This is a genomic window from Methylorubrum extorquens (assembly GCF_024169925.1).
GTDB lineage: Bacteria > Pseudomonadota > Alphaproteobacteria > Rhizobiales > Beijerinckiaceae > Methylobacterium > Methylobacterium extorquens_A.
This window is the reverse complement of the sequence record NZ_JALJXF010000001.1, coordinates 334,385-432,500: the sequence shown is the minus strand read 5'-3', so window position 1 is coordinate 432,500 and position 98,116 is coordinate 334,385. Positions and strand designations below refer to the sequence as shown.

Sequence of the window (98,116 nt, the reverse complement as noted above, 5' to 3'; positions counted from 1 at the left end):
CCCCTCGAAGACGACGGCGCTCACCCCCCTCTCGGCCGGGGATTGAGCAGCTCTGCGTGCGCGGCGGCAATGCGTTGCCCGGCCAACGCGTTGTGCTGCAAACCTCGTTCCGGTAGATTGATGCTAAGGCGGCCGGACATGTCTCTCTCGGGAAGCATAATCCGGCCGTCTGCCCGCCAGACGGGCCGCCGCGCCGCGGATTTCGCCTCAAGTGCCAGTTCCGAAGGAGCCTCGGCCCCATGGACTTCCTCAAACCACGGTACACGCCTATGAACCGCCGCCGTCGCATTTACGAGGGCAAGGCGAAGGTCCTCTACGAGGGACCGGAGCCGGGGACGCTCATCCAGCACTTCAAGGACGACGCGACCGCCTTTAACGCGAAGAAGCACGAGGTGATCGACGGCAAGGGTGTGCTGAACAATCGGATCTCCGAGTTCGTATTCCAGCACCTCAACGATATCGGCGTGCCGACGCACTTCATCCGCCGGCTCAACATGCGCGAGCAGCTGATCCGCGAGGTCGAGATCATCCCGCTCGAGGTGGTGGTGCGCAACGTCGCTGCCGGTTCGCTGGCGACGCGGCTCGGGCTCGAGGAAGGCACGCAGTTGCCGCGCTCGATCATCGAGTTCTACTACAAGAACGATCAGCTCAACGACCCCATGGTATCGGAAGAGCACATCACCGCGTTCGGCTGGGCGACGCCCCAGGAGATCGACGACATCATGGCGCTCGCCATCCGCGTCAACGATTTCCTGTCCGGCCTCTTCCTCGGTGTCGGCATCCGTCTCGTCGACTTCAAGATGGAGACCGGCCGCCTGTGGGAGGGCGACCTGATGCGCATCGTCGTCGCCGACGAGATCTCCCCCGATTCCTGCCGGCTGTGGGACATCAAGTCCTCGGACAAGCTCGACAAGGATCGCTTCCGCAAGGATCTCGGCGGACTGATCGAGGCCTATACGGAGGTCGCCAAGCGTCTCGGCATCATGTCCGAGAACGAGAAGGTTCAGGCCGGCGGCCCGCGCCTGGTGCAGTAAGCCTCTTCAGCGAGGCTGGACTGGCTCAAGGCCGGTCCAGTCGCGACGAAGGCGCAGATGAGTCGAGAGGTCCGGGTCGAAGCCCGGATGATAATGGGGGTCCTGCGCGAGCAGCGGCCCCCATCGCTTTTTCAGCGCCTCGACCTCGGCATGGTGTCGAGCGGCCGCCATCGGCGAGGGCCGCCGGCTCGCCGATTCCCGGTGATGGAGCCGTGCGGCGCCGACATAGAGGGTCCGCAGGCCCACAGCGTTCAGCCTCAGGCAGAGATCGACGTCGTTGAAATCGATGGCAAAGGTCGAGGCGTCGAAGCCGCCGACGCGGGCGAACTTGTCCGCCTCGATCACGAGGCAGGCGGCGGTCACGGCCGAAACGCTTCGGGTGGCGCGCAGGGCGCCGAGATAGCCCGCCGCATCCCCGGCGAAGTGGCGGTGGCTGTGGGTGACGAGACCGCCGGTGCCCAGCATGATCCCGCCATGCTGGATGCGGCCCTCGCCGTCGACCAACCGGGCGCCGACCGCACCGATCTCCGGGCGCAACGCCTCTCGGACCATGTGCTCCAGCCAGTCCGGCGCCTCGGCCTCAACGTCGTTGTTGATGAAAGCCAGGAGGCGTCCGCGCGCCCGCGCCGCCACGCGGTTATTGATGGCAGCGAAATCGAAGGGGCCGGGACAGGCGACGACCCGCGCCGCGCCCTCGGCCTCGAGAGTGCGGAAATAGGCGAGCGTCTCGGGATCGCGACTGTCGTTGTCGCAGATCAGGATCTCCTTGGCCGGCCAGTCGGTGCGGTGGCGCAGGCTCTCGATGCAGGGGCGGAGCAGGTCGAGCCGGTCGCGGGTCGGGACGATCAGGCTGACGAGGGGGCGCGGCTCCGGCAGGGGTCGGTCGAGGCGGATCACGCCGTCTTGCCCGAGGCCGACGGGCGTACCCCCCTCCCCCGCCCGATCGAGATCGCGGCGGACGGCTTCCCGCCGCGCCGTTCGCCCCTCCCCTCTCGCTTCGCGATTCCCGAAGGACAGAATGCGCGGGAGATGACGCACGGCGGCTGGGCCGAAGCGGTCCGCGATGGCCAGGGTCAGGTCGAGCGCGGCGGCGCCGGGGACGACCTCCATACCGGTCACGCTGGCCCGGCGAAGGGCGATGACGGGGCCGAGATAATCAACCGTGCGCAGGTAATCCCGATCGAAGGCCGGACGCAGCAGGGGAAGCCAGGGGCCATCGGCGGTGTGGTGGAACAACGCGTCGCCGTAGATCGCGTGACGATCGGAATCGGCGAAGACGGCGGCGAGGGCCGCTGCCGCACCCGCCGCGATGTGCTGGCCCTCAGATGTGAGCAGGACGATCGGAGCCCCCTCCGGCGCGATTCGGATCGCGCCTTCCGTATCCGTCTCGATGCGCTCGATCCCGGCTGCGGCGAGGGCGGCATCCGGCTCGCTCGGCGGTGGGACGATGCGGGGCCGGTCGAGATGGTGATGGGCGCCGACGAGCGCGATGAAGGCTTGCGCCGCCCGTAGCCGCCGGCCGGAGAGACGCGCCGCCAGGATCGGTAGAGCTCGCCTCGGATGGCGCAACGCCCGCGCGATGAGCGCGAGGCGTCCCGGAACGGGCTCGGCAGCGAAACGCAGGGCGTCGGGCGGGCCGTCGGCGCTCATTCCAGTTCCTCGCCGAAGGTCGTGAGCGAGAGGGCCGGATGGTAGAACGGATCGTGCCGGATCACGTCGCGCCAGCGCTCGGTGAAGGCGGCGGCCTCGCGCTCGAAGCGCGCGCGCGCGGCCCCGACCGGCCGGCCGCGGCTCACCGATTCGAGGTGGGACAGCACCGCGTGGGGTGTCCATACCGTCTTCCAGCCCCGCGCGCCGAGGCGCAGGCAGAAGTCGATGTCGTTGAAATCGACGGCAAAGGTCTCTTCGTCGAACCCGCCGATGGCGTGATACTTCTCGCGCGCAACGGCGAGGCAGGCCGCCGTGACGCCTGAGACCTCATGCGCCACGCCCAAGCGATCGAGGTGGCCGGGCGTGTCGGCGCGGCGGCGGCGCAGGATATGGCCGGCCTCGCCGCCGAGCCCGACCACGACACCCACATGCTGGAGGCGCCCGTCCTCGTAGAGGAGCTTCGCGCCGACTGCGCCGACCTCCGGCCGGACCGCCTGGGCGACGAGCACTTGGAGCCAATCGGGTCGCAACACCGCCACGTCGTTGTTGAGCAGCACAAGGACGTCGCCGCGCGCTTGCCGCGCGCCGGCATTGACCAGCGCCGAGAAATTGAAGGGGTGCGGATAGGGCTCGATCCGGACCCGTGGATCGCCGCGCAATCGCTCATACAGATCGAGCACGGCCGGCTCTTTCGAGTCGTTGTCCACGATCACCAGTTCGAGGGCGGGATAAGGCGTCTTTTCGAGGACATCCTCGATGACCCGCGCGATCAGGTCGAGCCGGTCGCGGGAGGGGATGATGATGCTGACGAGCGGTGCCGGCTCCGGCAGCGGCCACTGAAGATCGAGGCGGCCGTCGTAGAGCACCCCACGCGCCAACGATCCCGTCTTGCGCAGGTGCCGGTCGAGGTGCGGCGCACGGGCGGCCGGATCGACCGTGACGGGTTCGCGACGGCACAGGATGCGGGGGATGTGAGCGACACGGGTCGCGGTCCCGGCCGCAAGATCGAGTGCGAGGGCGAAAGCGTCGGGACTGCCCACCGGCTCGGCGGGCAGGCCGGCCAGGAAGGACCCCACGATGAGCGCCGGCGCCCCGACATAACCCGTGGCGAGGAAGAGATCGGGGCTCCAATCCGGCTTGAGGCGGGGCCTGACCGCTCGGCCGCCGGTCTCCTCGTCGGCATAGGCCATCTCGGCCGTCTCGGCCTCGACGCACTTGGCGAGCAGATCCAGTGCCTCGGGCGCCAGGATGTCGCCGGGGCGAAGCAGGCCGAACAGGTCGGCCCCTCCGCCAAGCTCGTGCAGGGTCGCGGCCGAATTCCATGGGGTGGACCGCACGCGCCCGTCGATGGCCGGGTTCGTCGGCGGGGCGCCGTCGGTCCAAGCGATGAGGAGGGACCAGTCCTGATGGGTCTGGGCGCGCAGGCTCGCGACGCTGCGCGCCACCGCATCGGCCTGGGCAAAGGGAGCGGGGAGAACGAGACGGATCCGCGCACCGGATCTCTTCTCCGTCGGTGCGGCGCGAAACAGCCGCGGCGCCTTCCAGGCTGGATAACGGGCAAGGGGCGCCGCCGCGCAGGCGCCGCGGAGGCTGTCGCGCCAGCGCCGCTCGTCGCGCGCGAGGCGTGCGCGCAGGGCGGCTGCGGCGCGCCCCGGCCGCTTCAGCAGCGCTTCCGCGAAGACGCCCGCGCTGCTCCGCAATCCGACGCGCTCCAGCACGAAACCCGGCTCGGCCGCGATTTCGATGCCCTCGCAATCTTCCGGCAGGTAGCCGAGCCAACGCGCGGCGCCGAGGGCAACACCCGGCAGCACGAAGCTGTCGCGTCGGCCGGCGCTGCGGAGCAGGCGCAGCAGCGGTCTCTGCGGCCGCGCACGCACGGGCAGCGTGTAGGTCAGAACGATCCAGCGATCCTGCCACGGCCTCTGGTCCGGCGGCGACAGGACGAGGCGGCGGTCGAACAGGGGGTCGTCGGTGGGCAACAGGGAGAACGGCGTCTCACGGCCCCGCCACACATCCCACCCATCGCGCCCCCTTTCATCAGGTTTGGCCATCAATCTTGGCCATCAGTCTTAGCGATGCCGTCCTCCGGCGCATTGCGAGCCGTGCGGCGCGGGCGCTTCCGTCATTGCCCAACAGGAGCCTCGCCCTGTTCCGCCGCCGCCGCAGGTGCAGGCTTGCGGCGGCGCGCGGCCGGCTTCGGGCGCGCCGAGGCGCCGGCCAGGGTCACTTCGATGTCGTAGCCCGTGGCCTTGTCGGCGGGCACGGTGAGATCGTTCTCGATGACCGTCGCCTCGCCCTGGGCGGCGCCCGCCGGAACTGCCACCGCCACACGGTGGCTGCGCATCATCACGGGCTGCTCGTTGTATTTCACGCCGATGGTCACCGGCACGTCGAAACGCCCGGCTGCACCGGCCGGTCCGAGCAAGGCACGCAGTTCGACGCCGACGCGCACCGCGACCGAGCCGTCGGGCCGGGCCTTGCACTCCCGGCTGAGCCGGCCGAGTACGACTTGATGGCGCAAGCGCCGGTTGTCGCCCGCGGCTCCGGCGAAAGCCTGGATCGCGGCGCCGCCGTCCGGCACGAAGACCGGCGGGCAATAGACGTCGTCGGGGTCCTGCGCCCGCGGCGCGGTGACCGCCGGCGCCTCGCCCTCGCGGCCACCGAACATGTTCTTGAAGAAGCTGCCCGGTTCGGCCCGCGCCGTGCCCGGCACGATCAGCACCAATCCGCCGAAGATGATCAACGCCCTGCGCATCGTCTGACCGTTCCCTGCCCTTGCCCGACGATCCCTTGCCCGGCGATCCCCTGAACGCTCCGAGCCGAACGATCCTACTTGAGCGCGTCGAAACCGGGGCCGAAGCCCTTCATCGAGACCGGGATGCCGACCCCCTCCTCCGGCGTCTGGAAGACGATGAAGGTCGATTGCGCCCCGTTGCGCATCGATTTGATGAGGCCGTCATCCATCACCACCTCGGCGACGCAGCCCATGGTCAGGCAGCGCACGAAGCTGGCGCGGCCGATATCGGTCTGATCGATCTTGAGGCCGAGGCCGGAGGTCAGGAGGATACCGAGCGGGGCCTGCACCCGCAGCAGGTAGCCGCGGTTGTCGGCGATCTTCAGCACGATGACGACGAGGTTGAGGTTCGGCCGGTCTTCCGCCGCCACGTACTGCACCAGGGCGCATTGCTCGGCCTTGGCACCGGCCGGCGTCTCGCAGCGCAACTGCCAATCGTCGAAGGTCTTGCGCACGGTCCCCTGGGCCTGTGCAGTGCCACCCCCGGCCAGCACCGCCGCGGCAGTCGCGACCGCCAGCGCAAGACGGCGGCCGGCCCCAGGACGTACCGCCCGAACCACGCCCGCAAACAGACTCATACGAACTCCGATCGATCGCTTTTCGAGACGGCGGCCGGCTCCGGCGGATGCCCCTCGCGCTGCTGCAGGCGGGCCCTCCGGAGCGCCACGCGGGCTCGGGCGTTGGGACCATGCGGGTTTCCCGGTGTCAAGCAATCGCGGCGCGGGTGTGTCGGGAATAGGGCAAAGCGGCTACCCCTCGCCGCCCCGGTGTCCTAAGGTAAGGCCAAGCTCTCATTCATCCGAGGAAACTGCCATGCGCCGCCTCGCCTCCCCCCTCGCCCTCGCGACCCTCTTCGTCGCGCTGGGTTGCGGGGGTGCTTCCGCCCTGTCCCTGCCGTTCGAGGAGTCGGATTACCTGCCCCCCGAGGCGACGACGACCTATGTCGAGCGCTCCCTCAACCATCAGGCGCCGCTCACCATCGAGCACCCGCCGGTGGAGCGGAATCCGCGCGGGCGCCGTCGTGGCGACGCGGCGGCCATCGCCGGTTTCTGCCGGGACGGCGGCACGGTGCTGCGCCGGGATACGATGGGCCGCCCCACCTACCTGCGTCAGCGCGAGGTTTGCGACAACGTCGCGCCCCGTACCCTGTGGCCGGGCCACATCGCGCCGCGTCCGGCTTGGCCCGCCGAGGCGGCGCCCGTTCGCAGCCGGGCGATCGTGACGAAGTACTGAGCCAGTTTCGGTCGATCAGACCCGAGGCATGCCTGAGGATCGCCCGAGTTCGCCGTCCCGCAGAAATCGACCGGACCGGGATCAGCCGTAGCGGTGCAGCTCCGAGCCGTGACGCTTCAGCCAGCGCTCTGCCTCCTCGACATGGGGGCAGAGTTCATTGGTGAGGGCCCAGAAGCGCGGGGAATGGTTCATCTCCCGCAGATGCGCCATCTCGTGGGCGACGAGGTAGTCGAGCACGACCGGCGGTGCGAGGATCAGCCGCCAGGAGAAGTTCAGCTCGCCGCGGGCCGTGCACGACCCCCAGCGGCTGCGCGTATCGCGCAGCGTCACCCGCGCCGGCCGCTGGCCGAGACGGGTCGCGTAGACCGCCACCGATTGCGACAGGTCGCGCCGCGCCTCCCGCATCAAGAACTCGCGGACGCGGCGAGGCATGTGCACCGAATCGCCCGGCACCGCGAGCGTCGCGCTCGCGGGATCCGCCTCTGCGGTGCCGCGCCCCTCCCGCGCCACGATCCGGTGCGGCACACCGCGTAGCGGAATGACCGAGTCTTCCGCGAACGGCACCCGCTCCGGCAGCTTGGCGAGGCGGGCGGCGATCCAGCCGCCGTGGCTGTGCACGAACTTCTGAGCCGTGGCGAGCGACGATCGGGTCGGCAGCGTGAGCACCACCGCGCCGGTCGCGCTCGAAACCCGCAGGGTCAGCCGGCGCGCGGTCGGCCGCCGCAGGATAGCGATGCGGAAGGTCTGCCCGTCATGAGCGATCTCGATGTGATCCGGATCCGGCCGTCGCAGCAGGGCGCGCGTCATGCCCGCGAGCCTAGCCGCAGCCGGCCGGCTCAGCCATCCCAGCAATCCCTCTCTCACCGGAAATCCGCCTGACCGGAGCTTTGCGCGCGGGAATTCAGGCGCTCCCCTCCATCTCCCGCACGAAGCGGGCGATGCGTGGGGCGATGACGGAGCGGAAGCGCGAGCCGTTGAACACGCCGTAATGCCCCACCTTCTCCTGCATGTGGTAGGCCTTGCGGGCCTCGGGCAGGTTCGGGGTGAGATCGAGCGCGGCCTTGGTCTGGCCGACCCCGGAAATGTCGTCGTTCTCGCCCTCGACGGCGAGGATGGCGCAACGGCGGATCGCCGAGAGATCGACCAGCCGTCCGCCATGGCGCATGCGCCCTCGTGGCAGGGCGTGATCGACGAAGACGGTCTGCACGGTCTGGAGGTAGAACTCCGCCGTCAGGTCCATCACGGCGAGATACTCGTCGTAGAAGTCGCGGTGCTTCTCGGCCGAGTCGCCGTCGCCGGTCACAAGGTGATGGAACATGTCGGTATGGGCGGTGACGTGGCGATCGAGGTTCATCGCCATGAAGCCCGAGAGCTGCAGGAAGCCGGGATAGACCCGGCGCATCGCCCCAGGATAAAGCGGCGGCACCACCGTGATGCAGTTCTTCTCGAACCAAGCCATGCCGCGCTCTTGCGCGAGGCAATTCACGGCGGTCGGCGAGCGGCGGGTGTCGATCGGCCCGCCCATCAGGGTCATCGAGACCGGCACGTGGGCCGAATCCGCCGCCTCCATCAGCGCGACCGCGGCGAAGACCGGCACGGCGGGCTGGCAGACGGCCATGACGTGCAGGTCCGGCCCGAGGTCACGGAACATCGCCTGCAGGTAATCGATATACGTCCCGAGGTCGAAGCGTCCGTCCAACAACGGGACCATGCGCGCGTCGGACCAGTCCGTGATGAAGACCCGGTGGTTAGGCAGCATCGCCTCGACGGTGCCGCGCAGGAGCGTCGCGTAATGGCCCGACATGGGCGCCACGATCAGGAGCTTGGGCTGCGGCTCCGAATGCCCGGCGGGCAGCGCCCGGTCGAAGGCGATCACCCGGCCGAACGGCCGCTCCCAGACGACACGCTCCGAGACCGGGACGACCTGGCCGTCGATCATCGTCGTCGGCAGGCCGAAGGCCGGCTTGCCGTAGCGGCGTGTCACGCGCTCGAACATCTCCAGCGCTGCGGCCGTCGAGCGGGCGTAGGGACCGTAGGCGAGAGGATTGCCGGGGTTGTCCAGGCTGTGCCGGGCCGCGTCCGCCGCGAGCCGGGCCGGCGTCAACATCGCGCGGGCCGTCTCGTACCAGATATACGCCAAGTCCATTGCGGCACTCCCCGACGCGGCCCCCGAACCGGCCATGCTCGGGCCGATCTTATCGAATGTTGCAGGCGGAGAAATCCTTCAAAATTACAGGCCGCCGGTAACGCGGCCGTGGACGTGCCCCCCACCGGCCCTATCGTAGCCGCAGCATGATGGACGCGGCCCACGAAACCCTGACCCCGACGGGCCGCCACCTGCGGCTCGACACCTTCGTGCGCCTGCGCTGGCTCGCGCTCACCGGACAGAGTGCGGCGGTCGTCGGCGCCCAATTCGGGCTCGGGCTCAACCTGCCCTTCGGCTGGTGCTTCCTCGTCATCGCCGCCTCGTGCTGGCTGAATCTCGGGTTGCGGATCCGCTTTCCCGCGAGCTACCGCCTGAGCGACGATTCGGCGGCGCTCCTGCTCGCCTTCGACATCGTGCAGCTTGCCGGCCTGCTGTTCCTGACCGGCGGCCTGCAGAACCCGTTCTCGCTGCTGTTCCTCGCCCCCGTCCTGATCTCGGCCACCGCCCTGCCGCCGGAGCGGACCCTGGCGCTCGGTCTGCTGGCGGTGGGGCTCGCCACCCTGCTCGCTCTCGTCCACCGCCCGCTGCCCTGGTTCGCTGACGGGCGGATCGAGCTGCCCTTCCTCTACGTCTCGGGGGTCTGGACCGCGATCCTGCTCGGCACTGCCTTCACCGGCGTCTACGCGTGGCGGGTGGCGGAAGAAACGCGCCAGCTCGCCCGAGCGCTGGCCGCGACCGAACTGGTGCTCGCCCGTGAGCAGCACCTGTCGCAGCTCGACGGGCTCGCCGCCGCCGCGGCGCACGAACTCGGGACACCGCTCGGCACCATCATGGTGGTGGCCAAGGAGCTCGACCGTCAGCTCGGCCCCACCGCATCGCCCGCCATCGCCGAGGATCTGAGCCTGCTGCGCGATCAGGTGGACCGCTGCCGCGGCATCCTCTCGAAGCTCACTTCGATGGGCGAGGAGAACGAAGAGGGTGAGAGCTTCCTCCAGACCGTCACCTTCGGCCATCTCATCGAGGAACTGGTGGCGCCCCAGCGGGCGCTCGGCATCGCCGTCGAGGTCGTTCGGCAGGGCGAGGGGCCGGAGCCGATCTGCCGCCGCAACCCCGGCGTGATGTTCGGGCTCGCCAACATCCTCGACAACGCCGTGGACTTCGCCGAATCGCGCGTGGTGCTCGAGGCCAGGTGGGACGCCGAGCGCGTCACGCTGACGGTCCGTGACGACGGTCCCGGCTTCCCCAGCGAGGTGCTGTTGAGGGCCGGCGAGCCCTACGTCACCACGCGCAATCGCGACCGTTCGCAGAATCCCGACGAGGTCGGCGGGGGGCTCGGACTCGGCCTGTTCATCGCCAAGACGCTGATCGAGCGCTCCGGTGCGCAACTCCTCCTGTCCAACATCACGGAGACGGGACAGCGCGGTGCGCTGGTGCGGGTGACGTGGCCTCGTCACGTTTTCGAGAGGGAAGTGATTGCGCCCCATCGCGTTGCGCACAATTCTCTGAGACCCCTAACGGAACGGGATGCCGCACCCATATAATGCATATAGATGACACGAACCGACGAGGAGCGCCGCATGCTGACGCAGAGCGGGACGACGGTGCCGGGCTCCGACACCGCTTTTCTTTCCGATTCCGATCCCCTTGCCGCCTTCAGCGATCGCAGCCTGCTGATCGTTGACGATGACAAGCCTTTCTCGACCCGACTCGCCCGGGCGATGGAAGCGCGCGGCTATGAGGTCCATGTGGCCGAGAGCGTCAGCGAGGGCGTGGCGGCCGTCGAGACCAAGGCACCGGCCTTCGCCGTGATCGACATGCGTCTCGGCGACGGCAATGGGCTCGACGTGATTGCCCGCCTGAAGGAGCGACGCCCCGAGGCGCGAGGCGTGATCCTGACCGGCTACGGCAACATCGCCACGGCGGTGACCGCGGTGAAGCTCGGTGCCTTCGACTATCTCGCCAAGCCGGCGGATGCGGACGAGATCCACGGCACGCTGATGGCGCAGCCGGGCGAGCGGGCCGACCCGCCGGAGAACCCGATGTCGGCCGATCGGGTGCGCTGGGAGCATATCCAGCGCGTCTACGAACTGTGCAGCCGCAACGTCTCCGAGACGGCACGGCGCTTGAACATGCACCGACGTACGCTCCAGCGCATCCTTGCCAAGCGCGCGCCGCGCTGAAGCCGAAAGAAGGGCCAGCGGATCGAATCCGCCGGCCCTTTTCGTTGTCGAGGCATCAGCGAACGCGCATGCCGGGCGCATTCATACCTTAACTGCGTGTTCTCGTTCGTTCCGGACGGTTGCGCCAAGCCCCGGCCTCGGGCTAGTTCGCCGCTTGAAAAGCGGAACGGGCTGACGCGCTTATGCGGAATCTCATCACGATCCTCGGTCTGATGGTGCTGGTCGGCACGGAAGTGTTCGCGGCTGCCATTGCCGCAGGCTGGGCTCTGGCCGGATTGCTCGATCTCGGCGATCAGGTCGGCCACGTGCTGATGGCGCTGTTCAGTCTCGTCGCCGCCTGGATCATGGTTCAGCTCTGGCGCCGCGCAACCGAAGCCGAGCCGATCGCGGCGGCCAAGCGCCGGTGAGATGTTTCCTGCGGTGACGTTTTCACGAAACCGCGGTAGAATTTCGGCCTCCGACAGGCAGGTTCTCACCTGTTTTCGGATCGCCTTGAACAGTCCGGCTCACGCGCACGCGATCGAGCGCTCTTCCCTCCGTATCCGGCCTGACCGCCCCCGCGCGGCGCGGCCCGCCGATTTCCCAAACGAGTGCCCGCCATGAAAGCCCGCATCGTCGTCACCTTGAAGACAGGCGTTCTCGATCCCCAGGGGAAGGCGATCGAGGCGGCCCTGAAGTCGTTCGGGATCGATGACGTCTCCGGCGTACGCCAGGGCAAGGTGTTCGACCTTGAGGTCGCCTCCGGGAACCGCGAACAGGCCGAGGCGACGCTGAAGGCCGCCTGCGAGAAGCTGCTCGCGAACACCGTCGTCGAGAACTACACCGTCGAGATCGCCTGATGCGCGCCGCCGTCGTCGTCTTTCCGGGCTCGAATCGCGACGGCGACGTGGCCCGCGCACTCCGCCGCTCCGGTGTGGAAGTCGTTAGCGTATGGCACGCCGATACCGAGCTGCCCGCCGGCACCGACCTCGCGGTGGTGCCGGGTGGCTTCTCCTACGGCGACTATCTGCGCTGCGGCGCCATCGCCGGCCGGGCAGCGGCCATGGATGCGGTGCGCGCGCACGCCGCCCGCGGCGGCCTCGTGCTCGGCATCTGCAACGGCTTCCAGATCCTGTGCGAATCGGGCCTTCTGCCCGGCGTGCTGATGCGCAACGTCAACCGCCGCTTCATCTGCCACCGGCAGTTCCTGCGGGTCGAGCGCGCCGACACGCGGTTCACCTCGGCCTATACCGAGGGTCAGGTGATCGACGTCTGCGTGGCGCATGGCGAGGGCAACTACTTCGCCGATTCCGAGACGATCGACCGGCTCGAAGGCGAGGGCCGCATCGCCTTCCGCTACAGCGACGCCAGCGGCGCACTGACCGAGGATGCGAACCGCAACGGCTCGCTCAACTCGATCGCCGGGATCTATTCGGAGCAGCGCAACGTGCTCGGCATGATGCCCCACCCCGAGAACTTCGTGGACGCCCTCGTCGGCGGCACCGACGGCAAGGGCCTGTTCGACAGCCTCGCCGCCTGATGGCCGATCGCCCGAACATGAGACATCGCGCAGCCGGGTTGCTGCGCTGACGTTGGCGATGACGGCTGCGAAGCCGCCTCTCCGTCATCGCAAGGCGAGCAAGAATCCGGCGCTATGAGGGGCTCAGTGCCCCTCGAACTCCATCAGCGTGCGCACGGTGACGCCGAGATCGCGCAGGCGCTGGGCGCCGCCGATCTCCGGCAGATCGATCACGAAGCAAGCGGCCACTACCTCGGCGCCAAGCTGGCGCAGCAGGTTTACCGCCGCTGTCGCCGTGCCACCGGTGGCGATGAGGTCATCGACCAGGATCACCCGGTCGCCTGCCTTGATCGCATCGACGTGGATCTCGATCTCGTCGGTACCGTATTCCAGCGCGTAGGCCGTCGAGACGGTCTTGTGGGGCAGCTTGCCCTTCTTGCGGATCGGCACGAAGCCCGAGGAGAGCTGGTGCGCCACCGCGCCGCCGAGGATGAAGCCGCGCGCCTCGATGCCCGCGACCTGATCGATCCGCCCGCCCGCATAGGGGTGCACCAACGAATCGACCGCCCGGCGGAACGAGCGCGGATCGCTGAGCAGGGTGGTGATATCGCGGAAGATGATGCCCGGCTTCGGATAGTCGGGAATCGAGCGGACCGAGTCCTTCAGGGCGGAGTGGCGACGGGCTTCCATGCGGGGTGCTCGGTTGACGGCGATGCGGGACGTTCGGTTAGAGCGGGCCGGGGGCGCAGGGCGCGCCCCGCCCGTCAGGCGGCGGCCTTGCGCAGCAGGCCGATCAGATCACGGTGCAGCACCTCGTTGCCGCAGGCCACGGAGCGGGCGGCGAGCGGCTCGGCGCCGCCATCGGCGCTGGTGACGAAGCCGCCGGCCTCGCGCACGAGGATGATGCCGGCCGCGATGTCCCAGGTCTGGAGGTCGCGCTCCCAGTACAGGTCGGTCCGGCCGCAGGCGACGTAGGCGAGGTCGAGCGCCGCCGAGCCAAGGCGGCGGGTGCCGCCGGACACCGCCATCACCGCGGCGACCTCCTTGAGCAGCCGGCCGTGGCTGCCGCGGCCGAGGTAAGGCGTGCCGTACGCGACCAGCGCGTCGGCGAAATCCTGCCGGCCGGAGACGCGCAGGCGCCGGTTGTTGAGGAAGGCACCCTTGCCGCGCTCGGCGATGAACAGCTCGTCCTTGGCCGGATCGTAGATGACGCCGGCAACGATCTGGCCGTCGCGCTCGAGCCCGACCGAGATCGCGAAATGTGGGATGCCGTGCAGGAAGTTCGTGGTGCCGTCGAGGGGATCGACGTGCCAGGTGTGGCTCTTGTCGGTGCCCTCGATGTTCCCGCTCTCCTCCATGATGAGGCCGTAGCCGGGCCGCGCCTTCATCAGCGCGTCGCGCAGCACCTCCTCCGCCTTCCGGTCTGCGGCCGAGACGAAGTTACCGGGGCCCTTGCGGGAGACCTGAAGGTTCTCGATCTCGCCGAAGTCGCGCTTGAGACCGCGGGCGGCCTTGCGCACGGCATCGACCATGACGGTCATGAGGGGAGAGTTGATCATGCGGTTCGGCTCGCAGCCCTGGCCGGGCGCCTTGCTGGAAAAGAATTCTGTCAGGGCTTCTATACGCCTGACGCCACAGCGCCAGGGGTGATCGGCGCAGGGGCGATATCCGGCAGGGTCCGGTGCCGGAACCGAATGGGCAGACAGAGAACAAAAGACCTTCGCAGGGTTGGCGGCCTCGCCGGGCGGATTCCCGCTGGTTGTCGAGGGCCGAATCGTCGGCGCCATCGGCTGCTCCGGCGGCACGGGCGATCAGGATACGGTGGTCTGCCAAGCGGGCCTCGCCGCCCTCACGTGACCGCGGCGACGAACCGGGCGGTCGCGGCACGCGGATCGGCCCCACGCATCACGCCGCCCATCACGGCGACGCCCGCCGCCCCGGCCTTGCGGCAGGCAGGGGCGTTGTCCCCGTCGATCCCGCCGAGCGCGAAGACCGGCAGGCGATGGGCTGCGACGGCGCGCAATGAGGCGAGGCCGAGGGCGGGACCGTAACCGGGCTTGCTCGCCGTCGGGAAAATCGGGCTGAGGGTGGCGTAATCGGCGCCCATCGCCTCGGCCTCCGCGATCTCCGCGACGGAGTGGGCGGAGAACCCGATCAGCGCCCCCGCGCCAAGGATTTTGCGCGCCGCACGGATGCCGTCGATCCCGGCAGAGCCCGGCAGGTGCACGCCCTGCGCCCCGGTCTCGGCCGCCAGCTCCGCGTCGCCGCCGACGACGAGACTGCCGTCGACCGATGCCAGGAGGGCGATCAGGTTGTGGGCGAGATCCCGCCGCGTGTCCCGGTCGAGATCGCGGTCGCGCAGCCAGACGAAGCGCGCCCCGCCCGCCACCGCCGCCCGGACGGTCTCAGTCAGCGGCCGGTCCGCGCCGTGGCGGTCGGTGACGACGAGGAGCGGCGGGAGCGTCACCCGCCCTCACGAACCGACGAGGCCGAGCTGTGGGCTCGACGGCTCGGCCCGGCCGCGGCGCGGGATGCGACCGGCCAGATGCGCGAGACGGCCCGCCTCGACGGCGTGGCGCATGGCGCCGGCCATCCGCACCGGGTCGTCGGCCTTCGCCACCGCGGTGTTGACGAGGCAGGCGGCCGCGCCCAGCTCCATCGCGATGACCGCGTCCGAGGCGGTGCCGATACCGGCATCGACGATCACCGGCACCTTGGCCCGGCGGCAGATCAGCTCGATGTTGGCCGGGTTGGCGATGCCCATGCCCGAACCGATCAGCGAGCCCATCGGCATCACCGCGGCACAGCCGAGATCGGCCAGCCGCTCGCAGACCACGGGATCGTCGTTGCAGTAAGGCAGCACCGTGAAGCCGTCATCGACGAGATGGCGGCAGGCTTCGAGCAGTTCGGTGACGTCCGGATAGAGCGTCTCGCGGTCGCCGATGACCTCGACCTTGATCCAGGACGTGCCGAGCGCCTCGCGGGCGAGTTCAGCGGTCATGATCGCGTCGCGGGCGGTCTCGCAACCGGCGGTGTTGGGCAGGAAGCGGGCGCCCTTCAGCTTCTGGAAGGTGTCCGAGCCGTGGCCCTGGAGCGAGACCCGGCGGATCGAGGCGGTGACGATTTCGGCACCCGAGGCGCGCACCGACTGCGCCATGATCTCCTGGCTGGGGTAGCCGGCCGTGCCGATGAACAGCCGTGAGGAGAGCCGGATGCCGGCGATTTCCAGCGCGTCGTCCTCGGCGGCGGAGGTCTGGGCGAGGGTGGTGTCGTGATGGTTCATGGTCAGCCTCCCTGCATGGCGCGGACGATCTCGATCCGGTCGCCCTCGTTGAGTGACGTCTCGGCCCAGGCCCCCTTGCGCACCACGCGGCCGTTGACGGCGATGGCGATTCCCTCGGCACTCTCGATGCCCCGCTCCTCGGCCTCCGCCGCGAACAGGACGGCGAGGTCGGTCGCCTCGCGCTCGCAGGTCTCACCGTTGACGGTCAGCCTCATGCCACGGCCCTCCCTGCGGTTTGCATCGATGACGAGAAGCGCGCCCGGCCAAAACCGCGGGCGAAGTCCGGCAGCGTGCCCTCGGTGAGGAGGGTCGCCACGGCGTCGGCGGTCGCCGGGGCGAGCAGGTAGCCGTTGCGGTGATGGCCGGTGGCGACGACGAGGCCGGGAGCGGCCTCCTCGATGATCGGCGCGTCATCGTCCGAGGTCGGACGGAAGCCGCTCCAAACCGCGTCGATCGCCATTTCCTCGATACCGGGCAGAACCCGCCGTGCGCCCTCCAGCAAGGCGAACAACCCGCCCGCGGTGACGCCGCTGGTGAAACCGCAATCCTCCACCGTGGCGCCAACGATGAGATGCCCGTCGCTTTTCGGGGCCATATGCACCGCGTCGGTCCAGACCATGCGGGAGAGGGTGCCGGTGCGCTTGGTCGTGCGCAGCGCCAGCGACTGCCCCTTGAGCGGCCGGACCGGCACGGCGAGGTCGCCGGGAAGCAGGCTCGCTTCCCCGCTCCAAGCGCCGGCAGACAGGATCACCGTGTCTGCGGCCAGCGTGCGGCCGGCGGCGTGCAGGCCGGTGACGCGCCCGCCCCGGCGCTCCAGCCCCTCGACCGCGACACCCTCGCTGATGACGACGCCAGCCGCCTCGCAGGCGCCGAGCAGCGCGTCCATCACGAGCCGTGGGTCGACCTGCGCGTCGAGGGGGCAGAGGATGCCGGCGGTGACGTTGGGGCGCAGCAGCGGCTCACGCGCACGCACCTCCGGGCCGGACAGCCACTCGGCGGCGACACCCGAGCGGCGCTGCAGATCGTGACGGAAGCGCAGACGCTCCACTTCGTCGCGGCCGATGGCGATCACGAGGGTGCCGTCCGCGCGGTAATCGATTTCGCGGCCAGACGCCGCCTGGAGCGCGTCGCGAAAATCCGGCCAGCGGCGCAGCGATTCGAGCGCCAGCGGCAACAGCAGATCGGAGCCCGGCTCGTGCTCGGCAGCAGGTGCCAGCATACCGGTCGCGGCAAGGCTCGCACCGCTGCCGATGCTCCCGCGCTCCACCACGGCCACCGAGCGGCCGGTTTGCGCCAGCCGCCACGCGATCGACAGGCCGATCAGCCCCGCGCCCACCACGGCGACGTCGGCACGCTGCGGCAACTCCGCCGGGCGCGGTCGCATCGTGAGGCTCCGGCGCTGGCCGATCGGGGAGGTCAGCAGGTCTGACATCGAAAACGTGCCTTCCGCGGGTCTGCCCGCAGGAACTGGCACCATGTGCTTCGATAGAAGCGGGTCCGCTCGCATGAGCGCCCCATCAGGTCCAATCCCTACGCCGGTATGAGCCGGATCAGGTTCGAAGGATTTCCGCGCTGCCGGCGACGGCGATAGCGGTTTCTCAGCCCCTTGTCGGGGATCTCCCTGGAACACTTCGGATGTGGGCCCCGCCGGGCGCGCGGTCAATCCCTACCGGGCCGGGGATGGGGCAAATCAATCTACGACTCACACCGGACGGCGGACGCACGCGAACGCTTGGCTTGCGTTCGTTGACGATTTATTCCGCAGCGGCCTTCGCCGCTCGTCTCCGGCCAGGGCGGTACACCGCCATCGGCTCGTCGAACCCGTCGAGGTCGTGGCTTCCGAGCGGTTCGGGGTCGCCCCACAGGAAGTCCACGAACGGCTTCGACATCAGGAGCGGCTCCTGAAGCGTCCGGTTGAGCCGCGCGAGGCGGCTCGCGAGGTTCACGTCGCGGCCGATCACGGTGAAATCGAGCCGCGTGCCGGAACCGACATTGCCGTAGGCCGCCTCGCCATGATGCAGGGCGATGCCGGCATCGACCACCCGCTCGCCGAGGCCGAAGCGCCCGACCGCGTTCGCTTCGGCAAGAGCCGCCAACGCCGCCTCCGCTGCCGTGAGCGCACTCTTGGCCGCGCCACCGAGGTCGTCTCCCGATTCGCGGAAGATCGCGAGCAGCCCGTCGCCGAGATACTTCAGCACCTCGCCGCCCTCCCGCTCGATCGGCGGCACGAGACAGTCGAAGAACGCGTTCAGGAGATCGACCGCGCCCTCCGGCGTCCGGTTGGCGGACAGGCGCGTGTAGTCGCGCATATCCGCGAACAGGATCGCCGAGCGGATGCGGCGCACCTGCCCGCGCCGGATGTCGCCCGAGAGGATCGCGCGGTGCGGCTCGTCGCCGACATAGATGCGCAGCACCGTATCGAGCTGCTTGTTGAGAATGCGCATCTCCATCACCGCGGCGAGCGCGGGCATGACGAAGCGCAGGATCGCGATATCCTCATCGCGGAAGCCGTCCTCCGCGCGCGTGGCGAAGGTGATGCCGTTCTTGTTGCCGTTGGTGAAGATCAGGGGCGCCACGAGGTAGTGCGTGTAGCCGTCGGCCTTCAGCTCCGGGACGATCGCGTAGGCGTCCTCGGCGGTCTCCGCGAGATCGAGGCTCAGCCACTCGCCGGATTCGTGCACGGTGGAGAACGGGCTCGCTTGGTAGGCCTTCGCGGAGACCTCGCCGTGGGGAAACAGGCGCACGGTCGATCCGGCGCCGCGGGTCCAGACGCGGCCGACGCCGGAATACTCGGAATGAAGCGTGTCGATGGCCGTGGAGGCCCGGTCGATCGGCACGCCGATCGCGTTGAGGCGCTCGGCGAGCCCCGCAAGCAGGTCGTCGGCCTTGGGCAACCGGGCACCTTCACCGAGCAGCCAATCGCGGATGCCAACGCAGCGTTGCAGAGCCCCGAACGGGACGTCCTCGGCTTCCGATCCGTCGGCGAGAGCCGTCGGCGTTGGTTTCGGTGCGTCGGCGTCTCGCATCGGGGACAGGTGGGTTCTCGAGTGCTCAAAGCAAGGCTTCGCGCGGGGCACGAACGGCGCTTTGAGCCCATGGTGGACGACGAGCGCCCGGCACGCTCGAAGCCTGGGGGACGAGCGTGACCGCATCGTGACGCGGAAGGCCGGGCAAGGTGAGCCAGCATGACCGAGATTGGGACGCTGGATCAAGTCATCGAAGCGACACGGCAATGCACAGCGCAGGCCCCTGCGCTAAGGCGGAAGCGTGGCAGGAGGATGCCTGCCGGACCCGCCGATCGATCGGCGCCAGGACGACCCGACATGTTGAGAACCGCTTTCAGCCTCACCCTTCTGGCCACCGCGGCGCTCGCACCAAGCCTTACCCTGGCTCAGGGCAAGCAGGATTTCACCCTCGTCAACCGCACCGGCTACCAGATCGACGAGGTCTATGTCGGTCCCGTCAGCCAGTCGCACTGGGGCCAGGACGTGATGGGCAAGGATGCGATCGCCAACGGCGACACCGCCGACATCACGTTCAACGGCGGCTCGAACGCCTGCAAGTGGGACATCAAGGTCGTCTACAACGACGGCGACGAGTCCGAGTTTCGCGGGGTGAACCTGTGCAATGTCAGCCGGGTGACCCTGTTCTGGAACCGCAGCGCCGGCGAGACGCGCTTCGTCGTCGAGTAGACCCGACCCGAGGCGGCTTGCCGGATGAAAAGTGCGTGGAAAGCATGCCGTCGAGCCGTCGATTGAATTACGCTTCTCAACACATCGCGAGCGCGGGACTTTCTGCACAATATCGCGCTTGCGATCACCAGAAGCGATACCGATAACTGCATGGGATCGCGGTTTTCAGATTCCCTTGCGCTCCTTGGCCCGTGTCGAACCAATCCTTCACCTTCACATCCGAGGCAGACGGCTTCGAGGGGTATCATGCGCTCTACTCGGCCGGTTCCAACGTCGCGGCGACCGACGGGCCATTCCGCGCTCGCGTAGAGGCGCATCGGTTCGGCCCGATCAACGTCTTCGAGCGAACGTTAAGCAGCGTCCAGCATTGGCGTGACAGGGCCCGCGTGCGCCGCGACGGCTTCGATCACTTCGTGATTCAGTACCTGCGCAGCGGTACCTACTATGGTGGTTCCATCGACTCGGAACGCCGCCTCGCACCCGGCGACGTCATCCTGTTCGACATGAGCCGCCCGCAGCGCACGCACGTCGAATCGGCATCGACCGTGACGGTGAGCCTGAGCCGAAAACTGGTCGAGGCGGCGGCACCCGAAGCGGGCCGCTATCACGGACATGTCTTGCCGGAGGCGGTGTCGGGTCTGCTCGGCGACCTGATGGGATCCCTCGCGCGGCGGGCCGCCGCCACCGATCCGAGCACGGCCGAGAGCACCGCCCGTGCGCTGACCGAGTTGCTAGCCGGCGCGCTCGGGCAGGTCAGGCCCGACGACGAGGCTTCGAATGCCCTTATCGCCGATCTGCGGCGGCGGCGCGCGGAGGCATTCATCGAAACGCGGCTCAACGACCCCGCACTCGACGTCTCGATGGTCGCAAGGGGGGCGGGATTGTCGCGCAGCGCACTCTATCGCCTGTTCGAGCCGACGGGTGGCGTCGCACACCACATCCTGACCCGCCGCCTCGAACGGTTGAGCGGGGCGCTCCGCAATCCGGTCGAGGCCCGCTCGATCACCACCCTCACCTTCGATCACGGCTTTGCCAGCGAGAGCCATTGCAGCCGCGCCTTCCGCAGCACGTTCGGCTTGCCGCCGGGCCGCTATCGCGCCGAAATGCGACACCCGCGCGCGGGCACCGTCGGCCAGCCTCTGCCCGGCGAGAGTGCCGCGAACCTGATGTCCGCTTGGTCGCGCGCCCTCGCCTGAACCCACGGATGTCATCCCTTTCCGCGAACCCGCAGCCGGGCACAGCCTCCGCCCGAGCCGGTCTCGTGGGCTGGCCGCTCGTCGCCTTGCTGGCCACGATCCAGTTTTCGGCGTTCAGTGACCGGTTTCTCCTGACGCTGGTCGCCACCCCGCTCAAGCAGGCCTTGGCTCTCAGCGATACCCAGCTCGGCCTGCTCCAAGGCTCGGCCTTCGCCCTCCCCTACGCACTCACCCTTCCGCTGCTCGGCATCGTGGCCGACCGTGGTCGCCAGCGTGGACTTATCCTCGCTGGGCTCTCGCTCTGGAGTGCGGCGACCTTCGCCAGCGGTCTCGCAGGCGGGTTCGGTGCGCTCCTCGCGGCGCGCCTCGCGCTCGGGCTGGGTCAGGCGGGGTTCGGCCCCGCCGCTCTCTCGCTGATGACCCTGCATCTACGCCGGAATCGCCTCGGCCGGGGCATCTCGGCGCTCACCGCCGCCGCCACGCTCGGCCGCAGCTTCGCTCTCCTCGCGGGCGGGGCCGTGCTGGCATGGCTGACGGCACGGGGCGGCCTTACCCTTCCCGGCCTCGCCCCCCTCGCCCCGTGGCAGGCTCTGCTCGTCCTCGCGGCGCTGCCGAACCTTGCCCTCGCCATCCTGGTGATGCGCATCCGGCCGACCCCGCGGGCCGCCGCTTCGGCACAGGCGTCACGCAGACTCCGCGAACCGTCGCTTCGCAGCGCCCTGGCCTGGATCGCGCGGCGGCGGAAGGCGTACCTGCCGCACGTCGCCGCCGCCACGGCCGCGGTTCTCATGACGCAGACCCTCACCGCCTGGGCGCCGACCTTCTATGTCCGCGCCTTCGGCCTCACCCCGGCGGAGAGCGGCCTGCGCCTCGGCCTCCTCGTGCTGATCGCCGCGCCGCTCGGCCATTTCGCGGGCGGGCTGGCCCTGGACCGGCTGCGCGGCGCCGGGCACGCGGATGCCGCGCCGCTGCTTCTGGCGGTGGGGCTGATCCTGGCCGTGCCGACGACGGCGTTCGCGAGTTTGAGCCCCGACCTGTCCCTCTCGCTTATCGGGTTCGCCGGCCTCGTCGCGCTGCTCGGCTTCACCAGTCCACCCGGCTTGGCCGGCATCCAGATCCTGACCCCGCAACGGCTGCGCGGCCGGGTCAACGCCCTGTTCCTCGCGACCGTCAACTTGGCGGGGTTCGGCCTCGGGCCGCTTCTGGTCGGCCTTCTCAGCGACCACCTGTTCGGGGAGGCCGGCCTCGGGCTCGCCCTCCTGGCCGTCTACGCGCCCGTCGGCGTAGCGGGGACCCTGGTCGCCCTGCTCGCGCGCCGCGCTTGGCGACCGGCTCGGCGGCGCCCGGTCTGATACGGTTTATCGCTTCAGGATCTTCGCTGTCTTTGCGAGACGAAGCCGTGGCAATCCAGGGCTCCGCACGATCCGGCGAAGTCGCGCCCTGGCTCGCTTCAGCTCCGCCTCGCGATGACGGAGGGGGCAAAATCCCGGGCGATCAATCTGAATCCGTGTCAAACGAAAACGGCCGCCCCGAGGGGCGGCCGGTTCAGCGTCCGGGTCAGTTGTCGAGGAAGCTTCGCAGCTTCCGCGACCGGCTCGGATGCTTGAGCTTGCGCAGGGCCTTCGCCTCGATCTGGCGGATGCGCTCGCGGGTCACCGAGAACTGCTGGCCCACCTCTTCGAGGGTGTGGTCGGTGTTCATGCCGATGCCGAAGCGCATGCGCAGAACGCGCTCTTCGCGCGGCGTCAGCGAGGCGAGCACACGGGTCGTGGTCTCGCGCAGGTTCGACTGGATCGCCGCGTCGATCGGCAGGACGACGTTCTTGTCCTCGATGAAGTCGCCGAGATGCGAATCCTCCTCGTCGCCGATCGGCGTTTCGAGGGAGATCGGCTCCTTGGCGATCTTCAGGACCTTGCGCACTTTCTCCAGCGGCATGGCCAGCTTCTCGGCCAGCTCCTCCGGAGTCGGCTCGCGGCCGATCTCGTGCAGCATCTGGCGCGACGTGCGGACGATCTTGTTGATCGTCTCGATCATGTGCACCGGAATGCGGATCGTGCGCGCCTGGTCGGCGATCGAGCGGGTGATCGCCTGCCGGATCCACCACGTGGCGTAGGTCGAGAACTTGTAACCGCGGCGGTACTCGAACTTATCGACCGCCTTCATCAGGCCGATATTGCCCTCCTGGATCAGATCCAGGAACTGCAGGCCGCGGTTGGTGTACTTCTTGGCGATCGAGATCACGAGGCGGAGGTTGGCCTCGATCATCTCCTTTTTCGCTTGGCGGGCCTCGCGCTCGCCCTTCTGCACCATGGCGACGATCTTGCGGTATTCGCCGATCTGAAGGCCGGTCTCGGAGGCAAGCGTCAGGATCTGCTCGCGCAGGTCCGCGACCTGCCGGCCGCCGCGCTCGACGAAGTTCTTCCAGCCCCGGCCGCCGAGGGTGGCGACGCGGTCCATCCAGTTCGGGTCGAGTTCGTAGCCCTGGTAGTGACGCAGGAACTCGTCGCGGGCGACGCCGTGATGCTCGGCGGCACGCATCAGGCGGCCCTCATGCGAGATGAGGCGCTTGTTGATGTCGTAGAGCTGCTCGACCAGCGCCTCGATGCGGTTGGCGTTGAGCGAGAGCGACTTCACGTCGGTGACGACGATGTCCTTCAGCTCGGCCTGCTTCTTGGTCTGCGCGGAGGTGACCGTGCCGCCGCCGGCCTTCAGCTCCGTCTCCTCGTTCTGGAGCTTGCGCAGCTTGCGGTAGTTCGAGGCGATGTTGTCGAAGGTTTCGAGAACGCGCGGCTTGATCTCGGCCTCCATGGCCGCGAGCGACACATTGTTCTCCATGTCGTCCTCGTCGTCGCCGCCTTCCGGCGGGACGGCGCCTTCGGCGTCCTCCGACTCCTCGTTCTCGCTCTCCGCCTCCTGCGGCGCGCCGCGGGCGTCGGGGCCGGCATAGGTGGCTTCGAGGTCGATGATGTCGCGCAGCAGCACCTTGCCGTCGACGAGTTCGTCGCGCCAGATGATGATGGCCTGGAAGGTCAGCGGGCTCTCGCAGAGGCCCGCGATCATCGCCTCGCGACCGGCCTCGATGCGCTTGGCAATCGCGATCTCACCCTCGCGCGAGAGCAGCTCCACCGAGCCCATCTCGCGAAGGTACATCCGCACGGGATCGTCCGTGCGGTCGGTCGGCTCGCGGGTGGTGGGGGTCGCGACCGCGACAGCACGGGTGCCGGAGGTCTCGGCAACCTCGCCGCCCTCGGCACTCTCCTCCTCCTCGGAGGCCTCTCCGTTGGCCTTGGCCTCGGGCGCGGCCTCTTCGGATTCCTCCGCCTCGACCACACGGATGCCCATGTCGTCGAGCTGCGCGAGAACATCCTCGATCTGGTCGCCGTCGACCTGACCGTCCGGGAGGACCTCGTTGATCTCTTCGTAGGTGACGTAACCGCGCTTCTTCGCGAGCTTGACCATCCGCTTGACGGCGGCATCCGTCAGGTCAAGGAGCGGGCCGTCCGTCGGTTGATCCTGGGCGGCGTCCGCATCGTCCCGCTCGGTTGCCTTCGTTGCCATGCTCAGCCTATTGTTCTCGTGGCGGCGCCGCAGGCTGAGCCCGCGCTCCGCGAAAGACCCGTCGCAATGTCTTGGAATGGCGCGCTTGTCGAGTGCCCGCGCCGATTCTCGTTGCATCCGCTTTAACTTGCCGTGCGTTGACCGACCGTTAACCAAGTCGGCCCCTCGCCGCCGTCACCCTACGGTCACGCCGACGCGAATTCATTCCTCATGAGAGACCTCCGCTTCCGCCTCGGCCGCAGCGATCACTGCCAATTGCTGTTGCACGTCGCATAGCCACGCGAAATTGGCCTCGGATCCGTCCTCGGCAAGAGCTCTTTCAGCTTGGTGAAGTTCGCTATGTAGCGCTCCCGTCTGCCGGTGCAAGATCACGGCCTGATGCAGGGTCTGTTCGAGACGCTGCGGGTCGGCGTTCGGATCGAGCGTCCAGCGGTCGCCGGAGCTGACCAGGGCAAGCAGCCGGGCATGGGCCTCTTCCAGCCCCGCACGACGCAGCCGCGCCTCCATCAATTCGGCTTCCGGGGTGCCGGCCTCCGCCGCCCGGTCGAGCAGGAGAGTGCGGAGCGCGCGGGCATCCGGGTTCATCAGTTCGAGGGCCGCGAGCGCCTCCTCCTCGATCCCGAGCAGCTCCGGGTGCGCGAGCAGGCTCATGACGATCATCGCCTCGCGCTTGGCCGCCCGCCCGCCCGCAGCCGGCATGGGGGCCGCCGTCTTCAGCAGCGGGTTGAAGCCCGTGGTGATGCGGGGCGACGGCGGCGGATCGCCGGGGCGGGGCCGGCGCTGGAACGGGGCGCCGCGCGGGCTCGCCGGACGGCCGCCGGCCGCGCGCTCGGTGCGTCCGCCGGAAAACCCGCCACTAGCCCCGCCGGACAGGCCCCGCAGCCGCCCCTCGATATCGTCGCGATAGAAGCGGCGCACGGTCTCGTCGCGAATGCCGGCCACCGCCTCCCGCAGGGTTCGAGCGAGTCCGGCCCGGCGCTCCGGCGTCTCGAGGGTCCCCGCCTCGGCTTCTCGCGCCCACAGCATCTCGACGAGCGGTCGCGCGGCCGAAAGCACCGCCTCGATCGCAGGGGGACCGCCGGAGCGCATCAGGTCGTCCGGGTCCTGCCCCTGGGGCAGCATCGCGATGCGCAGGGACTTGCCGGGCTCCAGCATCGGCAGGGCCACGTCGAGCGCGCGGAAGGCGGCGCGCTGGCCCGCCCCGTCACCGTCGAAGCACAGAATCGGCTCGTCGGCATGGCGCCAGAGCAGGGCGAGCTGATCCTCGGTCAGCGCCGTGCCGAGCGGCGCCACCGTCTCGGGGTAGCCGGCCAGCGTCATGGCGATGACGTCGACATAGCCCTCCACCGCGACGATCCGGCTCCGGTCGTGCGCGCTCCTGCGGGCGGCATGGAGGTTGTAGAGCATCCGCCCCTTGTGGAAGAGCGGCGTCTCCGGCGAGTTCATGTACTTCGCCTTGGCCTCGGCTTGCATCGCCCGGCCGCCGAAGGCGACGACGCGGCCGCGGACGTCGAGGATCGGAAACATGATCCGGTCGCGGAACTTGTCGTAGGGGACGTTCACTCCCTCGGGCGCCGCGAGCAGCCCGAGTTCCAGCATCAGGTCGCGGTCGACCCCCTTGCCCGCGAGGAAATCGCGCAGGGCGTAGCGACCGGGCAGCGAATAGCCGAGCCGGAACGTCTTGCGCGTCGCCTCGCCCAGGGCCCGTCGGTCGAGATAGGCCCGCGCCTCTCCGCCCGCCGGCCCCCGCAACTGCTCCTCGAAGTAGGCGGCGGCCAGTTCCATGACTTCGAGGGCGCCCTTGCGCCGCTCCTCGGCCTGCTCGTTCTCGACCGTCATCTTCGGCAGGGCGACGCCTGCCTCGCCGGCCAGTCGCTCGACCGCCTCGGGGAAGCTCAAGCCTTCCGTTTCCATGACGAATTTGAAGATGTCGCCGTGCTTGCCGGAGGAGAAGCAGTGGTAGAACTGCTTCTGGTCGTTCACGTAGAACGAGGGCGTCTTCTCCGAATTGAACGGCGACAGGCCGCGCCACTCGCGGCCGGCCTTCTTCAGCCGCACGCGCCGGCCGACCACCTCGGAGGTGGGCACGCGGGCACGGATCTCTTCGAGGATGTGGGGCGGGTAGCGCACGGTGACTCTGCTGGAAGCGGATCGCGTGGACGTTCAGGACCGGCCTTGCGGCAGGCAGTCTAGCGCGGCGGACCTGCCGGAGTCTTAAAGCTTGTCGCGCGGAGCTTTCGCCGGGGCGATGCGTTTTTCGCCCGATGACGGAATTGCCCTCGCTCACCCGCCGCGGCATCGCACGCCGCCCGCTTCTCGGCCTCGCCCTGTTCGGCGCGCTCGCCTCCCGGGCGCGGGCCGCCGACGATCTCTCGGCGGTGCTCGATCCCTCGGCCCGCGTGGAAACGCTGTATGACGAGGGTGAATGGTGCGAGGGGCCGGTCTGGGCGCCGTCCCTCGGCGGACTGATCTTCAGCGACGTGCGGCGCAACCGGATGATGCTGATCCGCGAGGGTGGCCGCGCGGACGTGTTTCGCGAGCCCTCCAACAACGCCAACGGCAACACCCTCGATACGCAGGGCCACCTCGTCACCTGCGAGCACCGCACCTCGCGAATCGTGCGGCGGGAGACCGACGGCGCCATCACCGTGCTGGCGGACCGTTACAATGGAGGGCGACTCAATGCGCCCAACGACGTCGTGGTCGCCCGCGACGGCGCGATCTGGTTCACCGATCCCACCTACGGCATCGATCAGGCCGAAGAGGGCAAGCCGCGCCCGTCCGAGCAGAAGGGCCGCTTCGTCTTCCGCCTCACCCCCGATGGGTCGCTCGCCGTCGCCACGGATCGGTTCGTGCAGCCCAACGGGCTCGCCTTCTCGCCCGACGAGCGTATTCTCTACATCTGCGAGTCGGGCACCCGCGAAGGGGCGGCCGGTGAGATCCGCGCCTTCGACGTCGCGGACGGACAGCTATCGAACGAACGCGTCCTCGCAACCGTCTCGAAGGGCGTGCCGGACGGGGTGAAGGTCGATACCGACGGACGGGTCTATGCCGGCACGGGCGACGGCGTGCGGATCTGGTCGGCCGACGGCCGCCCGGTCGGACACATCCCGACCGAGGGCCCCTGCGCCAACATCGCCTTCGGCGGGCCGGACGGGCGGCGACTATTCCTCTGCGCGGGCAAGCGGGTGCTCGCCGTCGAGACCAAGGTGCGCGGCGCCGCGACCGGCTCAGGGGGGAGCCGCCCATGACGATTCGCTTCGCGCGGCGCACGCTGCTCGCCAGCACCGCGGCTTTGGCCGCCGCACGGACGATGGCGGCGAGGCCGGCCCACGCTCAAGCGGCGACCGGGCCGGTCGGGACCTTAGACCTCGTGGTGGCCGCGCAGGCACCGACGACGCCGACCGGGCTGACGCTCTCCGCCGACGGCCGGATGTTCCTGTTCATGCCGCGCTTCGACGAGAAGACGGTGTTCACGGCCGGCGAGGTGTTTCCGGACGGGCGGGTCGTGCCCTATCCGAGCGAAGCGGCGAACCGGCCCGATCCGGCGCTGCCCGCCGAGACGCTGTTCCACGTCCCCAACGGCGTGTTCGACCGGCAAAATCGCCTCTGGCTGCTCGATGCCGGGCTGATGGCCTCGTCGGGAGAGCCGGTGCCGGGTGCGGCCAAGCTCGTCTGCATCGATCCGACGACGAACTCGGTCGTGCGCACGATTCCGCTGCAATCGGTCGTGACGAAGACCTCCTCGCTCAACGACCTGCGGGTCGATGTACGGCCGGGACGCGAGGCGGCCTACATCACCGATCAGGGCCAGACCGGCGCGGGCGCGCTGATCGCCGTCGATCTGGCAACTGGGCGCGCGGTGCGGCGGCTCGCAGAGCATGCCAGCACGCAATCGGTGCCCGACATCCTCAAGATCGTCGAAGGCCGTGTGCTGCTGAAGCGCGAGCCCGACGGCACGACGAGCCCGATCAAGGGCGGCGCCAACGGCATCGCGCTGAGCCCCGACGGTGCGCGGCTCTACTACACGCCGCTGATGAGCCGGCGCCTCTACGCGGTCGAGACGGCCGCCCTGCTCGATGCCGGCAAGGACGACGCCGCGGTGGCGGACACGGTGACGGATCTCGGCGAGAAGGGCCTGACCGGCGGGCTCGCCGCCGATTCGCGCGACCGGGTTTACCTCAGCCTGCAGGAGTTCAACGGCATGGGCCGGCGCGACCCGGATGGCCGGGTCGAGGTCATCGCCACCGACCCGCGCCTGATCTGGCCGGACACGTTCTGGATCACGGCGGACGGCTGGCTCTACCTGTCGTCCGCCCAAGCCAACCGCCGCCCGGAACATAACGGCGGCACCGACCGGCAGGAGCCGCCCTACGCGATCTTCCGCATGCGGATCGATGCCGGACCGGCGTGACGGGGAAGGTTACTTGCCCGCCAGCGCGTCCTTCACCAGCGCGCTCGCACGGCCGAAATCCATCCGGCCGGTATACTTGCCCTTCAGCGCGGCGATCACCTTGCCCATGTCCTTCGGGCTCTCGGCACCGGTCTCGGCGATGGCGTCGGCGATCGCCGTACGGGTCTCGGCCTCGTCCAGTTGCTGCGGCAGGAAGGTCTGGATGATCTCGGCTTCCGCACGCTCGCTCTCGGCGAGTTCGGGCCGGCCGCCCTGCTCGTAGACGCCCGCGGCCTCCTGGCGCTGCTTGATCATCTTCTGGAGGAGCGCGAGGATTTCGTCTTCGCTCGTCTCAGGCTTACCCTCGCCGCGCGCGGCGATGTCGCGGTCCTTGAGTGCGGCCTGGATCATGCGCACGGTCGAGAGCTTCTGCTTCTCGCCGGCCTTCATGGCCGCTTTCATTTCGGCGGTGATGCGCTCGCGCAGCATGGTGCTATGACTCCCGTCGGCTGTTTCGATGCGGACGTCCAATCCGTCCAGGGCATTGCGCACGGCTGAGTCCGCGCCCAGATTGACCCGGGCGCGGCCGGCTCGCTATGAGCCCCGCAGAGATATCGCCTTGCCCCGCGGCCCGAATGAGCGGCCGCGCGAGGCGGCGGACATAAGCCGGATCGGACCCATGCTGCAAGACGAACCCGCGACCCTGCGCGCCGATCCCGCGCGCACGAACCCGGAACCCAAGGCACCCGAGCCCTGGAGCGAACCGCTGGTGACGGCGCTGCTCGTGCTGGCCGACGGCACCGTGCTCGAAGGCTTCGGCATCGGCCAGACCGGTGCGGCCGACGGCGAGGTCTGCTTCAACACGGCGATGACGGGCTATCAGGAGATCCTGACCGACCCGTCCTATGCCGGGCAGATCGTGACCTTCACCTTCCCGCATATCGGCAATGTCGGCACCAACGACGAGGATCTGGAGAGCCTCGAAGCGGCGCCGGCCTCCGGCGTGCGCGGGGCGGTGATCGCCTCGGCCGTCACCAAGCCGTCGAACTGGCGCTCCTCCTCGCATCTCGACGGCTGGCTCAAGGCTCGCGGCATCGTCGGCATCACCGGGATCGACACGCGGGCGCTGACCGCGCTGATCCGGGACCGCGGCATGCCCAACGCCGTGATCGCCAACGATCCCGAGGGCAAGTTCGACCGCGAGGCGCTTCAACGCCGCGCGGCGGCGCTCGCGCCGATGGAAGGTCTCGACCTCGTGCCGCCGGTGACCTCCCGCGAGACCACGGCCTGGACCGAGACCGTCTGGGCGGTGAAGGGCGGCTACGGCTCGCGGGCGCCGGGCCAGGGCTTGAAGGTGGTCGCCATCGATTACGGCGTGAAGCGCAACATCCTGCGCCTGCTCGCGGAAGCCGGCTGCGACGTGACGGTGGTGCCGGCGACGACCAAGGCCGAGGACATCCTGGCCTTGAAGCCGGACGGCGTGTTCCTCTCCAACGGCCCCGGTGACCCGGCCGCGACCGGCGAGTACGCCGTGCCGGTGATCCGCAAGCTCTTGGATGAGCGGGTGCCGACCTTCGGCATCTGCCTCGGCCACCAGCTCATGGGCCTCGCGCTCGGCGGGCGCACGGTGAAGATGGGTCAGGGCCATCACGGCGCGAATCATCCGGTGAAGGACCACACCACCGGCAAGGTCGAAATCGTCTCGATGAACCACGGCTTCGCGGTCGATCCGAAAAGCTTGCCCGACACCGCAGTCGAGACCCACGTTTCGCTGTTCGACGGATCGAATTGCGGGCTGTCACTGACCGACCGCCCGGCCTTCTCGGTGCAGCACCACCCGGAAGCCTCTCCGGGCCCGCGTGACAGCCACTACCTGTTCGAGCGCTTCGTGAAGCTGATGCGCGAGAACCGCCCCGAGACGGCGGCGTAACAGGCTGAAACGGCGGCCCAGCGCCGCCGTTCCCGGCAGCGTCACAAAAAATCCAACCTTGCCCCCCATCCCCTGGTTCATGGCCGGATCGGACAAGAATCAGCGGCCGGACACATTGGGGGCTTGCCGGATGACGCTCGACGACGCGCGCGACGACTTCTCGCGCCTGCATCGCCTGTTCACCTTCCACCTCGGCGTGGCGGTCGGCCTCGCGTGGCTGACGACGCTCTACGCAGCGGCTTCCGCGCCGTGGGTGCGCAACATCCGCGCGCTGATCGACCCGACCGATCCGATGCGGATCGAGAGCACGCTGTCCTACCTGTTCGTGATGCCGGCGGTCCTGACCCTGGCCTGGGCCTCCGCCTATTTCGGCCGCGAGACCATGCGCCGTTTCCAGACCCTGCCGAACCAGACCCTCGAATTCGCCGCCGCGGCGATGGTGGCCTTCGGCGTGTTCTATCTGTCGATCGACCGAGCCGTCGCCGTCATCGGCGCCGGGTTCTGACCCCTGGCAACTCCCGAGTGCCGGCGCATCCAGCCGGCACTTACGCCTCCACCCACCGCCGCACCGCGCCGTCGGCGATGAGCCGGACCAGCCGCTGCTCCGCCTCCGCATCCGCGGCGACGACGACACCGCCGCAGACCGTGTCGCGGCCGGTGAACGCGTAGCGCAGCACCGGCGCCGGCCTCAGCCCGCCCGTTCCCGTCGCGCAAAATCCTTGCATCGCGTGCGGCCGGTCGCTGCGGCCGATGGCGACCTCCAACCCGGCCGCCTGCCCCTTCAGCGGAATCGCGAAGAATTCGAGCCGCCGCCCCTCCTGCTGGGCGAGCGCCCGACGGGGGCTGGAAAGCGCGACAAGGGCGTCGGGGGGCAGATGCAGCAACCCCTCGAACGACAGCGATGGCCCCACCCGCGCGAATCGGTCGATCACGGCCATCCCCCTCAGGTCGTCGAGCACGAGGAAGAGGCGCGCATGGGCGTAGTCGGGCCCGTGTACGGTGGTGGAGACCGTCAGGACCTGGGCACCATCGAGCGTGAAGCGGGCATCCAACCTCCCCGAACCGGCGACTGGCTCGCACCCGTCGGGGATGGCGACGTTGTGAGCGCGGGGCGAGAGCAGGTAGTGGCGCGCCGGGCCGACCTCGACGCCCTCGGCACCGCCCCCCTCCACGATCCAGCGCCGCGAGCCGGTGGCGAAGGTGAAGGAGGTGCAGTCGCGATGCCCGTGCGGTGATTGCACGGCGTGGGTGAGGGCGAAATGGCCCCAGCCCTGCTCCATCCCATCGTGGCGGAGCGCCAACATGCCGGCGGTGCGACCCTCGGGAACGGGCGCCGCTTCGCGCTCCGCGACGAGGTCGTAGCTCTGAGAAGGATCCCGCGAGGAGAGCCGAGCGATCCAGGCGGCGTGATCGAGGCCGGCGGGGGCATCGCCGAAGGGCGGCAGCCGTCCGCCGCGATCGATCAGTCCGGCGAGGCCGGGCAAAGCCGCGTCGACGCGGCGGCGGATCGTCGGGCCGGGCTCGGTCTCGCCGAGCGCATCCGCGATCGCCTGTCCGTGGCTCAGGAGATCGAGGCGCCGCACCGGGGCGGCATCGGTGAACGCGCCCGCCTCCGACAGCAGCGCATCGAAGCCGTGGGTGAGGCTGTCGCGCGCCAGAGAATCCCAGTGAGGGGCGAAGGCGAAGCCGGGCAGCGCCCGCGCGACGGCAAGCAGAGCCGCCGCCGCCTGGATCCCGTGCAGAGCCCGCGCGAGGGTGTTTTGCCCGACGATCTCGGCGAGCGCGAAGCCCTGCCGCGCGGCCTCCGCGGCAATCTCGGCGCGGGCGGGCTCGTGGCCGCCCGCGAGCAGGCTCGCCAGCACGTCGCCGCGCGGCGCCAGGGCCGCCGGGTGCAGGCTCAGGCCGTCCGCCGGCTGACTCCACGGATTGGCCCGCGACCAAGCGGCGGCGATCGTCCGGGCGCGGGCCGCACCGTCCGGAAGGGCTGCCAGCGACAGCAGCCAGGCCAGCGACTGATAGGCGAGGCGCCACGCCACCGAGCGGAACGGATCCTCGCGCCAATCCGGCGCTTGCGGCAACGTCCAATCGGGCAGGCCGGCTAGAGCCAGGACGACGCTCTCGCCTTCGATCCGCGCACTCCGATCCGGCCCGGCGCGCCGCTCGCGGGCCTGGGCGAGGATCGGCGCGGCCCCCGTATCGGAACCCGCCCGCCACGACGCGGGCACGCCTTCGGGCAGGCCGAGCCGGTCGGCAAGGCGGGCGAGGAAAGCCGGCGCATCGAGGATGTCGTCGTCGCAGAGGCTTTCGAGGCGGAAATCGTCTTCGAGCGCGAGTTCGGGCAGACCGATCAACTCGCTCTCCGCGGCGCTCTGCGCATCCTCCCACACGCCGAAATCGAGCGCGACCGTGGCGGCACCGGGCGGCGGACGCAGGGTCAGGGTGAAGCGGCGCGCCTGCGGCTGGGCCGAGAGGTTGATGACCGCACCGAGGCCCGGCACGGAGACCGCGTTGGCATAGGGCGGCGCGATCTCCGCGCCCGCCGCGTCACGGTAGACGAGCCGCACCCGCGCGGCATGATCGTCGGCCCGCGCGGCGAAGATCTGGCCGCGCAGCACTAGGGCGACGTCCTCGGCAAGCGCGTAGTCGAAATGCAGCCCCTCGCCGGATAGCGTACGCCGACGCGGCGCCGGCGCCGGATCGGGTTCGCCGAGGCGCAGCACAGGGTCGGCCACGGTGACGTCGCGGGTGTTGCGCCACGAGCGCAGGGTGACGCTGACGCCGGTCGCCTGATCGGGCACGAGGAAGGCGATGCGGAACGGCTCCGCACCGAGGAGGGCCGGCCCCGGAATCCAGGCGACATGCGGATCGAGCAGGCTGCGGGCCAGCCCCGGCACGTGGTCGAGATCGAGGCTGGAGCCGTCCGCCGCCAGGAAGTCGAAGCCGGCCGCGGCGGCATCGACGGCCAGGGCCGCCGCCTCGTCCGCATTGAAGGCCAGACCGAATTGCAGGCAGGCCCAGGTGCCGGGTGACAGACCGGAAAAGTTCAACGCTATCCGCGCGAAGCGGTTGTTGGGCGCGATGCGGTGCAGCCCCTCGCGTCCGCCCGGCCCGGCGCCCCCGGCATAGCGTGAAGCGGCCGGCAGCCGGGACGCTGCGCCCTCGCCGTCGGAGACGGCCGCAGCGGCCCGCTCATCGATCTGGTCCATCACCCGCAGGCGCTACCTCGGGGATCGGCCGTGTCAAGGCGCGAGCCAGCCTCGTGCAAGATTGCCTACCTAAACCTCCCATCCGACGCGGGCTCCACCGTCCGGGTGCGCCGGCATCCCGCGTTTCTCCAGAGGCCCTTGGGATGGGGGCGTTGCCATGACGACGGGCGTCTACCTGTTCGACCTCGCCTCGCAGCACGCGCGCCACCTCGCGACGCGGCAGGCCACCATCGCCGGAAACGTCGCGAACGCGAACACCCCCGGCTACAAGGCGCGAGACGTCGTGCCCTTTGCCCAGGTTCTGGCCAGGACCGGGCTCGACATGGCCTCGACCGCCACGAGCCACATGGAGACGCAGGGCAACCGCATTCCCGTGCGCGAGGCCAAGTCCGCCGAGACCTGGGAAGTGCTGCAATCGTCGAGCGCGGTCAGCCTGGAGCAGGAGATGCTCAAGGCCGGCGACGTCTCGCGCCAGCATAACCTCGACACGGCGGTGGTGAAGTCGTTCCACCGCATGCTGATGGCCGCGGTGAGGGGCGGCGCATGATCGATCCCCTGCTCTCCGCCTCGCGGCTCGCGAGCGCCGGCCTCGAAGCGCAGTCGCTGCGCATGCGGGTCGTCTCCGAGAACCTCGCCAACGCGCAATCGACCGGCGCGACGCCGGGCGCCGACCCCTATGCCCGCAAGACGGTGACGTTCCGGGCCGAACTCGATCGGGCGGCGGGCATCGCCTCGGTGCGCCTGCGCGAGATCGGCACCGACGACGCCCCGTTCCGCACCGAGCACGACCCCGCCAGCCCGGCGGCGGATGCGAACGGCAACGTCAAGCTACCCAACGTGAACATGCTCGTCGAGATGGCCGACATGCGCGAGGCCAACCGCTCCTACGAGGCGAACCTCCAGGTCATCAAACAGGCCCGGGCCATGGTCGCCAGCGTCATCGATCTCCTGAAGTCCTGAAGAGCCGCCCGCGATGATCGAAGCCCTCAACTCGCTCGCCGCCTTCGACAAGGTCGCCGGCACCTCCTTCGCCGGGGCCGCGCCGACCCAGAAGGCCGTGTTCAGCCCGGCCGCCCTCTCGGGCATCGCCGGGACCGCCCCGACGGCGCCCACCGATTTCGGTGACGTGATGGCCCAGGTCGCGTCGAGCGCCCGCGATGCGCTGCGCAGCGGCGAGGCCACGGCGATCTCCGGCATCCAGGGCAAGGCCACCGCCCAGCAGGTGGTCGAGGCGGTGATGTCCGCCGAGCAGAGCCTCCAGACCGTGGTGGCGATCCGCGACAAGGTGGTCGCCGCCTACCTCGAACTCAGCCGCATGCCGATCTGATCGGCCATTCAAGGAAGCTAGACGCCATGCGCGCGCTCGCCATCGCCGCCACGGGCATGTCCGCCCAGCAGCTCAACCTCGAAGTCATCGCCAACAACATCGCCAACCTGAACACCACCGGGTTCAAGGGCGCGCGGGCCGAGTTCACCGATCTGCTCTACCAGGCCGAGCGGCAGCAGGGCGTGCCGAACCAAGCGGGCCAGGAGGCGGTGCCGGAGGGCGCGATGCTGGGCCTCGGCGTGCGCGCCGCCGCGATCCGCAACCTGCACCGGCAGGGGTCGCTCGCCAACACCGGCAACCAGCTCGATCTGGCTGTGAACGGGCGCGGCTACTTCCAGATCACCAGCCCGGCGGGCGAGATCAACTACACCCGCGCCGGCTCGTTCAACAAGAACAACGCCGGCCAGCTCGTGACCATGGAAGGCTACGCCGTCGATCCGGCGATCCTGATTCCGCAGAACACCACGCAGGTGACGATCAACGAGTCCGGTCAGGTCTTCGCCAAGATCGACGGTCAGGTGGCGCTACAGAACGTCGGCCAGTTGACGCTCGCCAACTTCGCCAACGATTCCGGCCTCGAACCGCTCGGCAACGGCCTCTACCGCGAGACCCCGGCCTCCGGCGCGCCGGTGGTCGGCAACCCCGGCGACGTGAGCTACGGCAAGCTGCAGCAGGGCTATCTCGAAGGCTCCAACGTCGATCCGGTGAAAGAGATCACCAGCCTCATCACGGCCCAGCGCGCCTTCGAGATGAACTCCAAGGTGATTCAGGCCGCCGACGAGATGGCCGGAACGGTCTCCAAGGGCATCCGCTGACACGCGCGACGCTCTCTCCCGCGGCCTCCCCTCCTCCTTCGGCGCGATCCCCCATGCCCCGCAAGACCTTCGTCCGCGGCCTCGTGCTGGCCGCCCTCGCCGTCGGTTCGTCACAACCCATCGCCCCGGCGCAGGCCGTCGAGGGCATGGCGAATGCCGAACTCATGCTGCCGGTGCCGACCGTCACGATCTATCCCGGCGATACGATCAAGGAATCGATGCTGCGGATGCAGGCCTATCCCGCGACCTACCGGGCGCGCACGGCCGTCATCGATGCCTCGGCGGCGATCGCCGGCCGGGTCGCGCGGCGGATGCTGCTGCCGGGTGAGCCGGTGCCGGTCAACGCCGTGGACGATCCCCGCCTCGTGAGCCGGGGCGCGCCGACGCAGATGATCTTCGAGGAGAACGGCCTCGTCATCACCGCGGTCGGAGCGCCGCTCCAGAACGGCGGCCTCGGCGAGACGATCCGCGTGCGCAACACCGACACCAACCGCATCATCCTCGGCACCGTCATGGCCGACGGCCGCATCCGGATCGGCGCGCAATGACCCGCCGGGGCTCGTACCTCTTGGCAGCGATCCCGACCTTCGGTCGTGATCGCCGCGCACGGCGGACGCCCGCCGCCGCGCCGTCGCGCGGGCAGACGGCAATGCAGCCAATGCATCGCCGTCTGATCCTGGCGGTGCTGCTCGGCCTGCTCACCGGCCTCGGCTTTGCCGCGATGACGGGTTCGGCCCGGGCGGGCGGCACCCGCATCAAGGACATCGCCACGCTTAAGGGCGTGCGCGACAACCAGCTCTTCGGCTACGGCCTCGTCACCGGGCTCCAGGGCACCGGCGACACCCTGCGCAACGCGCAGTTCACCGAGCAATCGCTGCAATCGCTGCTCGACCGGCTCGGCATCAACGTGCGCGACGCCCGCCTGCGCACCCGCAACATCGCCGCCGTGATGGTGACCGCCGATCTGCCGCCCTATACCGGCACCGGCTCGCGCATCGACGTCACCGTGACCTCCATGGGCGACGCCACGTCGCTGCGCGGCGGCACCCTGCTGATGACCTCGCTCACCGGCGGCGACGGCCTCGTCTACGCGGCGGCGCAAGGGCCGCTCGCGGTCTCCGGCTTCTCGGTGCAGGGCCAGGCCGAGCAGTTGACGCAAGGGGTGCCGACGGCGGGCCGCATCCCCAACGGGGCGATGATCGAGCGCGAGGTGCCCGGCACCTTCCGCGATCTGCCCGAACTCGTGTTCGAGCTGAAGAACCCCGACTTCAAGACCGCGACCCAGATCGCCGACGCGATCAATGCGTGGTCGCTCGGCGCCTTCGGCCGTCGCATCGCCAGCGCGCGGGACCAGCGCGCGGTGGTGGTGATGCGCGGGCGCCAGATGGCCCAGACCCGGCTCGTGGCGCAGATCGGGGACCTGACGATCCAGCCCGACACGCCGGCCCGCGTCGTCGTGGACCAGCGCACCGGTACCGTCGTGATCGGGCGCAACGTGACGATCTCCACCGTCGCGGTCACCCACGGCAACCTCACGGTCCGCGTCACCGAGGCGCCGGAAGTGTCGCAGCCCGAACCCTTCTCCAACGGCCAGACCACGGTGGTGCCGCGCACGGAGGTGTCGGCGCGGGAGGAGCGCGGCAAGCTCGCCATCCTCGGCGGGTCCGATCTCCAGACGCTGGTGCGCGGCCTCAATCAGGTCGGGCTGAAGCCCACCGACATCATCGCGATCCTGCAGGCGGTGAAGACCGCCGGCGCCCTCCAGGCGGAGCTTGTGGTGCAATGATCGGGTCTCGAATCGATCCGGCCGCCGCCGCTCCCCCTCTCCCTCTCCCCGGCAAGGGGGAGACGCAGCCCGCATCCGGACCCCGCATGAGATCCGCGATCGCACTCTTCTTCTGTCTCGCGGCCGCGCCGGCGTTCGCAGCCGGCGGCGAGCATGCCGACCCGGCCAAGGACGCCGCGATGCGGGCGCTCGCCGTCCGCGACGCGCCGAAGGAGGTCTCGGCCCAGGACTTCGTCGCCAAGGAGCCGGCCAAGTCCGGCTACTGCGCCAACATCGCGGATGCCGCCGCCGATGCCCGCTTCGCATGGCAGAAGGAGCAGCTCGCGACCATGGAGCGGCAGGTCGAGGAGCGCATCAAGCTGCTCGAAGAGAAGCGGGCTGAGTACGAGGCGTGGCTCAAGCGCCGCAACGAGTTCCTGGCCAAGGCCGACGAGAGTGTGGTCGCGGTCTACGCCAAGATGCGGCCCGACGCGGCGGCGCTCCAGCTCGCCAACATGCCCGACGAAGCCGCCGCCGCGCTGCTGACCAAGCTCAACGCAAGAGCTGCCAGCGCCATCCTCTCCGAGATGGAGGCGGCCCGTGCCGCCGGTCTCGCCCGTGCGATGTCGGAGACCGGCCGCAAGGATGCGACCGCTCCGGCCGTCAAGAAGAACCAGAGGTCGTGATGCGCCCCTCCTCCGCCGCCGCGGCCGTGCTGGCCCTCTCGCTCGGCGCCTGCCAGAGCGATCTCGACCGCCTCGGCCGCCCGCCGCTGCTGACGCCGATCGGCACCGGCCTCAACGCGCCTCGCGAGCCGCTGCCGACCTCCTTCGGCGCGCTTGGCCCGCGCCACAGCTACCATTCGACCTGGAGCCCGGCGAGCGCCGCGCTCTATCAGGATCCACGCGCCCGCGACGTCGGCGACGTCATCACGGTCAGCATCGCCATCAACGACAAGGCGCAGTTCGACAACGCGAGCGAGCGCGGACGCAGCCAGAAGAGCAGCCTCGGCTTCGATTTCGGCTACGGCGTCTCGGCGCTCAAGGATACGGCCACCGCCGATACCGGCATCCGCTCCGGCACCGAGACCAAGGGCCAGGGCTCGATCGACCGCAAGGAATCGCTCAGCCTCTCCGTCGCGGCGGTGGTCACCGAGGTGCTGCCCAACGGCAACGTGCTGATCTCGGGCTCGCAGGAAGTGCGGGTCAACAACGAGGTCCGCGTGCTCGAAGTCGCCGGCATCGTCCGCCCGCGGGACATCTCGCGCAAGAACACCATCGACTACGACAAGATCGCCGAGGCGCGCATCTCATACGGCGGGCGCGGGCGCATCACCGACGTGCAGGGCCCGAGCCTGGGCCAGCGGGTCTTCGAGACCGTGGCGCCGTTCTGACGACGTGCCCCGAGCGCGGCTGCGCGAACGGCTTCGTTCGCGACAAGCGCGACCGCGCGCCGCCGCCGATGCGGCGAAACGCTCTCACCGCGAAGCGCTGAGAGCGAACCCAGGAGAATCGAGATGGCGGACGCCAAGGACTCCAAGAAGGGCGGCAAGGGCTGGATCGGGGCGCTCGCCCTCGTCACGCTGGTCGCCGTCGGCACCGGGGGCGGGCTCGGCGTCTACCTGCTCGGCAGCGTCGAAAAGTCGGTCGACCTGAAGCAGCGCGAGGAGGCCGGCAAGGCCGTGAAGGTGCTCAACTACACCGGCGACCTGTCCCTGCGCAGCGTCGGCTCGGTGGTGGCCAACCTCGCCGAGCCGACCGATTCCTGGGTGCGGATCGAATCCTCCGTCGTCTTCAAGACCGGTGCACTGCCCAATCCCGACGTGACGCTGGCCGAGATCCGCGCCGACGCGCTGGCCTACCTGCGCACGCTCTCCATGGCGCAGATCGAGGGCGCGCACGGCCTCCAGCACCTGCGCGAAGACCTCAACGAGCGCGTGGCGACCCGCACCAAGGGGGCGGTGCGCGAACTCATCGTCGAATCGCTGGTGGTCCAGTGAGGATGGCGCGCGCGATCCTCGTCACCGCCGGCCTTGCGGTGGCCGCCGGCCTCACCGCCTCCGCCGCGATGGCGCAGGGGGCCTCGCCCGGCGGCGTCACCGGCGTGCCGGGCCTCGACGCGCTGCTGCCGCCCGGCAACGGGGCGGCGTCCGGGCGCATCATCCAGCTCGTCGCGCTGCTCACCGTGCTGTCGCTGGCGCCGGGCCTGCTCGTGATGGTGACGAGCTTCACGCGCTTTGCCGTCGCGTTCTCGTTCCTGCGCTCGGGGCTCGGCCTCCAGAGCACGCCAGCCAACCTGTTCCTCGTCTCGCTCGCCCTGTTCATGACCTTCTACGTGATGGCGCCGACCTTCGACCGCGCCTGGAACGAGGGCGTGAAGCCGCTCCAGGAAAACCGCATCGGCGAGGAGGAGGCCCTCAACAAGATCGTCGAGCCGTTCCGCGAATTCATGACCCAGCACGTGCGCCCGAAGGATCTTCAGACCTTCACGGACTTGGCGAGCCGCAATTTCCCCAAGGCCGAGGCCGGCGAGAAGATCGACCTGCGCATCCTGATACCGGCCTTCATGATCTCCGAGCTGCGCCGGGGCTTCGAGATCGGCTTCCTGATCGTGCTGCCCTTCCTCGTCATCGACATCATCGTCTCCACCATCGTGATGTCGATGGGCATGATGATGCTGCCGCCCACCGTGATCTCGCTGCCGTTCAAGGTGCTGTTCTTCATCCTGATCGACGGCTGGAATCTGCTGGTCAGCGGGTTGGTGCGGTCGTTCTTCTGATCCGGTGATTCAGGCCGAACGAGATCGGCGTCCTGGCCGCGGTCAGCCGTGATAGGACCAGAAATCGCGCCCGAACACCCGGATCAGACCTGCGTGCAGGCCGCTCAGACGCGCCAAGGCCGCCGCAGCCTGAGCGGCGACCGCTCCCGCGTCGCCGCGGACCACGACGTCCGCCCCCTCGTCCGGATCGCCCTCGGCGATGAAGAGTGTTCCGTCGCGAACGAGGATGCGGAGGAACCAGCCCTGGTCGATCGCGTCCCAGACCACGCCGTCGGGCCCCGCATCGGCGAGCGCCCTGAGGAAGGCGGCGGTCTGCGGCACGTCGTCGGTCCAGGGGAAGGAAACGACCGGCTGGCCGTCCTCCAGCATCAGCGGCGTGACCGAGAAGTACGGAAACGGCTGCGCCAGGGCCGTGGGCTTGCCGTGACGGCGCGTCGTGGCGATCAGCCTCCCGTAATGGGCGGCGAGCGCGGCCTCGCGGCCCGGCAGGTCGAGCGTCGCCGCCAGACGCGGGACACGGCACGGCAGGTCGGCCGCGTCGAGGGGCACCCGCAGACGCTCCCAATCGGCCGGGCCGATGTCGTTCTCGGGGCCGATGGAGAGGCTGTCGGCGATGCGGAAGGCGGCATCGCAGAGCAACGGGCCGAGCGGCCGGGCCCGCGCCATCCAGTCCTCGTCCGAACCATCCTCGATCATCAAGGGCTCCCAGCACCGACGCCAACCTGTCGCGCCGCAATCCCCGCGCAAGGGTGAGCCCTCATTCAAGCTGGCGACGCGTGTCAGGTCGCGGGCGGGATTGGTCCAGGGATGTTCGGTCGCGAGCAAGCCGAGAGATTGTGGAGCAACATCGTCGATCTCGGCGCGAGGCGGCTGATCGCCCTCGGGCTGGTCGGCCTTCTAGTGTTTCTCGGCGTCGGTGTCGGCGCCTACTACCTGAGCCGCCCGGCGCAGGAGATGCTCTATACGGGCCTCTCGCGTGAGGACGTGTCGCGCATCGGCGGCGTGCTCAAGGACAACGGCATCCCGTTCGACGTGTCGTCCGACGGCACCGCCGTGCTCGTCTCCTTCGGCCATACCGCGCAGGCGCGGATGCTGCTGGCCGAGAAGGGCCTGCCGCAGAGCTCCAAGTCCGGCTACGAGCTGTTCAACGATCTCGGCTCGCTCGGCATGACCTCGTTCATGCAGGAAGTGACCCGCGTGCGGGCGCTCGAAGGCGAGATCGCCCGCACCATTCAGGGCATGAAGGGCGTGCGCGCCGCCCGCGTCCACCTCGTGCTTCCCGACCGCGGCTCGTTCCGCCGCGACCAGCAGCCGGCCTCGGCCTCCGTTGTGGTGCGCACCGAGCCCGCCGACGACGTGTCGGGCGCGCAGGCGATCCGCCAGCTCGTCGCCTCGGCGATTCCCGGCATGAAGCCCGACCGCGTCACCGTGATCGGTTCGGAGGGCACGGTGCTGATGGCGGGCGACGATGCCGGCACGGCGCCCACCGGCAAGATGGCGACGCTGGAGAAGTCCGTAAGCCGCGAGATGCAGGACAACATCCGCCGCACCCTCGCGCCCTATCTCGGCGTCGGCAATTTCGAGATCAGCGTCGCGACCCAGCTCAACACCGACAAGACTTCAACCAACGAGACGATCTTCAACCCCGACCAGCGGGTGGAGCGCTCGGTGCGGTCGGTGCGCGAGAGCGAGAACGCGCAGAACCGCAACAGCCAGCGCCCGACCAGCGCGCAGGAGAACCTGCCCGACCAGCGCACACGCTCGGACGGCAACGACCAGTCGAGCAACGAAACCTCGAAGAAGGAGGATCTCACCAATTACGAGATCTCCCAGAAGACGGTCCAGACGGTGAGTGACGGCTACGCCATCCGCCGCCTCTCGGTCGCGGTGCTGGTCAACCGCTCGCGGCTGACCGCGCTCGCCGGGCCCGACGACAAGGCGAGCCTGGACCGGCAGATTGCCGAGATCGAGGAGCTGGTCGGCTCGGCCGCGGGCTTCAGCAAGGAGCGCGGCGACACGATCAAGGTCGCGGCGGTCGGCTTCGTCAACGACGGCCAGGCGATGGAGCCGGTGCCGCCGCTCTCGCTCACCGACGTGATGATGAAGCAGTCCGGCACGCTCATCAACGCGGCGACGATCCTCGTCGTGGCAGGCCTGCTGATCTGGTTCGGCCTGCGCCCGGCGCTTCGCGCGATCCTGGCAACGCCCGAGACCGCTCAGAGCGAGGTCGCGGCGCTCGCCGGCCCCGAGGGCGCGCCAGCGCTTGCCGCCGGTATGGCGGCCGACGGCACGATGGCGCTCGCCGCACCGGGTGCAGCGCCTCCCGGATCCAGCGAGGCGGCCAAGCTCCCCGCGCCGGGCGTCGCCGGCCTGCTGGAGGAACTGGAGGACAAGATGGCGCGCTCGCCGCAGAAGCGGCTGGAGCAGCTCATCGACATCGACGAGGAGCAGGTCGCGGCCGTGCTCAAGCGCTGGCTCATGCGTGAGGAGGCGGCGTGATGGACGCGGTTCTCGCACGCTACCTGCCGGACTTTTCCGCTCCTCCCCCGCCGCCCGTAGCACTCGCCGGCGAGCCGGATTTTTCGGGAGCATGGTTCCGCGCGCCCGCCGCCGTCGTGGAGCCGTCCGCACCGGAGCCGGTCGAGATCCAGGCCGAACTCGAACCCTTCCTGCCCCGTGCCGCCGCGGCGGCCCTGCGGCCGGCAGAGGATCGCGAGGCGCTGATCGCCGCCGCCGAGGCGCGCGGGCGCGAGCAGGGCCGAGCCGAGGCGATGGAAGAGTGGTCGTCGCAGGCCGCGCTCGAACGCGCGGCGCAGCAGGCTCTCTTCGAGGAAGGATTGGCGCAGGCCCGCCGCGACTGGACCGAGGCGCAGGGCGAGGCCCTGGCGCAAGGCTTCGTCGCGGCCATGCAGGCGCTCGACGCTACGCTATCGGACCGGGTCGCGCGGCTGATCGCGCCGGTCCTGGGTCAGGCGCTGCAACGGCAGGCGCTGGATGAACTCGGCGCCGCCCTCAAGCGCATCCTGGCCGAGCCGCAGCAGGCGGTGGTGCAGGTGCGCGGGCCGGACGACCTGATCGCGGCGCTCGCCGCACGGCTCGGCGGTGCGGCCGGAATCGCTTTCGAAGCGGCCGAGGGGCCGGAGGTGACGGTGCGCGCGGGCGAGACCGTGATCGAGACCGAACTCGCGGCCTGGAGCCGCCTGATCACCGCCGCGATCGCGGAGGCGTAAGATGTCGGACCACGCCCAAGAAATCATCATCATCAAGCGCCACGGCGACCACGAGGACGGCCATCACGGCGGCGCCTGGAAGATCGCGCTCGCCGACTTCATGACGGCGATGATGGCGCTGTTCCTGGTGATGTGGCTGATCAACTCCACCAGCAAGGAGCAGAAACAGACCATCGCCGAGTACTTCAACCCGGTGAAGCTCGCCGAGGTCACCCACGACCGCAAGGGCGTGAACGACCCGCAGGACACGCCCAATGATCCCGCCCCCTCCGGCAAGGGCAAGGGCGATGGGGGCAACGCCGAGGGCAAGGGCGACGCGGCCGGCGCGCCGGGCAGCCGCGCCCGTGAATCCGCCCTGTTCCAGGATCCTTACGCGGTGCTCGCCAAACTCGCCGCGGAGGCCGAGGCCGCCGGGCCGGAGGCCGCGAGCGCGGATGCCTCCGCGGTTGAGGCCGGACAGCCGGGCGTGGCCGGCGGCGAGACCGGGCGCGACCCGTTCGACCCGCTCTACTGGCAGGTCGCCGCCCTGCCGCGTCGCCGCACGGACAATCCCGGCGCCCTCGACACGGCTGCCGCCGCGCCGGCCGAGGCCCGCCTCGACGCGCGTGCACAGATCACCGGCCCCAAACCCAAGGATTTGCCGAAGGAATCGGCCAAGGACGTCGCCCGCCAGAGCCTGAACGAGGCCATGCGGCAGGCCGGCGTCAAGCTTGCCTCGGCCGAGCCGATGCCGCTGGCGGTTCCAAGCGCCGAGGCCGCCAAGCCACCGTCCGAGACGGCACCGCACACGTCCCCGCCCGAACTCAAGACGGCCCCGCCCGAACCGACGCTGCTGGCAAAAGCCGAGACGCCTGCTGCGAAGGAACTGGCGGCGGGGGCGGATCAAACCGCGAAAGCGGCCGAGACCGCGGCGCTCTCGGCTCTGAAGGCCGAGATCGCGCGGGCCGTGCCGTCGCTGCCCAACGGCGCGCCCGCCCCGCAGGTCGAGGTGCGCCGGACCGGCGAAGGCGTGCTCATCAGCATCACCGACGAGATCAATTTCAGCATGTTCGGGATCGGCTCGGCCGAACCGACACCCAAGGTGGTCAAGGCGCTGGAGCGCATCGCCAAGATCCTCAACAGCCGCCCCGGCCGCGTCGTCGTGCGCGGCCATACCGACGGCCGCCCGTTCCGCTCGGAGACCTACGACAACTGGCGCCTGTCCTCGGCGCGGGCGCAGATGGCCTCCTACATGCTCGTGCGCGGCGGCCTCGACGAGGCCCGCATCGACCGCATCGAGGGCTATGCCGACCGCCAGCCCCGCATCGCCGCCAACCCGAAGGCCGCCGAGAACCGCCGCATCGAGATCCTGCTGCGGGGCCTGCCGGAATGACTTCTTTTCGGGAGTCCCTAGCGCGGTCGAGTCGCTCGGCCGTCGTCGCGAGCGACGTCGGGGACCGTCGCGGCGCTGGATGGCTTCGCCTGACGGCTCGCAATGATGGTGGAGGGCACACCTTCCGTCATTGCGAGGCGAAGCCGAAGCAATCCAAGATCGCGACGCCGACGGACAGAGCATCCCGGCCTCGCGCCCTCGCGGCGACCGCCCTCACTCTCTGCCTCGCCCTCGTTCCGGCCATGGCCGCCGAGCACGGCGACGGCCACGCGCCGCCCGCGGAAAACCATGCCGCCGACGACCATGGCGGACACGGCGCTCCGGCGAAACCGATCGAACCGCTGCCGGTGAAGGCGCACGGCCTGCCGGTCGAACTGACGCGCACGCTCCAGCTCCTTCAGGACCGCATCGCCAGCGGCTCGACCCAGGCGCATGTCGCGCAGCGCCAGCTCCTCGGCCATATCGAGCAGCGGCTGATCACCCTCGATCCCGAGGCCTGGGCCGAGGCGGAAAACGCGCGCGCCGCCGTCACCTTCGCGCTCGCGGGCGGCGGACCGGGAGCCCTGCGGGCGATCCTCCGATCCAACAAGGTGCCGGAGGCGGAGCAGCCCCTGGCGCTCGGAGCACTTGCCTATCTCGAAGGGCGCGAGCGAGAGGCGCGGGCCAAGCTGGCCGGCATCGACCCGCGCACGATGCCGGCGGGCCTCGCCGGGCAGCTCGCGCTGACGCAATCGGCGCTGATGGTGCGCGACGCGCCGGTCAAGTCGCTCGAACTCCTGGACCTCGCCCGGCTTCTGGCGCCCGGCACGCTGGTCGAGGAAGGGGCGCTGCGCCGCCAGATCTTCGTGGTCGCGCAGGGCGGCGATGCGCGGCGCTTCGAGGCGCTGGCGATCCAGTACCTGCGCCGGTTCCGCCGCTCGGTCTATGCCGGCAACTTCCGCCAGCGCTTCGCCGGCGCGCTCACCCGCCTCGACTTCGACAGCGACCGCACCCGCATCGCCAGCCTGGAGCGGATGCTCGACGAGATCGAGCCTGAGAGCCGGCGCGACCTCTACCTGCTGGTAGCCCGCGCCGGGCTGGAACAGGGCCGCCGCGAGACCGCGCTGTTTTCCGCCGAGCGGGCGATGGGGCTCGCCGCGCCGGATTCGCGAGCCGCAGCGCAGGCGCGGCTCTATCGCGGCGCGGCGCTGATCGTGGCCGATGGACGCTTCGAGGAAGGGTACGATGCCTTGCGCGGCCTCGACCGTGCCGATTTCGCCCCGTCCGACGCGGACCTGCTCGACGCCGCGCTCTCCACCGCCCGGCAGATCCGCACGCCCTCCCCCGTCGCCGCGGCGACCCCGGCCCCGCCGCCCTCGGCGAGCCGGCCGATCCCCGAATCCGGCTCGCTCCTGCGGGCGCAGGAGGCCCTGGCCCGGGCCGAGCGTTCCATGGATGCCACCACCGGCACTCCCTGAGATTTCCCCGCACTCCAACCACCGGACGATCGACCCGTGATGCGGTCCCTCGACACCCTTCTTCTGACGCGGCCGAAGCCCGAGGCCGGCCGTGCGCCCGCGGGCGAGGATGCGCGCGTGGACGTCCCCTCCGGCTTCGAGGCGATGCTCGGCGCATTGGAGGGCGGAACAGCCGAGACCGGGGCGGCCGAGAGAGGGCCGTCAGTGGCCGGAGAGGTTGGGGCGGAACCGGCCGAAGCCGGGGCGGACCTGCCCCCTGCCCTCCCCGCCGACGCTTCCCCCGCCATCACCATCGACGTCGGCGGCTCGGCCTTGCAGGCGCTGATGGCGCTCACCGGTCCTGCGGCGCCGGCCATCGCGGCTCCCCCGGATGCCAGCCTGGAAGCCATGGTGCAGCGGGCCGCCCTACGCGCCGGATCGGGGCCCGGCCCGGCCCCGGCGGAACCGGCCTTGCAAATGTCGATGGTCGGCCTGGAAACGCATTTCGCGCCGGTCCGGCCGCGCGGGGTCGCAACCCCGGCAGAACCGGGCATCGGGCAGGGCTTGAGCGAGACATCCGCGCCGCCGACCGTCCCGACATCGGACCGCTTCGGCGCCGCGCCGGTCGCTCTCGTGAACCAGGAAAAGGCGCCCGTTGCGGGCGCCGCGCGGACCGCGACGGCAGCCGATGCGATCATGCCGCCGGCCGGTGGGCCGGATGGCCAGCGCGCGATAGGATCGGAAGCGATGCCGCTCCCGGCGGCTGACAGCGACGTTCGCGATCCGGCCACACCATCCGATCGGCCGGCACCGGAAGCCGCCGCGAACGGGCCGACCGCACCGGCCGCCACCCCGCGCGCACCGTCGCCGGGTGAAGCGGCAAAGGCTGCGGCGCCGGCCGGCATGGCCGACCTAGCCGCCACGGCGTCCGCGCCGCCGGCCTCGCCTGATCCGACCGCCGCGACGCCTGCGCGGCCGGCCGGGCCTGATCCAGAACCCGACCGCCCCGCCACCCCTGCCGTGCCGAGCCCTGCGCCGGCGTCGGACGAAGCCGTTCGGCAGCCGGCAGCCGCCCCGGTGCAGACTACCGTCATCGAAGCCCTGCGAAGCCCCGCGGGCCGCGGGGCACCGCGGAGCGATCGCGCCGAACCGGCCGGTACAGCGGACAACGCCGCGCGCGTCGATCGACCGGAAAGCCCGAGCCTCACCGAACCGGCCGCCATCGCCCAACTCGGCGCGCCGGGACAGACCCGACGCGACCCGGATTCGAGGCAGGATCGCCCGGCCGTCATCGCACGCCCCGAAACCACGCCGGAGCAGGCCACCGTGGCGGTGCCGCAGCCGCAGGCCAACGAAGGCGTAGCGCGCCCCGTGCGCGCCGAAACCGACGCGGCGATGCCCGAAGCGCCGCGTCCGGAGATGCCGCTGGCGCAACCCGTTGCGCAGGAGACGGCCGGCATGCCGGCTCCGGTACCCGCCTCGCCGCTGCGTCAGATCGTCGATGCGGTCGCCGCCCAGTTGCCGGCCGCGCCCGCGAGCCAGGCCCGCCCCGTTCCGGCTTCGACCGAGGCCGGGCCGCTGAAGATCCTCACGCTCCAGCTCCATCCGGCCGACCTCGGCTCGGTGCTGGTGCGGATGCGTCTGCAGGATGGGCGGCTCGAGATGAGCCTGCGCACCAGCCGCGAGGAGACCGCCGAGCGCCTGCGCAAGGAGGGCGAGCTGCTCTCCGGCCTGCTGCGCGAGGCCGGCTACGAGCCCGAAGCCGTGACGATTCAGGCAGGCGGCCCCGGAGCCGGCGATTCCGCGCCGCGCGGCCAGGGATTCGCGGCCTTCGCCGGATCGCAGGGCGGGCAGCACGACAGACAGCCGGGCGCGGCGACGCCCGATCAATCGGGCCGGCGCCCGTCCCCCCGCGCGGACGCGGCCGCCGAGTCCACCGACATGCCCACCGGGGAGCAGGACCATGAGACGGATTCTCGCGGGCGCGATCGCGGCAGCCTGTATCTCTAGCGCCGCCGGCCCGAATGCGGCGGCCGCGCATTCCACCGCCGCCGAGGGCGCCGCAGAAGCGGCCTCCGCACAGACGGGCGCGCTGGGCGGCGAGACGCGAGGCGGCTCCAGCCGTCCTGCGATGGCGGGCGCCTCCCGTGTCTGCGAGCGCCAGATGGCGCAGGCGGCGGCCAAGCACGGCGTGCCGCTCGGCATGCTCTACGCGGTCGGGCTGACGGAGAGCGGCAACCGCGGCTCGCTCCAGCCCTATGCCATGAATGTCGGGGGCAAGGCCTATTTCGGCAGCGGCGCCGCCGACGTGATGCAGCGCCTCGCCCAGGCGCAGCGGGAGGGCGTGCGCCTGGTCGATCTCGGCTGCATGCAGATCAACCATCACTATCATCGCGCGAAGTTCGCCTCGCTGGAGGCGATGATCGACCCGGCCCAGAACGTCGAATACGCGACGCGCTTCCTGAAGGAGTTGAAGGAGCGCGAGGGAAGCTGGACGCTCGCCGTGGCGCGCTACCATGCCGGGCCGAACAACAACCCGGCGCAGAAGGTCTATGTCTGCCGGGTCATCACCAACATGGTCGCCACCGGTTTCGGCAACTGGACGCCGGGCGCGAAGGCATTCTGCCAGTAGCCGGGCTCACCCGACGTAGGTGTAGCCCATGTAGCGCTTGGCCTCGATCGGATCGTGGCCGAGCCGCTCGGCGAGCTTCTTGCGCAGCTTGCTCACATGGCCCTCGATCACGCTCTCTTCGACGCCGTTGCTGTAGACGCCGTAGACCACGTTGAAGACCTGGGTCTTGGTGAGCCGGCGCCCGCGGTTGCGCACGAGATATTCGAGGATGTGCCGCTCCCGCCGCGGCAGGGACAGCGGCACGCCGTCGATCTCGGGGTCGCGCCCGTCGTGGAAGACCTTGAGACGGTCCACTGCCCTGGCCTCGCCCTCGGTCTCGCCGTCCGCCTCGCCGGCTTGGACGGCGCCGTTGACCCGGCGCCAGATCGCCTCGGAGCGGGCCAAAATCTCGCGGACATGGACGGGCTTGGGCAGCACGTCGTCGATGCCGGCTTCCAGCAGTTCGACGGTCTGCTCGAGGGAGCGCAGGTCGGCGAGCGCGATGATCGGTGCGCGGGACTGCTTGCGGATGACGCTGGCGCATTTCGCCCGCTCCGCGAAATCCCCGAGGAGGAAGCCCTGGATCGCTTCGAGGTCGGCGGGAGAGGCCGCCCGGAGCCAGCTCAGGAACTCTTCGGGCATAAGCGCGAACGAGGAGATGCCCTCACGCTCGAAGCTGGCCTTGTAACCCGCGTTCACCGTATCGCGCGGATCGACCAGAAAATACATCGACGACTCTTCCCCTGATCCCGCCGGATCGCCCTGCCACTGCGCCGCGATGAGGGCAGGTTTTGGGCGCTCCCGGAAGACCGTCTCCGCCGCCTTCCGCAACGCTTCGAAACGCTGCCGCAGCCAATTCATGAAGCGCGGCCGCGGGGGGGTCAATCTACTGAAATGCACATTTCCAAACAGGGGCGGTGTTCGTCGGCGGCGCGTGGCATTCGCGCCGCTTCAGGCGTGGCCGACCCGGGCTTGGCTGAGGGCGTGGGCGAAGCCTTCGAGGGAGAGCGCATCCGTCTCCTCCGCGACGATGCGCTGGATCGCGACGCCGGCGAACACCTCGTCGAGCACGAGCTTGAAGAACACCGTCATCGGCTCGGCGGCGAATTCGAGATCGAGGACCACCTGCATGGAGCGGCCCCAATCGAGGCACACGTCGGCCGCGTCGGCGTAGGTCAGCACCGATTCCTTGAAGAACAATTCGGCGGAGGACGAGACGATGTCGGCGATGTTGCCGTGCCGCTCGCCACGGATCCAGCCGATGAGCACCCCGCCGTCGAGCAGGCACAGCTCGGCGATGAAGTCACGCAGCGCCTCGGCGAAGATCTGTTCGGCCGCCGCATGGCTGTGCGGGACGGCTGACGGTCCTGGCGCGAAACGTTGGACCTGAGGGGTCATCGGGCTCTCGCGAAAAGGAAGAAAAGGATCTGCGCCACGGCGCGGTAAAATTCTGCCGGAATCGTCTGATCGACCTGCACAGCATCGTACAGCGACCTTGCGAGAGGCTTGTCCTCGATCACGGCGATGCCTTTTTCCTCGGCGATCGCGCGGATACGGAGCGCGATGAGATCCTGCCCCTTGGCGATCACGAGGGGGGCCGGGTTCTCGCTGGGCTCGTAGCGCAGGGCCACGGCGAAGTGGGTCGGGTTGGCGATGATCACGGTCGCCCGGTCGACATTGGCGAGCATCCGGTTGCGGGCGCGGTCCTGGGCGAGCGAGCGCAGCCGGGCCTTCACCGACGGATCGCCCTCGGTCTGCTTGTGCTCGTCCTTGATGTCCTGGCGCGACATCCGCAGCGAGCGCTGCCAGCGCAGCCGCGCCCAGACGAGATCGCCCGCGACGATCACGATGGTGGCGATGGCCACCGCCGAGACGAGACGGATCGCGACCGTCAGGATCAGTTCGGGCAGTTGGCTCGGATCGACGAACATGGCGTTCACGGCTCTTGTCCGCTCCGAGCGGAGGAGCAGAAGGGCGACGACACTGACCGACAGGAATTTAACGAGGGATTTCAGGAACTCGACTTGACCCGAGGTTCCGAAGATCCGCGCGAAACCCGCCATCGGCGACACCCGCGACCATTTCGGCGTGATCCGGTCGAGGACGAAGCGCGGCAGGTTTTGCAGGAGTGAGGCGGTGAGACTGCAGACCGCCAGGATCAGCAGGATCGGCAGCAGGAATCGGCCCGCCGCCAGCGCCACGCGGCTGAGAAGCAGCATCGCGTCGCCGCCGGTCTCCAGGGAGAAGCCGCGCGGATCGTCGAAGAGCGGTTTGAAATCGCCTGCGAGCTGCGCCGCCTGTCCCCGCGCGAACAGGGCGAGCGCGATCAGCAGGCCGAGCGTCGAGGCGAAGACCGGCGCCTCGCGTGAGAACGGGATGTCGCCCTTCTCGATCGCCTCGCGCACCCGCCGTTCGGTGGCGGCTTCGGTCTTGCTCTCCTTGTCCTCGTCCGACACGCATCAGCCCCGCCGATACGCAAGCGGAACGGGAGGGCGCGGATCAGCGGATGAGCGCTTCATCCTCGCCTCCCGGATTGATCTCGATCTCGCCGCGCCCGGCCATGTCCATGGCCAGATCGGTGATGGTGCGGCGCGCCTCCAGCACGTCGCGCTGCGCCGCCGGCTCGCCGCCGTTCAATTCGTGCTCGACCATGCGGCGCACGCGCGCCGAGAGGGCACTGAGCACCGTGGTGCGGAACTCGACCTCCGTGCCCTTCAGTGCCAGCACCAGACGGTCGTTGGGGACGGCATCGAACAGAGTGGTGCGGGCGCGCGGCGCCAGCTTGACGATGTCGTCGAAGGTGAAGAGCAGGCCTTTCAGGATCTCGACCGATTTCGGACGCGACTCGCCGAGGCTGGTGAGCACGTCGTCCATCTGCTGGCGCTCCATCTTGTTGATGATGTCGGCCATTTTGGCGTGGGTGTCGGCGCCGGAATTGCGCGCGCCGTTGATCATGAAGTCCTCGTGCAGCGTCTTCTCGATCGCGTGCAGTACGTCGTCGACGATCGGCTTGAAGCTCAGCATCCGCCGCATCACCGTGTTGCGCACCGGCGCGGGCAGGTGGCCCATCACCTTGGCGGCGGTGGCGGGTTTCACCTTCGACAGGATCAGCGCGGCGGTCTGCGGATGCTCCTTGACGAGGTAGCTCGCCAGCACGCTCTCCTGCACGGTGCCGAGCCGCTCCCACACCGAGCGGGTGGCGCTGCCGCGCACGTCGGCGAGGATGTCGGCGATCTGGTCGGCCGGCAGCAGGCCGGTGAGCAGCTTCTCGACCTCGCTCGCCGTCCCGATCAGGCTGTTGCCGGCGGAGAATTCGGACGAGAAGTTCTCGACCACCGTGTCGAGCTGCTCGGGGCTGACCGCCCCGAGATGCGAGGCCGAGCGGGTGATGCGCTTGAGTTCGTCCGGCTCGAAATACTTGATGAGCCGCCCGGCCGCGGGCTTGCCCATGGCGAGCAGCAGCGCCGCCACTTGATCGACGGGGTCGAGCCGCCGGGTCGCCACCGCACGGGGCGCGATGGCGACCGAGGAGACGGCGTCCGGTGGGACGGGGCTCGATGCCAGAGGGCTCGAAGACATGGCGGCCCGCTCTCGCCGAGGCTCAGGTGTTCTGGTCGGTGGCGGAGGGGCCGACCACCTCGGTCAGCGACACGCCGAACCGGGAATTGTCCTCCTCGACGATCACGATCTCGCCCCGCGCGATGACCCGGCCGTTGACCATCACGTCCACGGGCTCGCCGACCCGGTGATCGAGGGGGACGACGGCGCCGCGCCCGAGCTTCATCAGATCCGCCACCGGCATGGTTGCCGAACCGAGCACCACCTGCATCAGCACCGGGATGCGTAGGATCGAATCGAGGTTGCGCCCGTCGCCGACGCGAGGCTCGGTGCCGGCGAGATCGGTGGCGGGGAAGGGGCTGCTGCTCATCGCTCGGGCTCGTCGGGTCCGCTTCGTGCGTGAGGAGGGTCTAGCCGGCTTGGCTGACGCGAGGCTGTCGCCGCATGTCGTAAGCTTCCCACTCCGCGCGGCCGGCCCGGCTGACATTTGACTGACGGCTTCCGTCAGGTTCGCGGGGGTCGTCCGGTGAAAGAAGGAGGCATCACGACACCCGACAGGACCCGAACGCCATGAACGCCTTCAAGACCATTCTTGCCGCCACGCTGGCCACCGGCCTCGTCGCGGCGTCGGCACAGGCCGACACGCCCGGAAAGGACTGGATGCCGATCGACCAAGTGCTGACGAAGCTGTCGGAGGCCGGCTACGGCACGGTGCGCAGCATCGAGGCCGACGACGGGGTGTGGAAGGCCAAGGCGGTCCGGGACGGCCGGAGCGTCAAGCTTCAGCTCGATCCGCGGACCGGCGCCATCGTCGAGAAGGCCAAGGGGCAGAGCGACGATTGAGGCCGACGACGGCTCACGGCTTCTGCGAGCGCGCGGCGACGAGGGCCGCGCGCGACGCCTCCAGCGCGTCGAGCGTCGCCCGCGCCTCCTCGATCTTGAGGCTCAGGGCGTCCAGAACCTCGCGGCCCTCCTCCTTGAAGGAGCGCACCGCCTCGCCGGCCTGGGTCAGCGCCACGCCGGAGGCGGCCACCGCCGCGCCGTACTCGGCCTGGGTCCGGTCGAGGCGCTTGAGCTTCAGGTACATCGGCACGACGCAGGCGCTCGTCACCACGAGCGCGACGAGCAGCACGCCGTCAACCAAGGAGCCCATGGCCGCCCTCCTTCTCCGGATTGATCGATTCTTCCACCCGCAGGACGTAAGCGCCCTGCGACTGGCCGGCCCGGCACCAGAAGAGGGGCCGGTCGTTGCCCTCGAGCTTGATCCGCGTCGCGGGCGTCGCGTCGAGGGTCAGCACCTGCCCGACCTTGAGGCCGGCGATCTCGCCGAGCGTCAGGTGCCGCTCCTCGAGGACGGCGCGCAGACGCACGGTGGTCTTTTGCACCTCCGCCGCGATCTGCTCGGCCCAGCGCGGGTCGCGGGCGGCGGATTCGCCGGTCAGCACCTTGCCGAGAGCCGGGCGCAGCGGGTTCAACACCGTCTGCGGGATGATGAGGAACATCTCGCCGCCGCGGTTGAGCGCCTGGAGCAGGAACTTGGCCTGGACCGCCTTGTTGGAGCGCCGGCCGATCACCGCGAACTCCATCCGAGTCTCCATCCGCTCCAGGCGGAAGGCGGTCTGCGAGACGAGGCCGAAGGAGGATTCGAGCGCCTTGCCGACCTGCTCGAACACCATCTGCGCGATGCGCAGCTCGATCGCCGAGAAGGTGCGCTCGTCCTCCACCGGCGGCTCGGAGCCGTCGGAGCCGAACAGAACCTCGACCATGGTGTAGAGGAAGTCGCGGTCGAGCCCGACCAGGACGTGCCCGTCCCATTCCGGCGCCTGGAAGATGCCGACCACCGCGTTGGCGTCGTAGGCATCGAGGAACTCGCCGAAGCGCCCACTCTCGACGCCGCTCAGGGAGTAGAACGCCGAGGAGGCGGCCAGGTGCTTGGCCGCGTCGCTGCAAGCGGTGGCGAGGCGGTCGAACACCACGCTGAGCATCGGCAGCCGGTCGAGCGACAGGCCGCCGGCCTCCTGGATGCGGGCACGGATGTCGGTCGCGGGCCGTGACGCCGTAACGAAGGGGGGAAGCTCCGGCCGGGGCTCGGGGTTCGCCTCGGGGCCCGTTTCGGGCGCCGCGTCGGAGGTCTCGGTCTCGTCCATCGGGAAAGGCCCTTACGCCGCGGCCGGTTCGGCGCGGGCGCCGGGCACGGTTGCGCTCTCGACCTCGTCGATGGTCGGGCGGTCGGCGCCGGCAATACCCTTGCGGCCGTGCTCGATCGCGACCTGGGGCAGCGCGCCGTTCATGTAGGCGATCAGGCTCTGCTTCACGATGGTGTAGACGCTGCACTGCTTCTCGCGCACGCCTTTAATCTTCACGGCGAGCGGGGCGAGCATCCCGTAGGACGCGAACACGCCGATGAAGGTGCCGACCAGCGCCGCGCCGATCAGGCCGCCGAGGATCTGCGGCGACTGGTCGAGCGCACCCATCGCCTTCACGATGCCGAGCACCGCCGCGACGATCCCGAGCGCCGGCAGCGCCTCCGCCACGGTGTTGATCGCGGCGTAGGGCTTGAGCTTGTACTTCTTGTGGGTGCCGATCTCTTCTTCCATCAGCGCCTCGATCTCGTGCGAGCGGGCGTTGCCGATGAGGATCAGGCGGCAATAGTCGCAGATGAACAAGACCAGATCCTGGTCCTTGGTCACCTCGGGATAATTCTTGAAGATCTCGGAATTCGCCGGATCGTCGAAATGCGTCTCGACCTCGTTGCGGGGCTTGGTCTTCAAGTCGCGCATCAGCGCGTGCAGCAGCCCCAGCAGCGAGAGGAAGTCCTGGCGCTTCGGCCCCTTGTTGGTGAAGGCCTCCATCGTCGCCTTACCGGAGTCGACCACCGTCTTCATCGGGTTGGCGATGACGAAGGTGCCCGCCGCCATGCCGAAGATGATGACGAACTCCCAGGGCTGCCAAATCACGATCAGGTGCCCGCCCATGGCGACAAAGCCGCCGAGCATGCAGCCGATCGCGATGACGAGGCCGACGAGGATTCCCATGAGAAGACTCCGGGGGACACCGCTGCGGGGACGGGTGCCGACGCGCGGCGGCCCTTTGTCCGAGCCAATAGGCATAGTGGCTTGCGCGGAGCTTTTTCACGCAACGCCAGCGCCTGTCCTTGCCGGGGCCGACCTTGGAGCCGGGCGTTCGAGCGCCTAACTGAGGCTCGGCCTTTTTCCCTCGAACCGGAGCGTTTCCTTGGCCCAGACCGACGATCGCCTGCCGCAGATGCACGCCACCACGATCCTCATGGTCCGCAAGGGCGGCCGGGTGGTGATCGGCGGCGACGGTCAGGTCAGCCTCGGCCAGACCATCGTGAAGGGCAACGCCCGCAAGGTCCGGCGCCTCGCAAAGGGCACCGTGATCGGCGGCTTCGCCGGTGCCACCGCCGACGCCTTCACCCTGTTCGAGCGGCTGGAGGCCAAGCTGGAGCAGTATCCCGGCCAGCTCACCCGCGCCTGCGTCGAACTCACCAAGGATTGGCGCACCGACCGCTATCTGCGCCGGCTGGAGGCGATGATGCTGGTCGCCGACAAGGAAGTGAGCCTGCTGCTGTCCGGCTCCGGCGACGTGCTGGAGCCCGAGACCGGGGTGATGGCGATCGGCTCAGGGGGCAACTACGCCCTCTCCGCCGCCCGCGCGCTCGAGGATGGCGAACTCGACGCCGAGGCGATCGTGCGCCGGTCGATGAAGATCGCCGCCGAGATCTGCGTCTACACCAACGGCAACCTCGTGATCGAAACCCTCGACGCGGCCTGAGGGCCGCGCTCCCTGGAAAGCCGGGACTCGCCCGCTTAGATCGTTCGTGGGGAAGGCCCCGCGCCCGACGCGCCGCCCCACACGTCCCAAAAAAACGGCCGCAGGAGCCCGATGACCACCTTCTCTCCCCGCGAGATCGTCTCCGAGCTCGACCGCTTCATCGTCGGCCAGAAGGACGCCAAGCGCGCGGTCGCGATCGCCTTGCGCAACCGTTGGCGGCGCCAGCAACTGAAAGGGCCGCTGCGGGACGAGGTGGCGCCCAAGAACATCCTGATGATCGGCCCGACGGGCTGCGGCAAGACCGAGATCGCCCGGCGCCTCGCCCGGCTCGCGGGTGCGCCCTTCCTCAAGATCGAGGCGACCAAGTTCACGGAGGTCGGCTATGTCGGCCGCGACGTGGAGCAGATCGTGCGCGACCTCGTGGAGGTCGGCATCGGCCTGACGCGGGAGGAGAAGCGCAAGGCGGTGAAGGCCAAGGCGGAAGCAGCCGCCGAATCGCGCATCCTCGACGCCCTGGTCGGGCCGACCGCGAGCCAAGCGACGCGCGAAAGCTTCCGCAAGAAGCTGCGGGCGAGCGAACTCGACGACAAGGAGGTCGAGATCGAGCTGGCCCCGTCCGGTTCGCAGGGCATGCCGATGTTCGAGATCCCCGGAATGCCGGGCGCATCGATGGGCGCGATCAACATCTCCGACATGCTGGGCAAGGCGCTCGGCGGCCAGCGCGGCAAGCCGCGCCGCATCACGGTGGCGGAGGCCTACGCGCCGCTGATCGCCGAGGAGAGCGACAAGCTCGTGGACGACGACGCGCTGACCCGCGAGGCGATCCGCGAGGTCGAGGATAACGGCATCGTCTTCCTCGACGAGATCGACAAGATTTGCGCCCGCGAGGGCCGCTCGGGCGCCGACGTCTCCCGCGAGGGCGTGCAGCGCGATCTGCTGCCCCTGATCGAGGGCACCACGGTTGCGACCAAGCATGGGCCGGTGAAGACCGACCACATCCTGTTCATCGCATCCGGCGCCTTCCACGTCTCGAAGCCCTCGGATCTCCTGCCCGAATTGCAGGGCCGCCTGCCGATCCGCGTCGAGTTGCAGCCGCTGACCGTCGAGGATTTCAAGCAGATCCTCACCGCGACCGAGGCAAGCCTCATCAAGCAGACGGTGGCGCTGATGGAGACGGAGGGCGTCACCCTCGACTTCACCGAGGATGCCATCGACGCGTTGGCCCGTGTCGCCGTCGAGGTGAACGGCTCGGTGGAGAATATCGGCGCCCGCCGCCTGCAGACGGTGCTGGAACGGGTGATCGACGAGATCTCGTTCACGGCCACCGACCGCTCCGGCGAGACGGTGCCGATCGATGCGGCCTATGTGCGCGATCGCGTCGAGGATCTGGCCGCGAACGCGGATCTCAGCCGCTTCATCCTCTGACCGTGCGCGGACGCAACGCCGCGCCCGACATCGCCCTGCCGATCCTCGCCCTCCTGGCGGGGATGGTCTCGATCCAGAGCGGCGCCGCTTTGGCCAAGGGGCTGTTTCCGGTCGTCGGCGCGGCAGGCGTCACCACGCTCCGCGTCGGCTTCTCGGCACTGATCCTGCTCGCGGTCTGGCGGCCGTGGCGGCGCAGTCTCGAACGAGGCGAGATCGGCGCCATCGCGCTCTACGGCGCGGCGCTCGGGCTCATGAACCTGCTGTTCTATCTCTCGCTCCGCACGATCCCGCTCGGGATCGCGGTGGCCATCGAGTTCACCGGTCCGCTCGCCGTGGCGTTGGCGGGCTCGCGCCGGGCCCGCGATTTCGCCTGGATCGGCCTCGCGGTGCTCGGGCTCGGCCTGCTGCTGCCGCTGGGCGAGGCGAGCACCCTCGATCCGACGGGTGCGGCGCTGGCTCTCGGCGCGGGCCTATGCTGGGCGGCCTACATCGTGTTCGGCCAGCGCGCCGGCCGGGCCGGCGGCGGGCGGGCGGTGTCGCTCGGCATGCTGGTCGCCGCCCTCGTCGTCGCACCGGTGGGCCTCGTGGAAGCCGGCGGCGACCTGTTCACCCCGGCGACGCTCATAACAGGTCTCGTCATCGCGATCCTGTCGAGCGCCCTGCCCTACTCGCTCGAAATGTTCGCCCTCACGTGCCTGCCCCGCCCGGCCTTCGGGGTGCTGATGAGCCTGGAGCCGGCCGTCGCGTCGGTGGCCGCCCTCGCCCTGCTCGGCGAGCGGCTGACTCCGATGCAGGGCGGGGCCATCGCCTGCATCGTGGCGGCTTCGGCGGGGATCACGCTGGCGAGCCGTCAATCCGGCAACCGACGACAGGAGCCGGACGACGTCGGGTGAACCGGGCGATCCCGATCGGCGACCGCTACCCTTCCCAGACCTGCCCAGGCCGCAGCGCCAGGAACCGCTCCGGCGCAAGTGCGGCCGCCGTCAGCGCTTCGCCCAGCGCCTCAACGGGACGCTCGATGCCCTCGTCCGTCAGCTTGAACGTGCCCCAATGGTGGCCAAGCGCCTGATCGGCGCCGAGGAGGCTCAGCGCCTCCACCGCGTCGGCCGGGTTCATGTGCTGCGGCTGCATGAACCAGCGCGGTTCGTAGGCGCCGATCGGCAGAGTCGCGAGACGGGGCGGGCCGAACCGGGCGCGGATGTCCCGGAAGATCGCGCCATCGCCGAGGCCGGTATCGCCGACATGGTAGTGGACGCCGCGGGGCGTCGTCAGCAGGAAGGCGCACCACAGGGCCATGCGCCGGTCGTTGAGGCCGCGCGCCGACCAGTGGTTGGCCGGCGTCAGATGCACGGTGATACCGGCGCCGAGATCGACCGACTCGCCCCAGTCGCGGGTCTCGACATGCATGGTCTCGTCGTAGCCGCGCAGGATCGCGTCGTTGCCGAGCGGGGCGACGATCAGCGGTTGATGATCCTGCCACAGGCGGGCGATCGTCGGCCCGTCGAGATGGTCGTAGTGGTTGTGGGTGATCAGCACCGCATCGATCGGCGGCAGGTCGGCATAGGCGACGCCCTGCGCGTTGACCCGCTTCGGCCCGGCAAAGCGGACCGGGCTCGCGCGCTTGGCATAGACCGGATCGACCAGGATGTTGCGGCCCGCGACCTGGAACAGGTAGCTCGCATGTCCGATCAGCACGACGCGAAGCCCCTCGAACCGCTCCGGGGGTTTGTCGGCGGGAAACGGGCTCGGGAAGCTTGACGGCCACGCCTCGGGCTTGCCGGTCCGGCGCCAGCGGGCGAGGTCGGAGAGCGACTTGTCGGGCGGCTGGTTCGGGGCGTGGAAGCGCAAGCCATCGAAATGCGCGCTCTGGGGGCCGCGGTAATAGGGGTTCTTGCCCCGGCGATGCGCGGCGTAGCCGACACCCCCGAGGGTCATCACCGTGGCCGCGCTGGCGACCGTGAGCAGGCCACGCTTCTTCATACGGCCAAGATGGCCCGTCCGGTCCGTGGTTCAAGCGCGGCGCAGGGCCTCAGGAGCGCCAGCGCAGTTCCTGGCGGGTCAGCGGGTTGGAGAAGGGGCGGCTCTCGCGCGCTGCCTCCAGGGCCTCGCGCTTAAGGCGGAAATACCATTGCGAGGGCAGATCGCCCTGGCCGAGCAGCACCATGGTCGGCTTGCGGTCGAGGCCCGCCTGCGCGTGCTGGAGCACCTGCTGATCCTGGGTCAGGAACTGGCGCATCAGCGGCTTGGCGATCGGCTTAAGGAGGTTGAGCGCCGGCAAGCTCCAGTAGAGCGCGTTGGTCAGCATCGTCCGGTTGGGCCCCATCGGCGTGGCGAAGGTGTAGTTCGCCACGCGCTTCGTGCCCGCCTTGATCCGCTCCAGCCGCACGCCGGGCAGGCGGAACTCGATCTCGACCTCCGGTGCGCCGCCGAGCAGGCGGTAGACCGGCGAACTCGTCGTCGTGGCATGGCTCGTCATGACGAAGCCGTGCGGCACGGGCTGGAAGGTCTTCACCTTCTCTCGCAGTTCCTTCGAGGGCCGGAACCACCACGTGTCGTGGACGAAGGCGACATGGCCCGGATCGACGAGGCTCAGCGTCGTCAGGTCGAACGAGGCCTCGACCTCCAATTCGAGCACGAGGCAGCCGGCCGGCTCGAAATCGAGGGCGGGCACCGCCGGCACGGCGGCCGGGTCGGCGGGGCCGAGATGCGGGTTCACCCAGAGGAAGCCGGCGCTCTCGACGATGGGAAAGCGCTGGACCGCGATGCGCGAGAAGTCGGAAGCGTCGTGCGCGGAGAGCGTCGGTACGTCGCGGCAGCGCCCGTCGGTGCCGAAGCGCCAGCCGTGGAACGGACACATCAGCGTGTCGCCGTCGAACCGGCCCTTGGACAGCGCCATGCCGCGATGGGGGCAGCGGTCGCGCAGGGCGAACAGGCTGCCATCCTTCGCCCGGCCGAGCACGACCTGCTCGCCGTTGAGCGCGACCGCCCGCATCTTGCCGCCGGCGACCGCCGAGGCTCGGCCGGCGCAGTACCATGCGCTCGATAACGGCTCGCGCATGGCGCGCGGATCGAGGGCGTCGTCGGCGGGGATGCGTGGGGCGGCGGCGGAGGACATGGCGGCTGAAGGGCCCGATGCTGACGGGCGCCCTCTTTAGGCGCCTCGTCGTCCGTCGGCCAGCGGCATAGGGGGACAGGGCCGTCGCGCGAAGCCGCATCGCGGCTCGTTGGGGCGAAGAGCATCGCGCGGAGCGGGCTCTTTAGGGCTTAAGCGCCGGAAAGCGTCGAGCGGAGCGATAGCCTGAGGCCGCGGAAGCGGGCCCCGGTGCCGGAGGCCGGATAGGAAACCAAAACGGCATGCTGCACCGCGGCGAGACAACGCACCGGATAGGCCGCCGGGGGCCTTTCGCATGGCGGAAATCGCCCCTACCTTGGGCTCATCCGCAACGAACGAAAGGAGGTGATCCAGTGTCTCATTGTCATCAGCCGTCGCCGACGACCAAGACCTGGACTGTTGCCTCCGGCGTGTGCGCCTAACGCACCCGCGGGATCTCAGCAGGTTTCGTCGGACTGACCGGTTCGACAATGGAAGGGCCGCCCCTCGGGGCGGCCCTTCGCATTTTCAGGGTCACTCGAGCAGTTCAGCGGTGCTGAACCTGAAACAGCGGTGCGGCCAGGGCCTCGCAGCGGGCGCGCCAGAGGTCGCGCTCGGTCCGCAGGTCCTCCATCTTGCCGACCTCTTCGGCGATGTGGGCGCGCAGCTCGCGGATTTCCTGGGCCAGGATGACCTGAAGCTCGTCGCGGCGCTCGGATTCGACCCGGAGCCGGGCCTTCAGCATCATGTTCTCGGCCATGATCTCGGCCACGTCCTCGTCGGCGGCCTCGGCCGATTTTGCGGCGACGGAGACGAGGCGGGGCGACCAACCGCTGCTGCGCATCTCGGCTTCCGGCGCGGCGGGAGCGGGCTCCGGCTCGCGCGCCTCGACGGCGTGCGTCTCGGACACGGCGGTGCGCATGGTGGTGAGCCAATCCCGCAGCGGCGCGGTGGCAGCGGGAGTCCGGAGACCGGGCTCGGGAGACGGGGCCTGTCGCGCGGGTTCCGACATCGGGTAGTCCTCGGGCACCTCCAGCGGTGCGTTGACAGGCATCAGACCCGAACATGCTTAACGAAGCGTAAAGCTTAAACCTTCGCTGACGTCCGTTTCGGGTACAGTCCCGCATCGGTCCACGCGCCCTCGGGATTGACTTGAAGCGGTACACGGCCTATCCGCCCGGCTCCATTTCGACGTTCGAACGTCACGATGAGCCGCCGACCGGTCCGAGGGGCCGGAGGTCAACGTCCGACAGCGCGTGTGCGCCCTCGGGCGCCCTTGTCGTTGCCGAGCGTGCGCCGAAGCGTCAAACGAGCCCTGCCATGGCGCCCGCGAACGACACCACCCTGCGCATCGAGGATGCGGTCAACGACCTCTGCCCGTGGTCGGGCAAGCCGATCGTGCCCGAGGCGCTGACCCTCTACAACGGTGCCGTGGTCGGCTTCTGCGATGCGTCGTGCCGGGACAAGTTCGCCCGCGCGGTGGCGTCCTTCGAGGATGCACTTCGTGCGCGCCGCGTGGCCAATGCCGGCCTTCACCAGTAGCCCAGGCTGACGCGACAGATGTTCGAAGGCCTTTCCGACCGCCTCTCCGGTATCCTCTCCGGCCTGACGCGCCGCGGCGCGCTGACGGAGGCCGACGTCACCGCCGCCATGCGCGAGGTGCGCCGCGCGCTCCTCGAAGCCGACGTGGCGCTGGAGGTGGTGCGCGCGTTCACCGACAAGGTGCGCGAGAAGGCGGTTGGCGCCGTCGTGCTCAAGTCGGTGACGCCCGGCCAGATGGTCGTGAAGATCGTCAACGACGAGCTCATCGCGATGCTCGGCACCGATGCCAGCGTCGTCGATCTCAACGCACCGGCCCCCGTCGCCATCCTCATGGTCGGCCTCCAGGGCTCGGGCAAGACGACTACCACGGCCAAGATCGCCCGGCGGCTGAACCAGCGCGACAAGCGCCGGGTGCTGCTCGCCTCCCTCGATACGCGGCGTCCCGCGGCGATGGAGCAGTTGGCGGTGCTCGCCAAGCAGGTCGAGGTCGAGAGCCTGCCGATCGTCGCCGGCCAGTCGGCGGTGCAGATCGCCCGGCGTGCCATGGAGGCCGCCCGGCTCGGCGGCTTCGACGTGGTGATGCTCGACACCGCCGGCCGCACCACGGTCGACGAGGGCCTGATGAACGAGGCCGCCGAGGTCAAGGCGGCGACGAACCCCCACGAAGTCCTGCTGGTGGCCGACGCGCTCACCGGCCAGGACGCGGTCAACACCGCGCGCGCCTTCGACGAGCGCCTCGGCGTCACCGGCATCGTGCTGACCCGCATGGACGGCGATTCCCGCGGCGGCGCGGCGCTCTCCATGCGCGCTGTCACGGGCAAGCCGATCAAGCTCGTCGGCGTCGGCGAGAAGGTCGATGCGCTGGAGGAATTCCACCCGCAGCGGGTGGCCAACCGCATCCTCGGCATGGGCGACATCGTCTCGCTCGTCGAGAAGGCGGCCGAGACGATCGACCACGAGCAGGCCCTGCGCACCGCCGAGAAGATGCGGAAGGGCAAGTTCGACCTCGAAGACCTGTCGATGCAGCTCGCCCAGATGGAGAAGATGGGCGGCATCGGCGGCCTGATGGGGATGCTGCCCGGCATGGGGCAGATGAAGAAGCAGGTCGAAGGCGCCAACCTCGACGAGAAGATGTTCAAGCGCCAGCGCGCCATCATCTCCTCGATGACGCCGGGCGAGCGCAAGAATCCCGACCTCCTCAAGAACAGCCGTAAGAAGCGCATCGCGGCGGGTGCCGGCGTCAAGGTCGAGGAGATCAACAAGCTCCTCAAGATGCACCGGACCATGGCCGACATGATGAAGTCGCTGGGCTCGGGCAAGCGCGGCGGCATCGGCCAGGCGCTCGGCAACATGTTCGGGTTGGGCGGCGGCATGCCCGGCGGGTTGCCGGGGGGCATGAAGCTGCCGCCGGGCATGCCCGAGCCGACGCCGGAGCAGATCGCCGAAATCGAGAAGCAATTCGGCGGCAAGCTCCCGCCGATGCCCGCCGGCCTCGGCGGCGGCAAGATGCCGGGCCTGCCGGGCTTAGGCGGACCGAAGATGCCGGGCCTCGGCGGCTTCCTGCCGGGTAAGAAGAAATGACGGTCTTGTCTGCACAGGGGATCGATCCCGAGCTGGCAAGCCTGCGTGAGAGCATCGACAACTTCGATGCCGCGCTCATCCATCTGCTCGCCGAACGCTTCCGCTGCACGCAGCGGGTCGGCGAGTTGAAGGCCCGCAAGGGTCTGCCTCCCTCCGATCCGGATCGGGAGGCGCGTCAGGTCAAGCGCCTGAGAAATCTCGCGGTCGATGCCAAGCTCGACCCCGATTTCGCCGAGAAGTTCCTCGCCTTCGTGGTCAAGGAAGTGATTCGGCACCACCGGACGATCGCCGAAAGCGTCGATCACAACACCCCAGCGAAACACGACACCGAAAGGAACGACTGATGTCCCTCAAGATCCGTCTTACCCGCGGCGGCGCCAAGAAGCGCCCGTACTACCGCATCGTCGTCGCCGACGCCCGCGCTCCCCGCGACGGCCGCTTCATCGACAAGGTCGGCGCCTACGACCCGATGAAGGCCAAGGACGATCCGGCCCGGATCGTGCTCGACAACGAGAAGATCCAGTCCTGGCTCGCCAAGGGCGCGCAGCCGACCGACCGCGTCCTGCGCTTCCTCGACGCCGCCGGCCTCGCCAAGCGCCCGACCCGCAACAACCCGCAGAAGGCCGAGCCCGGCGAGAAGGCCAAGGAGCGCGCCGCCAAGCGCGCCGAGAAGGCTGCCGCCCCGGCCGAAGACGCCGCGGCGTAAGTCTTCCGATCCCCTCCCCCCTGCGGGGAGGGGTCTTCCGGGGTGGGGGATGCCTTGGGCACCACCCCACCCTCGCTCCCACCCCGTCAGGGGACGGGACAAACGCGCCGTCATCGAGGCACTCTGCATGGCCCGCCGCCCCGGCTCCTCATCGCGCGGACCTGCGCGGTTCGACCGCCCCGCCGACCGCCTCGCGCCGGAAGCCGTGACCTCGGCCCGCAAGCCGCCGGGCGCCAAGCCGCCCCCGCCCGCCTCCCCCGATCCGGGGCTCGTTCTGCTCGGCGAGTTCGGCCGGCCGCACGGGCTGCACGGCGAAGTGCGGCTGAAATCCCATACCGGCGAACCGCTGGCGATCGCGGGCTACGGCCCTCTGCATGCCTCCGACGGGCGCAGCCTCGAACTCGCCCACGTGCGCCCCGCTCCCGGCAGCTCCCCCGATCTGCTGATCGTCCGGGTGAAGGGCGTGGACGACCGCAGCGGCGCCGAAGCCCTCAACCGCGTCACCCTCGCCATCGCCCGCGAGCGCCTGGGCGAGGTCGAAGACGAGGACGAGTTCTTCCTCACCGACCTGATCGGCCTGACCGTCGAGGACGGCGCCGGAACGGTGATCGGCACCATCGTGGCGGTGCCGAACTTCGGCGGCGGCGATCTGCTCGAAATCCGCCCGGCAGCCGGCGGGCCGACCGCGCTCATGCCCTTCACGAAGGCCTTCGTGCCGACCCTCGACATCGCCGGCGGAAAGGTCGTCGCCGACCCGCCCGACGACCTGTTCGCCCCGCCGGGGCCGAAGCCCGCCGACGATCCGGGCTGATCCCCGATCAGCGTGTGCCCGCCTCCATCGCGGCGCGGGCGAGGCGGATCGGTTCGGACGACAGCGCCAGGGGCCCGTCGAAGGGTCGCTCGTGCAGGGCGATCACGCCGAGCGTCGTCACCATCGCAGCGGAGAACAGGGCCAACGTCGTCGCCTGCGCGAACGGGCGCTCGCAATGCACGAGGGCGATTGCCGTCAGTGTCAGGGCGGCGAGCACGAGCAGCGTCAGCCATTTGCTCTCGTCGCTGCGGGCGGCGCTGAGCGCGAGGCGCTCGCTGCGGGCCGAGCGGAGCTGCATCACCGCTTCGAGCAGCGCCGCGTGCGTCGCCTGCCCCGCCTCCGCGGCGGTGCGCGGGTCGGCCGCGGTTTGGAGCAGACGCCCGAGCGCTTGGCCGGCGCTGGGCGCCGAGGCGCCGGTCGCGGCCATGGACGGCCACTCCTCCTTCACCACGGCATCGAGATAGACAAACAGCGAGGTCCGCAGGCCGCTCATGTCGGGGGCGGAGGCGATGCTGAGATCGTAGACCGCGAGCGCGTGCGACCGCTCGGCCTGGAGCACGCGGCTGGCCTGCCGCTGGCGCTCCCAGGCATCGTTGGCGACGAAGCCCGTCAGCAATGCCAGCAGCACCGCGATCACGCCGATATAGGGTGGCACGATTCCGGTCGCGAGCCGGCGGATCCCCGCCCGCGTCCATGGCAGGATGGTGAGGAGGCTCAAGAGCAGGCAGAACGCAAGGAAGACGCCCGACAGGAGGGCGAACATCAACCAGACGGGTTGGTCGAGCCAGAGGCCGAGGATCATTGCCGAACGGATTGCGAGGACGGGTCCGCAGGGTGGCTGGCCAACCCCTCCGATTCGGTAAAGACGCGTCAGCGCTTCTCGCGCGTGGCCTCGTCCTGGCACGGGCGGATCGTCTCCGGTGCCGGCCGCCGGTCCGGCGCAGGCGCCTCGAAGACGGCGAGATAGCCGACACCGCCCTTCAGGCGCGTCATCGACACCTCGCGGTAGCCGACCGCTGCGAGTTCGCAGCGCAGGAGCTTTGGCGGTGTGCCGTGACGTGAGGGGATCGCATCGGCATCGACGATCCCGACCCGGCCGCCGGGCTTCATCGCGGCGGCGAGGTTCCAGAGCAGGCCGAAGGGCTGGGCGATCTCGTGGTACATGTGGACGAGCACCGCCGCATCGACCGAGCCCGGCGGCAGGCGCGGATCGTGCGCCTCGCCCCGCACCACGGTGACGTTGGAGAGCCCAGCCTTGCCGACCCGGCGCTCCAGATCGGCGAGGTAGTCCGGCGTGATGTCCTGAGCGAGGATGCGCCCCTGCGGGCCGACGCGGGGGCTCAGGCGGAACACGTAGTAGCCGCTGCCCGCGCCGATATCGGCGACCGTCTCGCCGGGGACGATCCGCATCAGGCGGGCGACCTGCCCGACCTCGTCGGCCTTATCGCGCTCGCGATCGTCCGCCCATTGCGGCGCGACGATCTCGGCGACCGGGCGGTCCGGCCGCGGGAATCGCTCGGCCAGCGCACCGGGAGGCGCGAGCGGCTCGGCCGCGATGGCCGGCAGCGTTAGGAGGATCAGGGCGGCGGCAAAGCGGATCATGCCGGCTTTCAACGCGCGAATGCGCGGAACGCACCGTCCGGAGCGAACCTTCGCGAATCTGCCTCGTTCCATCGAGGCAGGTCCGAACCCAGGCGCGAACGAGATCCCCATGCACAACCCAGTTCTTCGCCACGCGATCCTCGCGGCCTCCGCCGCCCTGGCGCTGACGCTTCTGCCGGCGAGCCTCGCCCAGGCGCAGGGCATGCCCGGCGCGACGGTCGGGCTTCCCATGGGGTCGCCCGATACGTTCGGCCTCTCGACGGTGAACCGGCCGTCCGGATACGACGCCGAGCCCTCTGCCGAGCCCGGCATGGACCGGCCCGAGCGCCGCATCCGCCCGCGCCCACACCGGCAGCTCAAGAGCCACCGGAACGCCGCACCGAAGCAGCGGGCGCCGCTGGCCCGGCGCTGATCGCCGCCTCGGCACCGTCGTTTTCCGAAGCCCGACGCTCATCCCTCGTGACGAGGCTTCGGCGAGCCGCCTCCGTTGACCGGCTCGCCCCGCGCCGCCATCAAGCGGCATGACCGAGTCCATCCTTCCCGGCACGGCGGCCCCCTGGCGAGCCACCGTCCTGACCCTCTACCCGGAGATGTTTCCTGGGCCGCTCGGCCATTCGCTGTCGGGGGACGCGCTGAGCCGCGGGACGTGGAGCCTGGAGCCGTGCCAGATCCGCGAGCACGGGCTCGGCCGCCACCGCAACGTGGACGACACGCCGGCCGGCGGCGGAGCCGGGATGGTGCTGCGCTGCGACGTGCTCGGCGCCGCCATCGACGCCGCGGCACCTGCGCACGATCCCCGCCCGCGCCTCCTCATGTCGCCGCGCGGAAGGCCGCTGACACAGGACCGTGTGCGGGCGCTGGCCGAGGGGCCGGGTGCCATCATCGTCTGCGGCCGGTTCGAGGGCGTGGACGAGCGGGTGATCGAGGCGCGCGAACTGGAGGAAGTCTCGATCGGTGATTACGTGCTCTCGGGCGGCGAGATCGCGGCCCTCGTGCTCATTGATGCCTGCGTGCGCCTGCTGCCCGGCGTGATGGGCAAGCACGCCTCGGGCGTCGAGGAGAGCTTCGAGGGCGGGCTGCTCGAATACCCGCACTACACCCGGCCCCGGGAATGGGAAGGCCGAACGATCCCCGACGTCTTGATGGGCGGCAACCACGCCGCCATCGCCCGCTGGCGGGCCGAACGGAGCCGCGCCCTGACGCGGGCGCGCCGGCCCGACCTGCTCGCGCGGGACGAATCTTAGATGGAACTTCGACGCATCTATTCTTCGGGTAACTGAATCATCCTTCTGTCACCCGCAGCACACAAGGTCCCGAATGCTGGAAAGGCAGCTTGCATTGCGGCGCGCGATCCGTCATTTCCAGCGGCGGGACACCTCCCCCCAACGGGAGGCAACCATCTGGAAGGATGGATGACATGACGGTTCAAATGCCCGCCGCGCGTCCGCGCGTGCCCTATTTCTCGTCCGGCCCCACGACCAAGCGTCCCGGCTGGACCCTCGATGCCCTCTCCGGCGCGGCGCTCGGCCGCTCGCACCGCTCGGCCGCCGGCAAGGCGAAGCTCGCCGAGGCCATCGAGCTGACCCGCAAGGTCCTACGCGTTCCCGCCGATTACCGCATCGGCATCGTCCCCGGCTCCGATACCGGCGCCGTCGAGATGGCGATGTGGTCGATGCTCGGCCCGAAGGCGGTCGAGGTCATGGCCTGGGATTCCTTCGGCGCCGAGTGGGTCACCGACGCCCTCAAGGAACTCAAGATCGACCCGATCGTGCATGTCGGCGAGCACGGCATCCTGCCCAAGCTCGACGCCATCGACACGAAGAACAACGACATCGTCTTCACGTGGAACGGCACCACCGCCGGCGTGAAGGTCCCGCACAGCGACTGGATCGCCGAAGACCGCGCGGGCGTCACGATCTGCGATGCGACCTCGGCCGCCTTCGCGATGCCGCTGCCGTGGGACAAGCTCGATGTCGTCACCTATTCCTGGCAGAAGGTGATGGGCGGCGAGGCCGCGCACGGCATGCTGATCCTCTCGCCGCGCGCCGTCGCGCGCTTGGAGAGCCACACGCCGGCCTGGCCGATCCCCAAGGTGTTCCGCCTGACCAAGGGCGGCAAGCTGATCGAGGGCATCTTCAAGGGCGACACGATCAACACGCCCTCGATGCTCGCGGTCGAGGACTACATCGACACCTTGAAGTGGGCGCAGAGCATCGGCGGCCTCGACGCGCTCCACGCGCGGGCGGACGCCAACGCGCGGGTGGTCCACGAATGGGTGGCGCGCACCCCCTGGATCGGCCACCTCGCGGTGGACCCGGCGACCTACTCGAACACGGGCGTCTGCCTCGTGATCACCGATCCGGACGTGCTCGCCAAGGGCGACGCCGTGGTCAAGACCGTCGCTGCCGGCATCGTCAGCCGCCTGGAGAGCGAGGGCGTGGCCTTCGACTTCGGCGCTTATCGCGACGCGCCGGCCGGGCTGCGGATCTGGTGCGGGGCGACCGTCGAGGCCTCCGACATCGCGGCGCTGACGCCGTGGCTCGACTGGGCCTTCGCCCAAGAGAAGGCGGCGCTCGCCGCCGCGGCGGCCTGAGGGTCTGAGACGTCACGATGGCCGGTCATGAGACCGGCCATTTGCTTATCGACGCGCTCCAGCGATCTCCCGGTCCTGTATCCGCGCACGCGGCGACCGGCCACGCCTCTCCCGAGAGGAAGCGATCCTGCGCGCCCGCATGACGCGAGGTGCTCCCGTGTCCAAACTTATATCTGCCAAACCCAAGGTGCTCATCTCCGACGCCCTGTCCGACGCCGCCGTCCAGATCTTCCGCGATCGCGGCATCGAGGTCGATTTCCGGCCCGGCCTCGGCAAGGACAAGGAGGCACTGGCCGCCATCATCGGCGACTATGACGGCCTTGCCATCCGCTCCGCCACCAAGGTGACCGGCAAACTGCTCGCCGGGGCCACGCGGCTGAAAGTGGTCGGCCGCGCCGGCATCGGCGTCGACAACGTCGACGTGCCGGCCGCGACCGCCAAGGGCGTGATCGTGATGAACACGCCGTTCGGCAACTCGATCACCACCGCCGAGCACGCCATCGCCCTGATCTTCGCGCTCGCCCGCCAGATCCCGGCGGCGGACGCCTCCACGCAGGCCGGCAAGTGGGAGAAGAACCGCTTCATGGGCGTCGAGCTGACGGCCAAGACACTCGGCGTCGTCGGCTGCGGCAATATCGGCGCCGTGGTCGCCGACCGGGCGATCGGCTTGAAGCTGAAGGTTGTCGCCTACGATCCCTTCCTGACGCCGGAGCGCGCCGTCGAGATCGGCGTGGAGAAGGTCGAACTCGACGAGTTGCTGGCGCGGGCCGACATCATCACGCTCCACGTGCCGCTCACCGACAAGACCCGCAACATCCTCTCGGAAGAGAACCTCGCCAAGACCAAGCGGGGCGTCCGCATCGTCAACTGCGCCCGCGGCGGCCTCGTGGACGAGGTGGCGCTACGCGCCGCCCTCGATTCCGGCCATGTCGCGGGCGCGGCCCTCGACGTGTTCGTGACCGAGCCGGCAACCGAGAACCCGCTCTTCGGCCACCCGAACGTGATCTGCACGCCGCATCTCGGCGCCGCGACCTCCGAGGCGCAGGAGAACGTCGCGCTCCAGGTCGCCGAGCAGATGGCGGACTACCTGCTCAGCGGCGCCATCACCAACGCGATCAACTTCCCCTCAATCTCGGCCGAGGAGGCGCCCCGCCTCAAGCCGTTCGTGGCCTTATGCGAAAAGCTCGGCTCGTTCCTGGGCCAGCTCACGGACGCGCCGATCAAGGGTATCCGCCTCACCTACGAGGGCGCGGTGGCCGGAATGAACACCCGGGCGCTGACCTCGGCGGCGCTGACCGGTGTGCTGCGTCCGATCCTGCAGGACGTGAACATGGTCTCGGCCCCGGTGATCGCGCGGGATCGCGGGATCATCGTCGACGAGATCAAGCGCGAGGGCGGGGCCAGCGACTACGAATCGGTGGTGCGCCTCACCGTGGACGCGGAGGATATGCCGCGCGACGCCGCCGGCACCGTCTTCAACGACGGCAAGCCGCGGGTGATCGAGATCCGCGGGATCGGCATCGATGCCCCCTTCGCGCCGCTGATGCTCTACGTGCGCAACCACGACAGGCCCGGCTTCGTCGGCCGCTTCGGCACGGTGCTCGGCGAGGCCGGCGTCAATCTCGCGACCTTCGCGATGGGCCGCGAGGCCGAGGGCGGTAACGCCATCGCCTTCGTGGCGGTGGATGCCGAGGTGTCTCCCGAGGCTCTGAAGGCGATCGAAGCGATCCCGCAGGTGAAGCGTGTGCGCCCCGTACGGTTCTGAGGCCGACACGGCCCCGGCGGAGGTCCGTGACCGCCCCCTCGACAACGACGGCACGGCGCCTCCCGCGCCGTCCTCCCTCCCCCCCGACCATGAGGATCGCACGATGGACCGCAAATTCACCGTTCGCTGCGCCTGGGACGAGGCAGCCGGCGTCTTCTTCGTCCACGACTCGCCGGTGCCGGGCCTCGCCACCGAGGCGCCGACCATGCCGGCCCTGCTGTGCAAGCTACCCGGCATGATCCGCGACCTGCTCGGCCTCGACGACGGCGCCTATCTCGACATCTACGTCGAGCGGGTGAAGCGCTGAAGAGCGCCGTCGAAAGACCGCCTCGGACGGCTTGACCGGCCGGGGCCATCCTGGCGACACACTCACGCGATGAGACATCGTCAGGCATCGCTCCGGACGGCCCTGGCCGCTGCCGAGCCGATGCTCTCACGCGCGAGCACACCATGAAGATCGACGGCCGCCCCTACCGCACCATCTTCCCCGAGGCCGACGGCGATGCCGTCACCGTCATCGACCAGACCCGGCTGCCTTTCGCTTTCGAACTCAAGCGGCTGGCGAACCTGGACGACGCCGCGGTGGCGATCCGCACGATGGTGGTGCGCGGCGCGCCGTTGATCGGCGTCACCGCCGCTTATGGCATGGCGCTGGCCATGCGGCAGGATGCGAGCGAGGCGGGGATCGAACGGGCTTCCGCGACCCTCGCCGCAACCCGGCCGACGGCGATCAATCTGCGCTGGGCGCTCGACCGGATGGCCGCTGTCCTACGCCGCGCCGCGCAATCCGAGCGCGCGGCGCTCGCCTTCGCGGAAGCTGCCGCCATCGCCGACGAGGACGTCGCGAGCTGCCGCGCCATCGGCGAGCACGGCGCCAAGATCCTGTCCGAGATCGCCGCGAAGAAGAGTGGGCCGGTCAACGTGCTGACCCATTGCAACGCCGGCTGGCTCGCCACCGTCGATTGGGGCACGGCGCTGGCGCCGATCTACGTCGCCCACGATGCCGGCGTGCCCGTCCACGTCTTCGTGGACGAGACCCGGCCGCGCAACCAGGGCGCGGCGCTCACCGCCTTCGAGCTCAACGCCCACGGCGTGCCGCACACCGTGATCGCCGACAATGCCGGCGGCCACCTGATGCAGCACGGGCAGGTCGATGTCTGCATCGTCGGCTCGGACCGCACCACGGCTTCGGGCGACGTGTGCAACAAGATCGGCACCTATCTGAAGGCGCTGGCGGCAAGCGACAACCGCATCCCGTTCTACGCGGCGCTGCCGTTCTCGACGATCGACTGGACGCTCCACGACGGAGTGCGCGACATCCCGATCGAGGAGCGCGACGCCCGCGAGGTCACTCATCTCACTGGCCGCACCGACGACGGCGCCTTTGCCACCGTCGCCGTGGTCTCGCCCGGAAGCCCGGTCGCCAACCCGGCCTTCGACGTGACGCCCGCACGCCTCGTCACCGGCATCATCACCGAGCGCGGCATCTGCGACGCCTCGGAGGACGGTTTGGCCGGTCTCTACCCGGAGCGGCGCAAGGCCACCTGACGAACGGGCCCGTCAATCTTTGAGCGGATCGTGGCCCCAATTCATCAGCGACAGTCGCCAGGGTGAGTCCTCGGTCTTGGACTTGTCCTCGGGCCCGCCCTGCTTGAGGTGGCGGTTCACGTAGCCGGTCACCTTCTTCATATGGGCGTAGTCGTCGTCGCTGAGGTCGGCCTTCTTCGTGTGAAGAATCTCGACGATGCGCCGGCCCTCCTTGTGGCCCGTGGCCTCGCCGCCATCCTTTTTCTGCCCGACCGACCGGCTCTCGTCGGATTCAAGGAATGTCTCCAAGGCCGAGGCGGTCATGTTCACCGCGCCCTTGAAGTCCTTCCAGATCACCTCGTGATCGTCTTTGTCGGCCATGGCGTCTCTTGGTCCTCCCGGTCTCGTCGGGGCGGGAACGGGGGCGTTTCGGGCGCGGTTCCGGCCTCACCCCGCCTGTGCGTTTGAGCCGCGCGGACGGTCGGCACTCAGCCGCCGCCAGCGGATCACCAGCGCCACCGAGACCACGAGCAGGCCGGCGCAGAAGCCCGCCCAGATCCCGCGTCCGCCCATGCCGGCGCCCCAGGCGAGCGCCGCGCCGAGCGGCACGCCGATGCCCCAGTAGCCAAACAGAGCGATCAACATAGGCACCTTGGTGTCCTGCAGGCCGCGCAGACATCCGAGCGCCACCGACTGCACGCCGTCGGAGATCGCGAACAGCGCCGAGAAGATCAGGAAGCCGGCGGCCACGGGAAACACGTCTGCGGCACCCGGCGCCTCTGCGTCGAGGAACAGGCCGATGAGGGTGTGCGGCGCAAAAAGCTGCACCAGCGCACAGGCCACCATGAAGCCGAAGCCGAGCCAGAGCGCGACGGCGCCCGCGCGGCTTAGACCTGCCCGGTCCGCGGCGCCGTAGGCACGGCCGACCCGCACCGTCGCCGCCTGCCCGATGCCGTTGGGCACCATGAAGCAGGTCGCGGCAATCTGCAGCGTGATCGCGTGGGCGGCGAGCGGCAGCGTGCCGAAGGTGCCCATTGCCACCGTGGCGGCCTCGAACAACCCGGCCTCGGCGATGCCCGCCACGCCCATCGGCAGGCCGACCCGCACGACGCGTGCGAGGCGCTCGGCGTCGAAGCGCCAGAGGCGGGCGAACATCCGGTGGCGGTGGAGGCCCCGGTCGAACCGGATCACCGCGACCAGGGCGGCGATCGCCAGGAACTCCGTGATGACAGTGCCGAGCGCGACGCCGACGATGCCGAGATCCGGCGGGCCGAAGGCGAAGAAGGCCCCCAGCGCGACGTTGAGCGGAAGCGCGGCGAGGCTCACGGCGAGCGGAGCCCCCGGGCGCTGGAGCGCGGCGAGCGCGCCCTTCAGCACCATGAAGGCCAGCGCCGGGAACATCCACCATTGCAGCACCCGCATGTAGGCGCCGGCCTCGCGCGCGACCGCGGGCTCCTGATGCAGGGCGATCAGCAGCCGTTCCGTGAACCAGAGCCCCGGCATCAGCGCGAGGGTGACGAGGAAGCCGACCCACAGGCCCGCCCGGACCGTGCGCCGCACCTCATCCGTGCCAGAACCGGCCGCCCCCGGCGCCCGCCCGGCGGCCTCCGCGACGAGGGGTGCCACGGAGGAGGTGAGGCCGATGCCGCCGATGAACAGCAGCAGGTAGAGACTGGTGGCGAGGGCGCCCGCGGCGATGGGCTCGGCGCCGAGCCGGCCGAGCAGCACCGCGTTGGAGGCGACCAACCCATGCTGGGCCAAGTTGATGAGGACGAGCGGCGCCGACAGCTTCAGCGTCGCGCGCAACTCGTCGAGCCAGGGCGAGGCCGGCGGCCGGCGAAGGCCGCTGGCTGCGAGGCTCGGTGAAGACGTCACGGTGTGTCAGCTCCGTTCGTTCGGTCCAGAGCATCGTCCCGGATCTCGAATCCAGGGCGATGCTCTGACCTTTTGTTCGGCATCGTCTTTTTCCGAACGCCGGTCTCCACCGTTCGGGACGATGCTCAGGAGGCCGGAGCCGGCGCCCGATCCCCCAGGAAGCCGCCGGACTGGCGCCGCCACAGGTCGGCGTAGAGCCCGCCCCGGCGGATCAGCTCGGCATGGGTGCCCTCCTCCACGATCCGTCCGCGGTCGATCACGATCAGCCGGTCGAGCGCAGCGATGGTCGAGAGCCGGTGGGCGATGGCGAGCACGGTCTTGTCGCCCATCAGCGTGTCGAGCGCCTCCTGGATCGCCGCCTCGACCTGGCTGTCGAGGGCGCTCGTTGCCTCGTCGAGGATCAGGATCGGCGCGTCCTTGAGGATGACGCGGGCAATGGCGATGCGCTGGCGTTGCCCGCCGGAGAGCTTCACCCCGCGCTCGCCGACATGGGCGTCGTAGCCGCGCCGGCCCTTGTGGTCCACGAGGTCGAGGATGAAGTCGTGGGCATGCGCCAGCCGGGCCGCCTCCTCGATCTCGGCATCGGACGCCCCCGGACGGCCGTAGCCGATGTTGTCGCGGATCGAGCGGTGCAGCAGCGAGGTGTCCTGGCTGACCATGGCGATGGCTTCGCGCAGGGAATCCTGGCTCACCCCGGCGATGTCCTGGCCGTCGATCAGGATGCGGCCGCCCTCGACGTCGTGCAGGCGCAGCAGCAAAGCGGTGATGGTGCTCTTGCCGGCACCGCTGACGCCGACGAGGCCGACCTTCTCGCCCGGACGGATGTGGAAGGACAGGCCTTCGATGATGCTGGCATCACCCCGGCCGTAGTGGAAATCCACGTTCTCGAAGCGGATGTCGCCACCGCTGACGGTGAGCGTCTTCGCATCCGGCGCATCGGTGAGGCCGTGCGGCCGGGCGATGGTCTGCATGCTCTCCTGAATCACGCCGACATTCTCGAACACGCCGCGCACCGTCTGCATCACCCAGCCGGACATCGCCATGAGCCGCAGGATCAGCGCGAGACCGGCGGACGCCTCGCCGGTCGTCAGCGCGCCGCGCTGCCACAGCGCGAAACAGACATAGGCGGTGGCGAACAGGAGCAGGCTGTTGAGGCCCGCCAGCAGGCTCGTCGTCAGCGTGGTGAGCCGGAACTGGTGGAGATAGGCGCGCGTGTGGGTGTCGACCGCGTCGCGCACGGTGGCGCGCTCCTCACGGTCGCGGGCGAAGAGCTTGACGGTCATGATGTTGGTGTAGCTGTCGACCACCCGGCCGATCAGGGTCGAGCGGGTCTCGGCGGTCAGGTGCGAGCGCTTGCGGGCGCGCGGTACGAACCAGGCCGTCAGCCCGGCATAGGCCAAGACCCAGACCACCACGGGCAGGGCCAGCCAGCCGGAGATCGAGGAGAACAGCCCGATCGCAGTGATCGCGTAGATCGCCACGTAAAGCAGCGTGTCGATGAACACGACGGCGAGTTCGCGCACCGCCGGCCCGACCTGCACCGTGCGGTTGGCGAGCCGCCCGGCGAAATCCGCCTGGAAGTACGAGAGCGAGTGGCCCAGCGTGTAGAGGTGGGTGCGCCAGCGGATCTGGTTGGTCGATTGCGGCACGATGAGCTGGTTCGAAGCCAGTTCGTGCAGGAAGGCCGCCAGCGGTCGCACCACGAGGAGCAGCAGCGCGGCCAGCGTCAGCGGCACGGCGTTGTCGGAGAGGACGGTGGTGCGGTCGGCCGCGCTCATCAGGTCGATGAACCAGCGCATGAGCAGGTAAAGCGAGGCCTCGATCCCGCCCGCGATCACGGCGATGATGAACAGGGCCAACAGCGCGACGCGGATCGGCCGCAGATAGAAACCCGCGAAGCCGAGCACCGTCTTCGGCGGCATGCGCCGGTCGTCGAAGGGCGCGAACGGATCGATGCGGCGCTCGAGCCAATCGAGGAACATGCGTTTTGGGACCAAGTGAGGAATGAGAGGCTCAGGTAAGCCTCCTTGACGCCGGGCCAACCCCGCGCCCATGCCGCAGGCAAGACCCTGCCCCGCCTTGCCCCTTCGCAAATCCGCCCCGCCGATGCTGCGTCTCGCCCTCTACCAGCCCGACATCCCGCAGAACACGGGCACGATGCTGCGCATGGCCGCCTGCCTCGGGGTCGCGGTGGAGATCATCGAGCCGGCGGGCTTCGACGTGTCCGACCGACACCTGCGCCGCTCGGGGCTGGACTATCTCGACCACGTCGCGATCACCCGGCACCGCTCCTGGGACGCCTTCGAGACGTGGCGGCGCGAGGCCGGCATCCGCCTCGTGCTCGCCACCACCGCCGGCGCGGTGCCCTACACGCAGCACGCGTTCCGCGACGGCGACTGCCTCCTGCTCGGCCGTGAATCCGCCGGCGTGCCGGAGGCGGTCCACGCGGCAGCCGATGCCCGCATCGTCGTGCCGATCCGGCCGGGCCTGCGCTCGCTCAACGTCGCCGTCTGCGCGGCGATGATGCTGGGCGAGGCGATCCGGCAGGTGGGGTGACGGTCGGTTGGACGGCGTCTGATCCCGGAGGGGATACCCGTTCGACGTTCCGTCACCGAAGCCAGCGGTACGCGACGAGGCCGCCCGCTTTATAAAAAATGTTAACTCAGTTTTTACTGGCGAATCAATGAATACCTTTTAGGCACTTTGCCGAAATTATGGGTAATTCGATGCGATTTTTCAGCAACGCCAGGCTTATCGTTAAAATCGCTTTACCTTTAATTTTGACGCTCATGATCAGCGCTGGCCTAATCGTCTACGCGCGCGACGTGATGCGCGGTCTCTCGGCACAGACGGGCAGGATCGTCGATGTCCAGGCCGTGCGTCTGGACGCGCTGATGCACATGCGCGGCGGCATCACCGAGGCGGTGGTGATGGACCGTAACATGCTGCTCGACAACGACCCGCAGAACAAAGCCCGCTTCCGGACGCGTCAGCAGGGCGGCATGGCGGAGGCGCGAGAGGCCGCAGACCGGCTCATCACGCTCGCCGACACACCGGAGCGGCGGACCGCTAACGAGGCGATGCGCCGCGACATCGAGAGCTTTTTCGCAACCCTCGATCGCGTCTACGACCTCGGCATGCGTCAGCAGGGTGACGAGGCCTTCCGGATCGCGCGGGATGTCGGAATCCCGGCCCGGCTGAAGCTGAACGAGTGGATGCAGAATCGGTCCACAGTGCTGGCCAACGAGCTGGCATCGGCGAAGGCTCATGCGATCGAAGCCTCGGATCGCGGCACCTACACACTCATCGGTTTCGCGGTTGTCGGCCTGCTGGGGGCCATGGTGCTGGCCGGCCTGATCGTCGTGCTGGCGGTGACCCGTCCGCTCGGCAGCCTCGTCAACGTCCTGCAGCGGATGGCGCGCGGCGAGATCGAGGCCGAGATCAAGGAGGCCACCCGCGGCGACGAGATCGGCGCCGTCGGCCGGGCCGTCGAGGGCATCAAGACCATGGTGGCCCGCAAGGCCGCCGAGGAGGCCGAAGTGCGCCGTCGTACGGACGAAGCCGCGGCGGCGGAGCGCAAGCGCACGATGATCGAGTTGGCCGACGGCTTCGAGGCGGCGGTCGGCGGCATCGTCGGCATGGTGTCGTCCTCGGCGACCGAATTGCAGGCGACCGCCCAGCAGATGACCGCGAGCGCGACCGAGACCGCCTCGCAATCCACCACGGTCGCCGCAGCCGCGGAGGAAGCCGCCTCCAACGTCGGCACGGTCGCGGCCGCCGCCGAGGAGCTCGGAGTTTCGGTCCAGGAGATCGGCCGCCAGGTGCAGGGCTCCGCCGGCTTGGCGCAGGCGGCCGTGGGCGAGGCCGACCAGACCACCCATCTCGTCCAGGCGCTGCGGACCACCTCGGCCCGGATCGGCGACATGGTTGGGCTCATCTCCAATATCGCCTCGCAGACCAACCTACTGGCGCTGAACGCGACCATCGAGGCGGCGCGGGCGGGCGAAGCCGGGCGCGGCTTTGCAGTCGTGGCATCCGAGGTGAAGGAACTCGCCAGCCAGACGGCGCGCGCCACCGAGGAGATCTCGGGCCAGATCGGCGAGATCCAGGGGGTCACGGATCAGGCCGTCACGGCGATCGGCGCCATCGCCAGCCGGATCCGGGAGATCAACAACGTCGCGACCGGTATCGCGGCGGCCGTCGAGGAACAGGGCGCGGCGACGCAGGAAATCGTGCGCAACGTCTCGCAGGCATCGAGCGGCACCTCCGAGGTGACGCGCAACATCTCCGGGGTGGCCCAGGCCTCGGAGGAAACCGGCATGGCCGCGAGCCAGGTGCTGGTCTCGTCCTCCGAGCTGTCGCGCCAATCCGAACACCTGTCGGCGGAGGTGCAGCGCTTCCTCGCGACGGTCCGGGCCGCCTGACCCACGCACCACGGCACGACCGAGAGACCTCGCCCCAACCGGCGGGGTCTTTTTCGTTGCTGGCCCGCCTCGACGGCCGGGGACTCGCCGGGACGCGTTGCGCTGCCATCGCGCGGCAGCATCAGCCACCGTATCGCGCCGCCGGCCCATCAAGCGGGATCGACGTGCCTTCACACACTCAGCGCGGGCGCTGCCGCCCGAATGCTGCATCCGAGGCGTGTGCCACGCTTGAAAACACCGAAACGGTGTTTTAGCCTCGACTCGTGACTCGCTCAGGAACCCTTCCTTCTCGCCTCACCTACCGGCTCCTCCCCGAGCCGGCCGATCTCGATGCTATTCGCGCCATGCTCGCGGCCTATCGGCGGATGCTCGTTCTGCTCGAAGAGATCCGCCGGGAGCATGGCTTGCGGGCCAACGTCGTCGCCCTGATCGAGCACGGCTACGGGCGTGCCCGCGACGAGACCGGACTTCCGGCCCGCCTCGTGACCCTCGGCATCCGCGACTTCGCGCAGCGCGCCGCCGGGTTCGCCCCCGAGACCGTCACGTCGATGCCGCTCGACGACAAGCTGTTCAGCGTGAAGGGCGCCTCGGAGATCGCGCTGACCACCATGAGCGGCCGGCGCACGATGCCCTACCGTGTCGAGGGCTATGACGGCCCCTGGCGCGAACTCTCCAGCGCCCGCCTCACGCTCGCGGGCGACACGCTCACCATCCAGGTGGGCGTCTCCGTCACCGCACCGAAGGAGGAGACCCGCATGCCCGAGAACATCCTGACCCGCGTCGGCCGGATCATCGGCGGCCTGTCCAACGCCGCCCTCGACGCGGTGGAGGACCGCAACGGCCTCGCGGTCGCCGAGCAGGCACTCCGCGAGATCGACGCGGTGATCCACGAGGCGCGGCTCGACCTCGGCAAGATCAAGGCCGAGGAGCACCGCCTCACCGCCCGCCGCGGCCAACTCGACGGCGAGCGGACGGCCCTGCCCGAGAAGCTGTCGCTGGCGCTGTCGAGCGGACGCGAGGATCTGGCGCGGGCCGGCATCAGCCGTCAGCTCGACTTGGAAAGCCAGATCGAGGCGATCGATTCGAGCCTCGCGGACGTGGCGGAGCGGCACGAGGCGGCGACGAAGGCGATGCAGGCCGCCACGGCCGCCCGGCGCGACGCCGAGCACCGGATCGCGCTCCTGCGGCAGCCTCCGGCGAAGGCGGCCGACCCGCTCGACGGTTACGGCCGCGAGGAGGCGACGCGCACCCGCCAGCTCGAACAATCGCTGCGGGCGATCGACCGGGTCACAGGCACGGCCTCGGCGGTCGCCGACCCGTCGGTCGAGGATCTCGACCGGCTGCACCGCGACGACGCCATCGAGCGGCGGCTCGCGGCGCTGAAGCAGGGCCGACCTTCGTGAGTGCCCTGGTCGCTCCCGCCCTGTTCCCCTTCACCCTGGCGGCGGCGGTGATGGCCGGCCTCGTCGTGGTGGAGGCGCTGTCCCTCTTCCTCGGGCAGTCGCTCTCGGCCGTGGTGGATGGTGCCCTCGGTCACGAGACGGGGGGCGGGGGCGATCTCGCGACTGCGGCGGATGCCGGCGGTGCGCTCTCGCCCGCCGCGCTGATGTCGTGGATCAATCTCGGACGGGTTCCGTTCCTGATCCTGCTGATCCTCGCTCTGGCCGTCTTCGCGCTGGCGGGCTTCGTGCTGCAGGGCCTGGCCGCCGCCTTCCTCGCGCCCCTGCCGGCGCCGGCCGCGATCCTGCTCGCGGGCGCGGCGACCCTGCCGGCGCTGCGCGTCTCGACCAAGGCCATCGCCCGGCTGATACCGCGGGACGAGAGCTACGTCGTCACGGCCGACGACCTGATCGGCGCGACGGCGGAAGTCACCCTCGGGCCGCTCGACCAGGGCCTGCCGGGACAGGTCCGCGCGGTGGACCGCCACGGCAACACCCACTTCCTGCGCACCCGCGCCGCCCCCGGGGCCCCGGCCATGGAAGCCGGCGCCCGCGTCCTGATCGTGGACCGTGCCGACGCCGTCTACGTCGCGGTGCCCGCCGCGCCGGATCTCTGATCGCTTCTTCTCCCCCCTCCACCGCCCCCCGCCACCGAAAGGATCGCTCACGATGGATTTGGTCAGCCCCGGCATCGTCAACCTGCTGGTGATCGCCGGCATCATCGTCGTCGCGTTGCTCGGCATCGGCTTCGTGTTCAGCCGGCTCTACCGGCGCACGACGCGGGACACCGCCTTCGTCCGTACGGGGCTGGGCGGGCGCAAGGTCGTGGTCGATGGCGGCGCGGTGCTGCTGCCGGTGTTCCACTCCATCGCCATGGTGAACCTCAACACCCTGCGGCTGGAGGTGAAGCGCTCAGGAAATGAGTCGCTCATCACCAAGGACCGCCTGCGGGCCGACATCACCGTCGAGTTCTACGTCCGCGTCGAGCCCAAGGAGGAGTCCATCGCGCTCGCCGCCCAGACGCTGGGTGACCGCACCAACGACGCGATGCTGCTGCGCGAGCTGATCGAGGCGAAGTTCGTCGATGCCCTGCGCTCGGTCGCCGCCGGCATGACCCTGCCCGACCTTCAGGAAAAGCGCGCCGCCTTCGTGAAGGGCGTGCAGGAGGCGGTCTCGGGCGACCTGCGCCACAACGGCCTCGAACTCGAATCCGCCTCGCTGACCCGCCTCGACCAGACCTCGATCGAGCATTTCAACCCCGACAACTCGTTCGACGCGGAAGGTCTGGCCCGGCTGAAGGAGATCACCGAGCAGCGCCGCAAGGAGCGCAACGCCACAGAGCGCGACGCCGAGGTCGCTGTGGCCGAGAAGGACCGCGAGACCGCGCTCAAGCAACTGGAGATCAAGCGCACCACTCGCGAGGCGCAACTCGCCCAGGAACGCGACATCGCCAACAAGACCGCCGAGACCCGCGCCGAGACCGCCCAGGCCGAGCAGCGCGCCCAGCAGAGCGAGGAGACCGCGCGGATCGAGCGCGAGCAGGCGGTGCGCCTGCGCGAGGCCGAGGCGCGCAAGAACTCGGAGGGCGCGCGGATTGAGGCGGACCTCGCCATCGCCCAGCGCAACGCGGAGGCCGAGCGCGAGCGCCAGCTCATCCTTCAGGACAACGCCATCAAGATCGCCGAGCGCTCCCAGAAGGAGTCGGAGGCCCGCGCCGCCGCCAAGACGGCCGAAGCGCTCGCCGTCGCCGCGGAGGAGCGCGTCGCCACGGCCAAGGCCAAGGAGATCGCCGAGCGCGAGCGCGAGGTCACCGTCATCGCTGCCAAGCAGGAGGCCGAGCGGGAGGCGACCGGCGTCACCGTAACGGCGGAGGCCGAGCGGCGCGCCGCCGAGGACCGGGCCAATGCCATCATCACCCTGGCCGAGGCCGAGGCGACCGCCGCCACCTCGCGGGCGGAGGCCATCGCCAAGCTCGGCCAAGCCGAGGCCGAGCGCGAGCGGGCCATGAACGAGGCGCGCAACGCGCTCTCGGCCGAGGCCCGCGCCTTCGAGACGGGTCTCAAGCGCCTCGGCATCATCCCGGATGCCCTGCGCGAGAGCATGCGGGCGGTGGAGAAGATCGACTCGATCCGCATCTTCGACGCGGGCGGCATGATGGGCGGCGGCAACGGCGCCGGCGGCGTCTCGGCGAGCCTCGGCGACAACCTGTCGGGCCACCTGCTGCGCTACCAGTACAACAGCCCGATCCTCGGCGCGATCTTGAACGAGGCGGGCTTCGCCGAGGGCAAGGGCAGCCTCGACACGCTGGTCGGCGGGTTGCGCAACGGCACGGCCGTCGAGCCGCCCGCCAACGGGCATGCCGGCGCGGCCGAGTGACCGAAAAGAAACAGCGGAGCAAGAATATGAACAGGCATGGCTTTCCCGAAGATCATGCCTGATGCTTGAAACCAAACCCGGATCACCTTGAAGACTTGAATCGTTCTACTTCCAGCAACATAACCCGCATTGCGCGATCCCGAGCCCCGTTCTAGCTGCCTCTTCAGCGAACAACGAAACCGGGTTCCTCGATGTCGTCTGCGTTGCGTGATCGACTGCGTTATGGCCTCGCCGCTTTTCTCGCCGGCACCGCCGCCCTCGGCTCGTCCGGCATGGCGCGGGCGCAGGAGGCGGTGACGCTCGAGACGCTGAGCGTCGAGGGTTCGGGCCGGGGCGGCAGCGGTCCGGGCGGGGCCGGCACCGAGAGCGCCTTCGGTCCGGTCCCCGGCTACGTCGCCCAGCGCAGCGCCACCGGCACCAAGACGGACACGGCGCTGAAGGAGACGCCGCAATCCATCTCGGTCGTCGGCGAGCAGCAGGTCCGCGAGCAGGCCGCCACCAGCGTGCAGGAAGCCCTGCGGTACACCGCGGGCGTCGCCGCGGAAGCCTATGGCCCGAGCACCCGCGGCGACTATCCGCGTATCCGCGGCTCGGACGCGGCGATCTTCCTCGACGGCCTGCGCCTCAAGGATCCCGACGTCTTCAACGAGCCGCGGCCCGATCCCTACACTCTGTCGCGCTTCGAGGTGCTGCGCGGCCCCGCCTCGACCCTCTACGGATCGAGCCCCGTCGGCGGCCTGATCAACCTCGTGTCGAAGCGCCCCCTCGACGTGCCCTACACCGAGGCCGGGGTGCGGTTCGGCAATTACGGCTGGAAGGAAGCCTTCGCGGATTCGACCGGGCGCCTCACCGAGGACGGGCAGCTCCTCTACCGGTTCGTCGGCGTGGGACGTCTGGCCGACGCGCAGACCGACTTCGTCGCCAACGACCGCTACGTCATCAACCCCTCGGTGACGTGGCGCCCCTCCGCCGACACGAACTGGACCCTGATCGGCCTGCACCAGAAGGACGCGTTCGGCGCCTCGGATGCCTTCCTGCCGCGGGAGGGCTCGCTCTATGCCGGACCGAACGGCTTCATCCCGCTCAACCGCTTCACGGGCGACCCGAACTTCAACCGCTACGAGACCGAGACGAGTTCGATCACCAGCCTGTTCGAGCACCGTTTCGACGACAGCCTGATCCTGCGGCAGAACCTGCGCTACAGCCACATCGACGGGACGTATCAATCGGCCTACGGCAACGTGTACACGCTGACGCCGAGCGCCACCCTGCCGAACGCGCCGTTCCTCGACCCGGCCCGCCGCACGGTCGACCGGTTCACCTACCGCGTCAGCTCGGTCAAGGACCGGATCACCACCGACACCAACCTGCAGGGCCGCTTCGACACCGGGCCGATCTCGCACACCGTGCTCGGCGGCGTCGATTTCCGCCAGCAATGGGACAGCACGCGGACGGGCTTCGGCACCGATCCGCGCCCGTTCGACCTCTACGCGCCGGTCTATGTCGGCGTGACGCCGCCGGATCTCGGCGTGCCGACCGCGCTCTCGCAGAGCCAGACCGGACTCTACCTGCAGGATCAGATCAAGTTCGGCCAATGGATCGTGCTCGCCACGGTGCGGCACGACTGGGTGAACAGCGCGACGCGGGGCGCGGAGAGTGTCGCCGGCGAGGCCACCACCGGCCGCATCGGCCTGATGTACGCCTTCGAGAACGGCCTGACCCCGTACGTCTCCTACGCGACCTCGTTCACCCCGATCTTCGGCGCCAATGTCTGCGCGGGCGGGGCTTGCCGGCCGATCGAAGGCGAGCAGATCGAGGGCGGCTTCAAGTACAACCCGACGCCGTGGTTCGCGGTCAACGCGGCAATCTACGACACGGTGGAGCGCAACCGGCTGACCCCCGATCCGAGCGGCCTGCCGATCTCGATCCAGACCGGCAAGGTCAAGATCCAGGGCGGCGACATCGAAGCCATCGCCACCATCAACAACGACACCAACATCATCGCGAGCTACGCCTACACCGATGCCCGCTACGCCGCCGGCGACAATGCCGGAGCGCGGGTCGAGACGCAGCCGCTGCACCTCGCCTCGCTATGGGTGACCCACCGCTTCACCCTGGCCGACATCCCCGGCTCCTTCCTCGTCGGCGGCGGCGTGCGCCATATCGGCGAATCGTTCGACGGCTCGCTCAACAGCTTCAACACGCCGGCCGTGACGCTCGCCGACGCGTTGGTGGGCTGGGAGGATGCGCATTGGCGCGCGCAGCTCAACGTGTCCAACATCGCCGACACGCGGTATCTCTCGACCTGCCTTGCCCGCGGCGATTGCTTCGTCGGCACGCGGCGCACGATCCTCGGGAGCCTGACCTACAAGTTCTGAGCCCGAATTGACGGATCGCCCCTCGGGTGGGAAAGCCTGTCCATGGCTGATGTGACGGCACCCCCCCTTCCCTCACCCGACGACCTCGCCGCGCTGAAGAGCGAGGCGGGGGCGTGGTTCTCCACGCTACGCGACCGGATTGTCGCCGCGCTGGAGACGCTGGAGGAGGAGGCGGCGGGCCCCTTCCATCCGGATGCCCCGAAAGAGGCCGGGAAATTCGAGAAGACGCCCTGGCAGCGCACGGACCATAGCGGCACGCCGGGCGGCGGCGGCGTCATGGCGATGCTGAAGGGTCGCGTCTTCGAGAAGGCCGGCGTGCACATCTCGACCGTCCACGGCGAGTTCGCCCCGGAGTTCCGGGCGCAGATGCCGGGTGCGGCCGAAGATCCGCGCTTCTTCGCCACCGGCATCTCGCTGATCGTCCACCCCTGGAACCCGAACGTTCCGACGGTGCACATGAACACCCGCTTCGTCGTCACGACGAAGGCGTGGTTCGGCGGCGGGGCCGACCTCACCCCCGTGCTCGACCGGCGCCGGACGCAGGAGGATGCGGACACGCAGTTCTTCCACGCCTGCCTGCGCGAGGCCTGCGAGAAACACGCACCGGCCGCCGACTACGAAAAGTACAAGGCGTGGTGCGACGAGTATTTCCACCTCAAGCACCGCAACGAGCCCCGCGGCATCGGCGGCATCTTCTACGATTATCACTGGACCGGCGATCCGCAGGCCGATCTGGCCTATACGCGCGATGTCGGCGGGGCCTTCCTGAAGGCTTACCCGGAGATCGTCCGGCGCAACCTCGGCCGAGCCTGGACCGAGGCCGACCGGGAGGAGCAGCAGGTGCGGCGCGGGCGCTACGTCGAGTTCAACCTGCTCTACGACCGCGGCACGATCTTCGGCCTGAAGACCGGCGGTAACGTCGCCTCGATCCTGTCCTCGCTGCCGCCAACGGTGCGCTGGCCCTGACCGGAAGACGGTCCACAAATCGGCCGACTCGTTTATGACGTGACGCCATGGCCGAGTCCTCCCTTCCCACCCGTTTCGCCCCGCAACAGGACGAGGCGCTGAAAGCCATCGCCCGCTGGCGCAAGGAGGGCGGCTCCCAGGTCTTCCGCCTGTTCGGCTATGCCGGCACCGGCAAGACCACGCTCGCCCGCCGCATCGCCGACGACATCGACGGCCCGGTCGTCTACGGCGCCTTCACCGGCAAGGCGGCTTCGGTCATGCGCCAGAAGGGCTGCGACGAGGCGGCGACGATTCACTCGCTGATCTACCGCACCAAGGAGGGCGACGAGGGCGGCCCGACCTTCAGCCTCAACCGCTCCGGCCCGGCGGCCAAGGCCGACCTCATCGTCATCGACGAGTGCTCGATGGTCGATTCCGACCTCGGCCACGACCTCCTGTCCTTCGACAAGCCGGTGCTGGTGCTGGGCGATCCCGCCCAGTTGCCGCCGGTGCGCGGCGGCGGCTTCTTCACCGAGGCCGAGCCCGACGTGATGCTCACCGATGTTCACCGGCAGGCCGCCGACGACCCGATCGTGCGCATGGCGATGACGATCCGCGAGGGCGGCCGGCTCGAAGTCGGCGAATACGGCCAGAGCCGGGTGGTCCGCCGCCGCGACATCGACCCGGCCCAGGTGCTCGATTGCGATCAGGTCCTGGTCGGCCTCAACCGGACGCGGCGCCTCTACAACAACCGCCTGCGGGAACTCGCCGGCCACAAAGACCCGATGCCGTCGGTCGGCGAGAAGCTGGTCTGCCTGCGCAACGACCGTACCAAGGGTCTGCTCAACGGCTCGACCTGGACGGTGCAAGCCCTGCGCGCGCCGCCCCGCCCCGACACGATCCGCCTCGACGTGGTGCCCGAGGACGACCCGGCCGCGCGCCGCCGCGCCGTAGACATCAAGGTGCTGCGGCAGGTGATCGAGGGCTCGGAAGAAGAGATCCCGCTCTTCCTGCGCCGCGAGACTGACGAGTTCACCTACGGCTACGCGCTCACCGTCCACAAGGCGCAAGGGTCGCAATGGGACAAGGTGGTCCTGTTCGACGAATCTTACGCCTTCCGCGAGCACCGCGCCCGCTGGCTCTACACGGGGCTGACGCGGGCGGCGCAGGCGATCACCGTGGTGGTGTGAGGGGGGCTTCGCCCCCTCCCCGGTATTCATCGCGAGGGGCTGAGAGGCGATCCGGCACCACGACCTGTCCGGAACGGTCGGCGCGCTGGATCGGCTCGGTCCAAGCTTGGCGATGACGGAGTTGGACTGTCCGACTACTGCGCCGCCCGTGCCTCGACTGCGGCCAGCAGCGTACAGAGCGCCACCGCCTCGGCCGCCTTGCGCACGGCGTCGAGCTTCGGAAAGGTCGGCGCGATGCGCAGGGTCCGGTCGTGCGGATCCTTGCCGTAGGGATGCGTCGCGCCGGCCGGGGTCAGCGCGATCCCCGCTTCGCCCGCGAGCCGGACCACCTGCGAGGCGGTGCCATCAGCGACATCGAGCGTGATGAAGTAGCCGCCGAGCGGCCGGCTCCAGTGCGCAACCTCCCAACCGTCGAGACGGGCGGCGAACGCCTCTTCCACCGCGGCGAATTTCGGGGCGATCAGGGCGCGGTGGCGCTCCATATGCGCCGCGATCCCGGCGGCGTCGCGCAGGAAGCGGACGTGGCGGAGCTGGTTGAGCTTGTCCGGCCCGATGCTGCGGCGCCCGGCCTGGGCGAGATACCATTTCACGTTGGCGGGCGAGGCGGCGAGCATCGCGAGACCGGCGCCGGCCAGCGTCACCTTCGAGGTCGAGGCGAACACGATCGGCCGGTCCGGGTTTCCGGCCTCGGCGCAGGCCTCCAGAATGTTGACGAGCGCAGGCCGCGCCTCGGTGAGGTGATGCACCGCGTAGGCGTTGTCCCAAAGGATACGGAAATCGGGCGCCGCCGCCTTCAGCGAGGCCAGCCGCCGGACCGTCTCGTCGGAATAGGTCTCGCCGCTCGGGTTCGAGTACTGCGGCACGCACCAGATGCCCTTCACCGAAGGGTCGGCGGCCTCGCGCTCGACCGCCGCCATGTCCGGCCCCTCCCCCGTCATCGGGATCGGGATCATGCGGATGCCGAAGCCCTCGCACAGGGCGAAGTGGCGGTCATAGCCCGGGACGGGGCAGAGGATCGTGATCGGCTCCTGCTTCGACCACGGCCCCGCGCCGCCGGGCACGCCCTTCAGCAGGGCGTAGACGAGCACGTCGTGCATCAGCGCGAGGCTCGAATTGTTGGCGACCACGATCTGCTCAAGCGGCGCGCCGAGCACCGGCGCGAACAGCGCGCGGGTCTCGGGCAGACCCTGGAGGTTGCCGTAGTTGCGCGCGTCGGTGCCGTCCTCGGCGGTGGTGTCGCGGTTGCCGGGCAGCACCAGCATCTCGGCGGCGAGGTCGAGCTGATCGGAGGCGGGCTTGCCGCGGGTCATGTCGAGCTTGAGCCCCTGCGCTTTCAGGGCTTCGTACTCGCCGCGCAGGCGGGAGCGCAGCTCCGACAGCGTTTCGGGCGACAGGGTGGACAGCGACGGCATGGGATTCCTCGTGGCGGTGCCGAGCCCGCGTTCGAACCTGCGGCGCGCGCGCGGTCAAGGCCATCCCACCGGAAAGGCGTGGGCGAGCGCGACGCCACCCCACTGTGGCACATCTGTCACGTGTGCAGGTGCGAAATGATCAAACTCCTAACGCGGGACGAAGCCCGAGCTTGGCTTTAACGCGCCGTTAACCATTCCGAACAAAAAGCTAAATCCGTCAAATGATGGAGGAAGCGGAAGGCAGGAGCGTCTCGCGACAGCGAATACGCTCCCAAACCGCAATCCAAAAGCATTCGACAGCCCTCAACAGTTCAATCGGCCATGGCGGCGCGCGAGGACACTCGCGCCTGACGCAATGGTCTTGGACATCTTCGAGCACAGACGATGTATATCGTTGTCGACGAGCGGCAAAGCGTGACCGACCACTACGTCGCCGGCTTCGGCGCCGAGGGCGTGAAGGCGCAGGGGTTGGCCATCGGGTCGATGAAGGATTGGCTCGACGCGGCGCCGCGGATCGACCTCGAGGCGATCGACGGCTTCCTGATCGGGGATTGCGCCGACCGTGCCTCCTGCACCGTGGCGATCCGCTCGCTCAGCCGGGCGCCGATCATCGCCCTCAACGAGACCCGCTCCCTGGAGCAGACCCTGGCGCTGTTCACCGTCGGCATCGACGACGTGGTGCGCAAGCCCGTCCATGTCCGCGAGATCATCGCCCGCGCCACGGCGATCCGCCGCCGCACGGGCCGGGGCGTCGAGCCGGCGCCGGCCCCCGACCGGGCGGGCCGCCTCAAGGTCTACACCGACGGCCGCGACCCCGAGATCGACGGCGCCTGCCTGATCCTGCCCCGGCGCGAGCGCCACATCCTCGAATATCTCTCGAAGAACCGCGGCCGGCAGGTGACCAAGGGCCAGATTTTCACGGCGGTCTACGGCGACCTCGACACCAGCGTCGAGGAGAGCGTGGTCGAGGGCCATATCAGCAAGCTGCGCAAGAAGCTGCGGATGCGGCTCGGCTACGACCCGATCGAGGCCAAGCGGATGGCAGGCTACACCTTCGTCGGCTGAAGAATCCGCACACGATCTGTCCATGAAAAAGGCCGCGCTCGGTGAGAGCGCGGCCTTTTTCTACGCCGGGAAGTATCCCAGCCGCGCGAGCGGCTGGGACGTCTTAGCTTAGCGGAACAGCGACAGAACGTTCTGGCTGCCCGAGTTGGCGATCGAGAGCGCCTGCACCGCGAGCTGCTGCTGCGTCTGGAGCGCCTTCAGCTTGGTCGACTCCTCCTCGATGTCGGCATCGACCAGGATGCCGACGGTGCGGTCGTTGGCCTTCATCAGCGTGTCGACGAAGGTCTTCTGACCGTCGATCTGGGTCTTGTTGGCGCCGAGCTTGGTCCCGGCATCGGTCACCTTGGCGAGAGCCTTCTCGACCTGGGTGATGATGTTCTGCAGAGCCGTGTCGCCGGCCGTACCGGTGAGGTTGGAGATGTTGATCGAGCTGATCGAGAAGCCCGTCGTGGCATCCGCGGTGTCGAGGATGCCCTTGCCGGCCGTCGTGCCCGCCGCCGTGCCCGAGCCGGTCGACGCGGCCGACACCGGGGCCGTCTGGCCGGCCGTAAAGCCGAAGGACGTCACATCGGCGCCGCCCACGGTAATCGGAAGGGTCGAGCTGCTCGTCAGCGTCAACTTGTTGTCGGCCCCGAAGGCGATCCGGGCGGTGTTGCCGGCCGCCGTCAGCTGCGCATTGATCAACCGCGCAGTGTCGCTACCATTGACAGCACCGCTACCGGTCGAAGTCGGGGAGGCAAGTCCGCCGTAAAGGGCAGCGGTGAGCGTGACAGTCGTCGCTCTGTTCCCGTCATTGACCGTGATGACCTTATCAGCCGTCAGGTCCACCGTGGTGAAATTCGTTCCCGCCTTCACCGTAGGCGTGGCCGAGATCGCGCTGAAGCCGACATCGACGAGCGCGTTGGTGCCGCTCGCGTTGATGTTCTTGACCGAGATCTGAGCATCGGTCCCCGAGCCCGTCGCCGTGCTCGTGAAGGTGAGGCGTCCGGAGGCGTCCAGCGAAGCGGCGACCTTTCCGCTCAGCGGCGTCGTGGCGGTGTCGGCCGTGATCTGGTTGTTGATGGCGGCGAGGAACTCGTCCGTCGTCACCCGCGTCAGATCTCTGGCGGCAGAGGCCATCGTCGCACTGTTGATGACGATGTCCGCCGTGGAACCGTCACCGAGGCTGAGCGTGAAGGCAACCTCGTTGGCCCCGTTGAAATTCGCGGTCCCGCGGTTGGCGACGACGGCATCGCCCGGACGGAATGCGGCGGTCCCGGTGAGAGACGTCTGGGCGAACACTTGGCCGCTGGTTGCGGCGGTTGTGACGCTGCTTGCGTTGACGTCGTACAGCTTGATCGCATTGACGTCGACATTGATCTTGGAGAAGGTCACCGCGCCGCCGCCAGCGCGAGAGAAGCCGGCGATCACGCTCTGCGTCGCCTGATAGGCGGTGTTCGTCGCCGTAGAATCGACGGAGAGCCAGTTCTGACCCGACGAGTTCGACGAGTCGGCCGTCGCCTTCATCTTGCTCTGGATGGCCGCGATCTCGGTCTGGACCTTCGAGCGATCGACGCCCGGCTGAAGCGCGGTCTGCAGCTTGGCGCGCAGGTTCTGCATGTCGGACAGGATCGAGTTCAGGCCGTTATAGGCGGTGTCGACCGCCGAGGAACCGAGGCCGAGCGAGTCCTTCACGGCAGACAGGGAGGCGTTGTCGGTGCGCACCGTGGTGGCGATCGACCAGTAGGCGGCGTTGTCGGCGGCGGTCGAGACGCGCTGGCCGGTCGAGACGCGGTTGGAGGTGGCGTCGAGCTGGCTGTTGATGCCCTTGAGCGTCGTCAGCGCCGTCATGGCGGAGATGTTGGTGAGCAGGCTGGTCACGGATCAGACTTCCGGCAAAAGAGGGGGGACGGTTCTCAGGACCGGACTCGCACCGGTGCGGCCGCACGACCCTATCGAGAGGGCCGCGGCGAGCCCCTGAAGGCTCGTTTCGCCGCGCATCACACCTCCGGACTCACACCGGATCAACGGACCGACATCATGTCCATGAACCCGTCGGAGGGTTCACCCGCTGGCCTCTTCTCGAAGGCGGCTCCGCATGGTTGCGGAAGGCGCCTCGCGATGGGCCGACAATGGCGGTAGCCCGTTACGAAGCGATTAAGCGACCCTGCCCCCGCATCGTCCCGCCCCATGCCCTCCACAGGTCGGCCTCGTGCCTGTGGAGAAGAGGCTAAACGACCGGCTCACCCTCGAAGGCGACGCCCACGAAATCTCCGCGGCGCCAGCATAGCCGGGCATTCATCGTGCGCAGGTCATGCGCGGCGATCACGAGGGAAAACGTCTCCGGCAGGACATGCTCGGGGGCGACGCGGATCTTGGCGCCCCGAAGCGAGAGGTCGCGCACGGTGCAGGCGATCAGCCGTTCGGGGCCTAGGACGATGCGGCCCTGCTGGACGACGCGGTGACGCTTGCCCGCCCGTTCGACGGGCGCTGCGGCTTCCGGCGAAACACTTTCCCGCGGATCGGCCATGCTCGCTCCCCGGCGCCCTCTCCCTTCGGCTTAACGAGCACCCGCGGCACTGTCGATGAGACGGGACGCCCCTTTGCGGGGCATCGTTAACCGGACGTCAAGCATATTTGTAGACGGATCGTGAACGATGACGCTGTCGCCCCCGGGGCACGCACCGCGAAGACGTTTCGCGCGGCGCCCCGGGATCACCTGCCGAGACCTCCATGACGTCCGATTCCGCACGGCGATCCTCCCTCGGCACCGTCGCACGCCTGCCGGCGCGGCCGGTGGCGGGAAGCATCGCGGCCCGCCGTGCTCGTGAGGCAGCCGGCGAACGCACCGTGCTGGCAAGCCTCGTCCTGCTCGCCCTCACCGCCAGCGGGTTCGCCGGTTACGCCATCGCGACGGGAACGCACGAGTATGCGGTGCAGGCGGTTCTTCCCGCCGGCACAGCGCCCTTCACTTGGAAGAAGACCGTAGCGCAGGGGCGCCTGGCCGACCCCGATTTCGATCCCGTCACCACCGGCTCTCTGCCCGACCGGCCCGTCGCGGCAGCCGCCGGCCTTCAGGGCCCGGCGGAGTTGCCGGCCCTGCCGCCCGCGGGCGCCTACGCCCTGCGCGGGGTCGCCGACGGCATCGCGACCCTCGAGAACCGGGAGGGACAGCGCAAAGCCGCGCTCGGCAGCGTGCTACCCGGCGCGGGCCGCGTCCTGTCGATCCGCCGGACCGGCGCGGGCTGGGTCGTGATCACGACCGAGACGATCATCGGCCCGGTGGCGCCGTGACGCGACCGGCCGAAGGCGGGCAAGCCTGGGACAAGGGAGCCGCCCTAAGCATCGGCCCGAAAGGTGGCGACCGGCTTTCGGAAAAAGACGATGCAAAAGACGCATCGGATCCTGCTCGCACCGCCGAGCCGTTGGTCGCCCCCCTCCCGCGCTCCCGCTCAGGCGCCCGCCCGTGACCGACACCCTCACCAGCTACCGGCTGATCGCCAAGGATCTCCCCGCCTCCCTTTCCCGGAAGGCGGCCGAGCCGACGGTTGCCCGGGAGACCGCCTATTACGAGGCGCATATCGGCGGGGTGAAATCGGTCGACGACCTGCTCGGCGACCAGCGTCTCTACGCCTACGCCATGAAGGCCTACGGCCTGGAGGAGATGACCTACGCCAAGGCGTTCATGCGCAAGGTGCTGGAGGAAGGCGCTGCCAGCGCGGCGAGCTTCGCCAACCGTTTGGCGGACGACCGCTACACCGCCTTTGCCAAAGCGTTCAGCTTCGGCCAGGGCGTCACCGCCACGGGTGCCGACCCCGCGCGCTTCGGTGAGCCCGCCCGCGCCGCCTCGCTCAGCGCGCCGAAGCTCCTGGCCGATACCTACGATTTCAGCGGCCGGGCCGAGGCGAGCTTCCTCGTGGAGTCCCGGCTCGACGCCACGACGACGCAATCGGTCACGATCCGGCTCAACGCGCAAACCCTGGCCGGTCGGGTGGACAATCCCGCGAAGGTGACGCCGTCGGAGATCGCCGCAGCGGTGGCGGCGCAGATCGAGGCGTCCGCCCTCAAGGGCAAGGTGCAGGCGGGGCTTGCCGCCGACGGGAGCCTGTTCTTCGAGACCACCGCACTGACCGATCTCGGCGCCGACGGCGCTTACGGCGGCACGGGCCGGGACGCCGACACGCTGGTGAACGCGGGCGGGCCGAACCGCACCCTGACGATCCGGAATGCCCCGCTCTCCGCCGATCGGACCGCCGTCGATGTCGGCTTCGGCACGGATCTGGGGCCCGACACGATGGCTCAGACCGTCACTCAGGCCTACCTGCGGCAGTCGCTGGAGGGTGATGCGGGCGACGCCGATACGGGCGTGCGCCTCGCGCTCTACTTCGCCCGCAAGGCATCGACGCTCACGACCGCCTACGACATCCTCGGCGACGCGGCGCTGAGCCAAGTGGCCAACACCGTGATCGGCCTGCCGGCGACGAGCGGCGCGGCCACGAGCGAGGCCCTGGCCAAGCGGGCCCAACTCATCGCCGGCAAGATCGACATCGCGAGCTTCCGGGACCCTGCCAAGCTCGACGCCTTCGTGCGGCGCTTCGCGGCGATCTGGGACGCACAGAACAACACCGCCAGCGCACCCATCCTTGCTCTGTTCACCGGCACGGGCAGCCTCGACGCCGACACGCTCCAGAGCGTGCAGACGGCGCGGACCGGAGCTTAAGGGCCATGCAGAGCAGCCTCTACGTCGCCCTGTCGAGCCAGATCGCCCTCGAAAAGCGCCTGACCACGACCGCCAACAACGTCGCCAACATGGCGACGGTGGGCTTCCGGGCGGAGGAAGTCAGCTTCTCGGAACTGCTCGCCCGCTCGAACCGCGGCGAGGTCGCCTTCGTGGGGCCCGGCAAGAACACCATCTCGCGGGCTGCCGGCCCGACGACGAAGACGGATTCCACCCTGGATGTCGCCGTGCAGGGCGATGCGTGGCTCGGCGTGAAGGGCCCGAAGGGCGACACGCTCTACACCCGCGACGGGCGCCTGACGATGGACGCCAACGGGCAGCTGCGCACGGTGGGCGGCCTGCCGGTGGTCGATCCCGGCGGCGGCCCCCTGCTGCTCGATCCCCAGGCCGGGCCGCCGAAGATCGGCCGCGACGGCAGCATCCACCAAGGCGTGAACCAAGTCGGCGCGCTCGGCCTGTTCAGCATCGACCCGAAGGCGACGCTGACGCGCTCGGGCGAGAATGCCGTCGCCGCGAGCCTGCCCGCCCGGCCGGTCCAGGACTTCACCCGCATCGGCTTGGTGCAGGGCTACGTCGAGGGTGCCAACGTCAACCCGATCCTGGAGATGACCAAGCTCATCGCGATCCAGCGCGCCTTCGAGAGCGCGGCAACGATGACCTCGGAGGCCGACACGACCCTCACCGGCGCCGTCAAGACGCTGGGACCGCAGGGCTGATGCGATGACCCTCAACGCGATCGAGCGCCTGGAACGGGCGATGGAGGCCGGGCGCCGCGACCTGCCGCTGGTGCGGGTCGCCGGTCCCGTGCGCGAGGTGACCGCCAGCGCGGCGCGGGTCGCGGGCGTCTCCGCCTTCGTGCGGCTCGGCGACCGCATGGGTTTCTCCGCCGACGGCCGCATGCAGGTCGGCGAGGTGGTCCGCATCGATGCGGCCGGTGCCACCGTGAAGCCGTTCGAGAGCCGGATCGAGGCCGGCATCGGCAGCCTCGCCCACCGCATCGGCCCGGCGCAGCTGCGCCCGGACCCGCGCTGGAAGGGTCGGGTGATCGACGCGCTCGGCCGCCCCGTCGATGGGCTCGGCCCCCTGGCCGAGGGGCCCGCCAGCGTTCCGCTCGATGCCGACCCGCCCGCCGCGATGACCCGCGCGCGGGTGAAGACGCCGCTTCCCACGGGGGTGCGGGCGATCGACCTGTTCACGCCGCTCTGCGCCGGCCAGCGCATCGGCATCTTCGCCGGCTCCGGCGTCGGCAAATCGACCCTGCTGGCGATGCTGGCCGGCGCTCAGGGCTTCGACAGCGTCGTGGTCGCGCTGGTCGGCGAGCGCGGGCGCGAAGTGCGCGAGTTCCTCGAAGGGCCGATCGCCGCCGCCCGCGACCGTGCCGTGATCGTGGTCTCGACCGGCGACGAGAGCCCGATGATGCGTCGCCAAGCGCCAAAGGTGGCGCTGGCGGTGGCCGAATCCTTCCGCGACCGCGGGGAGTCGGTGCTGCTGATCGTCGATTCCGTGACCCGCTACGCCCACGCCGCCCGCGACGTGGCGCTCGCCGCGGGCGAGCCGGCGGTGGCGCGCGGCTACCCGCCGAGCGTCTTCTCGGACCTGCCGCGGCTCTTGGAGCGCGCCGGCCCCGGCGCGGAGGGCACGGGCACGATCACCGGGATCTTCTCGGTGCTGGTCGATGGCGACGACCACAACGACCCGGTCGCCGATTCGATCCGCGGCACCCTCGACGGCCACGTGGTGCTCGACCGCGCCATCGCCGAGCAGGGCCGCTACCCGGCGATCGAGCTGCTCGGCTCGATCTCGCGCCTCGCGGGCGAGGTCTGGACCGGGGACCAGCGCGAGCTGGTGCGCAAGCTGAAGAGCATGATGGCCCGCTTCGAGGAGACGCGGGATCTGCGCCTGATGGGCGGCTACCGCGCCGGCAGCGATCCCGACCTCGACCAGGCCGTCAGCCTCGTGCCGCGGATCTACGAGGCGTTGCGCCAGGAGCCGGGCCAGCCGCCGAGCCGCGACGCCTTCCTCGAACTCGCCCAATCCCTGCGGGGATGAGGATGACTTTGCCTTTCGATGACCCGGCGGACGCAGCCAAGTCTATGCAGGCTGCGAAAACCTGCCTGTGCCGCCCCGCCTTCGCGGGGGCAGCCGACGAAGCGCCGAACGCATCGCCGTCTGTGATCGACCACGCCTTCAGCCCCGCGCAAGCGACACCGTGTCCAGTGCGCAAGAATTCGAAAGTCAACGAGGTGTCCGCATGAGTCTCATCGGCGTGCTCCGCACCGGCGTTTCCGGAATGAACGCTCAATCCAACCGTATCTCGACGGTGGCCGAGAACATTCAGAACGCCAGCACCACCGGCTACAAGCGCACTTCGGCCGAGTTCTCGTCGCTGCTGCTCGATTCCGGTGACGTCGGCAACTACAACTCGGGCGCGGTCGAGACCACGTTGCGCCGTTCGGTGAGCGAGGGCGGCCCAATCGCCTCGACCAATTCCGACAAGGATCTCGCGATCCAGGGCAACGGCTTCTTCGTGGTGAGCGACGCCGCCGGCGCGCCCTTCATGACGCGGGCCGGCAACTTCGTGGTCGACGGCAAGACCGGCAACCTCGTCAATGCCGGCGGCTTCACCCTGATGGGCTACAGCCTTGCCAACGGCACCCCGAACCCCGTCCTCAACGGCGTGGCCGACCTCAAGCCGGTCAATGTCAGCGTGATGGGACAGGAGGCGCGTCCCTCCACCGCCGCCACTGTCAGCGGCAACCTCTCCTTCGAGACGCCGGTCTACGATTCGACGGCGACGGGCGCCCTCGGCTACTCGAAGAAGAACTCGCTCAAGGTCTACGACAATGTCGGTCGGCCGGTGACGCTCGACGTTCAGATGACCAAGACCGCTGCCAACGCGTGGACGGTCTCCTTCTTCGACCCGGCGACACCGGCCACACCCGTCGGCACGAGCAACGTGACCTTCGACGGCAACGGCAAGGTCAACGGCGGCGGATCGGCGTTCGTGGACGTGCCCAACGGCCGCCGCATCACGGTGGATCTGGGCGGCCTCACGCAGCTCTCCGGCGACCACAACCTCTCCGGCACCGCCAACGGCTCGTCGCCCACCTCGGTCAGCGGAACGGCCTTCGGCGAGGACGGCACCGTCTACGCGGTCTATTCCGACGGCACC

General features: G+C 69.6%; 98 protein-coding genes and 1 riboswitch (2 of these 99 cut by a window edge). Of the genes, 61 read left to right on the top strand and 37 right to left on the bottom strand.

Features of this window, described 5'->3' with window-relative positions:
* Nucleotides 1-46, top strand: partial view of an endonuclease III gene (nth, locus tag J2W78_RS02130; protein WP_253373943.1) — the end only. Its footprint begins 656 nt before the window's first position; 46 of the gene's 702 nt are visible here — the last part of the coding sequence; its start codon lies beyond the left edge, outside the window; the stop codon is at nt 44-46.
* Between the two features lie 193 nt (nt 47-239).
* Nucleotides 240-1,034, top strand: coding sequence for a phosphoribosylaminoimidazolesuccinocarboxamide synthase (purC, locus tag J2W78_RS02125; RefSeq protein WP_003605938.1), 795 nt, complete (start codon nt 240-242; stop codon nt 1,032-1,034).
* Between the two features lie 6 nt (nt 1,035-1,040).
* On the opposite strand, the gene J2W78_RS02120 is transcribed toward purC, so the two are convergent.
* The 4 genes from J2W78_RS02120 to J2W78_RS02105 all read right to left on the bottom strand — a co-directional run bounded on the left by J2W78_RS02120 (nt 1,041) and on the right by J2W78_RS02105 (nt 6,056).
* Nucleotides 1,041-2,684, bottom strand: coding sequence for a glycosyltransferase (locus J2W78_RS02120; protein WP_253367643.1), 1,644 nt, complete (start codon nt 2,682-2,684; stop codon nt 1,041-1,043).
* Nucleotides 2,681-4,735, bottom strand: a complete 2,055-nt coding sequence (locus J2W78_RS02115) for a glycosyltransferase family 2 protein (protein ID WP_253367641.1) — start codon at nt 4,733-4,735, stop codon at nt 2,681-2,683. Before J2W78_RS02115 ends, J2W78_RS02120 begins: the two co-directional genes overlap by 4 nt.
* A 71-nt stretch (nt 4,736-4,806) precedes the next feature.
* Entirely contained in the window at nt 4,807-5,439 is a 633-nt protein-coding gene (locus J2W78_RS02110) for a hypothetical protein (protein WP_253367634.1), read from the bottom strand.
* A gap of 74 nt (nt 5,440-5,513) precedes the next feature.
* Nucleotides 5,514-6,056 carry an invasion associated locus B family protein gene (locus J2W78_RS02105; protein WP_253367632.1) on the bottom strand — a complete coding sequence of 181 codons (543 nt, stop codon included), beginning with the start codon at nt 6,054-6,056 and terminating at the stop codon, nt 5,514-5,516.
* Between the two features lie 235 nt (nt 6,057-6,291).
* On the opposite strand from J2W78_RS02105, the gene J2W78_RS02100 reads away from it, so the two are divergent.
* Nucleotides 6,292-6,711, top strand: coding sequence for a hypothetical protein (locus J2W78_RS02100; protein ID WP_253367630.1), 420 nt, complete (start codon nt 6,292-6,294; stop codon nt 6,709-6,711).
* A gap of 81 nt (nt 6,712-6,792) precedes the next feature.
* On the opposite strand, the gene J2W78_RS02095 is transcribed toward J2W78_RS02100, so the two are convergent.
* Nucleotides 6,793-7,518 carry a M48 family metallopeptidase gene (locus tag J2W78_RS02095; RefSeq protein ID WP_253367628.1) on the bottom strand — a complete coding sequence of 242 codons (726 nt, stop codon included), beginning with the start codon at nt 7,516-7,518 and terminating at the stop codon, nt 6,793-6,795.
* A 94-nt stretch (nt 7,519-7,612) separates the two neighbouring features.
* Nucleotides 7,613-8,857 (bottom strand): polyhydroxyalkanoate depolymerase, encoded by a 1,245-nt coding sequence (locus J2W78_RS02090; RefSeq protein WP_253367626.1) that lies wholly within the window; start codon nt 8,855-8,857, stop codon nt 7,613-7,615.
* A gap of 146 nt (nt 8,858-9,003) precedes the next feature.
* Between J2W78_RS02090 and J2W78_RS02085 the strand changes: the two genes are divergently transcribed.
* From J2W78_RS02085 to purQ, 5 genes are all read left to right on the top strand, one after another.
* Nucleotides 9,004-10,398, top strand: a complete 1,395-nt coding sequence (locus J2W78_RS02085; protein WP_253367624.1) for an ActS/PrrB/RegB family redox-sensitive histidine kinase — start codon at nt 9,004-9,006, stop codon at nt 10,396-10,398.
* A gap of 36 nt (nt 10,399-10,434) precedes the next feature.
* Nucleotides 10,435-11,037 (top strand): ActR/PrrA/RegA family redox response regulator transcription factor, encoded by a 603-nt coding sequence (locus tag J2W78_RS02080; protein WP_253367622.1) that lies wholly within the window; start codon nt 10,435-10,437, stop codon nt 11,035-11,037.
* A gap of 182 nt (nt 11,038-11,219) precedes the next feature.
* Entirely contained in the window at nt 11,220-11,444 is a 225-nt protein-coding gene (locus J2W78_RS02075) for a hypothetical protein (protein ID WP_253367620.1), read from the top strand.
* 192 nt (nt 11,445-11,636) lie between these two features.
* Nucleotides 11,637-11,876: a phosphoribosylformylglycinamidine synthase subunit PurS gene (gene purS, locus J2W78_RS02070; RefSeq protein ID WP_253367619.1), complete on the top strand. Its 240-nt coding sequence runs from the start codon at nt 11,637-11,639 to the stop codon at nt 11,874-11,876.
* On the top strand, nt 11,876-12,556 hold the full coding sequence (gene purQ / locus J2W78_RS02065; protein WP_253367612.1) for a phosphoribosylformylglycinamidine synthase subunit PurQ: 681 nt from the start codon (nt 11,876-11,878) through the stop codon (nt 12,554-12,556). Before purS ends, purQ begins: the two co-directional genes overlap by 1 nt.
* A gap of 123 nt (nt 12,557-12,679) precedes the next feature.
* On the opposite strand, the gene J2W78_RS02060 is transcribed toward purQ, so the two are convergent.
* Both J2W78_RS02060 and J2W78_RS02055 read right to left on the bottom strand, forming a co-directional pair.
* On the bottom strand, nt 12,680-13,225 hold the full coding sequence (locus tag J2W78_RS02060; protein WP_253367611.1) for an adenine phosphoribosyltransferase: 546 nt from the start codon (nt 13,223-13,225) through the stop codon (nt 12,680-12,682).
* 74 nt (nt 13,226-13,299) lie between these two features.
* Complete coding sequence (locus J2W78_RS02055; protein ID WP_253367610.1) at nt 13,300-14,094, bottom strand: inositol monophosphatase family protein; 795 nt, start codon at nt 14,092-14,094, stop codon at nt 13,300-13,302.
* A 169-nt stretch (nt 14,095-14,263) separates the two neighbouring features.
* Here J2W78_RS02055 and J2W78_RS02050 point away from each other — a divergent pair, with 169 nt between their 5' ends.
* A complete protein-coding gene (locus J2W78_RS02050) occupies nt 14,264-14,392 on the top strand; it encodes a heme-binding protein (protein WP_253367609.1) in 129 nt (42 codons plus the stop codon).
* Here the strand turns inward: J2W78_RS02050 and J2W78_RS02045 are convergent.
* The 5 genes from J2W78_RS02045 to J2W78_RS02025 form a co-directional block, all read right to left on the bottom strand.
* Complete coding sequence (locus J2W78_RS02045; RefSeq protein WP_253367608.1) at nt 14,385-15,002, bottom strand: thiamine phosphate synthase; 618 nt, start codon at nt 15,000-15,002, stop codon at nt 14,385-14,387. The two genes, J2W78_RS02050 and J2W78_RS02045, sit on opposite strands and share 8 nt — an antisense overlap.
* A 6-nt stretch (nt 15,003-15,008) precedes the next feature.
* Complete coding sequence (locus J2W78_RS02040) at nt 15,009-15,818, bottom strand: thiazole synthase (RefSeq protein WP_253367607.1); 810 nt, start codon at nt 15,816-15,818, stop codon at nt 15,009-15,011.
* A 2-nt stretch (nt 15,819-15,820) separates the two neighbouring features.
* Entirely contained in the window at nt 15,821-16,033 is a 213-nt protein-coding gene (gene thiS, locus J2W78_RS02035; protein ID WP_253367605.1) for a sulfur carrier protein ThiS, read from the bottom strand.
* Nucleotides 16,030-17,250: a glycine oxidase ThiO gene (thiO, locus tag J2W78_RS02030; protein ID WP_253367603.1), complete on the bottom strand. Its 1,221-nt coding sequence runs from the start codon at nt 17,248-17,250 to the stop codon at nt 16,030-16,032. Before thiO ends, thiS begins: the two co-directional genes overlap by 4 nt.
* A gap of 77 nt (nt 17,251-17,327) precedes the next feature.
* Nucleotides 17,328-17,450, bottom strand: a riboswitch (TPP riboswitch).
* 122 nt (nt 17,451-17,572) lie between these two features.
* Nucleotides 17,573-18,844, bottom strand: a complete 1,272-nt coding sequence (locus J2W78_RS02025) for an adenylate/guanylate cyclase domain-containing protein (RefSeq protein WP_253367601.1) — start codon at nt 18,842-18,844, stop codon at nt 17,573-17,575.
* A gap of 297 nt (nt 18,845-19,141) precedes the next feature.
* Here J2W78_RS02025 and J2W78_RS02020 point away from each other — a divergent pair, with 297 nt between their 5' ends.
* The 3 genes from J2W78_RS02020 to J2W78_RS02010 all read left to right on the top strand — a co-directional run bounded on the left by J2W78_RS02020 (nt 19,142) and on the right by J2W78_RS02010 (nt 22,058).
* Nucleotides 19,142-19,510, top strand: a complete 369-nt coding sequence (locus tag J2W78_RS02020; RefSeq protein ID WP_253367599.1) for a hypothetical protein — start codon at nt 19,142-19,144, stop codon at nt 19,508-19,510.
* Between the two features lie 191 nt (nt 19,511-19,701).
* Nucleotides 19,702-20,706: a helix-turn-helix domain-containing protein gene (locus tag J2W78_RS02015; RefSeq protein ID WP_253367597.1), complete on the top strand. Its 1,005-nt coding sequence runs from the start codon at nt 19,702-19,704 to the stop codon at nt 20,704-20,706.
* Between the two features lie 8 nt (nt 20,707-20,714).
* Entirely contained in the window at nt 20,715-22,058 is a 1,344-nt protein-coding gene (locus tag J2W78_RS02010) for an MFS transporter (protein ID WP_253367595.1), read from the top strand.
* A gap of 205 nt (nt 22,059-22,263) precedes the next feature.
* On the opposite strand, the gene rpoD is transcribed toward J2W78_RS02010, so the two are convergent.
* Together rpoD and dnaG are read right to left on the bottom strand one after the other, a co-directional pair.
* On the bottom strand, nt 22,264-24,264 hold the full coding sequence (gene rpoD / locus J2W78_RS02005) for an RNA polymerase sigma factor RpoD (RefSeq protein ID WP_253367593.1): 2,001 nt from the start codon (nt 24,262-24,264) through the stop codon (nt 22,264-22,266).
* Between the two features lie 201 nt (nt 24,265-24,465).
* A complete protein-coding gene (dnaG, locus tag J2W78_RS02000; protein WP_253367591.1) occupies nt 24,466-26,394 on the bottom strand; it encodes a DNA primase in 1,929 nt (642 codons plus the stop codon).
* 134 nt (nt 26,395-26,528) lie between these two features.
* On the opposite strand from dnaG, the gene J2W78_RS01995 reads away from it, so the two are divergent.
* Together J2W78_RS01995 and J2W78_RS01990 are read left to right on the top strand one after the other, a co-directional pair.
* The gene (locus tag J2W78_RS01995) at nt 26,529-27,515 is read left to right on the top strand and encodes an SMP-30/gluconolactonase/LRE family protein (protein ID WP_253367588.1); all 987 of its coding nucleotides are present in this window, start codon (nt 26,529-26,531) and stop codon (nt 27,513-27,515) included.
* Nucleotides 27,512-28,678 (top strand): major royal jelly family protein, encoded by a 1,167-nt coding sequence (locus J2W78_RS01990; protein ID WP_253367586.1) that lies wholly within the window; start codon nt 27,512-27,514, stop codon nt 28,676-28,678. Before J2W78_RS01995 ends, J2W78_RS01990 begins: the two co-directional genes overlap by 4 nt.
* A 9-nt stretch (nt 28,679-28,687) precedes the next feature.
* Here J2W78_RS01990 and J2W78_RS01985 read toward each other — a convergent pair whose 3' ends face one another.
* On the bottom strand, nt 28,688-29,146 hold the full coding sequence (locus tag J2W78_RS01985) for a GatB/YqeY domain-containing protein (protein WP_253367584.1): 459 nt from the start codon (nt 29,144-29,146) through the stop codon (nt 28,688-28,690).
* 190 nt (nt 29,147-29,336) lie between these two features.
* Between J2W78_RS01985 and carA the strand changes: the two genes are divergently transcribed.
* On the top strand, nt 29,337-30,587 hold the full coding sequence (gene carA / locus J2W78_RS01980; RefSeq protein WP_253367583.1) for a glutamine-hydrolyzing carbamoyl-phosphate synthase small subunit: 1,251 nt from the start codon (nt 29,337-29,339) through the stop codon (nt 30,585-30,587).
* A 130-nt stretch (nt 30,588-30,717) separates the two neighbouring features.
* Nucleotides 30,718-31,092 carry a hypothetical protein gene (locus J2W78_RS01975; protein ID WP_056498551.1) on the top strand — a complete coding sequence of 125 codons (375 nt, stop codon included), beginning with the start codon at nt 30,718-30,720 and terminating at the stop codon, nt 31,090-31,092.
* A 40-nt stretch (nt 31,093-31,132) separates the two neighbouring features.
* On the opposite strand, the gene J2W78_RS01970 is transcribed toward J2W78_RS01975, so the two are convergent.
* Nucleotides 31,133-33,793, bottom strand: coding sequence for a heparinase II/III domain-containing protein (locus tag J2W78_RS01970; RefSeq protein WP_253367582.1), 2,661 nt, complete (start codon nt 33,791-33,793; stop codon nt 31,133-31,135).
* Nucleotides 33,794-33,950: 157 nt separating this feature from the next.
* On the opposite strand from J2W78_RS01970, the gene flgB reads away from it, so the two are divergent.
* The 10 genes from flgB (at nt 33,951) to fliP (ending at nt 40,478) form a co-directional block, all read left to right on the top strand.
* Complete coding sequence (gene flgB / locus J2W78_RS01965; protein ID WP_253367578.1) at nt 33,951-34,340, top strand: flagellar basal body rod protein FlgB; 390 nt, start codon at nt 33,951-33,953, stop codon at nt 34,338-34,340.
* Nucleotides 34,337-34,753 (top strand): flagellar basal body rod protein FlgC, encoded by a 417-nt coding sequence (flgC, locus tag J2W78_RS01960; protein WP_253367576.1) that lies wholly within the window; start codon nt 34,337-34,339, stop codon nt 34,751-34,753. Before flgB ends, flgC begins: the two co-directional genes overlap by 4 nt.
* A gap of 13 nt (nt 34,754-34,766) precedes the next feature.
* The gene (locus tag J2W78_RS01955; protein WP_253367575.1) at nt 34,767-35,120 is read left to right on the top strand and encodes a flagellar hook-basal body complex protein FliE; all 354 of its coding nucleotides are present in this window, start codon (nt 34,767-34,769) and stop codon (nt 35,118-35,120) included.
* 26 nt (nt 35,121-35,146) lie between these two features.
* On the top strand, nt 35,147-35,935 hold the full coding sequence (flgG, locus tag J2W78_RS01950; RefSeq protein ID WP_253367573.1) for a flagellar basal-body rod protein FlgG: 789 nt from the start codon (nt 35,147-35,149) through the stop codon (nt 35,933-35,935).
* Between the two features lie 53 nt (nt 35,936-35,988).
* The gene (gene flgA, locus J2W78_RS01945; protein WP_253367571.1) at nt 35,989-36,483 is read left to right on the top strand and encodes a flagellar basal body P-ring formation chaperone FlgA; all 495 of its coding nucleotides are present in this window, start codon (nt 35,989-35,991) and stop codon (nt 36,481-36,483) included.
* Between the two features lie 110 nt (nt 36,484-36,593).
* Nucleotides 36,594-37,721: a flagellar basal body P-ring protein FlgI gene (gene flgI, locus J2W78_RS01940; protein WP_253367569.1), complete on the top strand. Its 1,128-nt coding sequence runs from the start codon at nt 36,594-36,596 to the stop codon at nt 37,719-37,721.
* Between the two features lie 86 nt (nt 37,722-37,807).
* The gene (locus tag J2W78_RS01935) at nt 37,808-38,386 is read left to right on the top strand and encodes a MotE family protein (protein WP_253367567.1); all 579 of its coding nucleotides are present in this window, start codon (nt 37,808-37,810) and stop codon (nt 38,384-38,386) included.
* On the top strand, nt 38,386-39,093 hold the full coding sequence (flgH, locus tag J2W78_RS01930; RefSeq protein WP_253367565.1) for a flagellar basal body L-ring protein FlgH: 708 nt from the start codon (nt 38,386-38,388) through the stop codon (nt 39,091-39,093). The genes J2W78_RS01935 and flgH overlap by 1 nt, the downstream gene beginning before the upstream one ends.
* Before the next feature lie 123 nt (nt 39,094-39,216).
* Nucleotides 39,217-39,699, top strand: a complete 483-nt coding sequence (locus tag J2W78_RS01925) for a flagellar basal body-associated FliL family protein (RefSeq protein ID WP_253367563.1) — start codon at nt 39,217-39,219, stop codon at nt 39,697-39,699.
* Complete coding sequence (gene fliP, locus J2W78_RS01920) at nt 39,696-40,478, top strand: flagellar type III secretion system pore protein FliP (protein WP_253367561.1); 783 nt, start codon at nt 39,696-39,698, stop codon at nt 40,476-40,478. The genes J2W78_RS01925 and fliP overlap by 4 nt, the downstream gene beginning before the upstream one ends.
* A 42-nt stretch (nt 40,479-40,520) precedes the next feature.
* Here the strand turns inward: fliP and J2W78_RS01915 are convergent, their stop codons facing one another.
* Nucleotides 40,521-41,174, bottom strand: coding sequence for a hypothetical protein (locus J2W78_RS01915; RefSeq protein WP_253367559.1), 654 nt, complete (start codon nt 41,172-41,174; stop codon nt 40,521-40,523).
* A gap of 111 nt (nt 41,175-41,285) precedes the next feature.
* Between J2W78_RS01915 and fliF the strand changes: the two genes are divergently transcribed.
* Genes fliF through J2W78_RS01885 form a run of 6 tightly spaced genes read left to right on the top strand, consistent with a single transcriptional unit; the run spans nt 41,286 to nt 49,148 of the window.
* On the top strand, nt 41,286-42,977 hold the full coding sequence (gene fliF, locus J2W78_RS01910) for a flagellar basal-body MS-ring/collar protein FliF (RefSeq protein ID WP_253367557.1): 1,692 nt from the start codon (nt 41,286-41,288) through the stop codon (nt 42,975-42,977).
* Nucleotides 42,977-43,708 (top strand): hypothetical protein, encoded by a 732-nt coding sequence (locus J2W78_RS01905; protein ID WP_253367555.1) that lies wholly within the window; start codon nt 42,977-42,979, stop codon nt 43,706-43,708. The genes fliF and J2W78_RS01905 overlap by 1 nt, the downstream gene beginning before the upstream one ends.
* Nucleotide 43,709: 1 nt before the next feature.
* Nucleotides 43,710-45,080 (top strand): MotB family protein, encoded by a 1,371-nt coding sequence (locus tag J2W78_RS01900; protein WP_253367548.1) that lies wholly within the window; start codon nt 43,710-43,712, stop codon nt 45,078-45,080.
* Nucleotides 45,077-46,537 carry a chemotaxis protein gene (locus J2W78_RS01895; RefSeq protein ID WP_301288503.1) on the top strand — a complete coding sequence of 487 codons (1,461 nt, stop codon included), beginning with the start codon at nt 45,077-45,079 and terminating at the stop codon, nt 46,535-46,537. The genes J2W78_RS01900 and J2W78_RS01895 overlap by 4 nt, the downstream gene beginning before the upstream one ends.
* A gap of 39 nt (nt 46,538-46,576) precedes the next feature.
* Nucleotides 46,577-48,526 carry a flagellar hook-length control protein FliK gene (locus J2W78_RS01890; RefSeq protein ID WP_253367544.1) on the top strand — a complete coding sequence of 650 codons (1,950 nt, stop codon included), beginning with the start codon at nt 46,577-46,579 and terminating at the stop codon, nt 48,524-48,526.
* On the top strand, nt 48,480-49,148 hold the full coding sequence (locus tag J2W78_RS01885) for a transglycosylase SLT domain-containing protein (protein WP_253367537.1): 669 nt from the start codon (nt 48,480-48,482) through the stop codon (nt 49,146-49,148). Before J2W78_RS01890 ends, J2W78_RS01885 begins: the two co-directional genes overlap by 47 nt.
* A gap of 6 nt (nt 49,149-49,154) precedes the next feature.
* On the opposite strand, the gene J2W78_RS01880 is transcribed toward J2W78_RS01885, so the two are convergent.
* The 5 genes from J2W78_RS01880 to fliN all read right to left on the bottom strand — a co-directional run bounded on the left by J2W78_RS01880 (nt 49,155) and on the right by fliN (nt 53,055).
* Nucleotides 49,155-49,856, bottom strand: a complete 702-nt coding sequence (locus J2W78_RS01880; protein ID WP_253367535.1) for a response regulator transcription factor — start codon at nt 49,854-49,856, stop codon at nt 49,155-49,157.
* A gap of 222 nt (nt 49,857-50,078) precedes the next feature.
* Nucleotides 50,079-50,525 (bottom strand): hypothetical protein, encoded by a 447-nt coding sequence (locus tag J2W78_RS01875; RefSeq protein ID WP_253367533.1) that lies wholly within the window; start codon nt 50,523-50,525, stop codon nt 50,079-50,081.
* Nucleotides 50,522-51,583 (bottom strand): flagellar biosynthesis protein FlhB, encoded by a 1,062-nt coding sequence (flhB, locus tag J2W78_RS01870; protein WP_253367531.1) that lies wholly within the window; start codon nt 51,581-51,583, stop codon nt 50,522-50,524. Before flhB ends, J2W78_RS01875 begins: the two co-directional genes overlap by 4 nt.
* A gap of 43 nt (nt 51,584-51,626) precedes the next feature.
* On the bottom strand, nt 51,627-52,706 hold the full coding sequence (locus J2W78_RS01865; protein WP_253367529.1) for a flagellar motor switch protein FliG: 1,080 nt from the start codon (nt 52,704-52,706) through the stop codon (nt 51,627-51,629).
* 22 nt (nt 52,707-52,728) lie between these two features.
* A complete protein-coding gene (fliN, locus tag J2W78_RS01860; protein ID WP_253367528.1) occupies nt 52,729-53,055 on the bottom strand; it encodes a flagellar motor switch protein FliN in 327 nt (108 codons plus the stop codon).
* Between the two features lie 200 nt (nt 53,056-53,255).
* Here fliN and J2W78_RS01855 point away from each other — a divergent pair, with 200 nt between their 5' ends.
* Nucleotides 53,256-53,528 carry a PepSY domain-containing protein gene (locus J2W78_RS01855; RefSeq protein ID WP_253367526.1) on the top strand — a complete coding sequence of 91 codons (273 nt, stop codon included), beginning with the start codon at nt 53,256-53,258 and terminating at the stop codon, nt 53,526-53,528.
* A 13-nt stretch (nt 53,529-53,541) separates the two neighbouring features.
* Here the strand turns inward: J2W78_RS01855 and J2W78_RS01850 are convergent, their stop codons facing one another.
* The 3 genes from J2W78_RS01850 to motA are packed head-to-tail and all read right to left on the bottom strand — an operon-like array spanning nt 53,542 to nt 55,720.
* Nucleotides 53,542-53,838 carry a hypothetical protein gene (locus J2W78_RS01850; RefSeq protein ID WP_253367524.1) on the bottom strand — a complete coding sequence of 99 codons (297 nt, stop codon included), beginning with the start codon at nt 53,836-53,838 and terminating at the stop codon, nt 53,542-53,544.
* Entirely contained in the window at nt 53,822-54,832 is a 1,011-nt protein-coding gene (locus J2W78_RS01845) for a flagellar motor switch protein FliM (protein ID WP_253367523.1), read from the bottom strand. The genes J2W78_RS01850 and J2W78_RS01845 overlap by 17 nt, the downstream gene beginning before the upstream one ends.
* A 12-nt stretch (nt 54,833-54,844) precedes the next feature.
* On the bottom strand, nt 54,845-55,720 hold the full coding sequence (gene motA / locus J2W78_RS01840) for a flagellar motor stator protein MotA (RefSeq protein ID WP_003601565.1): 876 nt from the start codon (nt 55,718-55,720) through the stop codon (nt 54,845-54,847).
* A gap of 199 nt (nt 55,721-55,919) precedes the next feature.
* Here motA and hslV point away from each other — a divergent pair, with 199 nt between their 5' ends.
* From hslV to J2W78_RS01825, 3 genes are all read left to right on the top strand, one after another.
* On the top strand, nt 55,920-56,480 hold the full coding sequence (hslV, locus tag J2W78_RS01835) for an ATP-dependent protease subunit HslV (RefSeq protein ID WP_253367521.1): 561 nt from the start codon (nt 55,920-55,922) through the stop codon (nt 56,478-56,480).
* Between the two features lie 111 nt (nt 56,481-56,591).
* Nucleotides 56,592-57,905 (top strand): ATP-dependent protease ATPase subunit HslU, encoded by a 1,314-nt coding sequence (gene hslU / locus J2W78_RS01830; RefSeq protein WP_003601561.1) that lies wholly within the window; start codon nt 56,592-56,594, stop codon nt 57,903-57,905.
* Between the two features lie 2 nt (nt 57,906-57,907).
* Nucleotides 57,908-58,798: an EamA family transporter gene (locus tag J2W78_RS01825; protein WP_253367520.1), complete on the top strand. Its 891-nt coding sequence runs from the start codon at nt 57,908-57,910 to the stop codon at nt 58,796-58,798.
* A gap of 25 nt (nt 58,799-58,823) precedes the next feature.
* Here J2W78_RS01825 and J2W78_RS01820 read toward each other — a convergent pair whose 3' ends face one another.
* The 3 genes from J2W78_RS01820 to J2W78_RS01810 form a co-directional block, all read right to left on the bottom strand.
* Complete coding sequence (locus J2W78_RS01820; protein WP_253367518.1) at nt 58,824-59,885, bottom strand: MBL fold metallo-hydrolase; 1,062 nt, start codon at nt 59,883-59,885, stop codon at nt 58,824-58,826.
* 49 nt (nt 59,886-59,934) lie between these two features.
* Entirely contained in the window at nt 59,935-61,020 is a 1,086-nt protein-coding gene (locus tag J2W78_RS01815) for an aromatic ring-hydroxylating oxygenase subunit alpha (RefSeq protein ID WP_253367516.1), read from the bottom strand.
* A gap of 523 nt (nt 61,021-61,543) precedes the next feature.
* A complete protein-coding gene (locus J2W78_RS01810) occupies nt 61,544-62,050 on the bottom strand; it encodes a hypothetical protein (RefSeq protein ID WP_253367514.1) in 507 nt (168 codons plus the stop codon).
* A 266-nt stretch (nt 62,051-62,316) separates the two neighbouring features.
* Between J2W78_RS01810 and J2W78_RS01805 the strand changes: the two genes are divergently transcribed.
* The 5 genes from J2W78_RS01805 to rimM all read left to right on the top strand — a co-directional run bounded on the left by J2W78_RS01805 (nt 62,317) and on the right by rimM (nt 65,636).
* Nucleotides 62,317-62,538: a glutathione S-transferase gene (locus J2W78_RS01805; protein WP_253367512.1), complete on the top strand. Its 222-nt coding sequence runs from the start codon at nt 62,317-62,319 to the stop codon at nt 62,536-62,538.
* A gap of 18 nt (nt 62,539-62,556) precedes the next feature.
* A complete protein-coding gene (gene ffh / locus J2W78_RS01800; RefSeq protein WP_253367510.1) occupies nt 62,557-64,119 on the top strand; it encodes a signal recognition particle protein in 1,563 nt (520 codons plus the stop codon).
* Nucleotides 64,116-64,463: a chorismate mutase gene (locus J2W78_RS01795; protein WP_253367505.1), complete on the top strand. Its 348-nt coding sequence runs from the start codon at nt 64,116-64,118 to the stop codon at nt 64,461-64,463. Before ffh ends, J2W78_RS01795 begins: the two co-directional genes overlap by 4 nt.
* Nucleotides 64,463-64,825 carry a 30S ribosomal protein S16 gene (rpsP, locus tag J2W78_RS01790; protein WP_253367503.1) on the top strand — a complete coding sequence of 121 codons (363 nt, stop codon included), beginning with the start codon at nt 64,463-64,465 and terminating at the stop codon, nt 64,823-64,825. Before J2W78_RS01795 ends, rpsP begins: the two co-directional genes overlap by 1 nt.
* 127 nt (nt 64,826-64,952) lie before the next feature.
* Entirely contained in the window at nt 64,953-65,636 is a 684-nt protein-coding gene (rimM, locus tag J2W78_RS01785; RefSeq protein ID WP_253367495.1) for a ribosome maturation factor RimM, read from the top strand.
* Between the two features lie 7 nt (nt 65,637-65,643).
* On the opposite strand, the gene J2W78_RS01780 is transcribed toward rimM, so the two are convergent.
* Nucleotides 65,644-66,438, bottom strand: a complete 795-nt coding sequence (locus tag J2W78_RS01780; RefSeq protein WP_253367493.1) for a DUF4239 domain-containing protein — start codon at nt 66,436-66,438, stop codon at nt 65,644-65,646.
* A 68-nt stretch (nt 66,439-66,506) separates the two neighbouring features.
* Nucleotides 66,507-67,238, bottom strand: a complete 732-nt coding sequence (locus J2W78_RS01775; protein WP_253367491.1) for a class I SAM-dependent methyltransferase — start codon at nt 67,236-67,238, stop codon at nt 66,507-66,509.
* Between the two features lie 109 nt (nt 67,239-67,347).
* Here J2W78_RS01775 and J2W78_RS01770 point away from each other — a divergent pair, with 109 nt between their 5' ends.
* The 6 genes from J2W78_RS01770 to mtnA all read left to right on the top strand — a co-directional run bounded on the left by J2W78_RS01770 (nt 67,348) and on the right by mtnA (nt 73,144).
* Nucleotides 67,348-67,650, top strand: coding sequence for a hypothetical protein (locus J2W78_RS01770; protein WP_253367489.1), 303 nt, complete (start codon nt 67,348-67,350; stop codon nt 67,648-67,650).
* 109 nt (nt 67,651-67,759) lie between these two features.
* Nucleotides 67,760-68,482: a tRNA (guanosine(37)-N1)-methyltransferase TrmD gene (trmD, locus tag J2W78_RS01765; RefSeq protein WP_253367487.1), complete on the top strand. Its 723-nt coding sequence runs from the start codon at nt 67,760-67,762 to the stop codon at nt 68,480-68,482.
* A gap of 173 nt (nt 68,483-68,655) precedes the next feature.
* Nucleotides 68,656-69,831: a phosphoserine transaminase gene (locus tag J2W78_RS01760; RefSeq protein ID WP_253367484.1), complete on the top strand. Its 1,176-nt coding sequence runs from the start codon at nt 68,656-68,658 to the stop codon at nt 69,829-69,831.
* A 157-nt stretch (nt 69,832-69,988) separates the two neighbouring features.
* Nucleotides 69,989-71,596, top strand: coding sequence for a phosphoglycerate dehydrogenase (gene serA, locus J2W78_RS01755; protein WP_253367483.1), 1,608 nt, complete (start codon nt 69,989-69,991; stop codon nt 71,594-71,596).
* A 103-nt stretch (nt 71,597-71,699) separates the two neighbouring features.
* Nucleotides 71,700-71,903, top strand: a complete 204-nt coding sequence (locus tag J2W78_RS01750) for a DUF1902 domain-containing protein (RefSeq protein ID WP_253367480.1) — start codon at nt 71,700-71,702, stop codon at nt 71,901-71,903.
* 143 nt (nt 71,904-72,046) lie between these two features.
* A complete protein-coding gene (gene mtnA / locus J2W78_RS01745; RefSeq protein WP_253367479.1) occupies nt 72,047-73,144 on the top strand; it encodes an S-methyl-5-thioribose-1-phosphate isomerase in 1,098 nt (365 codons plus the stop codon).
* 12 nt (nt 73,145-73,156) lie between these two features.
* On the opposite strand, the gene J2W78_RS01740 is transcribed toward mtnA, so the two are convergent.
* The 3 genes from J2W78_RS01740 to J2W78_RS01730 form a co-directional block, all read right to left on the bottom strand.
* A complete protein-coding gene (locus J2W78_RS01740) occupies nt 73,157-73,504 on the bottom strand; it encodes a DUF3140 domain-containing protein (protein ID WP_253367477.1) in 348 nt (115 codons plus the stop codon).
* A 66-nt stretch (nt 73,505-73,570) separates the two neighbouring features.
* On the bottom strand, nt 73,571-74,998 hold the full coding sequence (locus J2W78_RS01735; protein WP_253367475.1) for an MATE family efflux transporter: 1,428 nt from the start codon (nt 74,996-74,998) through the stop codon (nt 73,571-73,573).
* Between the two features lie 125 nt (nt 74,999-75,123).
* Complete coding sequence (locus tag J2W78_RS01730; protein ID WP_253367473.1) at nt 75,124-76,980, bottom strand: ABC transporter ATP-binding protein; 1,857 nt, start codon at nt 76,978-76,980, stop codon at nt 75,124-75,126.
* 124 nt (nt 76,981-77,104) lie between these two features.
* Here J2W78_RS01730 and J2W78_RS01725 point away from each other — a divergent pair, with 124 nt between their 5' ends.
* The 8 genes from J2W78_RS01725 (at nt 77,105) to J2W78_RS01690 (ending at nt 87,750) form a co-directional block, all read left to right on the top strand.
* Nucleotides 77,105-77,554: a tRNA (cytidine(34)-2'-O)-methyltransferase gene (locus tag J2W78_RS01725; protein ID WP_253367471.1), complete on the top strand. Its 450-nt coding sequence runs from the start codon at nt 77,105-77,107 to the stop codon at nt 77,552-77,554.
* A 170-nt stretch (nt 77,555-77,724) separates the two neighbouring features.
* Nucleotides 77,725-79,422, top strand: a complete 1,698-nt coding sequence (locus J2W78_RS01720; protein WP_253367470.1) for a methyl-accepting chemotaxis protein — start codon at nt 77,725-77,727, stop codon at nt 79,420-79,422.
* Between the two features lie 344 nt (nt 79,423-79,766).
* Nucleotides 79,767-80,825, top strand: a complete 1,059-nt coding sequence (locus J2W78_RS01715; protein WP_253367468.1) for a PspA/IM30 family protein — start codon at nt 79,767-79,769, stop codon at nt 80,823-80,825.
* Nucleotides 80,822-81,478 (top strand): OB-fold-containig protein, encoded by a 657-nt coding sequence (locus J2W78_RS01710; protein ID WP_253367466.1) that lies wholly within the window; start codon nt 80,822-80,824, stop codon nt 81,476-81,478. The genes J2W78_RS01715 and J2W78_RS01710 overlap by 4 nt, the downstream gene beginning before the upstream one ends.
* A gap of 52 nt (nt 81,479-81,530) precedes the next feature.
* A complete protein-coding gene (locus J2W78_RS01705) occupies nt 81,531-83,237 on the top strand; it encodes a flotillin family protein (RefSeq protein ID WP_253367464.1) in 1,707 nt (568 codons plus the stop codon).
* A gap of 191 nt (nt 83,238-83,428) precedes the next feature.
* Complete coding sequence (locus J2W78_RS01700) at nt 83,429-85,615, top strand: TonB-dependent siderophore receptor (RefSeq protein ID WP_253455087.1); 2,187 nt, start codon at nt 83,429-83,431, stop codon at nt 85,613-85,615.
* A gap of 42 nt (nt 85,616-85,657) precedes the next feature.
* Nucleotides 85,658-86,581 carry an oxygen-dependent coproporphyrinogen oxidase gene (hemF, locus tag J2W78_RS01695; protein ID WP_253367460.1) on the top strand — a complete coding sequence of 308 codons (924 nt, stop codon included), beginning with the start codon at nt 85,658-85,660 and terminating at the stop codon, nt 86,579-86,581.
* 47 nt (nt 86,582-86,628) lie between these two features.
* On the top strand, nt 86,629-87,750 hold the full coding sequence (locus J2W78_RS01690) for an ATP-dependent DNA helicase (protein ID WP_253367458.1): 1,122 nt from the start codon (nt 86,629-86,631) through the stop codon (nt 87,748-87,750).
* A gap of 134 nt (nt 87,751-87,884) precedes the next feature.
* On the opposite strand, the gene J2W78_RS01685 is transcribed toward J2W78_RS01690, so the two are convergent.
* Nucleotides 87,885-89,162: an aminotransferase class I/II-fold pyridoxal phosphate-dependent enzyme gene (locus J2W78_RS01685; RefSeq protein ID WP_253367456.1), complete on the bottom strand. Its 1,278-nt coding sequence runs from the start codon at nt 89,160-89,162 to the stop codon at nt 87,885-87,887.
* A 384-nt stretch (nt 89,163-89,546) separates the two neighbouring features.
* Here J2W78_RS01685 and J2W78_RS01680 point away from each other — a divergent pair, with 384 nt between their 5' ends.
* Nucleotides 89,547-90,227 carry a response regulator transcription factor gene (locus J2W78_RS01680; protein WP_253367454.1) on the top strand — a complete coding sequence of 227 codons (681 nt, stop codon included), beginning with the start codon at nt 89,547-89,549 and terminating at the stop codon, nt 90,225-90,227.
* Between the two features lie 108 nt (nt 90,228-90,335).
* Here the strand turns inward: J2W78_RS01680 and J2W78_RS01675 are convergent, their stop codons facing one another.
* A complete protein-coding gene (locus J2W78_RS01675) occupies nt 90,336-92,087 on the bottom strand; it encodes a flagellin (protein ID WP_253367452.1) in 1,752 nt (583 codons plus the stop codon).
* A gap of 349 nt (nt 92,088-92,436) precedes the next feature.
* Nucleotides 92,437-92,736 carry a PilZ domain-containing protein gene (locus J2W78_RS01670; protein ID WP_253367450.1) on the bottom strand — a complete coding sequence of 100 codons (300 nt, stop codon included), beginning with the start codon at nt 92,734-92,736 and terminating at the stop codon, nt 92,437-92,439.
* A gap of 203 nt (nt 92,737-92,939) precedes the next feature.
* Between J2W78_RS01670 and J2W78_RS01665 the strand changes: the two genes are divergently transcribed.
* The 5 genes from J2W78_RS01665 to J2W78_RS01645 form a co-directional block, all read left to right on the top strand.
* The gene (locus tag J2W78_RS01665) at nt 92,940-93,500 is read left to right on the top strand and encodes a hypothetical protein (RefSeq protein WP_253367448.1); all 561 of its coding nucleotides are present in this window, start codon (nt 92,940-92,942) and stop codon (nt 93,498-93,500) included.
* Between the two features lie 172 nt (nt 93,501-93,672).
* Nucleotides 93,673-94,926 (top strand): DUF1217 domain-containing protein, encoded by a 1,254-nt coding sequence (locus tag J2W78_RS01660; protein ID WP_253367446.1) that lies wholly within the window; start codon nt 93,673-93,675, stop codon nt 94,924-94,926.
* Nucleotides 94,927-94,931: 5 nt separating this feature from the next.
* Nucleotides 94,932-95,660, top strand: coding sequence for a flagellar basal-body rod protein FlgF (gene flgF, locus J2W78_RS01655; RefSeq protein ID WP_056194219.1), 729 nt, complete (start codon nt 94,932-94,934; stop codon nt 95,658-95,660).
* 4 nt (nt 95,661-95,664) lie between these two features.
* Nucleotides 95,665-96,993: a flagellar protein export ATPase FliI gene (gene fliI, locus J2W78_RS01650; protein WP_253367444.1), complete on the top strand. Its 1,329-nt coding sequence runs from the start codon at nt 95,665-95,667 to the stop codon at nt 96,991-96,993.
* A gap of 202 nt (nt 96,994-97,195) precedes the next feature.
* Nucleotides 97,196-98,116: the 5' portion of a flagellar hook protein FlgE gene (locus tag J2W78_RS01645; protein ID WP_253367442.1), read on the top strand. The gene runs 291 nt beyond the window's last position; only the first 921 of its 1,212 coding nucleotides appear in the window; the start codon lies at nt 97,196-97,198; its stop codon lies beyond the right edge, outside the window.

What these genes read in the sequence shown, in the direction of transcription:
- purC (WP_003605938.1), top strand. Translation starts at nt 240, where the DNA reads ATGGACTTCCTCAAACCACGGTACACGCCTATGAACCGCCGCCGTCGC.
- J2W78_RS02120 (WP_253367643.1), bottom strand. Translation starts at nt 2,684, where the DNA reads ATGAGCGCCGACGGCCCGCCCGACGCCCTGCGTTTCGCTGCCGAGCCC.
- J2W78_RS02115 (WP_253367641.1), bottom strand. Translation starts at nt 4,735, where the DNA reads ATGGCCAAACCTGATGAAAGGGGGCGCGATGGGTGGGATGTGTGGCGG.
- J2W78_RS02110 (WP_253367634.1), bottom strand. Translation starts at nt 5,439, where the DNA reads ATGCGCAGGGCGTTGATCATCTTCGGCGGATTGGTGCTGATCGTGCCG.
- J2W78_RS02105 (WP_253367632.1), bottom strand. Translation starts at nt 6,056, where the DNA reads ATGAGTCTGTTTGCGGGCGTGGTTCGGGCGGTACGTCCTGGGGCCGGC.
- J2W78_RS02100 (WP_253367630.1), top strand. Translation starts at nt 6,292, where the DNA reads ATGCGCCGCCTCGCCTCCCCCCTCGCCCTCGCGACCCTCTTCGTCGCG.
- J2W78_RS02095 (WP_253367628.1), bottom strand. Translation starts at nt 7,518, where the DNA reads ATGACGCGCGCCCTGCTGCGACGGCCGGATCCGGATCACATCGAGATC.
- J2W78_RS02090 (WP_253367626.1), bottom strand. Translation starts at nt 8,857, where the DNA reads ATGGACTTGGCGTATATCTGGTACGAGACGGCCCGCGCGATGTTGACG.
- J2W78_RS02085 (WP_253367624.1), top strand. Translation starts at nt 9,004, where the DNA reads ATGATGGACGCGGCCCACGAAACCCTGACCCCGACGGGCCGCCACCTG.
- J2W78_RS02080 (WP_253367622.1), top strand. Translation starts at nt 10,435, where the DNA reads ATGCTGACGCAGAGCGGGACGACGGTGCCGGGCTCCGACACCGCTTTT.
- J2W78_RS02075 (WP_253367620.1), top strand. Translation starts at nt 11,220, where the DNA reads ATGCGGAATCTCATCACGATCCTCGGTCTGATGGTGCTGGTCGGCACG.
- purS (WP_253367619.1), top strand. Translation starts at nt 11,637, where the DNA reads ATGAAAGCCCGCATCGTCGTCACCTTGAAGACAGGCGTTCTCGATCCC.
- purQ (WP_253367612.1), top strand. Translation starts at nt 11,876, where the DNA reads ATGCGCGCCGCCGTCGTCGTCTTTCCGGGCTCGAATCGCGACGGCGAC.
- J2W78_RS02060 (WP_253367611.1), bottom strand. Translation starts at nt 13,225, where the DNA reads ATGGAAGCCCGTCGCCACTCCGCCCTGAAGGACTCGGTCCGCTCGATT.
- J2W78_RS02055 (WP_253367610.1), bottom strand. Translation starts at nt 14,094, where the DNA reads ATGATCAACTCTCCCCTCATGACCGTCATGGTCGATGCCGTGCGCAAG.
- J2W78_RS02040 (WP_253367607.1), bottom strand. Translation starts at nt 15,818, where the DNA reads ATGAACCATCACGACACCACCCTCGCCCAGACCTCCGCCGCCGAGGAC.
- thiS (WP_253367605.1), bottom strand. Translation starts at nt 16,033, where the DNA reads ATGAGGCTGACCGTCAACGGTGAGACCTGCGAGCGCGAGGCGACCGAC.
- thiO (WP_253367603.1), bottom strand. Translation starts at nt 17,250, where the DNA reads ATGTCAGACCTGCTGACCTCCCCGATCGGCCAGCGCCGGAGCCTCACG.
- J2W78_RS02025 (WP_253367601.1), bottom strand. Translation starts at nt 18,844, where the DNA reads ATGCGAGACGCCGACGCACCGAAACCAACGCCGACGGCTCTCGCCGAC.
- J2W78_RS02020 (WP_253367599.1), top strand. Translation starts at nt 19,142, where the DNA reads ATGTTGAGAACCGCTTTCAGCCTCACCCTTCTGGCCACCGCGGCGCTC.
- J2W78_RS02010 (WP_253367595.1), top strand. Translation starts at nt 20,715, where the DNA reads ATGTCATCCCTTTCCGCGAACCCGCAGCCGGGCACAGCCTCCGCCCGA.
- rpoD (WP_253367593.1), bottom strand. Translation starts at nt 24,264, where the DNA reads ATGGCAACGAAGGCAACCGAGCGGGACGATGCGGACGCCGCCCAGGAT.
- J2W78_RS01995 (WP_253367588.1), top strand. Translation starts at nt 26,529, where the DNA reads ATGACGGAATTGCCCTCGCTCACCCGCCGCGGCATCGCACGCCGCCCG.
- J2W78_RS01990 (WP_253367586.1), top strand. Translation starts at nt 27,512, where the DNA reads ATGACGATTCGCTTCGCGCGGCGCACGCTGCTCGCCAGCACCGCGGCT.
- J2W78_RS01985 (WP_253367584.1), bottom strand. Translation starts at nt 29,146, where the DNA reads ATGCTGCGCGAGCGCATCACCGCCGAAATGAAAGCGGCCATGAAGGCC.
- carA (WP_253367583.1), top strand. Translation starts at nt 29,337, where the DNA reads ATGCTGCAAGACGAACCCGCGACCCTGCGCGCCGATCCCGCGCGCACG.
- J2W78_RS01975 (WP_056498551.1), top strand. Translation starts at nt 30,718, where the DNA reads ATGACGCTCGACGACGCGCGCGACGACTTCTCGCGCCTGCATCGCCTG.
- J2W78_RS01970 (WP_253367582.1), bottom strand. Translation starts at nt 33,793, where the DNA reads ATGGACCAGATCGATGAGCGGGCCGCTGCGGCCGTCTCCGACGGCGAG.
- flgB (WP_253367578.1), top strand. Translation starts at nt 33,951, where the DNA reads ATGACGACGGGCGTCTACCTGTTCGACCTCGCCTCGCAGCACGCGCGC.
- flgC (WP_253367576.1), top strand. Translation starts at nt 34,337, where the DNA reads ATGATCGATCCCCTGCTCTCCGCCTCGCGGCTCGCGAGCGCCGGCCTC.
- J2W78_RS01955 (WP_253367575.1), top strand. Translation starts at nt 34,767, where the DNA reads ATGATCGAAGCCCTCAACTCGCTCGCCGCCTTCGACAAGGTCGCCGGC.
- flgG (WP_253367573.1), top strand. Translation starts at nt 35,147, where the DNA reads ATGCGCGCGCTCGCCATCGCCGCCACGGGCATGTCCGCCCAGCAGCTC.
- flgA (WP_253367571.1), top strand. Translation starts at nt 35,989, where the DNA reads ATGCCCCGCAAGACCTTCGTCCGCGGCCTCGTGCTGGCCGCCCTCGCC.
- flgI (WP_253367569.1), top strand. Translation starts at nt 36,594, where the DNA reads ATGCATCGCCGTCTGATCCTGGCGGTGCTGCTCGGCCTGCTCACCGGC.
- J2W78_RS01935 (WP_253367567.1), top strand. Translation starts at nt 37,808, where the DNA reads ATGAGATCCGCGATCGCACTCTTCTTCTGTCTCGCGGCCGCGCCGGCG.
- flgH (WP_253367565.1), top strand. Translation starts at nt 38,386, where the DNA reads ATGCGCCCCTCCTCCGCCGCCGCGGCCGTGCTGGCCCTCTCGCTCGGC.
- J2W78_RS01925 (WP_253367563.1), top strand. Translation starts at nt 39,217, where the DNA reads ATGGCGGACGCCAAGGACTCCAAGAAGGGCGGCAAGGGCTGGATCGGG.
- J2W78_RS01915 (WP_253367559.1), bottom strand. Translation starts at nt 41,174, where the DNA reads ATGATCGAGGATGGTTCGGACGAGGACTGGATGGCGCGGGCCCGGCCG.
- fliF (WP_253367557.1), top strand. Translation starts at nt 41,286, where the DNA reads ATGTTCGGTCGCGAGCAAGCCGAGAGATTGTGGAGCAACATCGTCGAT.
- J2W78_RS01905 (WP_253367555.1), top strand. Translation starts at nt 42,977, where the DNA reads ATGGACGCGGTTCTCGCACGCTACCTGCCGGACTTTTCCGCTCCTCCC.
- J2W78_RS01900 (WP_253367548.1), top strand. Translation starts at nt 43,710, where the DNA reads ATGTCGGACCACGCCCAAGAAATCATCATCATCAAGCGCCACGGCGAC.
- J2W78_RS01895 (WP_301288503.1), top strand. Translation starts at nt 45,077, where the DNA reads ATGACTTCTTTTCGGGAGTCCCTAGCGCGGTCGAGTCGCTCGGCCGTC.
- J2W78_RS01890 (WP_253367544.1), top strand. Translation starts at nt 46,577, where the DNA reads ATGCGGTCCCTCGACACCCTTCTTCTGACGCGGCCGAAGCCCGAGGCC.
- J2W78_RS01885 (WP_253367537.1), top strand. Translation starts at nt 48,480, where the DNA reads ATGAGACGGATTCTCGCGGGCGCGATCGCGGCAGCCTGTATCTCTAGC.
- J2W78_RS01880 (WP_253367535.1), bottom strand. Translation starts at nt 49,856, where the DNA reads ATGTATTTTCTGGTCGATCCGCGCGATACGGTGAACGCGGGTTACAAG.
- J2W78_RS01875 (WP_253367533.1), bottom strand. Translation starts at nt 50,525, where the DNA reads ATGACCCCTCAGGTCCAACGTTTCGCGCCAGGACCGTCAGCCGTCCCG.
- J2W78_RS01865 (WP_253367529.1), bottom strand. Translation starts at nt 52,706, where the DNA reads ATGTCTTCGAGCCCTCTGGCATCGAGCCCCGTCCCACCGGACGCCGTC.
- fliN (WP_253367528.1), bottom strand. Translation starts at nt 53,055, where the DNA reads ATGAGCAGCAGCCCCTTCCCCGCCACCGATCTCGCCGGCACCGAGCCT.
- J2W78_RS01855 (WP_253367526.1), top strand. Translation starts at nt 53,256, where the DNA reads ATGAACGCCTTCAAGACCATTCTTGCCGCCACGCTGGCCACCGGCCTC.
- J2W78_RS01850 (WP_253367524.1), bottom strand. Translation starts at nt 53,838, where the DNA reads ATGGGCTCCTTGGTTGACGGCGTGCTGCTCGTCGCGCTCGTGGTGACG.
- J2W78_RS01845 (WP_253367523.1), bottom strand. Translation starts at nt 54,832, where the DNA reads ATGGACGAGACCGAGACCTCCGACGCGGCGCCCGAAACGGGCCCCGAG.
- motA (WP_003601565.1), bottom strand. Translation starts at nt 55,720, where the DNA reads ATGGGAATCCTCGTCGGCCTCGTCATCGCGATCGGCTGCATGCTCGGC.
- hslU (WP_003601561.1), top strand. Translation starts at nt 56,592, where the DNA reads ATGACCACCTTCTCTCCCCGCGAGATCGTCTCCGAGCTCGACCGCTTC.
- J2W78_RS01820 (WP_253367518.1), bottom strand. Translation starts at nt 59,885, where the DNA reads ATGAAGAAGCGTGGCCTGCTCACGGTCGCCAGCGCGGCCACGGTGATG.
- J2W78_RS01815 (WP_253367516.1), bottom strand. Translation starts at nt 61,020, where the DNA reads ATGTCCTCCGCCGCCGCCCCACGCATCCCCGCCGACGACGCCCTCGAT.
- J2W78_RS01810 (WP_253367514.1), bottom strand. Translation starts at nt 62,050, where the DNA reads ATGCCTGTCAACGCACCGCTGGAGGTGCCCGAGGACTACCCGATGTCG.
- J2W78_RS01805 (WP_253367512.1), top strand. Translation starts at nt 62,317, where the DNA reads ATGGCGCCCGCGAACGACACCACCCTGCGCATCGAGGATGCGGTCAAC.
- ffh (WP_253367510.1), top strand. Translation starts at nt 62,557, where the DNA reads ATGTTCGAAGGCCTTTCCGACCGCCTCTCCGGTATCCTCTCCGGCCTG.
- J2W78_RS01795 (WP_253367505.1), top strand. Translation starts at nt 64,116, where the DNA reads ATGACGGTCTTGTCTGCACAGGGGATCGATCCCGAGCTGGCAAGCCTG.
- rpsP (WP_253367503.1), top strand. Translation starts at nt 64,463, where the DNA reads ATGTCCCTCAAGATCCGTCTTACCCGCGGCGGCGCCAAGAAGCGCCCG.
- rimM (WP_253367495.1), top strand. Translation starts at nt 64,953, where the DNA reads ATGGCCCGCCGCCCCGGCTCCTCATCGCGCGGACCTGCGCGGTTCGAC.
- J2W78_RS01780 (WP_253367493.1), bottom strand. Translation starts at nt 66,438, where the DNA reads ATGATCCTCGGCCTCTGGCTCGACCAACCCGTCTGGTTGATGTTCGCC.
- J2W78_RS01775 (WP_253367491.1), bottom strand. Translation starts at nt 67,238, where the DNA reads ATGATCCGCTTTGCCGCCGCCCTGATCCTCCTAACGCTGCCGGCCATC.
- J2W78_RS01770 (WP_253367489.1), top strand. Translation starts at nt 67,348, where the DNA reads ATGCACAACCCAGTTCTTCGCCACGCGATCCTCGCGGCCTCCGCCGCC.
- trmD (WP_253367487.1), top strand. Translation starts at nt 67,760, where the DNA reads ATGACCGAGTCCATCCTTCCCGGCACGGCGGCCCCCTGGCGAGCCACC.
- J2W78_RS01760 (WP_253367484.1), top strand. Translation starts at nt 68,656, where the DNA reads ATGACGGTTCAAATGCCCGCCGCGCGTCCGCGCGTGCCCTATTTCTCG.
- J2W78_RS01750 (WP_253367480.1), top strand. Translation starts at nt 71,700, where the DNA reads ATGGACCGCAAATTCACCGTTCGCTGCGCCTGGGACGAGGCAGCCGGC.
- mtnA (WP_253367479.1), top strand. Translation starts at nt 72,047, where the DNA reads ATGAAGATCGACGGCCGCCCCTACCGCACCATCTTCCCCGAGGCCGAC.
- J2W78_RS01740 (WP_253367477.1), bottom strand. Translation starts at nt 73,504, where the DNA reads ATGGCCGACAAAGACGATCACGAGGTGATCTGGAAGGACTTCAAGGGC.
- J2W78_RS01730 (WP_253367473.1), bottom strand. Translation starts at nt 76,980, where the DNA reads ATGTTCCTCGATTGGCTCGAGCGCCGCATCGATCCGTTCGCGCCCTTC.
- J2W78_RS01725 (WP_253367471.1), top strand. Translation starts at nt 77,105, where the DNA reads ATGCTGCGTCTCGCCCTCTACCAGCCCGACATCCCGCAGAACACGGGC.
- J2W78_RS01720 (WP_253367470.1), top strand. Translation starts at nt 77,725, where the DNA reads ATGCGATTTTTCAGCAACGCCAGGCTTATCGTTAAAATCGCTTTACCT.
- J2W78_RS01715 (WP_253367468.1), top strand. Translation starts at nt 79,767, where the DNA reads ATGCTCGCGGCCTATCGGCGGATGCTCGTTCTGCTCGAAGAGATCCGC.
- J2W78_RS01705 (WP_253367464.1), top strand. Translation starts at nt 81,531, where the DNA reads ATGGATTTGGTCAGCCCCGGCATCGTCAACCTGCTGGTGATCGCCGGC.
- J2W78_RS01700 (WP_253455087.1), top strand. Translation starts at nt 83,429, where the DNA reads ATGTCGTCTGCGTTGCGTGATCGACTGCGTTATGGCCTCGCCGCTTTT.
- hemF (WP_253367460.1), top strand. Translation starts at nt 85,658, where the DNA reads ATGGCTGATGTGACGGCACCCCCCCTTCCCTCACCCGACGACCTCGCC.
- J2W78_RS01690 (WP_253367458.1), top strand. Translation starts at nt 86,629, where the DNA reads ATGGCCGAGTCCTCCCTTCCCACCCGTTTCGCCCCGCAACAGGACGAG.
- J2W78_RS01685 (WP_253367456.1), bottom strand. Translation starts at nt 89,162, where the DNA reads ATGCCGTCGCTGTCCACCCTGTCGCCCGAAACGCTGTCGGAGCTGCGC.
- J2W78_RS01680 (WP_253367454.1), top strand. Translation starts at nt 89,547, where the DNA reads ATGTATATCGTTGTCGACGAGCGGCAAAGCGTGACCGACCACTACGTC.
- J2W78_RS01670 (WP_253367450.1), bottom strand. Translation starts at nt 92,736, where the DNA reads ATGGCCGATCCGCGGGAAAGTGTTTCGCCGGAAGCCGCAGCGCCCGTC.
- J2W78_RS01665 (WP_253367448.1), top strand. Translation starts at nt 92,940, where the DNA reads ATGACGTCCGATTCCGCACGGCGATCCTCCCTCGGCACCGTCGCACGC.
- flgF (WP_056194219.1), top strand. Translation starts at nt 94,932, where the DNA reads ATGCAGAGCAGCCTCTACGTCGCCCTGTCGAGCCAGATCGCCCTCGAA.
- fliI (WP_253367444.1), top strand. Translation starts at nt 95,665, where the DNA reads ATGACCCTCAACGCGATCGAGCGCCTGGAACGGGCGATGGAGGCCGGG.